This is a genomic window from Pyrinomonas methylaliphatogenes (assembly GCF_000820845.2).
In the GTDB taxonomy this organism is placed as follows: domain Bacteria; phylum Acidobacteriota; class Blastocatellia; order Pyrinomonadales; family Pyrinomonadaceae; genus Pyrinomonas; species Pyrinomonas methylaliphatogenes.
On the sequence record NZ_CBXV010000004.1, the window covers coordinates 1 to 111,985 of the forward strand.

Annotated in this window: 109 protein-coding genes, 2 tRNA genes and 1 other RNA gene (1 of these 112 cut by a window edge); 86 read left to right on the plus strand and 26 right to left on the minus strand. The window is 60.1% G+C overall.

The genetic code is table 11. The annotated features are described in order from the left end of the window. Positions 1–74 precede the first annotated feature (74 nt). The 16 genes from flgG (at position 75) to flgN (ending at position 12,572) form a co-directional block, all read left to right on the plus strand. Positions 75–863: a flagellar basal-body rod protein FlgG gene (flgG, locus tag PYK22_RS04510; protein ID WP_041974959.1), complete on the plus strand. Its 789-nt coding sequence runs from the start codon at positions 75–77 to the stop codon at positions 861–863. A 7-nt stretch (positions 864–870) separates the two neighbouring features. Beyond that, positions 871–1,845, plus strand: coding sequence for a flagellar basal body P-ring formation chaperone FlgA (gene flgA / locus PYK22_RS04515; protein WP_041974961.1), 975 nt, complete (start codon positions 871–873; stop codon positions 1,843–1,845). A 39-nt stretch (positions 1,846–1,884) separates the two neighbouring features. After that, positions 1,885–2,574 carry a flagellar basal body L-ring protein FlgH gene (locus PYK22_RS04520; protein ID WP_060635336.1) on the plus strand — a complete coding sequence of 230 codons (690 nt, stop codon included), beginning with the start codon at positions 1,885–1,887 and terminating at the stop codon, positions 2,572–2,574. Positions 2,575–2,587: 13 nt separating this feature from the next. Then, on the plus strand, positions 2,588–3,775 hold the full coding sequence (locus tag PYK22_RS04525; RefSeq protein ID WP_083437608.1) for a flagellar basal body P-ring protein FlgI: 1,188 nt from the start codon (positions 2,588–2,590) through the stop codon (positions 3,773–3,775). A 42-nt stretch (positions 3,776–3,817) separates the two neighbouring features. Beyond that, positions 3,818–4,717, plus strand: coding sequence for a peptidoglycan DD-metalloendopeptidase family protein (locus tag PYK22_RS16370; RefSeq protein WP_060635337.1), 900 nt, complete (start codon positions 3,818–3,820; stop codon positions 4,715–4,717). Between the two features lie 56 nt (positions 4,718–4,773). Beyond that, positions 4,774–5,094 carry a flagellar biosynthesis anti-sigma factor FlgM gene (gene flgM, locus PYK22_RS04535; protein ID WP_157770674.1) on the plus strand — a complete coding sequence of 107 codons (321 nt, stop codon included), beginning with the start codon at positions 4,774–4,776 and terminating at the stop codon, positions 5,092–5,094. A gap of 66 nt (positions 5,095–5,160) precedes the next feature. Continuing rightward, the gene (locus tag PYK22_RS04540) at positions 5,161–5,568 is read left to right on the plus strand and encodes a hypothetical protein (protein WP_157770675.1); all 408 of its coding nucleotides are present in this window, start codon (positions 5,161–5,163) and stop codon (positions 5,566–5,568) included. Beyond that, on the plus strand, positions 5,559–6,944 hold the full coding sequence (flgK, locus tag PYK22_RS04545) for a flagellar hook-associated protein FlgK (RefSeq protein ID WP_041974965.1): 1,386 nt from the start codon (positions 5,559–5,561) through the stop codon (positions 6,942–6,944). Before PYK22_RS04540 ends, flgK begins: the two co-directional genes overlap by 10 nt. A 30-nt stretch (positions 6,945–6,974) precedes the next feature. Beyond that, entirely contained in the window at positions 6,975–7,877 is a 903-nt protein-coding gene (gene flgL / locus PYK22_RS04550) for a flagellar hook-associated protein FlgL (RefSeq protein WP_083437609.1), read from the plus strand. 7 nt (positions 7,878–7,884) lie between these two features. Next, entirely contained in the window at positions 7,885–8,319 is a 435-nt protein-coding gene (gene fliW / locus PYK22_RS04555) for a flagellar assembly protein FliW (protein ID WP_041974969.1), read from the plus strand. A 36-nt stretch (positions 8,320–8,355) separates the two neighbouring features. Then, positions 8,356–8,610, plus strand: coding sequence for a carbon storage regulator CsrA (csrA, locus tag PYK22_RS04560; protein ID WP_041974971.1), 255 nt, complete (start codon positions 8,356–8,358; stop codon positions 8,608–8,610). Positions 8,611–8,758: 148 nt separating this feature from the next. Continuing rightward, on the plus strand, positions 8,759–9,634 hold the full coding sequence (locus PYK22_RS04565; RefSeq protein ID WP_041974972.1) for a flagellin N-terminal helical domain-containing protein: 876 nt from the start codon (positions 8,759–8,761) through the stop codon (positions 9,632–9,634). Positions 9,635–9,754: 120 nt separating this feature from the next. Next, a complete protein-coding gene (locus PYK22_RS04570) occupies positions 9,755–10,120 on the plus strand; it encodes a flagellar protein FlaG (protein WP_162199794.1) in 366 nt (121 codons plus the stop codon). Positions 10,121–10,132: 12 nt separating this feature from the next. Further along, a complete protein-coding gene (fliD, locus tag PYK22_RS04575) occupies positions 10,133–11,575 on the plus strand; it encodes a flagellar filament capping protein FliD (RefSeq protein ID WP_041974974.1) in 1,443 nt (480 codons plus the stop codon). 100 nt (positions 11,576–11,675) lie between these two features. Continuing rightward, positions 11,676–12,113 (plus strand): flagellar export chaperone FliS, encoded by a 438-nt coding sequence (fliS, locus tag PYK22_RS04580; protein ID WP_060635339.1) that lies wholly within the window; start codon positions 11,676–11,678, stop codon positions 12,111–12,113. Positions 12,114–12,128: 15 nt separating this feature from the next. Beyond that, on the plus strand, positions 12,129–12,572 hold the full coding sequence (gene flgN, locus PYK22_RS04585) for a flagellar export chaperone FlgN (RefSeq protein WP_041974976.1): 444 nt from the start codon (positions 12,129–12,131) through the stop codon (positions 12,570–12,572). Positions 12,573–12,624: 52 nt separating this feature from the next. Here flgN and PYK22_RS04590 read toward each other — a convergent pair whose 3' ends face one another. The 3 genes from PYK22_RS04590 to PYK22_RS04600 all read right to left on the minus strand — a co-directional run bounded on the left by PYK22_RS04590 (position 12,625) and on the right by PYK22_RS04600 (position 17,178). Continuing rightward, positions 12,625–14,025, minus strand: coding sequence for a sigma-54-dependent transcriptional regulator (locus tag PYK22_RS04590; RefSeq protein ID WP_041974977.1), 1,401 nt, complete (start codon positions 14,023–14,025; stop codon positions 12,625–12,627). A gap of 194 nt (positions 14,026–14,219) precedes the next feature. Further along, positions 14,220–15,584 carry a sigma-54-dependent transcriptional regulator gene (locus PYK22_RS04595; RefSeq protein ID WP_041974979.1) on the minus strand — a complete coding sequence of 455 codons (1,365 nt, stop codon included), beginning with the start codon at positions 15,582–15,584 and terminating at the stop codon, positions 14,220–14,222. After that, complete coding sequence (locus PYK22_RS04600) at positions 15,550–17,178, minus strand: sensor histidine kinase (protein WP_041974981.1); 1,629 nt, start codon at positions 17,176–17,178, stop codon at positions 15,550–15,552. Before PYK22_RS04600 ends, PYK22_RS04595 begins: the two co-directional genes overlap by 35 nt. Between PYK22_RS04600 and PYK22_RS04605 the strand changes: the two genes are divergently transcribed. The 28 genes from PYK22_RS04605 (at position 17,155) to PYK22_RS04735 (ending at position 44,912) form a co-directional block, all read left to right on the plus strand. Next, the gene (locus tag PYK22_RS04605) at positions 17,155–17,925 is read left to right on the plus strand and encodes an MBL fold metallo-hydrolase (protein ID WP_041974983.1); all 771 of its coding nucleotides are present in this window, start codon (positions 17,155–17,157) and stop codon (positions 17,923–17,925) included. The genes PYK22_RS04600 and PYK22_RS04605 overlap by 24 nt on opposite strands. Before the next feature lie 131 nt (positions 17,926–18,056). Next, on the plus strand, positions 18,057–19,613 hold the full coding sequence (gene pruA, locus PYK22_RS04610; protein WP_041974984.1) for an L-glutamate gamma-semialdehyde dehydrogenase: 1,557 nt from the start codon (positions 18,057–18,059) through the stop codon (positions 19,611–19,613). A gap of 30 nt (positions 19,614–19,643) precedes the next feature. Continuing rightward, positions 19,644–20,588, plus strand: a complete 945-nt coding sequence (gene fmt / locus PYK22_RS04615; RefSeq protein WP_041974985.1) for a methionyl-tRNA formyltransferase — start codon at positions 19,644–19,646, stop codon at positions 20,586–20,588. A gap of 70 nt (positions 20,589–20,658) precedes the next feature. Then, positions 20,659–22,008, plus strand: a complete 1,350-nt coding sequence (rsmB, locus tag PYK22_RS04620; RefSeq protein WP_060635340.1) for a 16S rRNA (cytosine(967)-C(5))-methyltransferase RsmB — start codon at positions 20,659–20,661, stop codon at positions 22,006–22,008. A gap of 140 nt (positions 22,009–22,148) precedes the next feature. Further along, entirely contained in the window at positions 22,149–22,820 is a 672-nt protein-coding gene (locus PYK22_RS04625; RefSeq protein ID WP_162199795.1) for a PASTA domain-containing protein, read from the plus strand. After that, positions 22,817–23,509 carry a ribulose-phosphate 3-epimerase gene (gene rpe, locus PYK22_RS04630; protein ID WP_211197615.1) on the plus strand — a complete coding sequence of 231 codons (693 nt, stop codon included), beginning with the start codon at positions 22,817–22,819 and terminating at the stop codon, positions 23,507–23,509. The genes PYK22_RS04625 and rpe overlap by 4 nt, the downstream gene beginning before the upstream one ends. 75 nt (positions 23,510–23,584) lie before the next feature. Next, entirely contained in the window at positions 23,585–25,207 is a 1,623-nt protein-coding gene (bamD, locus tag PYK22_RS16375; RefSeq protein WP_060635341.1) for an outer membrane protein assembly factor BamD, read from the plus strand. Positions 25,208–25,351: 144 nt separating this feature from the next. After that, entirely contained in the window at positions 25,352–25,813 is a 462-nt protein-coding gene (locus tag PYK22_RS04640; protein WP_157770678.1) for a hypothetical protein, read from the plus strand. A gap of 31 nt (positions 25,814–25,844) precedes the next feature. Next, a complete protein-coding gene (locus PYK22_RS04645; protein WP_041974993.1) occupies positions 25,845–27,827 on the plus strand; it encodes a tetratricopeptide repeat protein in 1,983 nt (660 codons plus the stop codon). A gap of 776 nt (positions 27,828–28,603) precedes the next feature. After that, a complete protein-coding gene (locus PYK22_RS04650) occupies positions 28,604–29,164 on the plus strand; it encodes a CAP domain-containing protein (RefSeq protein ID WP_060635342.1) in 561 nt (186 codons plus the stop codon). 306 nt (positions 29,165–29,470) lie between these two features. After that, the gene (gene ispE / locus PYK22_RS17165; RefSeq protein ID WP_157770679.1) at positions 29,471–30,427 is read left to right on the plus strand and encodes a 4-(cytidine 5'-diphospho)-2-C-methyl-D-erythritol kinase; all 957 of its coding nucleotides are present in this window, start codon (positions 29,471–29,473) and stop codon (positions 30,425–30,427) included. Beyond that, positions 30,407–30,481 (plus strand) — tRNA-Gln (locus PYK22_RS04655). The genes ispE and PYK22_RS04655 overlap by 21 nt, the downstream gene beginning before the upstream one ends. Positions 30,482–30,562: 81 nt before the next feature. After that, positions 30,563–31,510: a ribose-phosphate diphosphokinase gene (locus PYK22_RS04660; protein ID WP_041974995.1), complete on the plus strand. Its 948-nt coding sequence runs from the start codon at positions 30,563–30,565 to the stop codon at positions 31,508–31,510. Positions 31,511–31,541: 31 nt separating this feature from the next. Next, positions 31,542–32,198: a 50S ribosomal protein L25 gene (locus tag PYK22_RS04665; protein WP_041975475.1), complete on the plus strand. Its 657-nt coding sequence runs from the start codon at positions 31,542–31,544 to the stop codon at positions 32,196–32,198. Between the two features lie 57 nt (positions 32,199–32,255). After that, positions 32,256–32,837, plus strand: a complete 582-nt coding sequence (gene pth / locus PYK22_RS04670) for an aminoacyl-tRNA hydrolase (RefSeq protein ID WP_041974996.1) — start codon at positions 32,256–32,258, stop codon at positions 32,835–32,837. A gap of 92 nt (positions 32,838–32,929) precedes the next feature. Next, positions 32,930–33,334 (plus strand): 30S ribosomal protein S6, encoded by a 405-nt coding sequence (rpsF, locus tag PYK22_RS04675; protein WP_041974998.1) that lies wholly within the window; start codon positions 32,930–32,932, stop codon positions 33,332–33,334. Positions 33,335–33,381: 47 nt separating this feature from the next. After that, positions 33,382–33,690 (plus strand): 30S ribosomal protein S18, encoded by a 309-nt coding sequence (rpsR, locus tag PYK22_RS18005; protein ID WP_083437614.1) that lies wholly within the window; start codon positions 33,382–33,384, stop codon positions 33,688–33,690. A gap of 12 nt (positions 33,691–33,702) precedes the next feature. Next, complete coding sequence (gene rplI, locus PYK22_RS04685; RefSeq protein WP_041975000.1) at positions 33,703–34,185, plus strand: 50S ribosomal protein L9; 483 nt, start codon at positions 33,703–33,705, stop codon at positions 34,183–34,185. Positions 34,186–34,310: 125 nt separating this feature from the next. Beyond that, positions 34,311–35,672, plus strand: a complete 1,362-nt coding sequence (gene dnaB, locus PYK22_RS04690) for a replicative DNA helicase (protein WP_041975001.1) — start codon at positions 34,311–34,313, stop codon at positions 35,670–35,672. Between the two features lie 36 nt (positions 35,673–35,708). Beyond that, positions 35,709–36,869, plus strand: a complete 1,161-nt coding sequence (gene alr / locus PYK22_RS04695) for an alanine racemase (RefSeq protein ID WP_041975002.1) — start codon at positions 35,709–35,711, stop codon at positions 36,867–36,869. Between the two features lie 100 nt (positions 36,870–36,969). Continuing rightward, on the plus strand, positions 36,970–38,058 hold the full coding sequence (locus tag PYK22_RS04700) for a hypothetical protein (protein ID WP_060635343.1): 1,089 nt from the start codon (positions 36,970–36,972) through the stop codon (positions 38,056–38,058). Between the two features lie 30 nt (positions 38,059–38,088). Further along, positions 38,089–40,314 (plus strand): molybdopterin oxidoreductase family protein, encoded by a 2,226-nt coding sequence (locus PYK22_RS04705; RefSeq protein WP_041975004.1) that lies wholly within the window; start codon positions 38,089–38,091, stop codon positions 40,312–40,314. 43 nt (positions 40,315–40,357) lie between these two features. After that, entirely contained in the window at positions 40,358–40,981 is a 624-nt protein-coding gene (locus PYK22_RS04710; protein WP_041975005.1) for a 4Fe-4S dicluster domain-containing protein, read from the plus strand. A gap of 24 nt (positions 40,982–41,005) precedes the next feature. After that, positions 41,006–41,614, plus strand: a complete 609-nt coding sequence (locus PYK22_RS16380) for a QcrA and Rieske domain-containing protein (protein WP_060635344.1) — start codon at positions 41,006–41,008, stop codon at positions 41,612–41,614. 104 nt (positions 41,615–41,718) lie between these two features. Then, complete coding sequence (locus PYK22_RS04720) at positions 41,719–42,030, plus strand: DUF6755 family protein (RefSeq protein WP_157770680.1); 312 nt, start codon at positions 41,719–41,721, stop codon at positions 42,028–42,030. A gap of 87 nt (positions 42,031–42,117) precedes the next feature. Beyond that, on the plus strand, positions 42,118–43,296 hold the full coding sequence (locus tag PYK22_RS04725) for an MFS transporter (RefSeq protein WP_041975009.1): 1,179 nt from the start codon (positions 42,118–42,120) through the stop codon (positions 43,294–43,296). Positions 43,297–43,354: 58 nt separating this feature from the next. Then, positions 43,355–43,870, plus strand: a complete 516-nt coding sequence (locus PYK22_RS04730; protein ID WP_041975010.1) for a hemerythrin domain-containing protein — start codon at positions 43,355–43,357, stop codon at positions 43,868–43,870. 391 nt (positions 43,871–44,261) lie between these two features. After that, complete coding sequence (locus tag PYK22_RS04735; protein WP_041975011.1) at positions 44,262–44,912, plus strand: hypothetical protein; 651 nt, start codon at positions 44,262–44,264, stop codon at positions 44,910–44,912. A 100-nt stretch (positions 44,913–45,012) separates the two neighbouring features. Here PYK22_RS04735 and frr read toward each other — a convergent pair whose 3' ends face one another. The 6 genes from frr to rplM form a co-directional block, all read right to left on the minus strand. Then, entirely contained in the window at positions 45,013–45,573 is a 561-nt protein-coding gene (gene frr, locus PYK22_RS04740) for a ribosome recycling factor (RefSeq protein ID WP_041975013.1), read from the minus strand. 9 nt (positions 45,574–45,582) lie between these two features. After that, the gene (gene pyrH / locus PYK22_RS04745) at positions 45,583–46,380 is read right to left on the minus strand and encodes a UMP kinase (RefSeq protein WP_041975483.1); all 798 of its coding nucleotides are present in this window, start codon (positions 46,378–46,380) and stop codon (positions 45,583–45,585) included. A gap of 14 nt (positions 46,381–46,394) precedes the next feature. Then, positions 46,395–47,066, minus strand: coding sequence for a translation elongation factor Ts (gene tsf, locus PYK22_RS04750; RefSeq protein WP_041975014.1), 672 nt, complete (start codon positions 47,064–47,066; stop codon positions 46,395–46,397). 118 nt (positions 47,067–47,184) lie between these two features. Next, complete coding sequence (gene rpsB, locus PYK22_RS04755; protein ID WP_099606169.1) at positions 47,185–48,015, minus strand: 30S ribosomal protein S2; 831 nt, start codon at positions 48,013–48,015, stop codon at positions 47,185–47,187. Positions 48,016–48,146: 131 nt separating this feature from the next. Continuing rightward, complete coding sequence (gene rpsI, locus PYK22_RS04760) at positions 48,147–48,539, minus strand: 30S ribosomal protein S9 (protein ID WP_041975017.1); 393 nt, start codon at positions 48,537–48,539, stop codon at positions 48,147–48,149. Between the two features lie 30 nt (positions 48,540–48,569). Beyond that, positions 48,570–49,022, minus strand: a complete 453-nt coding sequence (rplM, locus tag PYK22_RS04765; RefSeq protein ID WP_041975018.1) for a 50S ribosomal protein L13 — start codon at positions 49,020–49,022, stop codon at positions 48,570–48,572. A gap of 210 nt (positions 49,023–49,232) precedes the next feature. Between rplM and PYK22_RS04770 the strand changes: the two genes are divergently transcribed. The 15 genes from PYK22_RS04770 (at position 49,233) to ggt (ending at position 65,084) form a co-directional block, all read left to right on the plus strand. Continuing rightward, positions 49,233–50,294 (plus strand): hypothetical protein, encoded by a 1,062-nt coding sequence (locus PYK22_RS04770; RefSeq protein ID WP_041975020.1) that lies wholly within the window; start codon positions 49,233–49,235, stop codon positions 50,292–50,294. 45 nt (positions 50,295–50,339) lie between these two features. Further along, complete coding sequence (locus tag PYK22_RS04775) at positions 50,340–51,443, plus strand: ABC transporter permease (protein ID WP_041975022.1); 1,104 nt, start codon at positions 50,340–50,342, stop codon at positions 51,441–51,443. Between the two features lie 52 nt (positions 51,444–51,495). Further along, positions 51,496–52,191, plus strand: coding sequence for an ABC transporter ATP-binding protein (locus PYK22_RS04780; RefSeq protein WP_041975024.1), 696 nt, complete (start codon positions 51,496–51,498; stop codon positions 52,189–52,191). A gap of 37 nt (positions 52,192–52,228) precedes the next feature. After that, entirely contained in the window at positions 52,229–52,561 is a 333-nt protein-coding gene (locus PYK22_RS04785) for a hypothetical protein (RefSeq protein WP_041975025.1), read from the plus strand. A gap of 61 nt (positions 52,562–52,622) precedes the next feature. After that, a complete protein-coding gene (locus tag PYK22_RS04790; protein ID WP_041975026.1) occupies positions 52,623–53,312 on the plus strand; it encodes a LolA family protein in 690 nt (229 codons plus the stop codon). Between the two features lie 147 nt (positions 53,313–53,459). Next, positions 53,460–54,467, plus strand: coding sequence for a radical SAM protein (locus PYK22_RS04795; protein WP_041975028.1), 1,008 nt, complete (start codon positions 53,460–53,462; stop codon positions 54,465–54,467). Between the two features lie 85 nt (positions 54,468–54,552). After that, positions 54,553–55,035 (plus strand): RrF2 family transcriptional regulator, encoded by a 483-nt coding sequence (locus PYK22_RS04800; RefSeq protein WP_041975029.1) that lies wholly within the window; start codon positions 54,553–54,555, stop codon positions 55,033–55,035. 76 nt (positions 55,036–55,111) lie between these two features. Next, positions 55,112–56,551, plus strand: coding sequence for a Fe-S cluster assembly protein SufB (gene sufB, locus PYK22_RS04805; RefSeq protein WP_041975031.1), 1,440 nt, complete (start codon positions 55,112–55,114; stop codon positions 56,549–56,551). 105 nt (positions 56,552–56,656) lie between these two features. Continuing rightward, positions 56,657–57,421: a Fe-S cluster assembly ATPase SufC gene (gene sufC, locus PYK22_RS04810; RefSeq protein ID WP_041975485.1), complete on the plus strand. Its 765-nt coding sequence runs from the start codon at positions 56,657–56,659 to the stop codon at positions 57,419–57,421. 2 nt (positions 57,422–57,423) lie between these two features. After that, positions 57,424–58,770, plus strand: a complete 1,347-nt coding sequence (sufD, locus tag PYK22_RS04815) for a Fe-S cluster assembly protein SufD (protein ID WP_060635345.1) — start codon at positions 57,424–57,426, stop codon at positions 58,768–58,770. A gap of 94 nt (positions 58,771–58,864) precedes the next feature. Beyond that, positions 58,865–60,127 (plus strand): cysteine desulfurase, encoded by a 1,263-nt coding sequence (locus tag PYK22_RS04820; protein ID WP_041975033.1) that lies wholly within the window; start codon positions 58,865–58,867, stop codon positions 60,125–60,127. Between the two features lie 146 nt (positions 60,128–60,273). Continuing rightward, on the plus strand, positions 60,274–60,762 hold the full coding sequence (gene sufU, locus PYK22_RS04825) for a Fe-S cluster assembly sulfur transfer protein SufU (RefSeq protein WP_041975035.1): 489 nt from the start codon (positions 60,274–60,276) through the stop codon (positions 60,760–60,762). A 199-nt stretch (positions 60,763–60,961) separates the two neighbouring features. Continuing rightward, positions 60,962–62,080, plus strand: coding sequence for an o-succinylbenzoate synthase (gene menC / locus PYK22_RS04830; RefSeq protein WP_083437677.1), 1,119 nt, complete (start codon positions 60,962–60,964; stop codon positions 62,078–62,080). Positions 62,081–62,140: 60 nt separating this feature from the next. Further along, a complete protein-coding gene (locus tag PYK22_RS04835; protein ID WP_211197616.1) occupies positions 62,141–63,304 on the plus strand; it encodes a M20 family metallopeptidase in 1,164 nt (387 codons plus the stop codon). Between the two features lie 49 nt (positions 63,305–63,353). Further along, positions 63,354–65,084, plus strand: coding sequence for a gamma-glutamyltransferase (ggt, locus tag PYK22_RS04840; RefSeq protein ID WP_041975039.1), 1,731 nt, complete (start codon positions 63,354–63,356; stop codon positions 65,082–65,084). 99 nt (positions 65,085–65,183) lie between these two features. Here the strand turns inward: ggt and PYK22_RS04845 are convergent, their stop codons facing one another. The 5 genes from PYK22_RS04845 to PYK22_RS04865 form a co-directional block, all read right to left on the minus strand. After that, entirely contained in the window at positions 65,184–65,678 is a 495-nt protein-coding gene (locus PYK22_RS04845; RefSeq protein ID WP_041975041.1) for a Uma2 family endonuclease, read from the minus strand. Between the two features lie 150 nt (positions 65,679–65,828). After that, positions 65,829–66,659, minus strand: a complete 831-nt coding sequence (gene thiD, locus PYK22_RS04850) for a bifunctional hydroxymethylpyrimidine kinase/phosphomethylpyrimidine kinase (protein ID WP_041975042.1) — start codon at positions 66,657–66,659, stop codon at positions 65,829–65,831. Positions 66,660–66,717: 58 nt separating this feature from the next. Continuing rightward, complete coding sequence (gene thiE / locus PYK22_RS04855; RefSeq protein WP_041975043.1) at positions 66,718–67,377, minus strand: thiamine phosphate synthase; 660 nt, start codon at positions 67,375–67,377, stop codon at positions 66,718–66,720. After that, a complete protein-coding gene (locus PYK22_RS04860; protein ID WP_041975044.1) occupies positions 67,319–67,669 on the minus strand; it encodes a hypothetical protein in 351 nt (116 codons plus the stop codon). Before PYK22_RS04860 ends, thiE begins: the two co-directional genes overlap by 59 nt. 122 nt (positions 67,670–67,791) lie before the next feature. Then, positions 67,792–69,915 carry a tetratricopeptide repeat protein gene (locus PYK22_RS04865; protein WP_041975045.1) on the minus strand — a complete coding sequence of 708 codons (2,124 nt, stop codon included), beginning with the start codon at positions 69,913–69,915 and terminating at the stop codon, positions 67,792–67,794. 275 nt (positions 69,916–70,190) lie between these two features. Here PYK22_RS04865 and PYK22_RS17485 point away from each other — a divergent pair, with 275 nt between their 5' ends. The 3 genes from PYK22_RS17485 (at position 70,191) to PYK22_RS04880 (ending at position 72,916) form a co-directional block, all read left to right on the plus strand. Then, positions 70,191–70,349: a hypothetical protein gene (locus PYK22_RS17485; protein ID WP_157770681.1), complete on the plus strand. Its 159-nt coding sequence runs from the start codon at positions 70,191–70,193 to the stop codon at positions 70,347–70,349. A gap of 67 nt (positions 70,350–70,416) precedes the next feature. Further along, entirely contained in the window at positions 70,417–70,911 is a 495-nt protein-coding gene (locus PYK22_RS04875; protein ID WP_060635346.1) for a cytochrome c oxidase subunit 3, read from the plus strand. A gap of 136 nt (positions 70,912–71,047) precedes the next feature. Beyond that, a complete protein-coding gene (locus tag PYK22_RS04880) occupies positions 71,048–72,916 on the plus strand; it encodes a M14 family metallopeptidase (RefSeq protein WP_211197617.1) in 1,869 nt (622 codons plus the stop codon). Positions 72,917–72,927: 11 nt separating this feature from the next. Here PYK22_RS04880 and PYK22_RS17490 read toward each other — a convergent pair whose 3' ends face one another. Beyond that, on the minus strand, positions 72,928–73,077 hold the full coding sequence (locus PYK22_RS17490; RefSeq protein ID WP_157770733.1) for a lmo0937 family membrane protein: 150 nt from the start codon (positions 73,075–73,077) through the stop codon (positions 72,928–72,930). Between the two features lie 271 nt (positions 73,078–73,348). Between PYK22_RS17490 and PYK22_RS04890 the strand changes: the two genes are divergently transcribed. Together PYK22_RS04890 and mutS are read left to right on the plus strand one after the other, a co-directional pair. Then, positions 73,349–74,080 carry a hypothetical protein gene (locus PYK22_RS04890; RefSeq protein WP_041975049.1) on the plus strand — a complete coding sequence of 244 codons (732 nt, stop codon included), beginning with the start codon at positions 73,349–73,351 and terminating at the stop codon, positions 74,078–74,080. Then, positions 74,077–76,635, plus strand: coding sequence for a DNA mismatch repair protein MutS (gene mutS, locus PYK22_RS04895; RefSeq protein WP_041975050.1), 2,559 nt, complete (start codon positions 74,077–74,079; stop codon positions 76,633–76,635). Before PYK22_RS04890 ends, mutS begins: the two co-directional genes overlap by 4 nt. A 97-nt stretch (positions 76,636–76,732) precedes the next feature. Here the strand turns inward: mutS and PYK22_RS04900 are convergent, their stop codons facing one another. The 6 genes from PYK22_RS04900 to PYK22_RS16385 form a co-directional block, all read right to left on the minus strand. Continuing rightward, positions 76,733–77,638: a cation diffusion facilitator family transporter gene (locus PYK22_RS04900; protein ID WP_041975051.1), complete on the minus strand. Its 906-nt coding sequence runs from the start codon at positions 77,636–77,638 to the stop codon at positions 76,733–76,735. Positions 77,639–77,686: 48 nt separating this feature from the next. Then, a complete protein-coding gene (locus PYK22_RS04905; protein ID WP_041975052.1) occupies positions 77,687–78,691 on the minus strand; it encodes a DMT family transporter in 1,005 nt (334 codons plus the stop codon). 110 nt (positions 78,692–78,801) lie between these two features. Next, entirely contained in the window at positions 78,802–80,070 is a 1,269-nt protein-coding gene (locus PYK22_RS04910) for a pyruvate dehydrogenase complex dihydrolipoamide acetyltransferase (protein WP_041975053.1), read from the minus strand. Between the two features lie 56 nt (positions 80,071–80,126). Then, positions 80,127–81,110, minus strand: a complete 984-nt coding sequence (locus PYK22_RS04915) for a pyruvate dehydrogenase complex E1 component subunit beta (RefSeq protein WP_041975054.1) — start codon at positions 81,108–81,110, stop codon at positions 80,127–80,129. Positions 81,111–81,165: 55 nt separating this feature from the next. After that, positions 81,166–82,302 (minus strand): pyruvate dehydrogenase (acetyl-transferring) E1 component subunit alpha, encoded by a 1,137-nt coding sequence (gene pdhA / locus PYK22_RS04920; RefSeq protein ID WP_083437616.1) that lies wholly within the window; start codon positions 82,300–82,302, stop codon positions 81,166–81,168. A 214-nt stretch (positions 82,303–82,516) separates the two neighbouring features. Further along, on the minus strand, positions 82,517–85,024 hold the full coding sequence (locus PYK22_RS16385) for a diguanylate cyclase (protein ID WP_060635348.1): 2,508 nt from the start codon (positions 85,022–85,024) through the stop codon (positions 82,517–82,519). A 211-nt stretch (positions 85,025–85,235) separates the two neighbouring features. Between PYK22_RS16385 and PYK22_RS16390 the strand changes: the two genes are divergently transcribed. After that, positions 85,236–86,399 (plus strand): NAD(P)/FAD-dependent oxidoreductase, encoded by a 1,164-nt coding sequence (locus tag PYK22_RS16390; RefSeq protein ID WP_060635349.1) that lies wholly within the window; start codon positions 85,236–85,238, stop codon positions 86,397–86,399. A gap of 425 nt (positions 86,400–86,824) precedes the next feature. Then, positions 86,825–87,136 carry a hypothetical protein gene (locus PYK22_RS04935; protein ID WP_041975055.1) on the plus strand — a complete coding sequence of 104 codons (312 nt, stop codon included), beginning with the start codon at positions 86,825–86,827 and terminating at the stop codon, positions 87,134–87,136. Positions 87,137–87,225: 89 nt separating this feature from the next. Here PYK22_RS04935 and PYK22_RS04940 read toward each other — a convergent pair whose 3' ends face one another. Beyond that, complete coding sequence (locus PYK22_RS04940; protein WP_041975056.1) at positions 87,226–89,301, minus strand: thioredoxin domain-containing protein; 2,076 nt, start codon at positions 89,299–89,301, stop codon at positions 87,226–87,228. Between the two features lie 91 nt (positions 89,302–89,392). Next, positions 89,393–90,610 carry a cation:proton antiporter gene (locus tag PYK22_RS04945; protein WP_041975500.1) on the minus strand — a complete coding sequence of 406 codons (1,218 nt, stop codon included), beginning with the start codon at positions 90,608–90,610 and terminating at the stop codon, positions 89,393–89,395. Positions 90,611–91,115: 505 nt separating this feature from the next. On the opposite strand from PYK22_RS04945, the gene PYK22_RS16395 reads away from it, so the two are divergent. From PYK22_RS16395 to PYK22_RS04980, 7 genes are all read left to right on the plus strand, one after another. Further along, positions 91,116–91,916 (plus strand): energy transducer TonB, encoded by an 801-nt coding sequence (locus PYK22_RS16395; protein WP_060635350.1) that lies wholly within the window; start codon positions 91,116–91,118, stop codon positions 91,914–91,916. A 79-nt stretch (positions 91,917–91,995) separates the two neighbouring features. Continuing rightward, positions 91,996–92,748 carry a MotA/TolQ/ExbB proton channel family protein gene (locus tag PYK22_RS04955; RefSeq protein WP_041975057.1) on the plus strand — a complete coding sequence of 251 codons (753 nt, stop codon included), beginning with the start codon at positions 91,996–91,998 and terminating at the stop codon, positions 92,746–92,748. A gap of 96 nt (positions 92,749–92,844) precedes the next feature. After that, the gene (locus PYK22_RS04960) at positions 92,845–93,309 is read left to right on the plus strand and encodes an ExbD/TolR family protein (RefSeq protein ID WP_041975058.1); all 465 of its coding nucleotides are present in this window, start codon (positions 92,845–92,847) and stop codon (positions 93,307–93,309) included. A gap of 33 nt (positions 93,310–93,342) precedes the next feature. Then, on the plus strand, positions 93,343–93,825 hold the full coding sequence (locus PYK22_RS04965) for a biopolymer transporter ExbD (RefSeq protein WP_041975059.1): 483 nt from the start codon (positions 93,343–93,345) through the stop codon (positions 93,823–93,825). 40 nt (positions 93,826–93,865) lie between these two features. Beyond that, complete coding sequence (locus PYK22_RS04970; RefSeq protein ID WP_041975060.1) at positions 93,866–94,711, plus strand: tetratricopeptide repeat protein; 846 nt, start codon at positions 93,866–93,868, stop codon at positions 94,709–94,711. Positions 94,712–94,818: 107 nt separating this feature from the next. Then, positions 94,819–97,020 (plus strand): RelA/SpoT family protein, encoded by a 2,202-nt coding sequence (locus PYK22_RS04975; protein ID WP_041975061.1) that lies wholly within the window; start codon positions 94,819–94,821, stop codon positions 97,018–97,020. A gap of 58 nt (positions 97,021–97,078) precedes the next feature. Further along, positions 97,079–97,462, plus strand: coding sequence for a RidA family protein (locus PYK22_RS04980; protein WP_041975062.1), 384 nt, complete (start codon positions 97,079–97,081; stop codon positions 97,460–97,462). Between the two features lie 66 nt (positions 97,463–97,528). On the opposite strand, the gene rpmB is transcribed toward PYK22_RS04980, so the two are convergent. Then, positions 97,529–97,723: a 50S ribosomal protein L28 gene (gene rpmB, locus PYK22_RS04985; protein ID WP_041975063.1), complete on the minus strand. Its 195-nt coding sequence runs from the start codon at positions 97,721–97,723 to the stop codon at positions 97,529–97,531. A 119-nt stretch (positions 97,724–97,842) separates the two neighbouring features. Between rpmB and PYK22_RS04990 the strand changes: the two genes are divergently transcribed. From PYK22_RS04990 to PYK22_RS05045, 13 genes are all read left to right on the plus strand, one after another. Next, on the plus strand, positions 97,843–98,946 hold the full coding sequence (locus tag PYK22_RS04990; protein WP_083437618.1) for a SurA N-terminal domain-containing protein: 1,104 nt from the start codon (positions 97,843–97,845) through the stop codon (positions 98,944–98,946). Positions 98,947–98,994: 48 nt separating this feature from the next. Continuing rightward, a complete protein-coding gene (locus PYK22_RS04995; RefSeq protein ID WP_041975065.1) occupies positions 98,995–100,890 on the plus strand; it encodes an ABC-F family ATP-binding cassette domain-containing protein in 1,896 nt (631 codons plus the stop codon). Between the two features lie 56 nt (positions 100,891–100,946). Next, positions 100,947–101,021: transfer RNA gene (locus PYK22_RS05000), tRNA-Val, on the plus strand. 190 nt (positions 101,022–101,211) lie between these two features. Beyond that, positions 101,212–103,215, plus strand: coding sequence for a threonine--tRNA ligase (gene thrS / locus PYK22_RS05005; protein ID WP_041975066.1), 2,004 nt, complete (start codon positions 101,212–101,214; stop codon positions 103,213–103,215). Between the two features lie 91 nt (positions 103,216–103,306). Then, positions 103,307–103,876: a translation initiation factor IF-3 gene (gene infC, locus PYK22_RS05010; protein WP_328286917.1), complete on the plus strand. Its 570-nt coding sequence runs from the start codon at positions 103,307–103,309 to the stop codon at positions 103,874–103,876. A 116-nt stretch (positions 103,877–103,992) separates the two neighbouring features. Next, a complete protein-coding gene (gene rpmI / locus PYK22_RS05015; RefSeq protein ID WP_041975068.1) occupies positions 103,993–104,196 on the plus strand; it encodes a 50S ribosomal protein L35 in 204 nt (67 codons plus the stop codon). Positions 104,197–104,240: 44 nt separating this feature from the next. Further along, complete coding sequence (gene rplT, locus PYK22_RS05020; protein WP_041975069.1) at positions 104,241–104,621, plus strand: 50S ribosomal protein L20; 381 nt, start codon at positions 104,241–104,243, stop codon at positions 104,619–104,621. 9 nt (positions 104,622–104,630) lie between these two features. Then, a complete protein-coding gene (locus PYK22_RS05025) occupies positions 104,631–105,716 on the plus strand; it encodes a phenylalanine--tRNA ligase subunit alpha (protein ID WP_083437620.1) in 1,086 nt (361 codons plus the stop codon). A 10-nt stretch (positions 105,717–105,726) separates the two neighbouring features. Then, complete coding sequence (pheT, locus tag PYK22_RS05030) at positions 105,727–107,817, plus strand: phenylalanine--tRNA ligase subunit beta (protein WP_041975070.1); 2,091 nt, start codon at positions 105,727–105,729, stop codon at positions 107,815–107,817. A gap of 78 nt (positions 107,818–107,895) precedes the next feature. Then, positions 107,896–108,177, plus strand: a complete 282-nt coding sequence (locus PYK22_RS05035) for a hypothetical protein (protein ID WP_157770683.1) — start codon at positions 107,896–107,898, stop codon at positions 108,175–108,177. Further along, positions 108,174–108,545 (plus strand): cell division protein ZapA, encoded by a 372-nt coding sequence (locus PYK22_RS05040; protein ID WP_041975072.1) that lies wholly within the window; start codon positions 108,174–108,176, stop codon positions 108,543–108,545. The genes PYK22_RS05035 and PYK22_RS05040 overlap by 4 nt, the downstream gene beginning before the upstream one ends. 119 nt (positions 108,546–108,664) lie before the next feature. After that, positions 108,665–108,854, plus strand: a non-coding RNA gene (gene ssrS, locus PYK22_RS16400) — 6S RNA. A 146-nt stretch (positions 108,855–109,000) separates the two neighbouring features. Further along, positions 109,001–109,783, plus strand: coding sequence for a TIGR00282 family metallophosphoesterase (locus PYK22_RS05045; protein WP_041975073.1), 783 nt, complete (start codon positions 109,001–109,003; stop codon positions 109,781–109,783). 23 nt (positions 109,784–109,806) lie between these two features. Here the strand turns inward: PYK22_RS05045 and PYK22_RS05050 are convergent, their stop codons facing one another. Both PYK22_RS05050 and PYK22_RS05060 read right to left on the minus strand, forming a co-directional pair. After that, on the minus strand, positions 109,807–111,024 hold the full coding sequence (locus PYK22_RS05050) for a VWA domain-containing protein (protein ID WP_060635352.1): 1,218 nt from the start codon (positions 111,022–111,024) through the stop codon (positions 109,807–109,809). 334 nt (positions 111,025–111,358) lie between these two features. Further along, positions 111,359–111,985, minus strand: partial view of a hypothetical protein gene (locus tag PYK22_RS05060; protein ID WP_157770684.1) — the 3' portion only. 111 nt of this gene lie beyond the right edge of the window; 627 of the gene's 738 nt are visible here — the last part of the coding sequence; its start codon lies off the right edge, out of view; its stop codon occupies positions 111,359–111,361.

Consider the following 111,985-nt stretch of genomic DNA (forward strand, 5'->3'; position numbering starts at 1 on the left):
ATCTCGAACGAACTCGGCAAACTGTAAAGCCCCGCGGGCGTGTCGAAGAACCTCAAATCGAAAGGAGAGATCTCATGAGCAGAGCTTTACATACGGCAGCGACTGGGATGATGGCCCAGCAACAGCAGATCGATAACATCGCCAACAACCTCGCAAACTCCTCTACCGTCGGTTTCAAGCGCACGCGCTTGGAGTTTCAAGACATCCTCTATCAAAACTTGCGCACGCCGGGCGCGGCGGCCAATTCGCAAACGACGCTGCCCGTCGGGTTGCAGATCGGTTTGGGCACGCGCGCCATCGCGAGCGAACGGATCTTCCTGCAGGGCGATTTTCAGCAGACGGAGAATCCGCTCGATCTCGTGATCGAGGGGAGCGGCTTCTTTCAGGTCCGCTTGGCGAGCGGAGAGATCGCCTACACGCGCGCCGGATCCTTCCACCTGAACGCTGAAGGGCAGATCGTGACGGCGACCGGCGAACCGTTGGAGCCGGCAATCACGATCCCGCGCGAGGCCACTTCGATCAACATCGGAGCCGATGGAACGGTGAGCGTCACGATGCCAGGGCAAGCCAACGCGCAGACGGTCGGACAGATTCAACTTGCGACTTTCGCCAATCCCGCCGGGCTAGAAGCGATCGGACGCAACCTCTTTCGCGAAACGGCAGCTTCGGGCCAGCCGACCGTAGGGACGCCGGATTCCAACGGATTGGGCCGGATCAATCAAGGGTTCGTCGAAGGATCGAACGTCAACGTTGTCGAAGAGCTGGTCCAGATGATCGCCGCTCAACGCGCTTACGAGACGAACTCGAAAGTCATCACCGCTGCCGATCGCATGCTCGCGACCATCAATCAAGCGGTGTCGTAATCCGACGATGATCTCGCGCATCATCACGCTGGCTACGCTCGCCATCCTCGTCGCCTCTCAGGCGCGCGGCGCGCAGAAAGAGGTGCGCGCGATTGTGCGTCTGCGCTCCGAGGCGGTGGCGCAAGCGGACGTTCTGACGCTGGAACAGATCGCCGAAGTGCGCGCTACAGATGAACAGGACGCGGCGCGGCTGCGGGCCATCTCGCTCGGTTACGCGCCGGCGATCGGAGCTGCGCGTCAATTGGGCCGCGCCGAGATAGCGCGCGCGATCATGGCCGCTGGCTTCCGTTCGGAAGAGGTCCAGTTCGACGGGCCCTCTTACGTCGTCGTGCGCCGCGCTTCGCAGCTCCTCGATGAGGAGTTGATACGCGCATCAGCCGAACGCGCCGCGCTCGCAGAACTTCAGGCTGCCGGGGTGACAGCGCGCCTCGCGAGATTGGACCTGCCACCGCAGATCGAAGTGCCGGCAGGACAAGTGGAGGTGCGGGCGACTGTCGGCGGCGTGCGCGATCTTTTCACGCCCTTCCCGCTCGCGATCGAGATCTCGGTCGACGGGCGCGTGTTTCGCCGTCTGACCGTCATGGCGCAAGTCGAAGCTTACGCGCCCGTGCTCGTCGCCGCGCGCGACATCGTCGCCAACAGGCGCGTGCGGGAAGATGACGTGACGATCGAGGTGCGACGCTTGAACCGGCCGTTCACGCACTATCTCCGCGATGAGAAGCAACTTCGCGGAATGTCCGCGAGCCGCTTGATAGCCAAAGGCGAAGCGATCACCACGGATGCGCTCTTTTCGGAGATCGTCGTGCGGCCCGGAGATCAGGTGCGTATCGAGGGCGAGAGCGATCGCGTGCGCGTCGTCGTTCTGGGCGAAGCGCGCGCTTCGGGACGGATCGGCGATCGCATTACGGTGAAGAACCTGCAATCCGGAGCTTTGTTGCAAGCGGTCGTCGTCGATGAAGGCGTCGTCAGCGTCCGCTTTTGAGCTTACGGCGTCCGAATCTGAGTATCGAGGAGTTCAGCGATGAGACGAAGAAATTTGTGGGCTTTGATCGTCATCGGCGCTCTGATCTGCGCGGGGCGGGCGCAAGAGAAGGGGACGGCTAAAAGAGGTGAATCGAATGGGCGGGCCGAGACGATGATCGAAAGTCAAACTTCAGTGGCCAACGGTTCGCTCTTCGTGCAGACCTCACCGATCACGGATCTTTACAGCGATTTCAAACCGCGCCGAGTCGGAGATCTGGTCTTCGTCGATGTCGTCGAGGATGTCTCCGCTTCCGTCACATCCGGCGCCAAGCGTTCGCGCGATTCCGGCACGCTCGGCGGACTCGTCACGGCGGCGGGAGCGTTGCCCATTCCGGGGGCTGGCATTGCGGCTGGCGTGTTGGGAGCGTTAGGGTCGCGTAAGTATGAGGGGAGCGGTTCGACTGAGCGGCAGAGCAACGTGCGAGCGCGCATCGTCGCGCGCGTCGTCGAAGTGTTGCCGAACGGCGATCTGCGCATCGAGGCGCGCAAACTGGTCCGGGTCAACAAGGAGACGGAGACGCTCTTGCTGGCTGGCATCGTGCGTCAGCGCGACGTGGCGGCGGACAACACCGTGCCGACTACGGCGATCGGCGATCTGCGCGTCGAGTTGAACGGCAAGGGAGTTGCCTCTGCCGACAATGCGCCGGGTTGGCTCTTCCGGCTCTTCGAAAAGATCGCGCCATTCTGAGGGCAGACGGATTATGAGCGGACTCTGGAAAAAAGCGCGAAAATCGCGCACGAGGGAAGGCAATCCGCGCGATCGCGTGAGCGTGAAGAAGCTCTTCGCCATCATCTTATGGGCGCTCTTGGGAACCGTTTGGGCCGCGTCGCAGAACGTCAATCGTTTGACGGTGCGCGTCAAAGATATCGCCGAGATCGAAGGCGTGCGTTCAAATCAGCTCATCGGTTACGGCGTCGTCATCGGCCTGAATCGCACGGGCGATCGCGTGCAGCAGAACCTCTATGCGCGGCAGACTTTGCAGAATCTGCTCGAGCGCATGGGATTGACGGTGACAACCGATGCGCTCCGGCCCGAAAACATGGCGACCGTGCTCGTGACGGCGACGCTCCCGCCTTTTGCGCGCCCGGGGACGAAGATCGACGTGACCGTCTCATCGATCGGCGATGCGCGTTCGCTTCAGGGCGGCACGCTCGTCCTGACGCCCTTGCGCGGCATAGACGGGCAGGTTTATGCGATGGCGCAAGGACCAGTCTCAGTCGGCGGAATCTCGGCGGGCGAGCAGGGCAACTCGGTCGAGGTTAACCATCCGACGGTCGGGCGCGTGCCGAACGGCGCGATCGTCGAGCGCGAAGTGGCGACCAGTCTGGCACCGGGCGGACGATTGACGTTGGTGTTGCGCCAAGATGATTTCACCACGGCGGCGCGTCTAGCCCGCGCCGTCAACGCCAAATTCGGCTCAGGCACCGCGCAGGCTCTGGATGGGCGAAACGTCGAGGTCTTCTTGCCGACCAATTGGCAAGGAGATCGCGTCGGATTCATCGCTGAGCTCGAATCTCTCCGCGTCGAAACGGATACGGTCGCCAAGGTCGTCATCAACGAGCGCACAGGGACGATCGTGATGGGCGGCAATGTCCGGCTCTCGTCGGTCGCCATCTCGCAAGGCGGCATCACCGTGCGCATCGGGACCGAGTACGAGGTCTCGCAACCCGGTCCGCTGTCGAGAACCGGCGAGACGGCGGTCGTTCCGCGCACGACCGTCGAAGTCAAAGAGCGGAAGCCCGAATCGGTCATCCTACCCGATGGCGCGACGGTCGATGAGGTCGTGCGCGGTTTGCGTGCCGTCGGAGTCTCGGCGCGCGACATCATCAGCATCTTGCAGGCGATCAAAGCCGCCGGAGCGCTCGCGGCGGATCTAGAGATGCAGTGAAAGATTTCGCGGAAGGCTCCATATCGTTCGCTCCGATTCAAGATGGATATCGCTCACATTACGGATTCCGTTCCCACATCGGTCGAGGCTTCACGGCGGCACGCCAAGGCGCGGCGTGCGGCGCAGGAGTTCGAAGCCCTGTTGCTCAATCAGATAACTTCTGCGCTCGTGCCTTCGGAAGATGAGGATGAAGAAAGCCTTTTCAGCAGCGGCGCGGGCGGCGTCTATCACCAGATGTTCGGCGAGGAGATCGCGCGTGCGGCGGCGCGTGGCGGAGGAGTGGGCATCGCCGATCTGATCCTGAAAAGTCTCAAGCTCGAAGAGACGACATCGAAGCCGACGCTCATCGAACGCGCGCGCGAAGGGATGCGTCTAGGACACACGGAAGGCGCGGCAACTGAAGCTGGCACGGCGACGAAAGATTCACGCGCCGCGTCGGAGGCGCGGCCCGAAAGCATCGAAAAACTTGTGCGCCCGCGGCGCGTGTTCGCCGATACGGGCGCAGATGAAAAGGCCACGGAGACGCATTTGAAGCTGCCTCTGTGGGGGCGCATCAGTTCATTCTTCGGCTTGCGCCGCGATCCGATCAACGGGCGGAGGCGCCATCACGCTGGCGTCGATCTTGCCGCTCCGCGCGGAACGCGGATAGAGGCTGCCGGCGATGGCAAGGTCGTCTTCGCCGGGAAACGGCGCGGTTACGGCAACACGATCATCATTGAACATGCGGATGGGCGAAGGACGCTCTACGCGCATGCCGAACGCCTTCTGGTCCATTCGGGCGAGCGCGTGCGCGAAGGTCAAACCATTGCGACGGTTGGTTCTACGGGGCGAGCGACGGGGCCGCACCTGCATTTCGAAGTGATCGAAGCGGGAAGGCGCGTCGATCCGTTGCGCGAGGTCGAGGGGCGAAGGGCTAATGATTTGGCCACGGCGAGCCGATAAGTGGCTTGAGAGAGCACCGGCCCGAAGATCTCTCGAACGCCGCAATGGAGGAGCAGATGAACAGAGTCGATCTGAACAGCAGTCCGGACGTGGACCAAACGCGCGTCAACCCGACGCGGGCGGTTGAACGTTCGACCGAAATCAAGCGGATGGATGAAGCGCGGCGCGGTGAAGAATCCGATCGCGTCAGTTTGTCGGAACGCGCGGCGAAGATCCAAGAACTCACGAAGCGAGCGCGCGAAACGGCAGATATCCGCGAAGATAAGGTCGAGGGGTTGAGGCGCTTGGTCCAGTCAGGGCGGTATGATCCGTCGCCGCAGGATATCGCCGAGGCGATCATCCGGCACGAGGCGGAATTGAAGAGTCGGAGATCTTGAAGCTGCAATCGTTTCACTTTCCCGTGCGCCATGCAAGACGAACTTCTTAAACGAGCCGCGACATTGATGACCGAACAGATCGCCGCTTATGGCCGGTTAAGTTCCATCTGCTCGCAGTTGATGGTTGCGCTCGCGCGCGATGTGCCCGAGGCGATCGAGTCGGTCGTGCGGGCGGGCGACGCCGAGATGCTCCGCATGCGCGCGCGGTTGGTCGAATTGGTCAACACGCTCGCCGCCTTCGCCGACGCGCGTTCCGCTCATCCGGCTCCGATCAGCGATGAAGCGCGGGCGGCTTTCGAAAAAGCCTCGGCGGAGCTTCTCGACGCGGCGCGTAGCTTCCAGCGCATTCGCCGGCGCGCGGCGACGCTAGCGAATAACGGTTCGGTCTTCACCGCTGCCTGCATGGAGATGCACGGCGTGCGGCCAGTCACCTATAGCCTTCCTCTGACGCGAGGTTCGACTAAATGGGCGTAAACTTCTCGGCATTTGAGATCGGACGACGTGCGCTGCGCGCGCAACAGCTCGGGATCGCGGTGACGGGGCAGAACATCGCCAACGTCAACACGCCCGGTTACGCGCGCCAACAGCTCCTGCTCGCGCCCGCTCCGCCTTCGGGGACCGGCTCGATTCAGATCGGAATGGGCGTTGTCGTCGAGGGCGTGCGCGCGATGCGCGATCGCTTCATCGAAGCGCGGTTGCAGCGCGAGACGGCGATCGCGGGGCGATTGAACGCTGAACGCGATACCTTCTCCATCATCGAGAACGCTTTCGGCGATCCGACGAACGGCGGCATTCAACAAGCGCTGACCAACTTCTTCGGCGCATTCCGCGATCTCGAAGCTAATCCGACATCGGTGCCCCTGCGCACCTCGGTCATCGCGCGGGCCGTCGAGTTGACGAACGCTTTCCATCAAACGCGCGCGCGGTTGCTGTCCGTCTACCAAGATGTGCAGAGCGAGATGTCTTCGCTCGTCGATGAGGTCAATAGGGTGGCGGCGCAGGTAGCGGACCTCAATCGGCAGATCGCTGCAAACAGCGGCGCCGGCACGGATACTTCGGCGCTCGAGGATCAGCGCAACGAGGCGATCAAGCGGTTGGCGGAACTGGTCGGGGTGAGCGCGACGGAGAACCCGAACGGGATGGTGACGCTCACCTTCAGTGATGGTCGAGCGCTGGTCCTTAACGATCGCGCGTTTGAGCTGGGCATGATCGGCGTGCCGAACGGCGTTCCGACCATGACCCTTGATGGACAGGCGATCACGATCGATAGCGGGCGTATCGGCGGTTTGCTGAACGCTGTCGGCGCCGTCGATGGCCATCTCACGGCGCTCGACGATCTGGCTGCCGCGTTCGCCGCGCGCGTCAATCAGCTTCACTCATCGGGCGAAGATTTGGACGGCAACGCTGGCGGCGTTCTCTTCGTCGCGGCGAACGCCATGCCGATCAATGCCGCGAACATCGCGGTGGACCAGAACCTACAGAACAACCCTCGCCGCGTCGTCGCAGCAGCCGCCGGGGCCGGAAGCGGCGATGCGTCGGTGGCGCGCGCGATCGCCAATCTCATTTCGGATTCGACGCAGACCGTAGGGACGCGGACCGGCTCGTTCACCTCGATCTATGCCTCGATCGTCACCGATGCTGGCGACATGCTGCGCACGGCGGAGGATAATCTCGCCGCTCAACAAGCGATCGTCGCGCAGGTCACCGCGCAACGCGAGAGCGTTTCGGGCGTCTCGCTCGACGAGGAGGCGATCAATCTGTTGCAGTATCAGCGAGCTTACGAAGCCGCGGCGCGCTTCCTCAAGGTCGCTGACGAGATGACGCAGACTCTGATCGCGCTGGGCCAGTGAGACTTCAAAAATCCAAGGAGTGCAGTTCCGATGCCTTTCCGTGTCACAGATTCGTTGATGAGCGCGCGATTGATTGAACAGCTTGCGACCGCGCGCCAGAGGCAAGCCAAAGCGCAGGAACAGATCGCGAGCGGCAAACGCATCAATCGCCCGTCCGACGATCCGGTCGGGGCGGAAAAGGTGATGAACATCCGCGTGTCGCAGGCTGCGCTCGAACAGTTCAAGAAGACGGTCACGCAAGCGGATGAGAAATTGCGCGTCGGCGACAATGCGCTCGAATCCTACGAGCAGCTGCTCGACCGCGCGGGCGCGCTTCTGGCGCAAGGGTTGTCGGATTTCACGACCCAGGACGCGCGCCAATCTCTCGCCGTGGAGATCGACGGATTGCGCGAGCGAGCGCTCAGCATCGCGCAGATGAAGCATGGGGATGAATATCTGTTCGGCGGCACGCGCCAAGATCAACCGCCTTTCGATTCGACGGGCGCTCCGGCTCCGACCCCGTCGAGCGAGCAACTGTTGCAGATCGAGCCTGACGCCCCGCCCGTCATTACGGGCGTGCGGGCCGAAGATGTCTTCAGCGATGGTTCCGGTTCGATCTTCGATCTTCTTTCGGCGGCGGCGACGGCTCTGCGCGGAACGGGCGATCCGGTCGCCGATCGCGCGACGCTTGAAAACGCCATGGGGCGGCTCAAGGCGCTGACCAGCCAAGTTCAAGCGTCGCGCACGCGGTTAGGCGTCGCGATGGAACGGGTTGAGTCCGTCGGTTCACGACTCGATGCGGACAATCTCTCACTCGAGACGATCGCGCAGCAGTTCGAATCGGCGGATTTCGCCGAAGCGGCGGTCAGATTCACGGAGGCTTCGAACTTGATCGAGGCGATCACACAGAGCGCGCGGCTCAATCGCAACTCGATCGTTGACATCCTCGGTTGATTGGATCATGCCAGAAGTGAAGATCCAGGGAGCGTCGCTCGCCTACGAAGAATCGGACGTGATCAACTTTGCAGAAGGGTTGATCGGGTTGCCGCGGCTTCGTCGGATGGTGCTCGTCAAACAGACGGACGTCGAACCGTTCCTGTGGCTCGTGCCGCTCGATGATGAACGGCTCGCTTTCCTCGTCGTCGATCCGCGCGCTCTCTTCCCCGGCTACGCGCCGAGCTTCCCAGCTGAACTCAGGGATCGAATCGGACTCGGCGAAGATGAGAAGCCGCTGATGTTGAGCATCGTCGTCGTTGGTCGAGATCTCCGCAGTTCGACGGTGAACCTGCGCGCGCCGCTCATCATCTCGCCGCGCTCGATGCGCGGCACGCAAGTCGTCCTGACCGAGAGCGATTATCGCGTAGATCATCCATTACCGGTCGCTCTCGCCGCTTAAGATCGCGCCTTCGATTGGAAAATAGGTGGCAGGTGCATGCTCGTACTTTCCAGACGCGCCGGAGAGAAGGTGGTCATCGGTAACGAGATCGTCATCGAAGTTTTGGCGATCAACGGAAACGTGGTGCGCCTCGGCATCACCGCGCCGCGCTCGACTTCGGTCCACCGGTTCGAAGTCTTCGCTGAGATCGAGCGGGCGAACCGTGCGGCGGCGGAAGCGCAAGGCTTGCATCGAGAGATGATCGAACGAGTCGCGGCCCAGTTGCGCAAGGATGACGCCAAGGATAGATGAAGCAAATCTTCCGAGGCGCGCTAAAGTTCGCGCCCTCTCTCTCCGATAAGATGGTTGAAACGGGACGCATGATGCGCTCCCACAAAAACGGAACGGAAGCCAACGCACGGACGCGGCGGCTTAAAAACATGTTCACGGAGGAACACTAATGTCATTCTCGCTTGTCAACAACTTAGCTTCACTCGACTCTCAATCGCGTTTGTCCGCCACATCGGCCAAACTCAACCGCACTTTGCAACGCCTCTCCTCGGGCTTGCGCATCAATAATTCCGGAGATGATGCGGCCGGTTTAGCCATCGCCAACGTGTTTCGCAACGATATCGCCAAGCTTAGCCAGGGCATTCGCAACGCGAACGATGGCGTTTCAACGCTTCAAATCATCGATGGCGGTTTGGCGACGATCTCCACACTGCTCGACCGCGCCATGACGCTGGCGACGCAATCGGCGTCAGATACATTCACGGGCGATCGCAACACGCTCAACAACGAACTTCAGAAGGTTGTGGCGGAGATCTCCCGCCAGGCGCAAAACATCGGTTTGGCGAGCAACAATGCTACTGATCCCGGTTGGGATCGCTTCGCCAAAACGCTGAACGTGTTCATCGGCGGCGGTACGACGGCCACTTCAAGCAACAACTCGGTAACAATTGACCTTTCGGGTGTCAACGTGGATGCTGCCGGATTGGGTTTTGCCACTTATTCTGGCGGTACCTATACCTCGACTATTGACATTTCCACACAAGCGAACGCCACGACGGCAATTCAAACGATCAGGACGGCGGTCGACACGCTCGGCGTGGTGCAAGGTAAAGTCGGTGCCGGTCAGAACAACCTCGCGCAGGCGATCGATCTGGCGACTTCGCAGTTGACCAACTTCCAAGCGGCGGAATCGCGCATCCGCGATGCCGATATCGCGGCGGAAGCGTCGGATCTATCGCGCTTGACGATTCTGCAACAGGCTGGCGTGGCCGCTCTGGCCCAAGCCAATCAATCGAACCAGGCGGTGCTTTCGTTGCTCCGATAGTGGCGTGGGCGACGACTTCGACAAGGGGGTAAGGATGCTAGAGCGAGCTTCGCCACGGGGCTCGCTCTAGCACATTAGTCGTTCTCGATCGTTCTTTTGCGGAAGCGAAGGCGTATGAGCATGGCCATCACAGGAACGAGTTTGGCTGTTTCGACCTCATATCATGGCAATGGGGCTAATTTGGCCGGGACCGCACAGGCGGCGCTTTCATCTCCACCCCAGTCGTCAAAGATCGCGAGCCCCATTCGAAATGAACTGCCTGCGCCAGAGGGCGATTGGCGAAAGCTCGAGAAGCTTGCCGATCTGCTTCAGCCATTTCAAATCGCGTTGAAGTTCAGCCGTGATGATGAGACCGGAGCGATCGTCATCCAGGTCTTCGATGAACGGACGGGGGAGATGTTACGCCAGATCCCGCCCGAAGCTATGCTCCGGCTCTCGGCAGAGCTCGGCAAACTCCAGGGACAAGTCTTTAATCGGCGGGCGTGAAGAGGTTTCTCTATGGCAAGCATCACTGGCGCGAGCAACAGCGTCTCGAATAGCAATCTCGGTCTGACAAGCTACAGCAGCGGCATAGATTTCGGCGTCCTCATCGACGCGATCGTCGCGCGCAGCAGCCTTCCGCTCCAGCAGTTGCAATCGCAGCGGAGCACGATTCAGGCGCGCGTCGATGCTTTGCGCGAACTCAACTCACGCTTGATCAAGCTGACCGACGCGGTGCGCGCCCTTTCAGACGAAACGCTCTCCGCCACGCGCGCGGCCACCTCATCCAATACTTCCGTCGCGACGGTTACCGCGAGCGACGGAGCGACGCCAGCGACCATCAACTTGACCGTCACTCGTCTGGCGACGGCGTTTGCGCAAGCTTCGCGCTCCTTCTCATCGCCGAACGATCCGGTGTTGGCCGCGGGCGCAACAACCGCGACATTTGAATTGCGGAAGGGCGGCGCTTCAAGTGGGCCGACGATCACGATCGATACGACGAACAATAGCTTAGCGGGATTGCGCGATGCGATCAACGCGGCAAATGCTGGCGTGACGGCAACGATCGTTGATACGAGCGGCAACGGCACGGAATATCAATTGGTGCTCACTTCGACCGAGACGGGCGCGAGCAATCGCGTCGAGTTGGTGGAGACGAGCGGCACGGGAACCGATGCTAATCTGAACTTGCGCACGCTCAATTCGCTCGGCTCGCCAGCTGACTATTCCCAGCTCGATGCGGAGGTCTCGATCAATGGGTTGGTGGTCCATCGCGCGACGAACAAGATCTCCGATCTCGTCGCCGGCGTCACTTTCGAATTGAAGGCGACAGGGACGACAACCGTCAGCGTGGCGAATGACACGCAAGCGGTCGCCAATAAGATCAAAGCCTTCGTCGACGCCTATAATTCCGTGCAGGATTTCATCCTGTCGCAACAGAACGATCCATCGGGTAAAGCGGGCGGGCCGCTCGCTGCCGACGCGACTTTGCGCGCCGTGCAACGCAATCTGCGCGATGCGTTGTCGGCCTCGGCTGTGAATGACGGCGGAGCTTTCACGAACTTGACCGAAATAGGGATCGGGCGCGATGAGCAGGGCAAGCTGACGCTCGATCAAGCGAAACTCGACGACAGATTGAGGAACGCTTTCAGCGACACGATCGCGCTGTTAGCCGGGAAAACTTCAAGTAACGTTGGGCTCGCCGATCAGATCTTGACGGTAAGCTCTTCGATGAGCGATCAAATCTCAGGCTCGGTGCAATCGGCCATCAAAGGTTACACCGATTCTGTTTCGCGCCTCGACAAGCTGATTGCGGATCAACAGGCGAGACTCGACGCCTTGCGCCAGAGCTTGACGCGACAGTTTGCCGCCGTCGATGCCGCGATCAGCCAGTTGAACGGGCAGGGGACGGCTCTGAGCAACATCATCAAATCGTTGCAACCGCAGAGCAATAACAAATAGCGAGCTTGCGACAAGGATTCAAGCTCGCGGCAGCGATTGCCGATAAATCAAATGGACGTTGAAGGGCAGATAGCCGAGACGTCGGATCGAAGGGAAGAAGATGATACCCGTTAAGACGCACGCGCTGGCAAGCTATGGGAAGATAGCCAACGCTGAAACGGATCGGTTGCAACAGATCATCATGCTCTATGATGGTGCGATCCGTTTCCTGCGCTTGGCCGTCACTGACATCGAAAACAAGGATCTTATTGCGAAGGCCGAACACACGAGCCGCGCGCTCGATATCATCGCCTATCTGCAGGCTATCTTAGATTTCGAACGCGGTGGCGAGGTGGCCCGCACGTTAGATGGCTTCTACGGTCAGATCTCTGCCCTCGTGTTGCGCGCGAGCGCTACGCTCGATGCCGCGCTGATGAGTCGCGCGGCGGATCTACTCGTTCCGGTGCGCGACGCTTGGGCGGAAGCGCGCGCCTCTCAACTCGTCGCCTCACCGGTCCTCTCGCCACATGCCGATCAGCCTGTTCTAGCGCGCCCGTAGATCAACTTTTAACCAATGGCTTTGAAGAAGATCAATGCCCACGCCGATTCGCTCATCGAACTGCTGATCGCGCAGTGTCGCGACCTCGAACGCTTGCTCGAGCTTTCACGGCGCGAAGCCGCCGCGCTCGAACGCGAGGATTTCTCCGCTCTGCTCGAAACGGTTCGCGAACGGGCGACGCTCGGGGAGCGATTGGAGGTCTATCATCGCCAGTTGGCCGAATTGCGCGCAGAGATGGGCGAGGATCTCGCGCCCGGACTGAAGAATGAATGGGCCAGTCGGACCATCGAGCTTGCGATGGAGATACAGGCCCAAGACGCGGAAACTCGCGCGGCGCTCATCCTCATGCGCCAGAAGACGGGCGAACAGTTGGCGCTCTTAAAACAGGCGCGCCATCAGGTGAGCGCTTATCTTAATGAAGGGCGGAGACTGCCGATCGCATGCGATCGCTTGGCTTAAAATCGCTGAAGAGACCGGTGAGCGTCACAGCGCACGCAGCTTCAAATGGCGCTCACGTCCCTTCCTCCGTGTTGATCTGCAACCTCTTCAGCTTTTCGACGAAGGTCGTGCGCTTCATGTTGAGCAGCTTGGCCGCTTGCATCTTGTTGCCATTGGTCTTGGCTAGCGATTGGAGCAATAGCTCGCGCTCAACTTGCGAGACGACCGCCTCGAAATTCAACCCTTCGTCCGGTATCGCCGCCTCAGCGAGCGCCGCCGAAGCTGAGATGGGCGAAATGCCCGTTGCCGCGCCGCCGCGCACCTCTTCGGGAAGGTCTTCGAGCGTGATCTTCGTCCGCTCGCCGGAAAGGACCGCCGCCCGCTCCATCGCGTTCTGCAACTGGCGGACGTTGCCGGGCCAGCGATAGGACATGATGGCTTGCCACGCTTCATCCGAGATCGCCTTCAAAGGCAACCCCGTCGTCTGGCAGAAGCTGCGTAGAAGATGTTCGGCCAGCGGGCGGATGTCCGCCGGACGGTCCTTGAGCGGAGGCAACTTCAGATGGACGACATTGAGCCGGTAGTAGAGATCGGAACGGAATTGTCCGTTGGCGATGCGTTGTTCGAGATCAGCGCTCGTCGCCGCAATGATGCGCACATCGACGCGCACCGTGCGCGAACTGCCGAGCCGCTCGAATTCGCGCTCCTGCAGCACGCGCAGCAGCTTGGCCTGCAGCGGCAAGCTCATGTCGCCGATCTCGTCGAGAAAGAGCGTGCCTCCTTGAGCTTGTTCAAAGCGACCTTCGCGCGAGGTGTGCGCGCCGGTAAAGGCTCCTTTGACGTGGCCGAAGAGTTCGTCTTCGAGAAGCTGCTCCGGCACGGCGGCGCAGTTCATCGCGACAAATGGCCGATCGCGCCGCGGACTCTGTTCGTGTATGGCGCGCGCGATGACCTCTTTGCCCGTTCCAGTCTCACCGGTGATAAGCACCGTAGTGTTGAACGGGGCGATGGCGCGCACCTGTTCGAGCACGCGCCGCATCGCCGGAGATTCCGTAATGATCTGAGTCTTGCGGGCACCATTGCCATTGACGATGGGGCGCTTGCGCGCAATGGCGCGTTCGGCGGCGACGCGAACCGCGCTCGAGAGCGTGTCGAGTTGAAAGGGTTTGGTGATGAAATCGATCGCGCCGCGTTTCATCGCCTCGACGGCGATGTCGATCGTCCCATAGGCGGTCATCACGATCGTGACGATGCCGGGCGAAACGCGCTCTAAATGGAGCAGAAGATCGAGCCCGGACATGCCCGGCAAGGCGATATCCGTGACCAGAACGTCGAAACTCTTCTGCCCGAGCCGCTCCAAAGCCTCCTCGGCCGTGGCCACTCCTTCGGCTTCGTATTGGTCGAGCGCGGCTGCTTCCAGCAGCAGGTGGCGCAGGCGGTCTTCATCTTCGACAAAGAGGATGCGAGTCTTCATAAAGCAGGCAGCCTTCGGACTTCGTGAACCTTTCTTCGAGAACCTCCGCGATTCTGTCAAGTCGGTTCGAAGTTTGAACAAAGCGGCAGTGTTTGACACTGCACAAGGCTTTTGAATAGTAATCGATTCGCAATGAAAAGGCAATCTTTTCATTCAAACCTTTGTCCAGCAAGGTTTTGTTTGGCGGAATGGCCTCACGGCGTCAATTCGAGGCCGTAGCGGGCGGCCATGCGGTAGAGGGTTTTACGGTTGATGCGCAGTATTTCGGCGGCGCGTTTGCGGTTCCCGCCCGTCATCTCGAGCACGTAGAGCAGGTAACGTTTCTCCAACTCGGCCAGCGAGGGGAGATCGGAGAAGAGCTCGGCGAGTCTATCTTCTGTCGAACATGGCGTTGGAGAGTACAGCTTGGGCGGGAGGTCATCTTCAGAGATCTGGCCGTCTTGGTCGAGAAGGATGGCACGTTCAATGACGTTCTCCAGTTCGCGCACGTTACCCGGCCACGAGTATTCGAGCAGGCGGTTCATCGCCTGTTTGGCGATGCTGGGCAATGGGCGCCCTTGAGGGGCGTGTTTGCGTAGGAAGTGTGTGACCAGAAGCGGGATATCTTCGCGCCGTTCCCGTAGCGGCGGAAGATGTATTTGGATGACGTTCAGCCGGAAGAAGAGATCGCTGCGGAACGCCCCTTCGCTGACGAGCCTTTCCAGATCGCGATTGCTTGCGGCGATGATGCGCGCGTGGACGCGAACGGGCGTGTTCCCCCCGACGGGGATGACTTCGCGTTCTTGGAGCACACGCAGCAGTTTGACTTGCAGGCTTGGGCTCATCTCGCTCACTTCGTCGAGGAAGACCGTGCCGCTTCCAGCCTGTTCGAAGATACCTCGTTTGTTGCTGATGGCGCCGGTAAAGGCTCCTTTGACGTGGCCGAAGAGTTCCGATTCGAGCAGCGTTTCGGTCAGCGCGCCGCAGTTGATGCCGATGAACGGTTGGTCGCGGCGCGGGCTATGTTGATGGATGGCGCGGGCGACGAGCTCTTTGCCGGTACCCGATTCGCCGATGATGAGAACGGCGGTCGGAGCATCGCAGACGCGCGCGATCAGTTTGTAGACCTCGAGCATCGCGGGCGTGCGTCCGACCAATCCGGTCAACGCTTCGCTTTCTGGCGCATCTTCGACTTCCGTCAAGCGGTGGCGCGTTTCGAGCGCGCGCCGCACGGTTGTGACGAGCGCGTCAATGTCGAAAGGTTTGCTGATGTAATCGAAAGCTCCTTCCTTGACCGCGCGGATGGCCGTATCGATCGAGCCGAAGGCGGTCATCAGGATGACCGGGACTTGCGGGTGCGTGCGGCGCAGATGATCGAGCAGGGTCAAGCCATCCAGCTTTGTCCTCATGCGGATGTCGCTGACGAGGACGTTAGGTTGAAAGTCGGCGATGGTGGCGAGCGCCTCTTCTCCGCTTTGAGCGAAGCGGGCGATAAAACCTTCGCGGGTGAAGACCTCGCACAGAAGATCGCAGGTCACCGGGTCATCATCGACGATCATGATGCGCGGAGAGTGCGACATCCTTTTCGCCCTCCTTCATTTCGAGTTGCTGTGACGGCGACATTGCGGGGAGCGTCAGGCGGAAGATCGCGCCTCGTTCGGCGTTCGGGATCGCTTCGATCTGGCCGCCGTGTTCGCGCATGATCTCGCGGGCGATCGCCAGACCGAATCCGCTTCCGGATGGTTTGGTGGTCCACATAGGTTCGAATAGATGTTCGAAGTCTTCCGGGGCGATGCCCGTTCCCGTATCGCGGAAGATGATCTCGATCGTGTGCTCGCCATAAAGCGCGGTTGTGATCTCGATTCGTCCGCCGTCGGGCATCGCGTCGAGGCTGTTATTCACGAGATTGAGGAAGACTTGGCGGAAGGCATCTTGATCGACGCGCGCGGGCGGAAGGGTGGGCGCAAGCCCGATGCGCGTCTCGATGCGCCGTTCATCGAGCGTCGGTTTGACGAGCGCGAGGAATTCGCGGATGAGCGCGTTCACGTCGCTCTCAACGAGCGCGGGGCGCGGGCGGTGAGTGCGCGCCAGAAGCTTTTTGACGATGCCGACGATGAAATCGAGTTGCGTTTCGATGATCTGGATGCGACGTTGCGCTTCGGTGTTTTGTGGGAAGGAACGGGCGAGCAACTTGAGGTGGCCGGAGATCGCGTTGAGCGGCGTTCCGATCTCGTGAGCGAGCGAGGCGGTCAGTTGTCCGATGACCGCGAGGCGTTCGGAGTGAGCCAAGCGTTGCTGGGCTTTGAGGAGTTGTTCGTTGGCGAGCCGCGCTTCTTGTGTCGCGCGCTCGACCTCCTGGCGCAATCGGTCGTTGAAGCTGCGAATCTGCGTGATCAATTCTTCGCGCTCGCGGTGGCGTTCGCTGATCTCATCCATGAGCGAATTGAAGCTTCTCGCTATCTCACCCAATTCGTCATCGCGCCGGACGCGGGCACGAACCTGTAGATCCCCGCAGCGCGCTTGAGCCATCGCTTGAACGAGATCGCGTGCCGGGCGTCGGAAGAAGAGGGCGAAGAGCAGATAGAAGAGGGTGACCGAGGCCAGAACGGCGCCGCTCAGGACGAGATTGTGTTGGCGTTGGAGACGATTGACGAAACCGCTCTGCGAGCTTTTCAAAACGAGCGCGCTGATGTAGCCGTTGCCATCGCCATCATCGCGGTCGTTGATCGCGACGGTGATCTCCCAATAACGCGCGCCGTTACGTTCCGTTTCAATCGAGAAGACTTCGGGCAACGGGTGGTCCAGTTCGCCGAGTTCGTTGTCCGGCGTGTGTTCATCGAGCACGGGAAGGCGCGGCGCTTCGGGCGCCGTGGTGGCGATGAGCTCCAATCCTCGCGGCGTGGAGCGGTAGGCGTCCAATTGCTTGAAATCGCGGCGCGAGCTGATGATCAGCTGCATCTCCTGCTGCAGATCATCGGGCGTGCGAAAATAGTTGTGCGTCGCGGTCCGTTTGGCGAGCGTGATGACTTGACTGATGGCGTTGTTGTAGCGGTAATCTTCGACGAGCGCGCCCGTGATCAGGCCGTGCAGGTAGGATGAGATGAGCAGGATGAGCGTCATCGTGCCCGCAGCGAGAAGGAGTATCTTCCATTGAAGGTTGATTCGAAAACGCATCGTTCTTCGCCCCTCGTTTCGGAAGCCGAATGTTGGGAAGTCGAGCCGCTCATCGCGGGCGATCCGCTAAGAGCGAGCGTCGTTCTAGCGCGCCGCGGCGCGGAGGTCGCTCTGTTCGATACCGGGCTGGCGCAGCACGAGGCTTCGTTGCGCGCCGCGCTCGCCGCCCGCGGGCTTACGCCCGATGATGTCACTTTGGTCTTCAACACGCATACGCACGTCGATCATTCACACAACAGCGCGCTCTTCGGGCGCGCGCGCATCTACTGTTCGGCGCGCGATCGTCAATGGACGCGCGCGCTGCATGCGGCGCTCGTTCGCGCCGAGCGGTTCGATTCGCCCGAACTCGACGAATTTTATCCCGAACTCGGCGCGATTGACTACGATCCGAAGATCGTGCGCAAGATGTTCGAGATCGAAAAACTGCTCTGGGACGAAGCGCGCATCGGAGCTGAAGACCGGTGCGTGTGGTTGGAAGAGGCGGAGCTGCCCGCCGGCATTCGCGCCGTTGCGACTCCCGGGCATGTGCCGTATCACACTTCGTTCGTCATCACGACGCGGACGCGCCCGGTGATCGTCGCCGGAGACGCGCTTCTAATGCGCGGCGAAGCACAGGGGAACTTGCAGTTGATGCCTCCTCACGATAGCGCCGCCTATCGCCGTTCGCAGCTTTTGGTGCTCTCCCTCTCGGGGTTGATCGTTCCCGGGCACGATGCGCCTTTCGAGAACCATTCGGACCGATGCTGAGCGGAAAGCGCATCGTGCTCCTTCGATTCATGAGAGGGGCTTCGATCGCCGTTTGCTTTTTGCGCGAGGCTGCGATTAAAGTTCACGCTTGAGGGAAGATCGATCGGCAAAAGGACCAAGGAGCTTCGATCATGCGCAGCGAATTCAGGAATGAACCACTGACCGATTTCAGCCGCCCTGAGAACGCGCAAGCGATGCGCGCGGCGATCGAGAAGGTCCGCGGCGAATTGGGGCGCGAATATCCGCTCGTCATCGGCGGCGAGCGGTTAAGGTCTGGACGCACGTTCGATAGCATCAATCCGGCCCGCAAGACCGAAACGGTCGGGCGCTTTCAAAGGGCGACGGAGGAGCAGGCGCGCCGCGCCGTCGAAGTCGCGCACGAGGCCTTTCGATCGTGGCGCTGGACCAGTCCTGAAGAACGGGCCGAGCTTCTGTTCCGCGTCGCCGCTAAGATGCGCGAGCGAAAGCACGAGTTGTCGGCGTGGATGATGTATGAAGTCGCCAAGACCTGGCCCGAGGCGGACGCAGATACGGCTGAGGCGATAGACTTCTGCGAATTTTACGGGCGCGAGATGCTGCGCTATGCCGAACCGCAGCCGCTCGTGCGCATCCCGAGCGAAGATAACCATCTCGAATACATTCCGCTCGGGGTCTGCGCCGTGATCCCGCCGTGGAACTTTCCGCTCGCGATCATGTGCGGCATGACGGTCGCCGCCATCGTCACGGGAAACACCGTCGTGCTTAAGCCTTCGTCAGATTCTCCGACGATCGCCTACAAATTCTTCGAGATTTTGGAGGAAGCCGGCGTGCCCGCCGGCGTCGTCAACTTCTTGACCGGGTCGGGCGGGGAGGTTGGCGACGCGATCGTCGATCATCCGAAGACGCGCCTGATCGCCTTTACGGGATCGAAAGAGGTCGGCATCCGCATCAACGAGCGCGCCGCTCGAGTCCATCCCGGCCAAATCTGGCTCAAGCGCGTGATCGCCGAGATGGGCGGCAAAGACGCGATCATCGTCGAAGCGGACGCCGATCTAGACGATGCGGCGCTCGGAGTGGTCCAGTCGGCCTTCGGTTTTCAAGGGCAGAAATGCTCCGCCTGTTCGCGCGCCATCATCAATGCCGACATTTACGACGAGATGATAGAACGCATCGTCGCGCGCGCCGAGAAACTGCGCGTCGGCGATCCGACCGATCCAGAGACCAACATGAGCGCCGTCATCAACGAGAAAGCGTTCCGCACCATCAACGACTATATTCAGAGAGGGCAAGCGGAAGGCGGGCGTTTGGTCTTCGGCGGCGGGTCGGATGGCGAGCAGGGGTTCTTCATCGAACCGACCGTGATCGCGGACGTTCGACCGGGCCAGACGATCGAGCAGGAAGAGATCTTCGGACCGGTCTTGGCCGTGATCCGCGCGCGCGATTACGACGAAGCGTTGCGGATCGCCAACGACACGGAATATGGTTTAACCGGTTCGGTCTACACGACAGATCGGGAGAAGATCGCGCGGGCGGCACGCGAGTTCCACGTCGGCAACCTTTACATCAACCGCAAGTGCACAGGGGCGCTCGTCGGCGTGCATCCGTTCGGCGGATTCAACATGTCGGGCACCGACTCGAAAGCGGGCGGGCGCGACTATCTGTTGCTCTTCTTGCAGGCCAAAGTCTGGTCCGAAAAGTTGCGCGTTTGATGCGCGCGAGATCGCGGGCGAAGTGCTCCTATGCGTTTGGTTTTTATGGGAACGCCTGAGTCGGCGGTGCCGACGTTGGCGCGGTGTCTCGCCGATGGCCACGAGGTCGTCGCGGTTTGGACGCAGCCGGACCGGCCCGCCGGTCGCGGCGGGAAGGTTAGACCGTCGCCGGTCAAAGAGTTCGCTTTGAAGCATGGATTGAAGGTCCATCAGCCGGATAGGATCAAGACGCCTGAGGCAGCAGCGCTCTTCGCTTCGCATGAAGCGGATGTCGCCGTCGTCGTCGCGTATGGGCGGATCCTGCCGCCTGAGTTCTTACGCGCGCCGCGTCGCGGTTGCATCAACGTACATTTCTCTTTGCTGCCGAAGTATCGTGGAGCTGCGCCGGTCAATTGGGCCATCATCCGTGGAGAGCGCGAAACCGGCGTGAGCACGATGCTGATGGATGAGGGGTTGGATACCGGACCGGTCTTTTTGCAGCGGGCAACGGCGATCGGCGCCGAGGAGACGGCGCCGGAATTGATGGATAGGCTCGCGCGGATGGGCGCGGAACTGCTGAGCGAGACGCTGCGCCGTCTCGATGAGCTCGAACCGCAGCCGCAAAATGAGGCCGAGGCCAGTTTCGCTCCGCTGTTGAAGCGCGAGGATGGGCGAATAGACTGGACCAGCGATGCCGCTTCGATCGAGCGGCGAGTGCGTGGGCTACAACCGTGGCCCAACGCTTTCACGACCTTTCGCCACAAACGGCTGATCATCTGGCGGGCGCAACCCGAGATGCGCGCGGAGGGCTTACACGCGCAACCGGGCGAGGTGATCGAGGCGCAGGGCGAGCGTTTGATCGTCGCCTGCGGCGAACAGACGGCGCTCCGTCTGCTCGAGGTGCAGCCGGAGGGGAGGCGCCGGATGAGCGCGCGGGATTTCCTAAACGGCATGCGCGTCGTCGTTGGAGAAGCGATGGAGTCAATCTCAGCGTGATCGGTTCGGCACAAGGGCGGGCCCTCTCGCTCGAACGTTCAACGGGCGGAAGTGAAGAGGCGCGTCGGGGGTGAAGAAGGCGGAGAGAGCGCGGCGAACGTCGGATGCTCGACTCGCGGCGTTTCACATCTTGCGGCGGGTCGAAGAAGAGGGGGCATATTCTTCGATCTTGCTCGCGCGGACGACGGACGAACTGAACGCGCCGGACCGAGCGCTCTGCTACGAACTGGTGCTTGGGGTGTTGCGGCGCCAGATCTGGCTCGATAGATTGATCGAGCACTACGCCGAACGGCCCGCCGACGATCTCGATCCCGCCATCCGCCGCACGCTCCGATTGGGGTTGTATCAACTCCGTTTTCTGACGCGAATCCCGGCTTCAGCGGCGGTCAACGAATCGGTCAATCTCGCACGTCGCGTGCGACAGAGAAGAGCCGCCGGTTTGGTCAACGCCGTGTTGCGCCGGGCCGCGCGCGAACTCGAGTACGATCCCGCAGCGGAAATAGAGGATCCGATCGAGCGCCTTGCCGTCCAAACATCACATCCGCGGTGGTTGATCAGTAAATGGATCGCGCAGATCGGAGAGCAGGAGACGGAGGCGTTCGCGCAAGCCAACAACGAACCGGCCCCCATCTCCTTCCGCTTGACGCTCAAGGGGCGCGAAGAAGAAGTCTGGCGGAGATTGCAGGATGATGGCCGACTCGAAGCGTCGAAGATCGTGCCGGGCGCTTGGCGTGCGATCGAGGTGCCGAGCGCGGCGCTGCGCGAATTGATCGCCGCCGGGAAGATCTACTTGCAGGATGAAGCCTCTCAATTGGTCGCGCACGTGTTGGGAGCGCAAGCCGGCGAGCGGGTGTTCGACGCTTGCGCGGCGCCGGGCGGCAAGACGACGCACATCGCGAGCCTTACGCGCGATCTTGCCTTGATCATCGCTGGCGATGTGCACGCGCATCGTTTGCGCACGGTGCGCGATCTGGCGCACAGACAGGGCATCAGTCGAGTCCATCCGGTCGTTCTGGATGCGGAGAAGAGTTTGCCGTTCGGCGATGAGAGTTTCGATCGGGTGTTGGTCGATGCGCCTTGCTCGGGAACCGGCACGTTGCGGCGCAATCCGGAGATCCGTTATCGCTTGGTGCCGGGCGATTTCGCGGAGCTGCGGGCGCGGCAGAGGCGCATCCTCGCGCACGCGAGTCGCGTCGTGCGTCGCAAGGGGCGTTTAGTCTACTCGACGTGTTCCGTCGAATTCGAGGAGAACGAAGAGGTCGTGAACGAGTTCTTACGCGCGCATCCGGAGTTTACGGTGGTTGCCGAAGCTGTCCCCGCGAGGTTCCGCACACCGCTCGGGGGAGCGCGGACATGGCCGCATAGGGAAGGTTCCGACGGTTTCTTTATGATCGTCTTCGAACGCGACGGTAATCCTTGAAGCCATTTGAGCGGACGGCTGTGGAACGAGCGCTTGAGCCTTGCGATGCGCTTCGGCTCATCGCTTGCTGCCTGTTGTGGGCAGATGATAGACTTCGCCTCGAAAGCATGGCGGAACGCAAAGCGAGTCGAGAGGCGGAGATGGGCGCGATATGGAGACGCTTGGCGATCATCATCGCGACCGCCGCGATGTTCTTCATCGGATTGGTTGGCACCGTTTACTTGTCTTTGCGCAGTTCCGAAGTGCGAGTGCCGAACGTCGTCGGGCGTAGTCGTTGGGATGGCGAGGCTGAATTGGAGCGAATCGGTCTGAAGATGCGCGTTCGCGTGACGCGCCCAAGTTTGAAAGTCAGTCCGGATACGATCTTGGACCAGTCGCCGCGCGCTGGCGAAGTGGTCAAAGTCGGGCAGACCATCGCCGTCGTCGTCAGCCGCGCGCCGATCGGCGGCGAGGTTGAGGCTCTGCAAGAGTCAGAAAAAGCGGCACAAGAAGCAGCAGCGCAACCGACGCCGATGCTCGAAAACGCCAATCGAAATGAGCGGCGGCGCGTCGAAAACAAGAACGCCAATCACAACGCTAACGTCAATGGCAATCTTAACGTGAACGCCAACGCGAACCACAATCTTAACGCCAATCTCGGCGCGAACGTCGGCGCGAATCTCAACCTGAATCAGAATCGCCGCTTGCCATCGAACGCGAATAACGCGAATGCGGGGACGCGCATGAACACGAACGCGAACCACAATGTGAATCGAGCGCGCACGACGACGAACGTCAACCGACCGCGTATGCCCGCAGAGAGGCAGCCTTGAGCGAAAGGAGCGGCATCAAAAGCGTCATGGCGGAGATCGCCCCTTCAATCTTAGCTGCCGATTTCGCGCGTCTCGGCGAGGCCGTGGAAGCCGTCGAGCGCGGCGGGGCGGCGATCATCCACGTCGATGTGATGGATGGCCATTTTGTCCCGAACATTACGATGGGATTGCCGATCGTGCGCTCGTTGGCGCGCGTGACGCGGCTCCCGCTCGATGCGCATCTGATGATCGCCGAGCCGGCGCGTTATGTGGCGCAGTTCGCTGAGGCGGGGGCGCGTATGGTCTCGGTTCACGTTGAAGCCGAGACCCATTTGCACAGAACGCTCATGGAGATCAAGCGGCATGGCGCGCTGGCTGGCGTCGCGATCAATCCCGCGACGCCCCTGGTCCTTTTAGAAGAGGCGCTGCCCTATGCCGACTACGTCGTGTTGATGGCGGTCAATCCCGGTTTCAGCGGGCAGGCGTTCATCCCGACGACGATCGATAAGCTGCGACGATTGCGTCGCATGATCGTCGAACGTCGCGTGGCAACGAGGATCGAAGTCGATGGCGGGATAGAGCTTGAGAACGCGGCTGAAGTGGCGGCTGCCGGCGCGGACATCATCGTCGCCGCGACGGCGGTGTTCGATAGCGCAGATCCGGCTGAGGCGGTTCGGAAGCTACGCGAGGCCGCCGTGCAATGGGTTTAACGAAGGTGCGAGCGGGGCTGGGGCCCTGGTGGTCCAGCGTTTTGAAACCAAGGGTAAGCTGCGGAGGATGGAGCGATGCGGTTTCGATCGATAAATGGCTTGATTTTGAGCGTCGCGTTCGCTTTCGTTCCGGTTCTGGTCCAGGCGCAGCAGGGCGGACGCGCGAGCGATCTATCGCCGGCCCAAAGGCTCGAGGTGATGCGTTCGCGGCTCGAGGCGATGCGGCGTTCGCTCAATACCGCCATCGCCGCCCTCAACGCGCAGGAAGGCGGCGCGCAAAAGAGCGAGGAGAAGAAGGAAGAGAAGAAGACGGCGGACGATCCCGGCGCGCGCCTGCGCGGTCTAGAGCGCGAAGTCAATTCGCTCTACTCGGATGTGACCGACCTGCGAAATAAGCAGGAACGCGCCGAGCGTTATGATCAGACTGCGCTCGATCGCTTGGAGGCGGCGATCGCCGATCTCGACGCGCGCGTGCAAAACACCTTGCGCGCAACCGCCAGCGAGCGGAGCGCTGCGCAGACCGTTACGGCCACCTCGACCGCCAAACAGACGGCGAAGAAGAAGGGCGGTTTCTTCAGTCGTCTGTTCGGACACGATGACGATAAGTACAAAGATTTGATCGGGACGGTAGCTCCAGGACGCGATCGCCAGCTCTTCGAAGAAGCGTCGAAGGCGGCGCGCAAGGGGCGATATGACGAGGCGCGTTTGCTCTATCAGGTGATCATTACCACCTATCCTGATTCGCCCTACTTGTCATTGGCCAAACTCGCCATCGCCGACACCTTCTATTTGGAAGGGACGACGAGCGCGCTCATCCAAGCCGCCGCCGCGTATCAGGATTGGCTCACCTTCTTCCCCACGGACCCATTGGCCGATGATGTCCTGCTGAAGATCGCCGAGACGGAGATGCGGCAGATGGGGTTATCTGACCGCGATGTTTCGCACGCGCGCAAAGCCGAGCAGCGTTTGAAGGCCCTGTTGCAGCAGTTCCCGCAAACCAATTTACGCCCTGAGGTCGAACAGCGCTTGCGCGAAGTGCAGGACAATCTTGCGATGCACAATCTGCAGGTGGCGAACTTCTACTTCGACCGCTACGCGCAAGGCAAAGCTTCCAACCCGAAGGGGGCGCAGTCTCGGTTGCGCGAGATCGTGGAAAAATATCCGAACTTCTCGCGCATGGACGAGGTCCTCTTTAAACTTGGGGTGACTTACGTTCAGGAAGAGGAGCCGGATGAGGCGGCAAAGTTCTTCCAGCAGCTCGTGCGCAATTATCCGAACAGCGAATATGCGGAGAAAGCGCGCGAACAGCTTGAGACGATCGGCGCGCCGATCCCCGAGCCGGATCCAACGCGCCTGAGCTATCAACCGCCGCCGCGCCCTTCCTTCACCACGAGACTCTTCCGTGAAGTCGTCGGCAGCGTGCCGGTTACTGTGAGCAAAGATGGTGTGCTCATCAGCCGCGATAAAGATAAGGAGGATCTGCTCGATTTGGCCTTGCGCAACGGCGGGCAACTGCCGACGACGGTCGACACTCCGACGGCCCCCGTCTTCCGTCGCCCGCCCGCACAACCGATCCAGTCAGGCGAAACGACGCCCGCGAGCAAGAATAGTGCGCGCCCGCGTATCGGTTCTGCGCCAGGGCAGACGGATAAGTCTAGGCCACAAGCTGACCCTTCGGCGGTGAATGGCAAGCCGTAAGGGGGATTGGCTTGTGGGTTTGGAGGGTGATAAAATTTGCAAAGGCGTGCTTGGCTACTAACAGTGCCGTCTCGTTAGTTCAATCGAGCGATAAAACTGGATGGGAAGCGTGCTGCCTGAAGCGAGATCTCCATGGAAGGGGCGATGATTGAGATGGAGCGCCGCCAGCGAAGAGCGGCGCAAGTTTGTCTCGGTGCGGTCGCGCTGACGCTCGCGCTCGTCTTTTCGTCATTCATCATCTCTTCTTCGAGATTCGTGGAAGAACGGCGCCCTTCGGATTCGAGCTTCGAGATCGCATTATGGGGCGTCGTGCTATTAGCTGGGATAGGCTCAATCGCATTGCGTCGCGTGCAGCTCGGCGCGGCGCGCCTGCGACGGATCGCCGCAACCGGCGGTCAACTGAGAGTGCTCGCGGCGTGTGAACGGGCGGCTTTGTGGGGCGCGGCGCTCGGCGGCGGCATCGCTGTTTTGGGGTTCGCGATCGCGCTGTTGACCGGGGAACCGTTCGATATGTTGCGTGCGGCGTTAATCGCTTCGATCGCCATGTTCTACAATTATCCACGGGCGGAATCGTGGCGGCAGATCATGGCCGAATTTGGCGGGTAGCTTTTGCAGTTGCGAAAGGATGTGTAGTCGCGTGAAGAGCATCATTCATCGCTGGGCCATCGCCATCTCGATCGTTTCGATCGCCACTTCGACACTTCAGGCGCGCGTGGCGCCTCCATTGCCGCAGGATGCGGCAGCGGCTAAACAAGAGGCGAAAGACTCGGCAGCGGGGAAACGGCCCATAACGCCAGAGCAACGCGCGCGCGCTTACGCCAAACTTCTGGAAGGGCAGCGGTACTACGTCGGCGCGCGCACGGGGCGATTGACGATCGAAACGCTGCGTCAAGCGCAAAGGGCTTTCGAGGAGGCCCTGCAGCTTGATCCGACGTTAGCTGAGGCGCATACGGCGCTCGGCGAACTGGCCTTCTTCTTCCTCGACGACGTGGAGACGGCGGAGCGCGAAGCTCAAGCGGCGCTGAAGATAGACAAGGATAGTTACGGCGCCGCGCGCTTGCTGGCCCGCGTGCTCGTCCTCAAGAGCGGTCTTCGCGAAAACAAAATAGATCGCCCCATCGCTGAACGCGCGATCGATGCCTTGCGCGAAGTCGTCCGCCTCAATCCGAGCGATGCCGAGGGGTGGGCTTTGCTCGGCGAGATCTACCTCGCGCTGGGACGGCAGACGGAGGCGATCGATGCGTTCACCCATTGGGCGGCGGCGCCGCCTTCGCTCGATACGCGCTTCTACCAGATCGTCACGGGCGGCAGGGAGCTTTCGCCAGATGCGGCGGCGGCGCGATTGGGTGAAGTTCTGCTCCGAGCCGGGCGAACTTCAGAAGCGATCGCGGCCATCCGCCGAGCCATCGCGCTTGAACCGAGCAACAGAGATTACCTCGCTTTGCTCAGTCGCGCGCTCGAAGCTGGCGGAGGCGGCGATGCCGTCCTCATCGCCGAGTTGCAGCGGATAGTCGAAAGCGATCCGACCAACATCGCGGCGCTCGATCTGCTCGCGCGCTCGCTCGCCGAAGCGATGCGTTACGATGAGGCCATAAAAGCTTATGAGAAGATCTTGCAGGCGCGCGGCGTTGGGCAAAACCCGGTCACGAATGAAGAGGATAAGCAACTTGTCAGCTGGATTCTGGAGCGAATCGCCTCGCTGCAGAGGCAAGCCGGTCAGACAAACGGCGTGATGGCGACGATCGAACGCATGCGCCGTCTGCTCGGACGTAACGATCCGACCGCGGATTTTCATTATGCCTTGCTGCTGCGAGATCAAGGCAAGCGCGCCGAGGCTCTTCAGGTCTTACGAACTGCTCGCCTGCGCAATCCCGACCAACCGGCCCTCATACGGCTCGAAGCGACGATCCTCGGAGAGATGGGACGGGCCGATGAGGGCGCAGCGTTGTTGCGCGCTCGTTTGAAAGGAAAACCGGAAGACGATTTCATCGAGCTTTTGAACATCGCCAATGTCTATCTGCAGGCTGGGCGCGCCAAAGAGGCGATCGAAGCATCGCGGAAAGCTTTGGATCTTGCTCCCGCCGCACAAGCGGCCCGCAACGCCGCGCGACAGAACGGACGTGGGGACCAGGACGATGACCGGACCGATCTGCAGACCCAAGCGCTGCTCATGCTCTCCTCGGCGCAAGAGAAAGCCGGGGATTTCAAAGGCTCGGAAGAGTCTCTGCGGCGCATTCTGGCGAAGGATCCGAATAACGCTACGGCGCTCAACAATCTCGGATACTTCCTCGTCGAACGTGGAGAGCGCCTTGAGGAAGCGTTGGAGATGATCAAACGCGCCGTGCAAGCTGAACCGACCAACGCCTCATTCTTGGACAGCCTCGGGTGGGCATACTTCAAATTGGGGAGATTGACTGAAGCGGAGAAATATTTGAGCGAAGCTGCGCGACGCAATCCCGCTTCGGCGACGATCCAAGAGCATCTGGGCGATGTTTATCACAAGTTGGGTAAGACCGATCTGGCGCGGGCAGCGTGGCGCAAGGCGCTAACGCTCTCGATAGAGGCCGCGGAAACGGCGCGCATCAGAGCGAAACTGGATGGAAGCGGAGGGAAGAACTGACTGAAATCGGTTCCGATCGATTCGAAACGGTTCGCTCCCCAGCCCTCTATCGAAAGAAGATCTGACCGAAATCTGTTTCGATCCCATCTCGGTTCAATTGGATCTGCTGATGTTCGGGCGCGCGTTTCGGTTATTGGTTCCGGTCTCATCTCGGTTCGATCGGATCGCTTGAACTCGCGCGCCGGTTGGGACGGCAGGTATAGTTTCGATTCCACCTTGGTTCGATTGGATCCTAAATCAGTCTGTTAACTGGGGAACTGGACCACGTCGATCCTATCTCGGATAGGTTGGATTCGGCACGACGCGCTCGCCTGCCGCGCGTCTCGCACATGTTCCGCTCGCCGCGGTTTCACAGCCACATCCGTCGCCTCTGAAGTAGACGTTATCGAGCGAGCCGTCGCTGCCAACCGAGTTTCATAGCCACATCCGTCGCCATCTGAATCCCTATTGAATCGGCTCGCATTTTGTTGTACATTGTTTAACGAGGTTTAGAAGGCAGGGTCGCTGGGATTCTGCGTTCGAAACCTTTGCGCCTTATACGTCTTAAACTTCTCCTAAGGCTGTAAGATGGGCGCTCAAGCCGCAAGGCTATTGTGTAGATCTGAAGCGGTCTTTGACCTGTTCGTGGAAAAATCTTGTTTATCATCGAAGGATAGATTTCGGTGAGGCTTCCACTGATCTCGCCGCAGAAGACGCAGCCCTCAGTCTGCGGCGTTTGAAGTGCGCAAGCGACTCGAAGGTGTTCTTGCCTTTAGGGCAAGGAGAGCGCGCTGAATATGTTGCGGTCGGTCCTTTTGCTTCTCGTCTTGAGCCCATTTCAAGCTATCTATGGGCAAGCGCGTCCGGTGGCTCAACTCTTCTCAACTTGGGAGGAGCCCATTGGCGGCGGACATCCCTCTGCGGCACCGCGTCTTTCGAAGAGCGCGCCAGCGCTCTATGGTGATCTGGAACGGCGCGTTTTCGAGTTGATAAATCAGGAACGCCGCGCTTTAGGGCTCGAGGAGTTGCTTTGGGACGAGACTTTGGCGCAGCTGGCGCGGTTGCATTCGATCGACATGGCAGATCGCGAGACGCTCTCGCATCTCGGGGCGGATGGCGCCGATACGGTCACGCGCGCGCGCGCGTATGGTGTGCGGGGTTGGCGGGCGCTCGGTGAGAACATAGCCTTCAATCAAGGATTCGACGATCCAGCCAATATGGCTGTCGAACGCTGGATGGTTTCGCCGAAGCATCGGGCCAACATCACGAACCCTTTCTTCACCCATACAGGGATTGGTGTGGCGCGTGCTCCGGATGGTCGCATCTTCTTCACGCAGATATTCGTCGCGTGGCGATGATCGTTTTCCGGCCCCTAATAAGCGCATCTTAGATGACAGGTTTTTAGATACGGGGCCGTGGACCTCATCTGATCATTCGCGCTTCGGCCCAAACTCGCACAGTCGCGTTGATTGCTGGGATAGTCATCTGATCGTTCGCGCTGCGGTTCGGAGGCTCCGAAGGTTCGACTTAATCTTTATCTTTCAACCTCGGCGATCAATACACCTGCGCTCCGGTCACCTTGCGCGATGCGTTGGTGCGGAGTCTGACTATCGTGGGCGCGCGCTTGACAAACGACCGTGCGACTCGAGAGCATGGAACGGTCTATGGCCTTCGAGTTGACGCTTCCTTCCTTCGCTAAAATTAACTGGACGCTGCGCATCTTAGGGCGGCGTCCGGACGGGTTGCACGAGATTCAGACCATCTTTCAGACGATCAGCTTAAACGATCGCCTCAGCTTCGCGCGGCTCGAAGATGGGCGGGTGGAGATCTACACGGATTCTCTCGCTCTCCCGACGGGTGAAGCCAATCTCGTTCACAGAGCGGCGAGCGCGTTGCAAAAGCGTTTCGGCGTTCGGCGCGGTGCGCGTATCAGGATAGAGAAGCGGATCCCAATCGGCGGGGGATTGGGGGGCGGCTCGTCCAATGCCGCGATCACTCTACTGGCGCTCGCGCGATTGTGGGAGCTCGACGTGAGCGGGTCTGACTTAATCGAGTTAGGAGCTGAGTTAGGGGCTGATGTCCCTTTCTTCTTCCTCGGCGGGACGGCCTTGGGCTATGGGACCGGAAGAATGGTCACGCCGTTGCCTGACGTGGAGGCGTCGCATCTGCTGATCATCGTCCCATCGGTGAAGATCTCAACGGCGGAAGCCTACGCTTCACTGAACGCCCCCGCCTTGACAAACGAAGAAACAGCGCATATCCTTTCTGTTTCGCGTAAGACAGAGGATCTCGTCGAACGGTTGCAAGGCGTCTTACGCAACGACTTCGAGCCAACAGTTTTCCGTTCATACCCCGAAGTGAGGCGAGCGCATGAGGCGCTTCTGGAAAGCGGCGCTAAGTTGGCCTTCTTATCGGGCAGCGGATCGAGCGTCGTCGGTCTCTTTGACAACGAGGAGGAGCGTCAACGAGCGGCGAGCATGCTCCTCGGCGCGGCGGTGGGACGCATCGAGCTTTGTTCGACGCTCGGGCGCGATCAGTACAGAGCGAGATTGGGCGAGTGCGCGGCGCTTCTCGCTTCGTCGAACGGGGAAGAGTTTCATTGGGGCGTAGCCAAGTGGTAAGGCACCGGTCTTTGGAACCGGCATTCGTAGGTTCGAATCCTTCCGCCCCAGCCAAAATTAGCTCTAAAACTCGAGGTCAAGGGTCTCGGATGGCCCTTGACCTCTGATTGCGGATGATGAGCCGAACCCCAGTCTATGAGCACGACGGGCGGTCTTAAAGTCTTCTCCGGAAACGCCAACCGCGCGCTGGCCGAAGAGATCTGTAACTATCTGAGCTGCGATCTGGGTCAGGCCATCACGGAACGTTTCTCCGACGGGGAGTTCAACTTCCAAATCTGCGAGAACGTTCGCGGTGCTGATGTCTTCATCGTACAGCCGACCTGCCCGCCGACTGATGCGCACTTGATGGAGTTGCTCGTCATGCTCGACGCTTTTAAGCGCTCATCGGCGGAGCGCGTGACGGCGGTGATCCCGTATTACGGTTACGCGCGTTCGGATAAGAAGGATCGCCCGCGCGTCCCGATCGCCGCCAAACTGGTCGCCAATCTGATCAGCAAGGCGGGCGCGGATCGCGTGCTCACGATGGATCTGCATGCGGCGCAGATTCAGGGGTTCTTCGATATCCCGGTGGACCACCTGTATGCCGCGCCGGTGATGATCGGCTATTACCAGACCAACGTGCTGCCCAAATTGACGGTGGTCGCTCCTGATACCGGTGGGGCCGAACGCGCGCGCGCCTATGCCAAGAGGCTGAATGCCGAGCTCGCTCTGTGCGACAAACGCCGCGAGCGAGCGAACGTCGCCGAGGTGCTGCACATCGTCGGCGACGTCCGTGGGCGAAATTGTCTGATCGTCGATGACATGTGTGATACGGGTGGAAGTTTGACGAAAGTCGCGCGGGCGTTAAAAGAGGCTGGCGCCGAGCGCGTCCACGCTTGTTTCACCCATCCGGTCCTTTCCGGCTGCGCCGTCGAACAACTGGCCAACTCGGACATCGAACAGATCGTGACGACCAATACGATCCCTTTGCGCCCGCAGGCGCGCGAACTGGAGAAGATCAAAGTGCTCAGCATCGCGCCGCTGCTGGCGAAAGCGATCAAATCGATTCACGAAGAGACGAGCGTCTCTTCGCTCTTCGTTTAAATCTGTCGGAGTGGAAGGCGGGTTTTTTGAGATGGGAGAGAAGGAGATCGTCGTGCGCGCTAAGAAGCGCGAACGGTTCGGTAAAAACGAAGCGCGGCGTCTGCGTCGCGCAGGCTTCATCCCGGTTATCGTGTATGGAGGCGACGCCGAGCCGGTCGCCGCGGCAGCGCCACGCAGTGAGCTGGCGGCTATCCTGCGTTCTGAGACGGGACACAATACGATCTTCAAAATCGAGATCGAAGGCGTCGGCACGAGCGAGGTCCTCTTCCAAGATTGGGATTTCGATCCCGTCTACGGTCGCTTGATTCACGCCGATCTGCGCCGCCTGTTGCAGGATCAGACGATCGATGTGACGGTGCCGGTCCATCTTGTCGGCAATCCCGTGGGCGTGCGCGAGCAGGGCGGGATCCTCGAGCAGGTCGTCCGCGAGATCGAGATCCGTTGCCGCCCGCGCGATATCCCCGAAGCGATCGAGGTCGATGTCTCTCATCTCGGCATTCATGACGTGTTGCACGTCGCTGACATCCCGAAGGATGAGAGATTTCAGATCCTCGAGCCTCCCGACACGGTGATCGCTACGGTGGGCGTCGTGCGCGAAGAGGAGCTTGCAGTTGCCCCGGTCGAAGAGGAGGCAGAGCCGGAGGTCATCAGCAAAGGCAAGAAGGAAGAGGAGAAGGGGGAAAGCTGATCGATCGTATCGCGAGGATGCTGAAGCGCGTCGATCGTCCGTCTGTTATCGAGATCGGTGCCCTCTCATTTCTTCATCGTCGGTTTGGGGAATCCGGGGCGTGAATATGAGTGGACGCGCCATAACCTGGGCTTTATGGTCGTCGATCTGCTGGCGCGTCAAGTGGGAGCGCGGATCAGAAGCGAAGAGTGTCGCTCTTTGATCGGTCGCGCCGAACTTGAAGGGCGGCGGGTGAAGTTCGTCAAGCCGCAGACCTACATGAACCTGAGCGGCGAAGCGGTGGCTTGTTTGGCGCGCAAGCGCGAAGGGTTCGATCCGCGGCGTGACCTTCTCGTCATCTGCGACGATCTGGCGCTACCCTTGGGCAAAATACGCCTGCGCGCGCGCGGCTCGTCGGGGGGGCACAATGGTTTGAAGTCGATCATCGCTGCGCTTGGGACAGAAGAGTTCATGCGGTTGAGGATCGGCATCAAGCCGGATCACCCGGTCGCCGATGCGGCGGCCTTCGTCTTGGAGCGATTCCCGCGCGATGCGCGCGCCACGGTGGAGCGAGTCGTGGAGCGCAGCGCGGAAGCCATACGGGCGGTATTACGTGATGGGATCGAACGCGCGATGGCCATCTATAACGCCGACCCCTGAAAGCGCTATGGCGCCGCAGCGGAAGATCGCAGCTTTCAATCCTTCTTGCTTCGCCTTCGTGGCGAGGCTAAGAAACCGAGAGGAGGAAGAACTTGGCCGAAAAGAGAGTCTACGAAGTGCTCTTCATCGTCGATCCCAACACCAACGATGAAGAGCTCGGGCGTTTGAGCGAGAGCTTTCAACAGACGGTAACCGAACAGGGCGGCGCTGTCGTCAAAGTCGAGAATCTGGGGCGGCGCACGCTCGCCTACAAGATCAATCACAAGAGCGAAGGCATCTACATGCTCCTTGAGATCGAAGGGACCGGGCGTGAGATCGCCGAGCTCGAGCGGCGCATGCGCGTCAACGACGCCGTGATGCGGTATATGACCGTGCGCGTCGATCGAGAGCGCAAACGGGCCGAGAAGCTGCGTCAGCGTCGTGCGCGCAAGGCCAGTCGGCGCGCGAAACCTGTGGCCTCCGCTCCTACGGAAGCGGCGGAGGCGAGCGAAGCTTGAAGAGCAACCTCAGCGTTGCGATCTCTGGTAAAGAGTGGTGAAAGATTATGGCGGACAATTACGAAGAGCAGACGGTCGAGATCGAAAAGGAGGAAGCGCCTGAAGCGGCTCGCACGACGACGACCGGCAAAACGGTCGCGCGTCGTCCGAGGCGACGCAAGCAGTGTCAGTTCTGTGTGGATAAGATAGATCTGATCGACTACAAGGATGTGAAATTATTGCAGCCCTACATCCCGGAACGCGGCAAGATCTTGCCGCGCCGCATCTCGGGCGTGTGCGCGCCGCATCAACGGATGTTGGCCACGGCCATCAAACGAGCGCGCATCATGGCCCTGCTTCCTTTCGTCGCGGATTGAGGAGGTGAGAAGATGGCGACAACGACGGTCCTTTTGCGTGAAGATGTCGAGAATCTAGGCGCGCGCGGCGATATCGTCAAAGTCAAAGCCGGATATGCGCGTAACTATCTTCTGCCGCGCAAACTCGCCGTGGCCGCAACCCCGAGCAATATGCGCCAGATCGAACAGGAGCGTGCGGCGCTTCTGCGTCGCGAGGCGCGCGAGCGCGAGGCGGCGCAAGCGCGTGCGGCGGAACTGCAAACATTGCGGTTGACTTTCACGCGGCGAGCTGGCGAACACGGCATCCTTTACGGTTCGGTGACGGCGATGGATATTGCGGAAGCGCTGCGTGAGCGCGGCATCGAAGTCGATCGGCGTCGCATCACGCTGCATGAGCCGATCAAAACGACGGGCGATTTCACCGTCACCGTTCGCTTGCATCGCGATGTCGCAGTCGAACTCCCTGTGACGGTGACGGCTCAAGACGCGGAGTCGGAGCGAAAAGAATCGCAATAGGCGATAAAAGATTGTCGCCGCGCGCGATCGTGTAGTATAGTGCGCGGCTGCAAGAAGGAGGACGTTCGAAGTCGCGCTTCTTGCAGCCGTTTTCCTTTTCGGATGACTTTGCGCCAAGATTCTCGATGCCGAACTACGTTGTCGATTCAACGCGCGATCAATTCCTCGAGCGCCCGCTGCCTCATAACGCGGAGGCCGAGCGCGCCGTCTTGGGGGCCATCCTGCTCGACAACGGTCATATCAATCAAGCGATAGAGCTGCTGCGGCCAGATGATTTCTACATTCAAGCGCATCGGCGCGTCTTTCAAGCCATGATCGCCTTGAACGAGCGGGGCTCGGAGATCAATCCCATCCTGCTCGCTGATGAACTGCGACGCGAGGGGTTCTTCGAGCAGCTCGGCGGGATGAACTTCCTCACCGAATTGACCTTCGGTCTGCCGCATTTTACGAACATCGCGCATTACGCTGAGATCATCCGCGACAAATCTCTGCTTCGGCGGTTGATCAAGGCCGCGAACAATATCATGAGCGAAGCGCTCGAAGAGGACGACGAGGCGGAAGTCATCCTCGACCATGCCGAGCAAGCGATCTTCGCGCTCGCCGATGAGCGCACGCGCCAAGGCTTCACACACGTCAAACCGGTAGCCGAAGAGCTGCTCGAAAAGGTTCAAGAGATGTCGGGCCGGCGCGTCATGCTAACGGGATTGACGACCGGCTTTACGGATCTCGATGCGATGACTTCAGGATTACAACCTTCGGATCTGATCATCATCGCAGCGCGTCCGGCGATGGGGAAGACTTCGCTCTGTTTGACGCTGGCCCAGAACGCCGCCTTACAAGCGGGCGCCGTCGTCGGCATCTTCTCATTGGAGATGTCGCGCGAGGCTCTCGTGATGCGCATGCTCTGCTCGGAGGCGCGCGTCGATTCGCACCGTTTTCGCAACGGATTCCTGACGCGCGACGAGTGGGCGCGCTTGGCCGATGCTTTGGGGAAGCTGTCCGAGGCGAAGATCTTCATCGATGATACGCCCGGCATTTCTGTGCTGGAGATGCGCGCCAAGGCGCGACGGCTCGCCGCCGAACAGAAACGGCTCGATCTGATCATCGTCGATTACCTGCAGTTGATGAGCGCGTCGGGCAGGCGCGCCGAATCGCGCCAGCAAGAGGTCGCACAGATTTCCCGCGAGTTGAAGGCTTTGGCCAAAGAGCTGAACGTCCCGTTGATCGCTCTCTCGCAGCTTTCGCGCGCGCCTGAATCGCGCACCGATCACCGTCCGCAACTGGCCGATCTGCGCGAGAGCGGATCGATCGAGCAGGACGCCGATGTCGTCGCCTTCATCTATCGCGAGGAGCAATATAATCGCACGGAGGAGAACGCCGGGATCGCCGAGTTGATCATCGCCAAGCAGCGCAATGGTCCAACGGGAACGATCAAGCTCGCTTTCCTCAAGGAGTTCACGCGCTTCGAAAACATGTGGCGCGAGTGAACCCTTCGCATAATGCTGTGGGTGGCTCTTGCTTCAATGACCCAAAATCCGATCGAAGCATCATCGCGTCCGACTTGGGCGGAGATAGATCTCGACGCTTTGGCTTTCAACCTTCGTTCGATCCGGGAGAAGATCGGGCCGCGCGTCAAAGTGCTGGCGGCGGTCAAAGCCGATGCTTACGGACACGGCGCGGTTCTGTGCGCCCGGAGATTGCAACGGGAGGGCGTCGATTGGTTCGGCGTCGCGATCGTCGAGGAAGCCTTGGAGTTGAGGCGCGCCGGCATCAGCTTGCCCATCCTCTGCTTCGATGGATTTTGGCCGGGACAAGAGGGCGCTTGTTTGCAGAAGTGTATCACGCCGGTCATCCATCGCTTGGATGCAGCCGAAGCGTTGAACATCGCGGCGCGCGCGCGCGGCGCAATCTTCCCCGTTCACGTCAAGATCGATACCGGCATGGGGCGGTTAGGAGTGCGCTATGACGAAGTGTCGGAGTTTGCTGCCTCCTTTCGACGTTTCGAGTCGCTGCGCATCGAGGGCCTGATGACTCATTTTGCTGCCGCCGACGAACCGGACCGGGACGAGTTCACCCGCCAACAGATCGCGCGCTTTCGCCAAGCTGCTGAGATCTTTCGTGCGCATGGTCATCAAATCGCTCTGGAACATCTGGCCAATTCGGCGGCGACCTTCGCCTACCCGGAAGCTCATGCCGATATGGTGCGTCCGGGCGGCGCGCTTTATGGCTTGTGGCGCGACGCTCTACATCCGAAGACGAAACCTGCCGACTTGCGCCCCGTCATGTCATTCCGCACGCGCGTCATGCTGCTCAAAAGAATCCGTCGCGGTGAGACGCTCGGCTACGGTTGCACGTTCGAAGCGCCGGGCGAGATGTTGATCGCCGTGCTGCCCGTCGGCTATCACGATGGCTATTTGCGTGCCCTTTCGAATCGCGGAAGGGTCGTCGTCCGCGGAAAGTTCGCGCCCGTGGTTGGGAGGATCTCGATGGATTTGACTCTGATAGATGTCTCCGCGGTTGATGGGGTGCAAGTGGGTGACATGGTGACGCTTTGGGGGAGTGATGGCGAGATGGCGATACCCGTCGAGGATGTGGCCCAAATTGCGGGAACATTGTCTTACGAGGTGACGTGCGGAGTGAGCGGGCGCGTCCCGCGGATAGAACGCTCTGCCGAGACGCCTTGAAGTTGGGGGGCTGCCATCTCGCATGTGATTTAAGTCATCGCCCTCGTTTCTGATCCGTTGTCTGATCTCTCGCCCAGAGCCTTGGGACCTTGCGTGAGTGATGGGCGCATCGGGAGTCGAACTTCGCACCGACAAGCGGCCTGGCCGGGGAGCGACGGCCAACGAGAAGGTTCGTGCGCTTCTCTGGTCGGCGCTGGGGTCGCTCGCGCTCACGGTTCTGATCGTCATCGGATCGCGCAACCTCGAGCACTATGATGCTGCGCTCTTTGGTTACACCGTCGCCAGCGTGGTCGCGTTCGGCGCGATCATTTTCCGCTACGCGATCTGGCTCCGCCGTCCGGCGACGCGGCGCTATTGGCTGCGTGGTTGGCAACTCTTCCTCGACCCGAAGAACCTTGCGGCTAATCTACGAAGTATCATCGCCACCGGATTCGGCAATCTCGTCGCGCAACGGTTCATCATGCGCCGCAGCCGCGCGCGTTGGTTGATGCACGCGCTCATCATGTGGGGGTGCATCATCTCGGCGCTCGTCACCTTCCCTCTGGTCTTCGGTTGGATCCATTTTGAACTCGAAGGCGCGCGCGCTTATCGCGCGTACCTCTTTGGTTTTCCGACCGTCGCCGTGGATGGCCGGTCGATCGTCGGTTGGGTGACCTTTCATGTGCTCGACTTTACGGCCATCATGGTCATCGCCGGTTGCGCCATCGCCATCCATCGTCGGTTGCGCGATCGCGGAGCGATCGCAATGCAACAGTTCGCGCTCGATTTCGCGCCGCATCTGCTGCTGATCGCCATTTCGGTCTCGGGCTTGATGTTGACGGTGTCGAGCCTGTGGTTGGGCGGATACATGTACTCGTTCATCTCGCTCGCCCATCAAGCGCTCGTCATCATGACGCTCTTCTATCTGCCGTTCGGCAAATTCTTCCACATCGTGCAGCGACCGGCCTCGATCGGCGTTGAACTCTACCAAAATCGCGGGCGGGAGATGGTGCAAGCGCGCTGCGCGCGTTGCGGCGCAGAGTTCGTCGCGCAAGCGTGGCTCGACGATCTCAAGGGCGTCGTGCGCGAACTCGGGTTCGATTACCGGCTGAAGAACGGGCGCACGTTGCAGGACTACTGCCCGCGCTGCAAGCGCGTCATGCGCGGACTCGCATATGCGGCGCTCGCGCAAAGGCTCGAGCGTGATTGAAAAACTTTTCCGCAAGAGCGTTGAAACGTCATGAGCAAGATCGGCGATCTTCAAGAGGTGGTCAGAGAGTTCGGCCCGCACTTGCACGATGCGCCGTACGACGGCTGGCGCGCCGATCGCGAGATCGAGCGCATGGTGCCGACGCACTGCCCATATTGCGGCATGCAGTGCGGCCTCTACCTGCTCGTGGAACGAGGGCGCGTCGTCGGTTTGGAACCGCGCTACGATTTCCCGGTCAACGAAGGGCGTCTCTGCCCCAAAGGCGTCACGGCCTACTTGCAGGTCCACCATCCGGATCGCCTGCTCCATCCGCTGATCAAGCGCGATGGGAAGTTCGTGCGCGCCTCGTGGGACGAAGCTTTGGATCTCGTCGTCGCGCGATTTCGCGAGATTCAGGCCAAGCACGGCAAAGACGCGCTCGCCGTCTATTCCGGTTCATCGCTGACGACCGAGAAGACCTACTTGATGGGCAAGTTCGCGCGCGTCGCGCTCGGCACGCGCTACGTCGATTACAACGGGCGATTGTGCATGGTCTCGGCGGCGGCGGCCAATCTCAAAGCCTTCGGGGTGGATCGAGGCTCGGCCAATCCGTGGAGCGACATCCCGCTCGCCGAAGTGCTGCTGATCGCCGGCGCAAACTGCGCCGAGACCTTTCCCATTCTCAACAAGTTCCTCTGGCAGCAGCGCGACAACGGCGGGCGCTGGATCATCGTCGATCCGCGCCAGACGCCGACCGCGCGCCAAGGCGACGTTCATCTGCAGCTTAGGCCCGGCACCGACGTTGCGCTCGCCAACGCCCTGTTGCACGTCATCGTCGAAGAAGGGCTGATCGATCATGATTTCATCGCCAACCACACCGTCGGATGGGACGAGGTGCGCTCGACGGTCGCGCGCTACACGCCACAAGTGGCGGCTGAGATCACGGGCGTGCCCGCGGAAAGAATAGTTGCGGCGGCGAGACTCTACGGGCGAGCGCGCACGGCGATGGTCTTTCACGCGCGCGGCATCGAACACCATTCGCACGGCGTCAACAACGCGCTCGCCTACATCAACCTCGTGCTGGCGACGGGCAAGATCGGCGCGCCCGGGCGCGGTTACGGGACGATCACCGGACAGGGCAACGGCCAAGGCGGGCGCGAACACGGGCAAAAGGCCGATCAATTGCCGGGCCAGCGCTCGATCTCCAATCCCGAACATCGCCGCGCGATCTGCGCCGTGTGGGGCATCAGCGAAGAAGAGCTGCCGCCGGCGGGCGTGTCGGTCGTCGAGATGTTCGAACGGATGCGGCGCGGCGAGATTCGCGGCCTGCTTTCGATCTGCAACAACGTCATGGTCAGTTTGCCCGACACGAACACGGTGCGCCGCACGCTCGAAGAACTCGACTTCTACGTCTGCATCGACTTCTTCATGTCCGAGAGCGCGCGGTACGCCGATGTCGTCCTGCCGGGAACCGCTTGGAGCGAAGACGAAGGCGTGACGACCAACGGCGAAGGGCGCGTTATCAAGATCAATCGCGCCAACGACCCGCCCGGCGAAGCGCGCCACGATTGGTGGATCGTCTGCGAGATCGCGCGCCGTCTGGGGCGCGGAAAGTATTTCCCATTTCAAAGCTCACGCGACATCTTCGAAGAGATACGTCTCGCTTCGCGCGGCGGCAACGCCGACTACTACGGCATGACGTGGGAGAAGATCGAGCAGAACGACGGCATCTTCTGGCCCTGCCCGACGCCGGACCATCCGGGGACGCCGCGCTTATTCGAGGATCATATCTTTTATCATCCGGACGGCAGAGCGCGCTTTCATGCGGTCGAGTATGAGCCGCCTGCCGAAACGCCGGATGAGGAGTTCCCGTTGATCTTGACGACGGGGCGCGTCGTCTACCAGTACCTGTCGGGCAATCAGACGCGGCGCATCAAGTTCTTGGTGGACCAGTGCCCGGAGCCTTACGTCGAGATCCACCCGGAGACGGCGCGCCGGTTGGGCATACAGGACGGCGAGCGCGTGCGCGTCCGTTCGCGCCGCGGAGAGGGCATCTTCCCGGCGCTCATCACCGAAACGATCCGGCCCGATACGATCTTCATCCCGTATCACTGGCCGGAGCCGCAGGCGGCCAATCTGTTGACCAATCCGGTGCTCGATCCCGTGTCGAAGATTCCGGAATTCAAAGCTTGCGCGGCGCGCATCGAGAGGCTCAAGGGCGGCGCATTGCCGCTCTACGGCGCGAGGCGCAAGGGCGCCTCGCAGAGCGAGGCTTGAAACCGCGATCGCCCGAAGTGACATAGCGTTTTGGAGGCGGAAGATGGAAGAGACGATGTTCATCGACCCGCGGCGGTGCATCGGATGTCGCGCGTGCGTCTCCGCTTGTCGCGAGTGCGGGACGCACAAAGGCCATTCGATGATCTTCGTCGATTATCTCGATCGGGGACACACGACGGCCACCATGCCGACCATCTGTATGCATTGCGTCGAGCCGACCTGCGCGCTCGTCTGTCCAGCCGATGCGATCAAGGTCTCCGAGGATGGTGTGGTGATGACGGCGATGGAGCCGCGCTGCCTCGATTGCCGCAACTGCGTCAACGCCTGTCCGTTCGGCGTGCCGAAGTACAACACGGCGATGCACCTGCAGATGAAATGCGATCTCTGCTTCGACCGGACGGCGGAAGGTTTGAAGCCGATGTGCGCGAGCGTCTGTCCGACGGGCGCGCTCACCTACGGTCGGTACGAGGAGATCGTGCCTCAGCGGCGCGATGTGCGCCCCGTCAACGTGCACATCTTCGGCCACCAGCGCGTCGAGACGAAGGTCTACTTGATGTTGCCCATCGAGGCGGATGAGATCCGAGTCGATGAGGACGGCGAGCCTTCTTTCCGCGAATCTTGGTTGGACGCCCAAGTCGAGACGGCGGATAAGAGGAATGAATTCTAGCGAGCTTGGAGGCGAAGCGCTATCATGACGAAGGATGAATCGCTCACGCCGCTTTCGGATGAAAGGGAGGTAAGGCGCGCGAGCGCGCCGTATCAACGCGAGTTTCCATACGAGCGCGACGAGGAAGCGCAGGTGGCGCGACGCGAGTTCTGCCGTTTCCTCGGTTTCACATCGGCAGCTTTCTTTCTGAGCGCTGTGGGGTTCGCCGCCAAAAGCTATTGGGAGGCGCAACGTGTCCCGCCGTTCAAGCCCTTGCGCATCGAAGGCGCGGAAGATTTACAGCCCGGCGAAGCCCTCAACTTCCGCTATCCGACCGAAAGGGATTCAGCCATTCTGGTGCGCGCCGAAGATGGAAACTACTACGCTTATGGACAGAAATGCACTCATTTGTCATGTCCAGTCTACTACGAACGCAGACACGGGCGACTCGAATGTCCGTGCCACGAGGGCGCTTTCGACCTGAAGACAGGAAACGTCCTATACGGTCCGCCGCCGCGCCCGCTCGATCGCATCGTCCTCGAGGTCAGAGGCGATGGCATCTGGGCCGTAGGGCGTGAGGCCGGTGGAGGTGGGCGTTTCGGGCGTCTCTTCGTTTCGGATCTTTCCAGCGAGCGCGATGGTAAATGCAGTTGATCGCGCTTTGATGTGTGAGTTCTCTCGCGCGCTTGATCATGAGCATGGCGACCAAATGGTAAATGGAGTTGATTGCGCTTTGATGTGCGGGAGATGGCGGTTTCATGGCATCCCGTTTGGCGAAAGTCGGAGTAAGTAGTCGCGGCAGTTTGCGGCTTCGTTCGAGGAGACTGGCGGGGCGCGCCGCCGTGGAGCAAGCGCGCCTCATCCTGCTCGTGATGATCAATATCGCGCAGCTCTGGATCCTTTCAGCTACGGTCGAAGCCTCGCTAGCCGCGCGTTTTGATCTGCTGCTTCCATTGGTCATCTCTTCCGCAATCTGTTTCTTTATTGCGTTGTCGGTTCTTCTTTGGTGGCGCCCAACTCTGATGGGAAGCGAAAAGGATGGACCATTAAACGAGGGGGCGCTCATCTGAAGCGATCTGAAGCTTCACGGCGGAAACTGGGCGCATAGCGAGAAGTTTGGAGTCAACTTCGATCATGATTTTGGAGCGGGGAAGAGCATGAGTGAAAGCGCGCAAGCCAATCGTGCGCTGGCGTTGGCGACAATCGCCTTTGCGGTCTCATTCGCCGTATGGGGGCTCGTCTCCGCGCTTGCTCCGACCTTCGCGCGCCTTTATGACCTTTCAGCGACGCAGACCAGCTTGTTGGTCGCCTCGCCGGTCCTTCTCGGTTCGCTCGGAAGATTGCCTGCCGGGTTGTTCGCTGATCGTTATGGCGGTAGGCGCACGTTCTCTCTGCTGTTGCTGTTGGCCGCTTTGCCTGCCATATTGATTGGGTTGGCGACAAGCTACACACAACTCGTCGTCGGCACAGTGTTGCTAGGGATTGCTGGGACTACCTTCCCTGTCGGCGTTGGTTTCACATCGAAATGGTTCCCTCCAGAGAGACAAGGCTTCGCTCTCGGCGTTTACGGCATGGGCAACATCGGACAATCGCTTGCCGTCTTCGGCGTTCCGACGTTGATCTCATTGTTGGGCGATTGGCGTCCGGTCTGTTTCGCTTTCGCATCGCTTTCCTTGATTATGAGCGTGCTCTTCTACCTCATGGCTCGAGATGCAGTGGCGGAACCTAAGTCCGGAAGTTTGTTCGATGGCTTGCTCTTCCTCAAACGTTCCCCGCTCGCGTGGGTGCTTTCGCTCTTCTATTTTCTGACTTTCGGTGGCTTTGTCGCGCTCGCCATCTATCTGCCGACCCTTTTGCGCACCGAGTTTGCCCTCTCGGCGATGGATGCCGGAGCTCGCACGGCTGGTTTCATCATCCTTGCCACCTTGATGCGTCCGCTCGGCGGTTGGCTCGCTGACCGCTTCGGCGGCGCGCGCATATTGGCGATCGTTTTCTGCGCTCTCATCCTCTGCGGATTGTTGATGAGCCACGGACAGATGCTGACTTTCACCGCAGGAGCGCTCGGCGGAGCCGCCGCCTTGGGAGCAGGCAACGGAGCCGTTTTCAAGCTTGTACCTCTTTGCTTTCCAAAAGAGACGGCAACGGTGACCGGATTGGTCGGGGCTTTCGGTGGACTCGGCGGATTCTTCCCGCCGCTCGTTCTCGGCGCAGTCAAAGATGCGACCGGCAGCTATACGCTTGGGTTCATACTGCTATCGCTCTTTGCGCTCGCTTGCTTGCTCATCAATCGTTCAGCTTTCGGGGCGCGCTTTGAAGAATCGATGCGTCAAGCTTGAAGTTTTGCGAGCCTTTTGCCTCAACATAATTTGAAAAACGCTTTCTGCAACTTAAGCGATGTTGAATAGCTTACTGGCCAGTGATCATGATGCCATTGACGATCTCTTCGCGCAATCGGAGACGGCATTGAAAGCGAAGGATCACGAACGAGCTTTAGCTCTGCTCGATCTTGCTTGGGCGCGCTTAGCTGTGCACATTCGCGCCGAGAACGTGCGGCTCTTCCCGCGCATTCTGCGGTCGGGCGACCGTCTCGAAGCGGGGCAGAGGGAACGCATCGCTTCGCTTATCGCGCGCTTGCGTGAAGATCATAACTTCTTCATGGCGACGTTAGCTGAGGCCATAAAATTGGCGCGCGCGTTGAGCGAGGATGAGGGGCGGTTTGCCCAAGTGTTGGAGAAGATCGAGGCCGTTAAAAGACGGCTCAGCGCGCACAACGAACTGGAGGAAAGTATGGTCTATTCGCTTCCGGCCCATCTGCTCGATGAAGCGGAACTTGAAGATTTGAAACAGGCTGTCCAACGCGAACTGGAAAACCTGCCGCCAAGATACGCTCGCGGAGGCGAGATCGATTGAAGATGGGATCGAGCGCGCGCGGTTCGATGGCGCGATCGCTGGATCGGTCTGAAGGATGCTCGAAACAGCGAATCGGTTCCCCTATGAGCGCTCCGAATCCCGATCGAAAGGGGCGCGAGCTGCCGCCTTGAAGAAGGGGCTTGTCGAAGCGGTTCGGGAGCCGGTATATCATCCGCTCGGAGTTGTTGCTCGATCGCCTTGAAGAAGGGGCTTGTCGAAGCGGTCCGGGAGCGGTTAAACTACCCGACACTTCGACTTTATGCCGAACGTCGATCCTTACGCTGCAAGTCGTTCGGCGTTTCAGCAAAGCACTACCGTAGGGCTCATTCGGCCACCTCACGGCTCAGATGCTTTCGCTGGTCCAGTCAAAAGAGAAGGAGGCGATCGAAAGATGAAACGAACCTCATTATCCTTCTGCTTCTTCCTCGTCTCGGCGATCTGCGCGCATGCGGATGAGATCGCCGTGTGGAACTTCAACGACGGCACTTTGAACGTCAGTCGCGCTACGCGCACGGCGACGTTAACGACTAGCTTCAATTCGGGCGATGTGAGCTTCTCTTCCGGTTCGACCGTCAATGCCCGCGGCGGCGACCCGGCGGGACAAGCGCTCGAGTTGGAGGATAAGGCGAACAACGGGAGAGATTTGACGTGGTTCGTCAGCACGCAAGGGTACAGTTCGATCCGCGTCTCGTTCGCCGTGCGAGGGACGAGCACAGGCTTTAACAGTAACGCTTTCCTTTACACGGTGGATGGCGGAGTAAGTTGGTTGACTTTCAGCTCGTTTACGCCATCGAGCGCTTTTGCCACGCAGGCCTTCGATCTGAGCGGCATCGCCGCCTTGAACGATAATCCGCTGGCCGGATTTAGAGTGGTCTTCAATGGGGCGACGAGCGCTACTGGCAATAACCGGATAGACAATCTCGTCGTCGAAGGTCAGCTCGATCCATCGCCGGTCGCCGTGCCGGAGTTGGCGACGCTCCTGCTCTTCGGCACGGGGATGATGGGAGCGATTTCGGTCAAACGCTTCCGCAAAATCATCTAAAGACGGGGCCGCTCGCTGAGGCGATGTGGCGATCCGCGACTGGAAGTTCAGCGAAAGGGGCGCGCCCCTTTCGCTGGGCTCTAATCGCGTTCGGAGCGGGTCAAACGCGCAGGATCTCTTCCTCTTTGTGTTTGGCTAGTTCGTCTATCTTCGCGATGTAAGTGTTGGTCAGTTTCTGGACCTCTTCGAGCCCGTCATGCTCATCATCTTCGGAGATGAGCTTGTCCTTGAACATCTTCTTCAATCGTTCGTTGGCGTCGCGGCGTATGTTGCGCACTGCCGTGCGATGATCCTCCGCGATCTCGTGGACCTGTTTGGCGAGTTGTTTGCGCCTTTCTTCGGTGAGAGGTGGCACTGGCACTCGGATGATCTTCCCATCGTTGGTCGGATTCAACCCAAGGTCGGCGTTGCGGATGGCCTTTTCGACGGCGCCCAGTTGCGATTGATCCCACGGTTGGACGGTGATCAATTGCGGCTCCGCCACGTGGATCGAGGCCATTTGATTTAGCGGCGTGGGCACACCGTAATAATCGACGACCACTGAATCGAGCAGGCTGACGGTCGCTCGTCCCGTGCGAATGGTGGCGAGCTTGCGCCGCAGATCTTCGATCACCGCCTCCATACGTGGTTTCGTCTCTTTGATCACGGTCTTCACGTCCATAGGCCCTCTTCACGCTCCATGCTGGATGGATGGTTCGATCGTCGTGCGCGCGGTCGCACGCTCGGCAGAGACTTGTGTGCCGACGCCGGGCTCCCCCATGATGACGCGGACGATGTTGCCCGGCGTCTTCATATTGAAGACGATGATGGGAAGGTTGTTATCCATGCAAAGCGAAATGGCCGAAGCGTCCATGATCTTCAACTGTTGTTCGAGCACCTCTTGGTAGGAGATGCGATCATAGAGTTCAGCCGTTTCGTCTTTGGCTGGATCGGCGGAATAGATCCCTTCGACTTTCGTCGCCTTGAGGATGACATCCGCTTTGATCTCCAACGCGCGCAGCGCCGCTGCCGAATCGGTGGTAAAGTACGGGTTGCCCGTGCCAGCGGCGAAGATCACGACGCGCCCTTTCTCCAGATGTCGAATGGCGCGGCGACGGATGAACGGCTCGGCGACTTGCGGGATATCGATGGCGGACATCACGCGGGTGTAGACCCCGAGCTTTTCGAGCGCGTCTTGTAAGACGACGGCGTTCATCACCGTGGCCAGCATCCCGATGTAATCGGCAGAGGCGCGGTCCATATCCTGCGCGCTCGCCGACACTCCGCGAAAGATATTCCCGCCGCCGACGACGATCGCCACCTCCACGCCCGCATCGTGGACGGCTTTGATCTCTTCGGCGACGCTTCGCGCCACCTTAACATCGACGCCATAGCCCTGTTCGCCCATCAGCGCCTCGCCGGAGAGTTTAAGCAGGATGCGCCGGTAGTTCGGGCGTCGCGCTATGGTTGAGCTTTGGGAAGAGGTCATCTTCTCATCCCCTCTCATTGATCGTTGCCGAGCAACGCGGCCACTTCAGCGCCGAAATCCGCCGCGCGTTTCTCCAAACCCTCGCCCATCTTGTAACGGGTGAAACGGCGCACCGCGATCCGCTCGCCCGTCTTCGCGATCTTCTCTTCGATCAACTCCTTGACGGTCTTCGCCGGATCTTTGACGAACGGTTGATCGAGAAGGACCGTCTCCTCATAGAATTTGGCCAAACGCCCCTCGACGATCTTTTCGATGACATGCTCGGGCTTATTCGCATTCTTCGGATCGCTCTTCGCTTGCTCGCGAGCGATTTCGCGCTCTTTCTCGAGCACTTCAGCTGGGATCTCCTCGCGCGAGACGTAACGCGGTTCCGCCGCGGCGATATGCATCGCGATGTCTTTGACGAGTTGTTGAAACTCCTCCGTGCGCGCGACGAAGTCGGTCTCGCAATTGACTTCGACGAGCACGCCGACTTTGCCGCCCATGTGAATATACGAACCGACGGCCCCTTCGGCGGCGATCCGACCCTCCTTCTTCTTGGCTGAAGCGAGGCCGCGTTTACGCAGGATCTCGATCGCCAATTCCTCATTGCCGCCAGCTTCGATCAGCGCACTCTTGCACTCCATCATGCCGGCGCCCGTCTTTTCGCGCAACGCTTTGACGGCGCTCGCCGTAATCTCTGCCATGATTGCACGCTCTCCTAAGTCAAGATGTATCGTGTTAATGCGCGAGAAGCAAGCGCAGCCGAAACGGGAAAGACCCTTTGGAAGGCTGCGCCGCGACGCTTGTTGATCGCTGGAACTTTTATCGAGCGATAACGGATTCGGCCCCTGCGCCCTCCGTGGAGGCTGTGTCGACTGCGGCGGAGTCGCTATCCTGGGACGAGGATTCGGCTGCCGGCGCTTTCTCCGCCTCCTCTGCGGCAGCCTCTTCGCTCTCCTTGGCCAGCATCTGGCGCCCTTCGATGATCGCATCGGCGATGCGCGAGGCGAAAAGGCGCACGGCGCGCAGCGCGTCGTCGTTGCCCGGGATGACGTAGTCTATCCCCTCGGGCGAGCAGTTGGTATCGACGACGGCGATGACGGGGATCCCCAGTCGGTTCGCTTCGCGCACGGCGATCTCTTCTTTCCGGACGTCGATGATGAAGAGCGCATCAGGCAGTTTCGTCATCCCCTTGATGCCGGCTAATGTCTGCTCCAGCTTTTCCCGTTCGCGATCCAGGCGGATGCGCTCTTTCTTGGTCAGCTTCTCGTATCGCCCATCCGTCTGCATCGCTTCGAGATCTTTCAATCTCTTGATCGATTTCTGGATGGTCTGAAAGTTGGTGAGCAGACCGCCGAGCCAGCGTTGATTGACGTAGAACTGCCCGGCGCGCGTCGCCTCCTCGCGGATGGCATCTTGCGCCTGCCTTTTGGTTCCGACGAAAAGGATCGTACGGTTGGGATCTTCCGCCATCAGATTGGTGACGAACTGGATGGCTTCGCGAAAGAGGCGCTGCGTTTTCTGTAGATCGATGATCGAAATGCCGTTACGCTCGCCGAAGATGTACTCTTTCATCTTCGGGTTCCAGCGTTTGACTTGGTGGCCGAAATGGACTCCGGCCTCCAAGAGCTCTTTCATCGTGACGGTGACCAACGAAACCCTCCTTTTGGCGATTGGTTTAGTGTACTCGCTGCGCTCGCTTTCGGATTACCGCAACCAATCCGAACGCAGCAATGGTGTCGAGGCCGCGCGGTTGACCGCCCATGAGTTCCGCGCGGGCCGGATCATCTCTTCGAGAATTGGAAGCGTTTGCGTGCGCCCTTCTGCCCATACTTTTTGCGCTCTTTGATCCGCGGGTCGCGCCGCACGAGACCCGCTTGTTTCAGCGTCGGGCGCAACTCGGCGTTGAACTCAAGAAGCGCGCGCGTGATGCCGTGCCGCACGGCCCCGGCTTGGCCTGAGAGGCCGCCGCCAGCGACGTTGGCGTAGACATCAAATTTACCGAGGGTTTCAGTCAACAGCAAGGGTTGACGCACCATCGTGCGCAGCGTCTCGCTCGGGAAATAGTCCTCTAGGCTGCGACGGTTGATGATGATCTTGCCTGTGCCGGGGCGCAGGTAAACGCGCGCCGTTGAAGTCTTACGCCGTCCTGTTCCGTAATATTGAATCTCGGTCACAGTCTCTTCGCCCTGATATGTGATGATCTCCTATTTCTTCTCGCTTCCGAATAGATCGAGCATCTCGGGACGTTGCGCGGCGTGCGGATGTTCAGCATCGGCATAAACTTTCAACTTGCGCGCCATCGCCCGCCCGAGTTTCGTCTTGGGCAGCATCCCTTGCACCGCCCATTCGATCACTCGCTCTGGGTGTTTGGCGAACATCTCGCGGACCGGGATCTCGCGCAGTCCGCCCGGCCAGAGCGTGTGATAGCGATAAATCTTCTTCGTGGCTTTGCCGCCTTTAAAGATCGCGTGACGGGCGTTGATCACGATGACATGATCGCCCATGTCGAGAAAGGGCGTCCAGTCGGGTTTATGTTTGCCCATCAAGATACGCGCGATCCGCGACGCGAGCCGCCCGACGGGCTGCCCCGCGGCATCGACGACGTACCATCGGCGTTTCTCTGCGAGCCCAACTCCGCTGGGAAAATATGTTGACATAAGGCCTTCTCTTTGGTAAAGAGACGTCGAAAGCGCGAACGCACAGAATACTTAAGGCGCGTGAAGGATGTCAAGTTCCTGCGCGCCCTGATCTTCCCCTCGCCGAGATTGACAGACCGCACGCCGCGTTGCTAGCTTGCTCGCTTTATGGTGAAGATGATCCCGTCAGTTTGCTCACTTCGCCCGTCTTAAAATAAAATCGCATAGCTTATGCACATCGGATTGGGTCTTTCACATCGGCGCGCGCTGCTCTTATGTGTCTTCGCCTTCGGATGGCTGGCCCTGAGCGGGTGCGATCGGCTTGGGATCAAGAGCAGAGTTCAAGTTGCGCCGCTTCTTGCGCCGCTCGTCGAAGCCGATACGGACCGGCTCATCGCTGAGGTCAATCGGCTCGCCGCCGTGCGCTCGCTGCGAGGCAAGGTCGATATTCAATTTCTCGACACCTCTTTCGCCGAGTGCGGAGTTGTGGAGAAGTACAGTCGGGCTGATGGGACTCTGATCTTGGAACGCCCCGGCAAGATCTATCTGGCGATTCAGGCTCCGTTCATCGGGACGAGTGTGGCCGAGATGACCAGCGACGGTGAGCGTTTCCGCGTCGCCATCCTTCAAGGCGGAGAGCGCTATCGTCGTTTCGTCAAGGGCACGAACTTGGCCGATTATAGCCGGTTGAAACTCAACGGAGAGTCTCATCCGTGTCAAGGCAACGGTGATGGCGAAAAGGAGGTGAAGCGCACGGTCAGCGCGCTTTCGGGATTGCGTCCACAACATTTCACCGATGCGCTGCTGATTAATCCGATCAGGCCGAGCGCATCTTTTGTATATGTCTCCAGTGAGGCTTTCGCCGAAGAGCCTGATACCCGTCCGGGAGCCAAAAGAGGAGCGCGCGTGATCCGCGGCTACTATCTCCTCGATGAGCTGGTGATGGATGGGAGCAACCACGCGCATGTGGCGCGCCGTTTCTGGTTCGATCGTTATGGCGCGTTGCGGTTGGCGCGGATGCAGACGTTCGATGAGCGCGGGCGATTGGTGACCGACGTCAGTTACAAGGAGCAGCGGAGTTTCGGGGCCGATGGCCGTTACGTTCTACCCTCGCGGATCGAGTTGACGCGCCCGCAGGATCGCTACTCGATCTTGGTCGCCTATCAGGCGCCCGAGGCGGTCGTTTTGGATCGCGATTACGATCCGAGCATCTTCGTCCTTCAGAATAAATGGCAACTGCCGGAAGTTGATCTGGATGCGATCGAGAAGGGGGAACCTTCTGCTAAGCGTTAGGTCGCATCCGATTCAGCGTCCGATCCGGGCGGCGAATTAGTTGAGATGTCGGACAAAAGCTTGGTCATCGCCAATATCAGGCAGCGCCCCGTGCGCACGCTGATCTCAATTGTCGGCGTGGCGCTCGGCGTCAGCCTCATCCTCCTCTTTACGGGATTATCGCGCGGGATGTCGAACGATCTGCAGCGGCGCTCGCTGAACATCCGCGCCGAGCTGATCTTCACGCGGCCTGGATCTTTGCAGTTGACCAGTTCGACGGCCAATCTGAGCACACGCTACGTCCAACTTCTAGAGGCGATACCCGGCGTGGAGCGAGCGCTCCCCGTGATTCGTTACATCTATCAAGATGGGCGCGGGTTCGGGTTCGAGCAGATCGAAGGGGTCGATTGGGCGTCATATGCGATGATGAACGGCATCAATCTCATCGAGGGACGCGCGCCAGCGGCAAACGATGAGGTCGTCATCGATGCGGTCAAAGCGCGCGAACGCAATCTGCGAGCGGGCGGGACGATCCAGCTCTTCGGGAATAGGCCGTATCGCGTCGTCGGCATCTACAGTCCGGAATCGGGCGCGCGCGTGAAGATGTCTTTGGCGGCGATGCAGGAGGTTTTAGAAGCCCCCGGAAAATGCACTTATATTCTGGTCAAATGTCGCGAAGGCGAGGATGTGCTCCAAGTCGCGCGGCGGATCGATCAAACGCTGCCCGGGAACAAGATCCAACTGACGCGCGACGTGGTGATGAACGTCGAACGGAGCATCCCTCTGTTGCCGGTCTTCTTGCGCGTGCTCGTCGGACTCGGCGCCGTCATCAGCGCGCTCGTCGTCATGTTGGCGATGTATACGACGATCACGGAGCGAACCTATGAGATCGGCATCCTGAAGTCTTTGGGAGCTTCGCACGCTTTCATCATCAGCGAGATCGAGAAGGAGGCTCTGCTGATCAGCGCGATCGGTTCGGCGCTCGGGTTCGCGGTCGCGCTCATCGCCGGTCGTTTGATCCACGATCTCTACGGCCTCATCTTCGAATTCAGCTGGGGGTGGACCATAACGGCGATCATGATCGGAGTGTTGGGAGGCGCTTTGGGAGCTTTATATCCGGCGGTGCGCGCCGCACGTCTCGATCCGATCGAGGCGCTCGCCTATGAGTGAACGCCTCGCTCTCCTGTGGTAGGATCTTATCAAAAACGGCCAGGCTCGGTTCATGAAGACGATTCTGAGGGCGGAAAATTTGGAGAAGGTCTATCGCGTCGGCAAGGTCGATGTCCACGCCTTGCGCGGCGTTACGTTCGAGGTCGAAGAGGGCGATTTCGTCGCGATTATGGGGCCATCGGGGTGCGGCAAATCGACCCTCCTTCACCTGTTGGGCGGATTGCTGACGCCGACGCGCGGGCGCATCATCATCGATGGCGAAGACTTGACGGCCGCTTCGGACGCGAAACGGACCGATATCAGAAGACGCAAGATCGGATTCGTCTTTCAGCGATTCAATCTCTTCCCGACGCTCACGGCGGAAGGCAACCTCCGCCTAGCTGAAAGGATCCATGCGCGTAACGGCGCGGATGATCCCGAACGCCGGCGCGAGATATTGCGTTTGCTCCGGCTCGAAGACAAAATGCATCATAAACCTTCGGAACTTTCTGGCGGCGAACAGCAGCGCGTGGCGTTAGCGCGCGCGGTGATCACGCGCCCGGCAATCGTGTTGGCGGATGAGCCGACCGGCAACCTCGATTCGGAAAATTCCGCCATCGTGCTCAATATGTTTCAAGAGTTGAATTACCGCTTCAATCAGACGATCATCATGATCACGCACAACCCCGAGGCGGCGGCGATGTGCCGGCGTATCATTCACATGCGTGATGGCCGGATCGTCGAGCCGCGCGAGAGCCTGAAGGTCTAAGCTGGCGAGAGTCGTGCCGCATAGATGAGCTACTGGGATGAGCTACTGGGGCGCCGTTTTGAAAAGGATCTTCTTCTGGGCCTATGGTCGCACGACGTGGCAATATGACGTGCTCTGTCTCCTTATCCTCGCTTTCATCTTCCTTACGCCGAAAAGTTGGTTCCAGAGCGGTGAACCGAACGGGCCGACCGGACATCGAACTATAACCCGCGTGGTGGTTATGGCGGATGAAGTGGGCGATGCGCCTGATGTGCGAAAGTTGGAAGGGAGGTTGCGAACGGTCGTAAACCGTAACGTGGAGATCCTGGCTGTCCATCCGGCACGCGATTCGCGCGGAAAGATCATCGCTTACGAGATTGACATCCGCTAGTGCGAGACTATAATCGCCGACTTCCTTCAGAAGTTCACGGGAGGCAATCAGAGAAGGATTCATGAAAAGGTCGTCCTTGGCTTTGATCGCATCGTTTTTGATCTTCACCATCGCCCCACCGCTTGCGCAAGCGCAGAAGAGCGGGCTCGTCAATTCGATCCTCAATCGAATGGAACAGAACCGCCGCAGCTTGCGTTCGCTGCGCGCGTCGATCAGCATGGAGCGCTACAACGCGCAGATTCGCGACGTCGATCGCTACGCCGGTACGGTGATCTACTTGCCTGGTTCGGGGCGCAACGCGCGCGTGCGCGTCGAATGGAACAGCCCGCAACACGAGATCCTCGTCGTTTCCGACGGAAAGTATACGCTCTTCCGTCCGCGCCTGAACACGGCCTACGTCGGCAACGCCAACTCGACGCGAAGCAAGGTGGCCAACGTTCTCGGCTTCGGCTTGAACGTCTCGCGCCGCGAACTCGAGAGTCGGTTCCATGAGCCGGAATACATGGGCGAAGAGACGTTGTGGGGCGGCGTTCATACCGTGCATCTCAAGCTCGTCCCCAAAGGTCAAGCGAACTTCAAACACGCGGAGATCTGGGTCGATGATTCCGGGATGCCGATCCAAGTCAAGGTCGTCGAAAAGAATGATGACTCGACTACGGTGCGTTTGACCAATTTGCAGCGCAACGTTCGTCTTTCGCCTGACGAGTTTCGCCTGCGCCTCGGGCCAGAGGTGAAGAAGATCCAGAGTTGATGGCGCGTCTGGGCGCGGATCTTCAACTATCAGGCTGGCTCTCTTCCCCTCACAGCCACAACCTTGTGAACGCCGCTTGCCTTTAGCACGTGCGGTCGCGTATGTTTAGTCGCCGAGGCTCGATCGCAAGAGAAGCTTGAAGTGGCGATGAAGAGGACCACGTTTCTCAAGTTGAAACTGCGCGAAGGGTTGTTTCTCGCCCGCGCGCTGCTGTCTACGCGCCATCCGGTCTTGGCCCACATCATCCCGATGCGCCGTTGCAATCTCGCCTGCGCTTACTGCAACGAGTTCGACCACGTCTCGCAGCCCGTGCCGCTGGAGGTGATGCGGCGGCGGCTCGATAAGCTGGCTGAGCTTGGCACCTCGATCGTCACCATCTCGGGCGGCGAGCCGATGATGCACCCGCAAATTTACGAGATCATCGCCCACATACGTCGCCGTCACATGATCGCCGGGCTGATCTCGAACGGCTTCTACATGACGCCCGAACGGATCAAGAAGCTCAACCAAGCCGGGTTGCAGTACCTGCAGATCAGCATCGACAATGTCGAACCCGATGACGTGTCGAAAAAGAGTTTGCGGCTGCTCGACAAACGCCTGCAGAACCTCGCGCAGCTTGCCGACTTTCACGTCAACATCAACTCGGTCGTCGGCGGCGGCATACGCCACCCGGAAGACGCGCTGGTGATCGCCCGCCGCGCCATCGAACTCGGCTTTACGAGCACCATCGGCATCATCCACGACGGATCAGGTTGCTTGAAACCGCTCAACGAGCGCGAGCGGCGCGTCTACGACGAGGTCAAAAAGCTGAACAAGGCCGAGTACGCCCGGCTCGGTTGGTTTCAGGAGAATCTGGCCGCCGGCAAGCCGAATCAGTGGCGCTGTCGCGCGGGCGCGCGCTATCTCTACATCTGCGAAGATGGGCTGGTCCATTACTGCTCGCAACAGCGCGGCGTGCCGGGCATCCCGCTCGAACAGTACACCCGGGAGGATCTGGAGCGCGAGTATCACACGGAGAAGTGGTGCGCCCCTTACTGCACGGTCTCGTGCGTTCACAAGGTGGCGCTGCTCGACAACTGGCGCGACCCGCAGCGGGGCTGGAAATCCGACCGACAACGCACCGCCGAGGGACGGCAGGCCGTAGAGGCTGGATGAGCGAGGGGCGGAAATCTTGACTTTTTTGTCAAGATTTCCTTAGAATGCTCGGTGTCCGCATCAGAGGTTTAAGCTCGTCGCAAGGATGAAGGTCTCAGCGCAAGAGGAGTACGGGTTGCGGTGTTTGCTGCAACTTGCCCGGCTCGGTTCGGGCGAGTATCTAACGCTCGCGCAGATCGCCGAGCGCGAGGGGATCACGGTCGCCTATGCGGGCAAGCTCCTCTGGATCTTGAACAAAGCCGGTCTAGTCCGCTCAATTCGCGGGACCAAGGGCGGTTATATGCTGGCGCGACCGGCTTCGGAGATACGTTTGAGCGAGATCATCAAGGTGCTCGACAAGGGCGGGTTGCAGGATTACTGCCGCAGTTACCCTGGGACGTTGCAGGCGTGCATACACACGAGCGATTGCGGCATCCGTCCTGTGATCATCAGCCTTCACGAGATCGTCGAGCGAGCATTGTCTGAGATCACGCTCGCGCAGCTTGTCGGGCCCGAAAAGAGCGTCGGCGCGGCGCTCCATCAGATTCAGGGATTAGCGCGCCACGCTGCGCCGAAGAAGAGCGCCTGAAACGTAAGATCTGCAAGGCGCGAGGCGGGCGATTGAAAGTGAGATTTGGAACAAATTCGGAGTCGAAGAGGGAGTCATGAGCACGAACATCGAACTGCTTGCCAATCGCGAGTACAAGTACGGCTTCGTCACCGAGATCGAGTACGAAGATTTCCCGCGCGGATTGAACGAGGAGATCATCCGTCTGCTCTCGGAGCGCAAAGGCGAGCCGGATTGGATGCTTGAGTTTCGTCTGAAGGCGTATCGCCACTGGGTGACGATGCGCGAGCCGCGCCACTGGCCGAACATCACTTATCCCGAAATAGACTTTCAGAGCATCGTCTATTACAGCGCGCCGAAGCAGCGCCCGAAGAAGAAGAGCTTGGACGAGGTTGATCCGGAGCTTTTGCGCACGTTCGAGAAGCTCGGCATCCCGCTACACGAGCAGAAGCTGTTGGCGGGCGTGGCCGTCGATGCCGTCTTCGATTCCGTGTCGGTGGCGACGACCTACAAGGAGAAGCTGAAGAAGATGGGGATCATCTTCTGCTCGATGTCCGAGGCGATTCGCGAGTATCCGGATCTCGTGCGCAAGTATCTGGGATCGGTCGTGCCGCCGAACGACAACTTCTACGCGGCTTTGAACAGCGCGGTCTTCTCCGACGGCTCTTTCTGCTACATCCCGAAGGGCGTGCGCTGCCCGATGGAGCTTTCGACCTACTTCCGCATCAACAACGCCGAGTCGGGCCAGTTCGAGCGTACGCTCATCGTCGCCGAAGAGGGCGCCTATGTTTCGTATTTGGAAGGGTGCACTGCGCCCATGTACGATCGCAACCAGTTGCACGCGGCGGTCGTCGAGCTAGTCGCGCTGGACGATGCCGAGATCAAGTACTCGACCGTACAGAACTGGTATGCGGGCGACGAAGAGGGGCGCGGCGGCATCTACAACTTCGTGACCAAGCGCGGCAAGTGTCTGGGGCGCAACTCGAAGATCTCGTGGACGCAGGTCGAGACCGGCTCCGCCATCACGTGGAAGTATCCGTCCGTGATCCTGATGGGCGATAACTCCATCGGCGAGTTCTACTCGGTCGCTTTGACGAACCATCGCCAGCAGGCCGATACGGGCACCAAGATGATCCACATCGGGCGGAACACGCGCTCGACCATCGTCTCGAAGGGCATCGCTGCTGGCAAGTCTTCGAACAGCTATCGCGGATTGGTCAAGATTTTGCCGAAGGCTGAGAACGCGCGCAACTTCACGCAGTGCGACTCGATGCTCATCGGCTCCGAGTGCAGCGCGAACACCTTCCCGTACATCGAGGTGATGAACAACAGTTCGCGCGCCGAGCACGAAGCGACCACTTCGCGCATCTCTGAAGAGCAGCTCTTCTACTTGCAACAGCGCGGGCTGTCGCAAGAGGATGCTGTCAGTCTGATCATCAACGGCTTCTGCAAAGAGGTCTTCCGCGAGCTTCCGATGGAGTTCGCCGTCGAAGCTCAACGGCTGCTCGGCATCAAGCTCGAAGGCAGCGTCGGATGAGGAGGCGAGGGGAGAGGCGACTTCGGTCGCTTTCTCCCCTCTTTCGACCGAAGCTTTGGGTGAATGAGCGAGTTTTCATCTGCAAACGATAGACGGAGTGGATTCATGCTGGAGATTCGTAATTTGCATGCGACGATTGACGATCAAGAGATCTTGCGCGGCATCGACTTGAAAGTCAGCGCCGGCGAGGTGCACGCCATCATGGGGCCGAACGGGTCCGGAAAATCGACCCTCGCCAAGGTGCTGGCGGGCCATCCGGCCTACGAAGTGACCGAGGGCGAGATCATCTATGAAGGCAAGAACCTTTTGGAGATGGACCCGGATGAGCGTGCGCGCGAAGGCGTCTTCATGGCCTTCCAGTATCCGGTCGAAGTGCCCGGCGTGTCGAACGCGCAACTGCTTCGCCTCGCCTACAACGAGAAACGCAAGCATCAGGGGCTGGAGGAACTCGATCCGCTCGAATTCAAAGAGTTGCTCGCCGAGCGGGCCAAGCTCGTCGATATGGACTTGAGCTTCATGTCCCGTTCGGTCAACGAGGGCTTTTCCGGTGGCGAGAAGAAGCGCAACGAGATACTGCAGATGGCCGTGCTCGAACCGAAGCTAGCCATCCTCGACGAGACCGATTCCGGTCTCGACATCGACGCATTGCGCATCGTCGCCGATGGCGTCAACAAGCTGCGCCGTCCGGACAACGCCATCATCCTTGTGACGCACTACCAGCGCATCCTCAACTACATCATCCCCGATTACGTTCATGTGCTCTATCGCGGGCGCATCGTTCGTTCCGGGGGCAAGGAGCTGGCGTTGGAGTTGGAGGAGAAGGGGTACGACTGGATCAAATCCGAAGCAGGAGTGACAGCGAGCGCGTAAAGATGATGACACAGGCAACCGAGGCGAAAGAGACGGGTCTTTATCTCGAAGCTTACGAGCAGTTGCGACAGCGGACGGCGAGCGAAGTGCCTAGTTGGCTCGACCGACTGCGCGCCGAAGCGTTGGAGAAGTTTTCCGAACTGGGTTTTCCTGCGCCGACGCTCGAAGAGTGGCGCTACACGAACGTCGCGCCGATCGCCAAAGCGCGTTTCGTCCCATCGTGGACAGTCGATGGCGCTGAAGAGGCGGGGCGGCGCTGGGCGGATCGCGTCTACGAGGAAGCGCGATCGAGCGTGCTCGTCTTCGTCAACGGTCGGTTCCGGTCGGATCTCTCTTCGCTTGCGGCTCTTCCGCGTGAAGCTGTGGTGTTGGGCCTGGCCGATGCTTTGCGAAGCGAGCATCAAAAGATGATCGGCGAACGATTGGCGCGCGGCGCTGCTTTCGATCGACAGCATTTTGCCGCCCTCAACACGGCTTTCATCGCCGATGGCGCGTTCGTTTATCTACCGCGCGGCGTGCGCGTCGAAGCGCCGATCCAATTGCTCTTCATCTCCGACTCCGGTCCGGTGATGAGCTTTCCGCGCGTGCTCGTCGTCGCCGAGCGCGAAAGCGAAGCGACCTTGATCGAACGCTACGTCGGCGCGGCTGATCAGCCGTATTTCACCGATGCGGTCGTCGAGATTTACATCGATGAGAACGCGCATCTCGAGCACTACAAGGTACAAGAGGAGGGCGTGCAAGGATTCCACGTGGCGACGACGTGGGTCGAATTGAAGCGCGCGGCGCGGTACCATTCGACGACCGTCACGTTGGGCGCGCAGCTTGCGCGGCACAACATCGCCGCGATTCTGACCGAAGAGGGCGGCGAGTGTCGTGTCGATGGGCTTTACATGGTCGATACGGGGCAGCACGCCGATACACACTCGTTGATCGAACATCGCGCGCCGCGCTGCACGAGCTTTCAGCTCTACAAAGGTATCCTCGACGGGCGTTCGCGCGGCGTTTTCAACGGGCGGATCTACGTCCACCGCGAAGCGCAGCAGACGGACGCTTATCAAACGAACCGGAACTTGATGCTGTCGAACGAAGCGCGCGTCGACACCAAACCGCAGCTTGAAATCTTCGCCGATGATGTCAAGTGCTCGCACGGGGCGACGGTCGGACAGCTCGAAGAGGAAGAGCTTTTCTACTTGCGGACGCGCGGCCTATCGTTCGAAAAGGCGCGCAACCTTCTGACCTACGGGTTCGCTGAAGAAGTGGTCGAGAAGATCGCCGTCGATTCGATCCGCGAGCAGTTGAACGAGGTGATCTTGAACCGTCTGCATGCGACGGCGCTCGATGTGAGGTGAGGAAGTCACCCATCCTATAGCTTGCCGCCGGGGAACGATTGGTGAAAGAGCGAATGTCAAAAAGAGGGCCGAAGCGAGCAGGGAGAGGAGAGAGATGATCGCCGCTGAGAAAGATTTAAATGCTGTCAGCGAGCTGGGGCATTGGGATGTCGAGCGCATCCGGCGCGATTTCCCCGTTTTACATCAGACGGTCAACGGCAAACCGCTCGCTTATCTCGACAACGCCGCGTCGTCGCAAGTGCCGCAACTTGTGATCGAACGCGGCACGCGCTACTTGCGCGAGGAGCACTCGAACATCCATCGCGGCGTCCACTACTTGAGCCAACGCGCCACGTCGGCTTACGAGGGCGCGCGCGAGAAGGTGCGGCGCTTCATCAACGCGCGTGAAGCTCGTGAGTGCATCTTCGTCCGCGGCGCGACCGAAGGGATCAATCTGGTGATGCACGGCTACGGGCGCAAGTTCGTCGGGCCGGGCGATGAGATCGTCATCTCGGAGATGGAGCATCATGCGAACATCGTCCCGTGGCAGATGCTCTGCGAAGAGAAAGGGGCGCGTCTGCGCGTCATCCCGATGAACGATGCGGGCGAATTGCTGCTCGACGAGTACGAAGCGTTGTTGAACGAGCGGACCAAGATCGTCGCCGTCACGCACGTGTCGAACGCGCTCGGCACAGTCAATCCCATCAAAGAGATCGTCCGCATCGCGCACGCGCGCGGCATCCCCGTCCTTGTTGACGGCGCGCAAGCGGCCCCTCATCTGCCGATCGATGTGCAGGATTTGGATTGCGATTTCTACGCGATCTCCGGCCACAAGATGTTCGGCCCGACGGGGAGCGGCGTACTTTACGGCAAGGCGGAACTTCTCGAGCGGATGAACCCGTTCATGGGCGGCGGCGACATGATCCGTTCCGTGACGTTCGAGAGGACGATCTACGCCGGGTTGCCGAACAAGTTCGAAGCGGGCACTCCAGCCATCGCCTCGCAAATCGGATTGGGCGCCGCCATCGATTACCTGAACTCGATCGATCGGGCGGCGGCCTACGCCTACGAGCAGGAGTTGTTGCGTTACGCGACGGAACGGCTGTCGAGCATCGAAGGCGTGCGCGTCATCGGCACGGCGCGCGAGAAAGCGAGCGTCATCTCGTTCACGGTCGAGAACGTCCATCCGCATGACATCGGAACGATCCTCGATCAAGAGGGGATAGCCATTCGGGCCGGCCACCATTGCGCGCAGCCCGTTATGCAGCATTTCAAGATACCGGCGACGGCGCGCGCTTCGTTCGCCTTCTATAACACGAAGGAAGAAGTGGACCGGTTAGCTGCGGCCATCGAGAAGGTGATCGAAGTCTTCAATTGAAAGTGCTCGGCAGATGTGCCGGTCGCGAATCAAGCGCCTACAAGCAAGATCGGAGTCTTCAACTTGGCCCATTGAATGTGATCGCACTTGGCCGTATTCTCTAGGGAGTGAAATTTTAGATGAAGGCCGAGGCGTGAGGTTGTCGGATGTCTGAGCTTGGCGAACTTTACCAGCAAGTGATCCTCGATCACAATCGCAAGCCGCGCAATTTCTACGAGATGGAGCAGGCGACGGCGCGCGCCGAGGGCTTCAACCCGTTGTGCGGCGATCAGGTGACGGTCTATTTGAAGCTCGACGGCGAGTTGATCAAGGAGATCAGCTTCGTCGGCTCCGGATGCGCCATCTCGAAGGCGGCGGCGAGCATGATGACGCAGGCGCTCAAGGAGAAGACGAAAGAGGAGGCCGAGAAGCTCTTCGAGCAGTTCCATCGGATGGTGACGGGCGAGCTCGACGAGAACAGCGAGCCGAACGAACTCGGTCGGTTGAAGATCTTCGCCGGAGTGCGCGACTATCCCGTGCGAGTCAAGTGCGCGACGCTTCCCTGGCACACGATGCGCGCGGCGCTTGAAGGGCGCGAGACCGCCAGCACCGAAGACATCGGCCCGGACATCTCTTCCGCCCACATTTCGGCCTAAACGCTGAAGGCAACGGCGAGGAGATCTGGCTTCCCTCCCACAGCGAGTTCGGCGAAGGTGCCCACCGTCGTCGATCAAACGTTCAAGAGCCCGGGCGTTCGTGTTTGCAAATTCTCTCCTTGGCCTAGTAAACTCGATCCCTCTTGATCGTGGTTTCCGCTCGTGCGCGACTTTTCTCGACGCGATATAGGTGCCGAAAGTGAAGATAGATTCGATCGAGTTACGCGAAATAAGCCTTCCGCTCGTCCATTTCTTCGAAACCAGTTTCGGTCGCACCACACAGCGGCGTATCATGCTCGTGCGCGTCCGTGACGCCGACGGGGCCGAAGGATGGGGTGAGTGCACGGCGGGCGAAGGGCCGTTCTACTCGGAAGAGTGGATCGACGGGGCGTGGGGCGTCATCGAACAGTTCCTCGCGCCGATGGTCTTGGGGCGCGAAATCGAATCCGCCGCGCACGTCTCGTCGCTCATGAAGCGCGTGCGCGGGCATCGCATGGCGAAGGCGGCGATCGAGACGGCTTGCTGGGATCTCGAAGCCAAGAAGCTGGGCGTGCCCCTTTGGCGACATCTCGGCGGCGTGCGGCGCGAGATTCCGTGCGGCGTGTCGATCGGCATTCAGGACAGCATCGAAGACCTCTTCGCTAAAGTGGAGAAGGAGCTCGCCGCTGGTTACCAGCGGATCAAGATCAAGATCAAACCCGGTTGGGACGTTGAAGCGGTCGCACGTCTGCGCGAACGCTTTCCAGACATACGGTTGATGGTCGATGCCAATTCCGCTTACTCGCTCGAAGATGCGCCGCTGTTTCGCGCGCTGGACCAGCATCGTCTGATGATGATCGAGCAGCCGCTCGCTTACGATGACATGTACGATCATGCCAAGTTGCAAGCGCAGATCGAAACGCCCATCTGTCTCGACGAATCGATCCGTTCGAGCGACGATGCGCGCAAGGCGATCGCGATCGGCGCTTGTCGCATCATCAACCTCAAGCTCGGCAGAGTCGGCGGGCACTTTGAAGCGAGGCGCGTCGAACGTGTTTGTCGCGAACGCAACGTGCCCGTCTGGTGCGGCGGGATGCTCGAATCAGGGATCGGGCGCGCGCACAACATCGCGATGGCGACGCTTGAGGGTTTCACCCTTCCGGGCGATGTCTCGGCGAGCGCACGTTACTGGGAAGAGGACATCATCGATCCGCCGGTTGAAGTGACGAGCCGCGGGACGATCATCGCGCGCGAGGATCCGGGCATCGGGTACGAAGTGAAACGGGCGCGCGTCGAGATGTTGACCGTGCGAAGCGCCGCTTTGCGCGCCGATGGATGAAAGGCGTCTTCGATTCGTCGTCGATGAAGATAGGAGGGAAGGGCGAAAAAGAGCAGCATCATGGAGATCGATAGAGCGACAGCGCGAAGACTTAACGCTTACATGGAAGAGCATCTCGATGAGACGCTCGCGCTCGCGCGCCAGTTGGTCGAGACCGAATCGCCGTCGAAGGATGCGGAAGGGAGCTGTGCCGTGGTCGAGCTTCTGGTCCAAACGGCGCAAAGGATAGCGGGCGTGTCGGCGATCGAGAGGCGACCTGCCGGAGCTTGCGGCGAACATTTGCGCATCGTCTTCGGCGATGTGAATTCGGGGGCGCGCCCGGTCGTCCTACTGGGCCATACGGATACGGTCTATCCGCGTGGGACGATCCGCCTTCAGCCTTGGCGTGAAGAGGACGGTCGGATCTATGGGCCTGGAATTTTCGACATGAAGATCAATTGCGCGCTCGCGCTCATGGCGATGCGCGCCTGCGCAGAACTCGATCTGCCGCTCGCGCGCCCGGTCGTCGCGCTGTTGACTTGCGATGAGGAGTCAGGCAGCGACCATGGTCGCGCCATCGTCGAAGCGGAGGCGCGTCGCGCCGCGCACGTGCTCGTTCTGGAACCGTCGGCTCCGGGCGGATGCGCGAAGACGGCGCGCAAAGGGACCGGGATCTTCTGCCTCGAAGTCGAAGGTCGCGCGGCGCACGCTGGACTCGAACCGGAAAAGGGCGCGAGCGCCGTGCTTGAGCTTGCGCGCCAGATCGAGCGCATCTACGCGCTGGCCGCGCCGGAGAAAGGAACCACGGTCAACGTCGGCGTCGTGTGCGGCGGCACGCAAGTGAACGTCGTCGCCGCGCACGCGCGCGCCGAAATCGACATCCGCTTCAGCACACAAGCCGAAGCGGAAAGAGTCGAGCGCGCTTTGCGCGAGTTGAAGCCGTTCGATGCACGCACGCGCCTTCGTCTCTCCGGCGGCATCAATCGTCCGCCGCTCGAGCGCACGCCCGCAGTGGTCGCGCTCTACGAGCGCGCGCGCCGAATCGCTTCGCTCCTCGATTGGGAACTTTGCGAGACGAGCGTCGGCGGAGCGTCCGACGGGAATTTCGCTGCCGCCGTCGGCGCGACCGTGCTCGATGGTTTGGGCGTCGCCGGCGATGGTGCCCATTCTGATCACGAGCACATTCTGGTCGCGGACGTCGCGCGTCGCGGCGCGTTGCTCGCCGCGCTGATGGTCGCGCTCTAAGATCGGTATGCGGAGACGGATCTCTACCACTCAAATTAACTGGACCGGTATGATAAGAAACTGGCGGAAGACGTTGGCGATCCTTTTGATGCTGCTGCTGGCGAGCGGCGGCGTGACCGCCGTCGGTGCCGCATCGCGCCCGCCCGTGCGCGCGCGAAACGGCATGGTCGCCTCGACGAGCCGCATCGCGTCGGAAGTGGGCGTTGACATCCTAAAGCGCGGCGGCAACGCCGTCGATGCGGCCATCGCCGTCGGCTTCGCGCTCGCCGTGACGTGGCCCGCGGCGGGCAACTTAGGCGGCGGCGGCTTCATGTTGATCCGTTTGAAGGACGGGCGCACGACCGCTATTGACTATCGCGAGATGGCGCCGCTCGCCGCTTCGCGCGACATGTATCTGGACCGGAACGGTAACTTGATCCAAGGCGAAGGATCGTCGCTCGTCGGCTATCGCGCCTCAGGAGTTCCGGGAACGGTCGCCGGCATGGCGCTCGCTTTGCAAAAATACGGTTCAGGCCGCTTCACGTGGGCGCAGCTCCTAGAACCGGCGCGCCGTTTGGCTGCTGAAGGCTTCACGGTCGATTACAGGCTGGCGCGCAGCTTACGCGCGAGCGCCGATCTGCTGGGCCGGTACGAAGACAGCCGACGAATCTTCTTGCGCGACGGCAAGTTCTACGAAGAGGGCGAGATCATACGTCAACCGGATCTGGCGGCGACGCTGGCGCGATTGCAAAAAGGGGGGCCGCGCGAATTCTATGAAGGCGAAACGGCGCGCTTGATCGCCGAAGACATGAAGCGCCACAACGGGACGATCACGCTCGAGGATCTGCGCGGTTACGTGGCGAAAGAGCGCGCGCCCGTCAGCTCGACCTATCGCGGCTACAAAATCATCTCGATGCCGCCGCCGTCTTCGGGCGGCGTGGTGCTCATCGAAATGCTCAACATCCTCGAAGGATTCGATCTCGGTCGCATGGGCTGGGCGTCGGCGGAGAAATATCATGTAATGGCGGAAGCGATGCGCCGCGCTTTCGCCGACCGCGCCGAGTACATGGGCGATGCCGATTTCGTCAACGTGCCGGTCGCCGGTTTGATCGATAAATCTTACGCGGCGAAGCTGCGCGCGACGATCAACCTCGAACGGGCTTCGACGAGCGCGGAAGTGAAAGCCGGCAAACCCGCTGGCGCGGAAGCTGAAGAGACGACCCATTTCACCGTGGTCGATCGTGAGGGCAACGTCGTCGCCAACACATACACGTTGAACGGCAGCTACGGATCGGGAGTGGTGGCGAAAGGGACAGGCGTGTTGCTCAACAATGAGATGGATGATTTCGCGGCTAAGCCCGGCGTGCCCAACATGTTCGGTTTGATCCAAGGCGAAAGGAACGCGATCGCGCCGAAAAAGAGACCGCTTTCGGCGATGACGCCGACGATCGTGCTTCATCCGGACGGCTCGTTTTACTTCACCGTCGGTTCGCCCGGTGGACCGACGATCATCAACACGGTGTTGCAGGTGATCGTCAACATCATCGATCACGGGATGAACATCCAGCAGGCGATCGACGCGCCGCGCATTCATCATCAGTGGCTGCCGGATGAACTCGTCTACGAGCCTTACGGTCTAGCGGAAGATACGAAACGCGCGCTCGAAGCGCGCGGGCACAAACTGACCGCGCGTCCGCGCTACATGGGCGATGCCGAAGGCATCATGCGTGAAGAGAAGACGGGCGTGCTTCTCGGCGCGACCGACCCGCGCTTGAGCGATGGACCGGCTGTCGGTTACTAGAGCCGTCTGCAGGTGGCAAAGAGCGAGTCCTCGCGGCGAGAGGCGAATGTGGTCCGATCCATCAAGAAGTCGATCCCGCATGCCGAACTGCGGGCAATTTCACACCTCGCAGCGGCACCCGCACAACAACTGGATTTCGACCGGCGACTTGTGTTGCGAAGCGCCATCTCGACGTAGATGCAGGACGAGAAGCGTGTATGGATCGAAGACGATCACGTCTTTGACGCCTTGCGAAAGGTAGAATTGTGGTCCGATCTCCAGATCCTTGGCTTCGTAGCCTCTGCTGATGACTTCGATCACCGCTTCGGGCACGAGCGTGATCGCCTCTTCTTCCTCGTCTGGCTCGCGGCAGAAGATCGAAATGTCGGGCCGTTTGAGAGAGCCGTCGGGAAAGTTGATATAAACATCGGAGACGTGAACGCAGGAACACGAGCTCCCACTGCTCTGTGCTGAGTCGATCGGAGCGATGGTCGCGCGAATACGGTCGATGGCCTTCTGATGTTTGTAGATGGGGTAAGGCTCCCAGATCGGCAGCCCACGCACGATCTCCAGCTTGATCCCAAGTTCTTCCGCCTTGAAAAACTTCGGATCCATGTTCGCCTCGCATGCGAAGTTTAATACAGTTCGAATGCCATCGCTAGTGCGTCTCGATGACGATGAGTTCATCGGCGCTGGCGCATCGGGCGCGACGTGACTCGATGCCTCGGGACAACAAGCTGTTACTCGGAGCCAGATCCGGAAGCGTTACGCTTCGCCGGTCTTGTCGAGCACCGACCGCACCGAATGAGCTGAGTTCACCGGATGGAAACCCCGACCGATGGGAGGCGCTTTCATGATCGCTTCCGTGACGAAATCTTTCGCTCTGGCGACCGCTTCGTGCAAGCTCAATCCGTGGGCGAGACACGCGGCGATCGCTGCCGAAAGTGTACAACCCGTGCCATGCGTCGCTTTGGTTTGAATGCGCGGCGCGCTGTAGAGGCGGACCTGTTCACCATCATCCAGCAGGTCGAGCGCCTCATCCGCAAGATGCCCGCCTTTGATGAGCACGGCGCGCGCGCCCATCTCGCGCATGATGCGCGCGGCTTGACGCATGCCCTCTTCATCCTTGATGCGCAGCCCGGTGATGCGTTCGGCTTCAGGGATGTTGGGCGTCGCGATCCGCGCCAGCGGCAGCAGCTCTCTTTTGAGCGCTTCGAGCGCTTCGTCATCGATCAGATCGTAGCCCGAAGTTGAGCGGACCACCGGATCGACCACCGGCGCGGGCAGCGGCGTTTCGCGAAACAGGCGCGCGACTTCGGCGATGATCGCGCGCGTCGGGAGCATGCCGGTCTTCGCGCCAGCGACGGAGAGATCTTCGACGACTGGGAGGATCTGATCGCGCACCGTTTCTGCCGTCTGGTGGACGGCACCGAAAACTCCGGTCGTGTTCTGAAAAGTAAGCGAAGTGACGGCCGCAACGGCGAAGCAACCGAAGGCGGTGAAAGTTTTGATGTCGGCGACGATGCCCGCGCCGCCGGAAGGGTCGAGCCCGGCGATGGTCAAGGCGATGATCGGTTCGTCTTTGTGGTCTATCATGTCAACGCTCCGCTCGAAGTTCGATCTACCAGATGAAAGCGCCGCGCTTACGGGCCGCCTAAGGACGGGCCGGTTTATGGTGCGTTATGCTTTCAATTACAGCGGGCAAATCTTTCGCTGCGGTAAACAGCCTTATGGCGGCGATGCCGGAGGCGCCGGCCTCTAGCGCTTGGGCGAAGTTATCGAGGGTGATGCCGCCGAGCGCGATGACGGGGAAGGGGCGAAGGGCTTGAACGACTTCCCGCAAACATTCCACCCCTAGTGGCGATCCGTAGATCGATTTGGATGGCGTTTCGAAGATCGGGCCGAAGACGACGAAGTCCGCTCCCGCATCGCGCGCTTCGCCAGCTTCTACGAGCGAGTGTGTGGAGACGCCGATAAGGAGATCCGGACCGAAAGCCTGACGAATGACATCGGCTTTCAAAGAATGTGAAGTAAGATGCACGCCATCAGCTCCGGCGGCGCGCGCGATATCGGCGCGATCGTTGATCAGCAAACGGGTCGCGCTACGGTTCGTTATCTCAGCCGCGCGACATGATAGCTCGTAAAGCCTGCGCGCCGGCAAATTCTTCTCTCGAATCTGAATGAGGCTGACGCCGGATTCGACGGCGCGACGGATGAGATCGATCGTGCGGGCGAAATCATCTTGGGCGGATAACTCACCGCTCGTGATGAGATAGGTGATAGGAGTTGGGATCTCGCTCGATAGGTCGTGCATGGTGCTCTTCTTGCGCCTGCAACAGACGGACGGTGCGCTTGAAGTTGAAGATCTCCCAAAAAGCCATAAGTAGATTGAGAATCCCGAGGCCGGTTACCGCCCCGCGCACCCAGCCCGAAGCGATCACTTGGCGCAGACTCTGCAGCCCGATCTTTTGCGCCGCGTACAGAAGCAGGTAATTGTCGCCCCAATCGCCGAGGCCGAAGGGTTGCACCCACGGCAGAAAGACGAGCGCAAGCCCCACCTCAAGGCTCAGTATGATGTAGAAGACGACCGTTAATCTCGCTGCCATCGCCCCGCTATGATAATGGCACAGAAGGGAAGCGCTAGTCCACCCCAGATGGCGCGTCAACTCGCTTCTTCTGGTGGAGCGAATTCGATCTGGGTGCGTGATAGCTCACCCCAGATGGCGCGTCACTTGGTGAGGTTTCGTTGCGATTGGAGCTCTCGCAGGCGTTCGCCCACTCCGCGATAGGAGACGTTTATGCCGTAAACTTCCGAGAACACTTCGATCGCACGCTCGATATCGCCCATCTGCTCGTAGGCGTTGCCCAGTTCGTAACGTAGAGCTTGATACTCGTCTTCGGAGTGACCTGGCGCGTCGAGGCCGCGTTTGAACCACATGGCGGCAACGCGCGGCATCCCTTTCTGCATGAAACAGTGGCCCAGCAGGTTGCAGCACTGCAAATAGCGCGGCGTGCCATCCTGTGGCGCGGTGAGCGCGATCGCTTTTTGGAACTCTTCGATGGCTTCGTCAAGGAGATCCATCTCCTTGTAAGCGACGCCGAGATTGTAGTGGGTTTCGTAATCCGAAGGTGATGCGGCTGGCTCGTCTTCGCCCAGTTCGGCGCGGAACTCGTCAAGCAACGCGGCGAAACCCGGGTCGATCGTTGGCCCATGCCCGTTCGCCCTCTTCTCGGCGGCGAGTTGCGGCGGATCCGGCGCGGCTTCAGCCACGATGGCCTCGATGAGGCCTACCTCTTCCGCTGGAATAGCGCCGTATTCGACCTCAGAATCTGCGGGCGTCGCCGTTGCTTGAGCTAAGCGCGCGCGCCTTTCCGCAATGCTCGCGTGCGGGCCGAATTGTTGCTCCAGAAGATCGAGCGTATCGCGCGCGATGTCCACATAACCTTGCGTCAGATAGTAGTCAACGCTCTCGAGCTCCTGCTGAAGCAGTTTCTCCCGACGGGCAACTTCGCTCGAGGACGCGAGCGCATCCTCGAAGGATTGAAGGTTCGGAGTCGCGATCTCGGCAACGCCATCGATGTTCGAATCGAAGCCGACCGCCTCCCATCCAAAGGCGAGATCTGGCGTGACCGCAGACTCGAATCCCGAAGCTGAGTCTTCAAGGCGAAAAGCCGTGTACTCGACCTCATCGGCGCTCTTGGGCGCGTGGTTGTTCGACACGGCTTCTTCGGTCGAAAGGCGGGCGAGATGAGCGAGCGCGCTCTGCTCCTCTTCCGCCAATCCTTGCTCGCGCGCCGCCTCGACCAATCTTTCGAGCGTCGCGCGCAATCGCTCGTCGTCGCGCTGCCAAGTGTAGATGCGCACGAGCAGGCGTAAAGCCTCGATCTGTTCAGGATCGCATTCGAGGCTGTGATGGAGAAGTCCCTCGAGCGTCTCTTCATCGCGCGCCGCTAAAGCCGGCTCGATCACCTGCGCGAGCAGACAAACGGCGCGCGCCGCATCGCCGCGACGCAGATAAAAACGCGCCACTTCGATCAGCGCTGTGTAGCTGTGCGATTCGCGCGCGAAAAGATCCTTCGCCACGCGCTCGGCGGCTTCGATCTCCTCGGCCTCGAGATAAGCGCGCACCAGCATGGCGCGGAGTTCCGCGTTCTCTGGATCATCCGCGATCGCCCGTTCCAGAATCTCCGCCGCATCATGGGCCAGGCCCAATCCGCAATAGGCTGAGACGAGCCCGCTGAGCGCCTCTTGATTGAGCGGATCGAGTCCGTAAGCTTGATTGTAAGCGTCAAGGGCACGCTCATATGCCTTCTGGGCCAGCAGATTGGCACCGGCTTGAACATAGGCCTCAGCCGCATCGAAACGCAGCCCCTCATGCGCATAGCTCTGGGCCAGCTTCAACCGAATCTCAGCGTTCTGCGGATCGAGATCGGCGATGCGGCGAAGGACCTCGAGCGCCTTGCGGCGTTGCCCCGCTTGCGTGTAGGCGTCAGCCATCAACATGTACTGCTGACGCGCTTCGACGATGAGCCCTTGTTGCTCGTAGAGCGTGCCGAGCTTGTCGGCGACGTCAAGCGCCGTCGGATCCAGACGCTGGATCTTCTTGTACATCGCGATGGCCTTCAACGTGAAACCTTGAGTGCGGTAGTGCTCGGCCACGCGCGTAAAACACGCGATGGCGTCGGCGGGCTTCTCCGCACGCACATATAGATCGCCGAGCGTGTTGAGCGCAGCGAAGTCTTTCGGATCGTGCTCGGCGATGCGACGGTACTCTTGGATGGCCGCCGCGATCTTGCCCTGGGAAAGATGTTTTTCTGCCGCGCGAACGGCTTTTGCTTTGTCGAAGCGCATCGTGTGATTCGATCTCGGTCGCTAACTGCGAGCAGGTCTCGTCGTGGTAATAGCAAGAGAGCGAAGCGGTTTTCGACCCTCCCGTCTGGGCAGCCGGAACTTACGCTAACACGGTCTCGCGCTCAGTGTCAACCATGTTTATGTATTTTAAACAAAGTCTTCGGAAATCGGCCCGTCTCTTCGCGGTTAGATCCCGGGCGACGAGAAATCCGCTTCGCGCATTTATCCTTGTTCCGCCTTGCGGGTTAAAATGGGGTTCGCGAGGAAGGCTGCTGATGAAACGAGCGATCGTCACTAAGGAACCGACCGTGACAGCCGAGCCGACCGGGACTTTCGTCGCGCGCAAGCCCGGCTGGGGAGTGAACGGTAACGGACATCGAAACGGCGGGGTTTCGCGGGAATGGCGGTGGCGGCGGCGGGAGGGACCGCGATGATGCGGCCCATGATGGCCAGCCGATCCGTTACAAACTGGGGCTGTTGTTCGGTCTGGTTGCCATTACCATGACGTTTGGTGCGTTGACCGGGGCCTTCGTCTTACGCTTGATGAGCAACCATGATTGGCATTCGATCAGGATGCCGCGTCTGCTTTGGCTGAGCACGGCTTTGATCGTGGCGAGCAGCGTGACGATGGAGGCTGCGCGGCGGGCGCTGCGCCATCGAGCCATACGTCCTTACTATCACCGGTTATTGTTGACTTTGGGGCTCGGTTTAGGTTTCCTCATCGCGCAGTTGATGGCTTGGCGTTCGTTGGTCGCGCGCGGCATCTATCTGGCCAGCAACCCGCTCAGTTCTTTCTTCTACATCATCACCGGAGCGCACGGGTTGCATTTGATGGGTGGGATCGTCGCGCTCGGATATCTCGTCGCATGTGCGCGCAGCCTCGAGATCGAAGCTATGATGGAGCGACGGACGATCTCGGAAGGGGTTGCCATCTATTGGCACTTCATGGACCTGTTGTGGCTCGGCCTTTTCGCCTTGCTCTCATCTTTGGGTTAGTCGAGTTCCACCAACCTATTTGGAACGGCTTCAAGTGATCTATATGACGGAAGGCAAGATAACTCCCTTCGGAGCGGAAGGCGAGGTGGGGTGCGGACTTTGCATACAGTGCGAGCGAGGAGTCAAACAATGGTTCATGTCGAGATCTCACTTCAGATCGGCTTGGTTGAGCGTTGGGCTATGGGGAAAATGTGTTACGATCGGTCTCGCCTTTTTGTGGTTCTTCATGTTCGGCGGAATCATCTACGGCCAGCACGAGTCGCCGGCAGTGCCGTCCGACTGGATGACGCCTGCGGAGCGGACCGATTATCGTGAGACTCCGCGTTATGCCGAGACGATCGCTTTCAGCGAGCGCTTAGCCGCCGCTTCGCCGTGGGTCCGTTTGGTCCATTTCGGCGAAAGCGGCGAGGGGCGGGCGCTTCCGCTGCTGATCGTCGCAAAGGATGGGACTTTCACTCCGGAAGCGGCGCGCAAAGCGAGCAAGGTCGTCGTGCTCATTCAAGCGTGCATTCATGCGGGCGAATCGGAGGGGAAGGATGCCGGTTTGGCTTTGATCCGGGATATCGCCATCACGAAGACGCGCGCGGAGCTGATCGATCGCGCCGTGTTGCTTTTCATCCCCATCTACAACGTCGATGGGCACGAACGTTTCGGCCCCTATAATCGCATCAACCAGAACGGTCCAGCCGAGATGGGGTGGCGCGCGACGAGCGCTGGGCTGAATCTGAACCGTGATTACATCAAAGCCGATGCGCCGGAGACGCGCGCTTGGCTCCGTTTGTGGAACGAATGGCAACCGGATCTGTTCATCGATTGCCACACGACCGATGGGGCCGATTTCCGCTACAACATCACCTATCAATTCGAGCGACACGAGAATGCGCCCATGTCTATACGCCAATGGATGCGCGAAATCTTCGAAGGGCGCGTCGTCCCTGCCGTGGAGGCGGAAGGCAATTTGGTTTCGCCCTACATCGTGTTGCATGATGAGACGGATCCGGCGCGGGGCATAGATGAGTTCATTTCGACGCCGCGCTTCGCCACCGGCTATGTCCCGCTGACGCGCAATCGACCGGCGTTGCTGATCGAAACGCACATGTTGAAACCTTATCGTTCGCGCGTGCGCGGAACGTACGATGTGCTCCGTTTCATGCTCGCGGAAGTCAATCGCGATCCCGCGTCGTTGATCAAAGCCGTGCGCGCTGCCGATGAGGAGGCCGGTTCATGGGGGCGGAGCTATGATCCGCAGCGTCGGGTCGCGCTCGAAGTCGAGCCGACAGAAGGATCGGTTCCGTTCCTGTTCAAGGGTGTGCGGTATCGGCGCGAGTTGAGCGAGATCTCCGGCGCGGTCCGGATCATATATGAATCGGAGCCGCTCGACCTGGAGGTTCCGCTCCGCAATCAAGCGCGAGTCAGCGTATCGGTCGCGCCTCCCCTGTACTACATCGTGCCGCCGCAGTGGAAAAGCGTGATCGAACTGCTGGCGGCGCATGGCGTGATGATGCGCAGGATCGAGGAGCCGCTAACGGTTGAGGTGGAAAGCTATCGCTTTCGTGACGTGAAATGGGCTCCATCCTCTTTCGAAGGGCGAGTGCTCTTATCTTTCGTCGCTGATCCGATTCATGAGCGCCGCACTTATCCGCGCGGATCGGTCCTCGTTCCGGTCGCTCAACCTGCGGCGCGTTTGATCCTGCACATGCTCGAACCGCAGGCTCCGGATTCGCTCGTTCGCTGGGGATTCTTCAACGCCATCTTCGAGCAGAAAGAGTATGGTGAAGACTATGTGCTCGAGAACTTGGCGAGGCGGATGATAGCTGAGGACCCGAAACTGAAAGAGGAGTTCGAAGAGCGCGTGGCGCGCGATCCGAAGTTCGCGGCGGATGCGCGCGCACGTCTGCGCTTCTTCTACCAGCGATCGCCGTATTGGGATGCGCAACTGAATCTCTATCCGGTCGGGCGCATTCTGAATCCGATCGCCGTGCGCTCGATTGAGTTAAAGCCTTGAGAGCCTGCGGCTCAAACGGCGCGGCGTCCGGTGATCAAATTGATGATCAAGATCACCAGCGCGATCACCAAGAGAAGGTGAAGCAGGCCGCCCACCGTGAATTTGGTGATCACTCCAAGAAGCCACAGGACCAGCAGGATGACGATGATCGTCCAAAGCATCTTTCTCCTCTCCTTATCCCCAGCCGTCCGCTGAATTTCACGGGCGCGCTGGCGTTTGAACTCGAAACGTCTCTTGAGCAACGCTCGTGCCAGAGACTCGGAAAGGGCGGAAGTGGGCGATAAGCGCGACGCGGCGTCTCCCAAGACGGCCCTCGCTGTATGGAAATGCGCGAGATCGGCGAGTTGGCTGTCTTGAATCGAGCCGTTGCTGGCTTGATTGTCCCATCCGTTCTCCTGTAATTTTCTTTTCACGACTCGCACGAGCGGATCAATGCCATATCCAAGCGCATCGCGCCTCGAACTACCCATCCTGCAGGAGCTCGCTGCGACGGGCGGGACCGAAGAGTTGCAACTTCTCTATCGGCGCCTCATCGGCTATTTCCCGCAGTTGACCGGGGCGGAGATCGCGGCCATTGGCGATGGAGAGCACGATCGTTGGCGGCGTCTCGTTCAGCGCGCGGGCGCGTCATTGGTCGAGAAGCGTCAGATCGAACGGCATCATGGACGCTGGACGATCACTTCGGCAGGAAGGCGGCGCGTCGATGAGGAGGCGTTGCAGTTCGCTTTGACCGAAGGCGTAGGCCCGGGCGCGTCCGAAAAGCGCGCTTTCTCGCACGAGGAAGCTCAGCGGATGTTGCTTGAGATCGGGGGCGCGCTCGGTTATCACGCGGAGGCGGAGTTCGACGGTTACGATGTCGTGTGGCGTGTGGATCGCGCGAGCCCGCGCCTGAGCCACGTTTTCGAAGTGCAACGGCGGGGGAGTCTCGATAGCGCGCTCGCGCGCCTCAAACGCGCATATGATGCGCAGCGCTCGCGCCCCTTCCTGATCGTCGCCAGCGAGCGCGATACGGTGCGCGCCGAGCGGAGCTTGAACGTCGCGCGACATGGAGCTTTTCACGAGATCGGGAGGGTGACTGCGATCCTGAGCTTCGAACAGTTGCGTCGGCTCCATCGCGCTCTCTGGCCCGTCAGAGAGCTTCTCGCGCTCTTTTTCGAACGATGATGGTCACACCGCCACTGCGCAAGCAGTATCTCGAGATCAAGGGGCGTTACCGGGACGCGCTTCTTCTTTTTCGCATCGGCGATTTCTATGAGGCTTTCGATGACGATGCGCGCGTGCTGGCGCGCGAGCTCGACATCGTGCTCACCACGAAGCCGATGGGCAAGCATTTGCGCGTGCCGCTCGCTGGCATCCCGCATCAGAGTCTCGATCGCTATCTGGCCATCTTGATCGCGCGCGGCTATCGCGTCGCCATCTGCGAGCAGTTGGAAGAAGCTCCGGCCAAGGGAAAACGGCTGATCGCGCGCGACGTGGTGCGCGTGGTCACGCCGGGCACGGTGATCGAGCCCGGGCTTCTGCAGAGCAAGACGAACAACTATCTGGCCGCTTACGTGACCGATGGGAAGCGAGTTGGACTAGCGCACGCCGACGTTTCGACGGGAGATTTCGCCGCCACCGAAGTTGATGTCGCGGAGGCTTTGGGTGAGCTTCAACGGATCGCGCCCGCCGAGACCCTCGTCGCACGCGATCAACCCATCGATCAAAGTCAAGTGCCCGGCTTCATCACGCGCATCGGCGAAGAGCTCTTCGAAGAGGAGCACGCGCGTCAAGCCCTGCTTGAACATTTCGGCGCGCGCACGCTCGCTCCCTTCGGGCTAGAGGCGCAGCCGCTGGCCGTGCGCGCGGCAGGCGCGATCATCGCCTACTTGCGTGAGATGCGTTCGATCGCTATCGGCCATCTGACGCGCTTGCGCAGCTACGAGACGGAAAGTTTCATGACGCTGGACCAGCAAACGGTGCGCGCGCTGGAGATCTTCGAAAGCGACGCTCCGGCGGGGACGCTGCTCGCGGCGCTCGATCGAACGCGCACGCCGATGGGAGGGCGCTTGCTGCGGCGTTGGCTACGCCAACCGCTGCTCGATCTAGCGGAGATCGTCCGCCGGCAAGAGCACGTCAGATGGTTCTACGAGCGGCGCGAAGCGCGCGAGGAGATCGTTTCTGCGCTCGGCGGCGTGCATGATTTGGAGCGTCTGTCGGCGCGCGCGCGATCCGCTTCCGTGACGCCCATCGAGCTCCTTTCGCTGGCCCAGAGTCTGGAGGCGATTCCGCGCGTGCGCGCCGTTTTGCAGCGGGATCGCCGGCATCTGGGCGCATTGCTCGCCGCCCTGCCTGATTGTCAGCGGGTGATCGATGCGATCCGCGCCACAATATCGGATGAGATACTGCAAGCTGGGCGCGGACCGATCATCCGCGATGGGGTGTCGGAAGAGCTCGATCGGTTGCGCACCCTTCTGCGCGATGGGAGACGATATCTGAGCGAGCTCGAAGAGCGCGAGCGCGCGCGCACGGGGATCAAAAGTTTGCGCGTCGGTTACAACAAGGTCTTCGGTTACTACATCGAAGTGACGCGACCGAATCTCCATCTCGTCCCCGAGGATTACGCGCGTAAGCAAACTCTCGTCAATGCGGAGCGCTTCATCACGCTCGAACTCAAAGAGCACGAGACGCTCGTCGTGCGCGCCGAAGAACGGATCAGGGAGCTTGAAGAGAGTCTGTTCCGGCGGCTGTGCGGTGAGATCGCGCAGCGGCGCGACGAGATCTTGGCCGCGGCGCGCACGCTCGCTTATCTCGATGTGATCGTCTCGTTGGCCGAGGTGGCTGTGGAGTGGGGATATACCTGTCCGCGAGTGAACGAAAGCGCGTCCTTGCGCATCCGCGGCGGGCGTCATCCAGTGCTCGAAAGGAGATTGGGGCGCGAGCGATTCGTCGCCAACGATCTACACCTCGGCGGCGATGGCCCACGGATCGTGCTGCTTACCGGACCGAACATGTCCGGCAAGACGACCTACATGCGGCAGGCGGCGTTGATCGTTTTGCTCGCGCAGATCGGTTCGTTCGTGCCAGCAGCAGAGGCGGAGATCGGCCTTTGCGATCGCATCTTCACGCGCGCCGGACTCTACGATCGAATCGGGAGCGGCGAATCGACCTTCATGACGGAGATGATCGAAACGGCCCACATCTTGCACCACGCCAGTTCGCGTTCGCTCGTGCTCTTCGATGAACTCGGACGCGGGACCTCGACTTATGACGGATTGTCAGTCGCGCGCGCCGTTCTGGAGTACATTCACAATCACCCGCAGTTGGGATGTCGGACGCTGTTCGCCACGCATTATCATGAGCTGACGGAACTGGAATCCGTGTTGCCGCGACTCGAAAACTTCCACGTCGAGATCGCCGAACGGGAGGGAGAATTGATCTTCTTGTATCGAGTCATCCCTGGACGGGCGGAGCGAAGCTACGGCGTATATGCGGCAAAGCTCGCCGGATTGCCGCCGCCGATCGTCCGTCGCGCGCGCGAACTCTTGGGCGAATATGAGGATGGGGCGCGCAAGGGGCCGGCAGCGCATATGCGCGGAACGATTAGACCCGACTTGATCGACAAATTGCTTGCGCTGGATCTAGATTCGCTCTCTCCGGTCGAAGCCCTGATGAAGCTCTACGAGTTGCAGCGCGAAGCTGTGTTGGAAGCTGGGAAGGGAAGAAGAGCGGCAAAGTGAGAGTTCGTCGCCTTCTTTTTGCGGTCTCGTGGCCGATCGTTTCGAGCGGGTGGCGAAGAACCCCGCGCATCGTGGTCCTATGTAACGCTCGGTCGTTTCAGACCGGATCGGTGTGGATCTGCACGTGGGAGCGCGGGATCTCCTCTTCGATCGCGCGTAGGACTTTGACCGTGATCTCATGCGCTTCGTCGAGCCTTTTGTGCCGGTCTATTTCGAGGTGCAGATCGATGAATTTGACCGATCCCGAACGCCGCGTGCGCAGGTCGTGAAAGCCGCGCACGCCTTCATCGCGATAGCGTTCGACGATGGCGGCGATTTTGTCATCGATCTCCAAAGGGAGACGACGATCCATCAGCACATCGACCGAATCTCGCCCGACGCGAACGGCTGACCAGATGATATAGAGCGAAATCGCCAGCGAAATGAGCGGGTCGGCGATGAGCCATCCTGTTCGGACGACGATGATGAGCGCAAGGAGCGCGCCGAGGTTGGTCCAGATATCGGTTAGATAATGGAGCGCGTCGGCTTGTAGCGCCGGCGACTCGGTCGCGCGCGCGACGCGCCTCAAGCGCGTAACCAGCAGAGCGCTCACCAAAGTGGCGATCAGCATCGCCACGATCCCGAAGGATGTTGCGGCGATCGAATGTGGGATGATCAGTCGCCGTATCGCTTCGATGATGAGGAAGAGTCCCGAGAGAGTGATGATGCTGGCTTGGAAGAGCCCGGCGAGCGATTCGGCTTTGCCATGCCCGTAAGCGTGATCCTCGTCCGCCGGGCGCGCCGCCGTGCGGACCGCGACGTAATTGATCGCCGAAGCGAAGATGTCCATCGTCGAATCGAGCAATGAGGCCCATACGCTGATCGATCCAGTGAGCCATCCGGTCGCCGTCTTCAGCGCGATCAGAAAAGCGGCGGTGAGAATGGACAGGCGCGCCGCACGGCTTTTGGCCCGCGACTCTTCGGCCAGGGAGAGCGAAGCGTGCTTAGACAGGTTCGCGGCCATGGCTATTCGCCCACATGATAGCAAAAACCGCCGCTTCACTCTTACGTTTCAATGCCCAAAGGCGTCGGGGCACTCGGAGATCTCATCGACGACACGGCTACGGGCCGCGCGGGTCACGATGGCGACGCCAGCGAAGATCAGAAGCATCGCCACCCACGCTCGACGGTTGGGCCATTCTCCGAGCATGAACGGCGAGATGGCGAAAGCGACCAGCGGTTGCAAGTAGATGTAAACGGCAACGCTGCTCGGCGCGACTCGCGCGAGCGCCCAGGAGTTCAAGTAATATGCGCCGACGGTCGGCACAAGCACGATGTAGAGGACGACCAGCCAGATGCTGAGATCGAGCTCGGCGATGCGCATCCCTGCGAGATGATAGATCCCGAACGGCGCCGTGACGAGGTTCGCCAGGAGGAAGATGAGCGCTGTGACGGTCAACGCCCCATAGCGCCGAATGAGATCTTGCGCCAAGACGATATAGGAGCCGTAAAAGATAGTGTTCGCGATGAGGAGCGCGTCGCCCGAGATGGTGTGAGCGGAAAAATCGCTGCGCGTCGGATCGACGAGATAGATGACGCCGACGGCGGCAAGCGCGATGCCGAAAGCTTTGCTCAGCGTGAGCTTCTCCGCGCCGAGGGCGACGCTCGTCAGCAGCGTGAAGATCGGAATGGCCGTGCCGAGCAAAGTGGCGTTGATCGCCGTCGAGCGAGCCAACCCCTCGATGAAAAGTAGCTGGTTGAGAACGATGCCGAAGAGGCTGCAGAGCGCGAGGCGGCCATAATCTTCGCGTCGAATCTGCCTGAGGCGCGATCTGCCGCGTTGGAGCAGCGCGAACATGAGCGCTGCTCCGGCGATGCGCAGGGCGACGAGCGCGACGCCCGGAAATGCTTTCAACGCGAGCTTGCCGAAGACCGGCCACGTGCCGAACATCAGTTGCACGGCGATGAGCGCCAGATGCGGGGCGCTGCGCTGCCATAGCGCGCCCGACGTCCGCTCGCCGACGCGAGGAGTTGATATCCTCGAGTCGGTTGCCTCACTCAAATCCGATCGTGGCATGTATCTATCTCAACGTAGAAGGTGAGGGGCTCGGATCCTCGTTTTGCGATTCGACGGCGCAAAATGAGCGACCGGTCGAGGAGGTGGGGCCGAAGCCCACCTCCGAAGCGTCAGATCAACAAGCGGAGCGGGTTCTCCAGCAGCCTCTTGAAAGTCTGTAAGAATTGGGCGCCGGTGGCCCCGTCGATGATGCGATGATCGCAAGACATCGTGACGCGCATCATCTGACGGATGACGATCTCGCCGTCACGCACGACCGGTTTCGGTTGAGCGGCGCCGACGGCCAAGATGCCGGCTTCGGGCGGATTGATGATCGCCGTGAACTCGTCGATGCCGAACATGCCGAGATTGCTCACCGAAAAGGTCGCGCCCGTGTACTCTTCGGGTTTGAGCTTACGCGCTCGGGCGCGCTCGGCGAGCTCGCGGATCTCGCGGCTGATCGTCCCCAAGCTCTTCAAATTGGCCGCGCGCACAACCGGCGTGATCAGCCCATCTTCGAGCGCAACCGCGACGCCGATGTCGGCTTGCTTGTAGTAGCGAATCGCCCTTTCTTGGAACGAGGCGTTGACCTGCGGGTGCTGCATCAGGGCGGCGGCGGCGACTTTGACGATGATGTCGTTAAGACTGATGTTGAGTTCCGGATCGAGTTCATTGAGCGATCGCCGCAGCTCTATGGCGCGATCCATCTCGATCTCGGTCGTCAGGAAGAAATGCGGGACTGGACCGATCGATGAGGCGAGACGACGCGCGATCGTCCGCCGCATCTCGGTGAGCGGAACCTCTTCATAAGGCGCGGCCTCTGAAGGGATCGGTTGGGCCGGAGCCGCTTCGGCCAAGCGCGGCGCAGCTTGACGACTGGCTTCGATCGCCGCCTCGATATCCCGTTTGATGATGCGCCCGCCTGGGCCGCTGCCCTTCAGGGTGCGCAAATTGATCCCAGCTTCTGCGGCCATGCGGGCAGCGATGGGCGAGACGAAGATCCGTTCAGCGCCGCGCTCGCCATTGCTAGGCGCTTCGGGAGAAGGCGCTTCGCGACGCTCCTCTCGGGCGGCGCGCTCTTCCGCTGCGGGCGCGCTCTGCTTGACCTTCTCTCCGCCGGGACTCTTTTCGACTTCGGTGAGCAGCGCAGAGATATCTTCATCTGCCTCGCCGACGATCGCGATGGGGTGCCCGAGCGGGACCGATTCGCCTTCGTGGACCAAGATCTTGCGTAAAACGCCCGCCGTATTGGCCGTCACTTCCATCGTGGCCTTGTCCGTATCGACTTCGGCGATGGTCTCGCCCGGCGCGATCTGTTCGCCCTCCTTCTTGAGCCAGCGGGCGAGTTGCCCCTCCTCCATCGTCGGGGAGAGTTTCGGCATAACGATCTTCGTGGCCATTCGTTTACCTCAGAGATTAGATTTGTCTTTACGACTCTAAGCGGCGCGAACGCTCATCAAGCCGTATAAGTCACCTCGCGCACGGCGGCGACGATGCGTTGCACATCCGGGATCGCTAAGGCTTCGAGGTTCTTCGCGTATGGCATCGGCGCATCGGCGCCTGAAACGCGCCGCGGCGGAGCGTCCAGATAATCGAACGCGCGCTCGATGATCTCGGCGCTGATCTCCGCGCCGACGCCGCAGAACGGATGAGACTCTTCGGCGATGACGACGCGATTGGTCTTCTTCACCGAGTTGACGATCGTCTCGATGTCAAGCGGGCGAATAGTGCGCGGGTCGATCACTTCACATGAGATGCCCTCTTTTTCCAGTTCTTCGGCGGCCCGCAGCGCGACCGGCACCATCAGCGAACGCGCGACGATCGTCACATCGGTCCCTTCGCGTTTGATGTCGGCGACGCCGAGCGGAATGATGAAATCCTCATCTTCGGGCACTTCACCCTTCATCCCATACATCCGCTCCTGTTCCATGAAGATGACCGGATCGTCATCGCGGATGGCGCTTTTGAGCAGGCCCTTGGCATCGGCGGGCGTCGAAGGCATGACGACCTTCAACCCAGGGAAATGGGCGTACCACGATTCGAGCGCCTGCGAGTGCTGCGATGAGACTTGGTAGGCGGAACCGTTCGGGCCGCGAAAGACGATGGGGATCTTAAACTGGCCGCCCGACATGTAGAGCATCTTAGCGGCGGAATTGATGATCTGATCGGTCGCTAGTATGGAGAAATTAAAGGTCATGAACTCGATGACCGGACGCAAGCCGACCATCGCCGCGCCGACGCCGAGACCGGCAAAGCCCAGTTCGCTGATAGGCGTATCGATCACACGTTTAGGGCCGAATTCGGCGAGCAGTCCGCGCGAGACCTTGTAGGCTCCTTCATAAGCGCCGACCTCTTCGCCCATCAGAAAGACGCTTTCATCACGACGCATCTCTTCGCGCAAAGCTTGATTCAAAGCTTCGCGCATGGTGATCAAAGGCATTCTCTGAAAAACCTCCTTCGGGAAGGCGCGCGGTTCCGACCGCTGAACCGGGCCTCTATGATTTGATCGGGTTAGCGTAAACGTCCGTATACAGTTCTTCGGGCGCGGGAAGAGGGCTCTCTTCGGCAAAGCGCACGGCGCGTTCGATCTCTTCATGCACGCGCTGCTCGATCTGCTTCATCGTCTCATCGTCGAGCAGCCCCTTTTCGCGCATGCTGGCGCTCAGGAGTTTGATCGGATCGCGCTGTTGGTATCGCTCTATCTCGGCGCGCGTGCGATAATTGCCGGGATCGGACATCGAGTGGCCCATGTAGCGATAGGTGCGCACTTCAAGCAGGGTGGGCAGCGATTCCGTGCGCGCGCGTTCGACGGCGCGCAGCGTCGCCTCGCGCACGGCCAGCACATCCATCCCATCGACGAATTCCGAGGCCATCCCGTAAGCGCAAGCCTTCCGCGCGATATCCTGTAAAGACATCGCGCGGGCGAGCGATGTCCCCATGCCGTACTGGTTGTTCTCGCAGATGTAAACGCACGGGAGCTTCCACAGTTGCGCCATGTTCAACGACTCATTGAATGAGCCTTGATTGACCGCCGCTTCGCCGAAGAAGCAGAGCGTCACCTTGTCTTCGTTGCGATATTTGGTCGCAAACGCGATGCCCGTAGCCAGGGGGATCTGACCGCCGACGATGGCGTGGCCGCCGAGGAAGTTGACGCTCGCATCGAATAGATGCATCGAGCCGCCTTTGCCCGCCGAGCAACCTCCGGCTTTGCCGTAAAGCTCGGCCATGATCTCTTCTGCCGACATGCCCTTAGCGAGCGCGTGCCCGTGGTCGCGGTAGCTGGTGATGACGTAATCGTCCGGACGAATGGCGGAGATGGCTCCGACGGCGACAGCTTCTTGACCGATGTAGAGATGGCAAAAACCGCCGATCTTCCCGAGACTATATGCCTCGGCGGCTTTCTCCTCGAACCGCCGGATCAGGACCATTTGATAGAGAAGATGGAGTAGAAGCTCTCTATCCGTCGCTTCGATACGCCCTTTTTGATCCTCTTTGCGCTGCTCGTGCTCCGCGTGCAATTCTTCCGCAGTCAGTAGATCGGACGCCTCTTGTTCGGTAACCGCCGTCGTCGCTACGCTCGAGGTCACCTCATCCGCTTGTTGACGTGAGTTGGATGGTTTCCTGCTGCTCATCTCGATTTTCCGTCTCTGCTTAGCTAGGCGGAAGCCCTGGGGCTTCAAACGTTCGTTAAGACTGTGCCAAGGTGGCCGAACGAAGATTATACGCAAGCTTGCGGTTTAGCGCAAAAAGGGGGTATGTGGCCGCTCGTCAAACGCCGCTGCGGTCGCGAAAAAAAGCGGCGCACGCGCGCGCGTGCGCCGTCGAGGGTTGACGGAGGTCGAATCCTCAGCGAAGGGCGTCGAGCGAGGCCAAAGAGCCGGTGCTGATGGTGTCGGGCGATAGCTTGCGCGCGTGTTTGTCCCGCTGCATGTGGCGATGGGCCGCTTCTAAGAGTTCTTCGGTCGTCTCGCCATCATCGGGGAAGCAGGCGATGCCGATGCTCAAACCTATTTGCAACGTGCGCCCGGTGCGGACCGAAAAGCGATGTGTTTCGACCGCCGAACGAACCCGTTCCGCGACCGCCGCCGCCACATCGCGCGAAGCCATCGGCATCAAAGCGACGAATTCATCGCCCGCAAAGCGCGCCAGCACGTCCATCTGGCGAAGCTGCTTTTTGACGATCTCGGCGACGTTGGCAAGCAATCGGTCGCCTAGACCATGCCCGTGCGCTTCGTTCACCCGCCTGAAGTCATCTAGATCCATGCTGATGACGGTCAACGGTTCGCGCCCCAAGCGCTTCGATTCGGCGATCCGCTGCTCGAGCAACAGACGGAACGCGCGCGCGTTCGGTAGATCGGTCAGCGGATCGGTCAGCGCGCTCTCGCGCGTCTTCTCGAAAGTCAGTGCGTTGTTCAGCGCGACGGAAGCGTGCTGCGCGACCGATTCGAGCAGGCGCACGTGCTCTGCCGTGTATGACGAGCGCGCCATCGAATAGAGCGTGATCGCGCCGAAACTCCCGTTCTCGCGCACTAACGGGGTCGCGAGCACGCAGCGAATCGAACGCACGATCTCTTCGGGCAAGCCGACGAGATCGAGTTCGGGCGGCGTGTTGCATAGCGACCGCGCGTTGGCGATCACCCATCCCGTGATCCCTTCACCGATGCGCACGCGGCGCTGCGAAAAGGCGTCGGCGTGATCACCCGCCGCGTAGATGGCTGAAGCTCTGTTGGTCCGCTCATCGACGATGTAGATGACGCACGTATCGAAGGGGAGGATGGCGCGCAACTTGCTCGTGATGATGGTCGCCGTATCGTGCAGGCTGAGCGAAGAGCCGATGGTTTGCGCGATCTCATGAAGCGCGAGGACCTCGCGTTGCGCTTCGGCGATCGAACGGAAGGCCGCATCCGTCTCGCGCGAGCCGAGTTCTCCTGTCGCTAGGCCAGCATCCGGAAGCGCGTTCGTCATCGGCACGGGCGATGGTTCGGAAACCTGCTCCTGAATGTCCTGTGCCGCGATCAGCCGATCGAACTCCTCAACGTGCGAGATGAACGCCTCGACGATGCGCGGATCGAAAGATGTGCCCGAGAGACGGCGCAACAGGGCCAACGACTCATCGCGCGTCATGCCGCGACGGTATGGACGATCGCAGCGCGTCGCATCGTAGAAATCGACCACCGCGATGATGCGCGCGACGAGCGGAATCTCCTCTCCTTTCAACCCCTTCGGATAACCCGTGCCGTCCCACTTCTCGTGGTGGTAGCGGACCACATCTTCGACCGGATAGGGGAAACCGACGCGCCGCACGATGTCGGCCCCGACGACCGTGTGGATCTTCATCTTCTCGAACTCCGCCGCCGTCAGTTTCCCAGGCTTGTTCAATATGTACTCCGGAACCGCGAGCTTGCCGATGTCGTGAAGAAGCGCTCCCGCTTCGAGCGCGCGCAGCTCGGCTTCGGACACGCCGAGTATGCGCCCGAGCTCCATCGCGTAGATCTGCGTGCGCCGAACATGGCCGTGCGTCGTCTGATCCTTGGCGTCGATCGCGATGGCGAGCGATTCAACAGCATTCATGTGCAGTTGAGCGATCTCTTGCAGATGCCGACGCTTCTCCGCTTCCGCCCGTTGTATTTGCGCGATGCGCTGCGCGTTCAAACGGTTGAGCAAATAGACGAGCGCGATGATCAGCAACCCGATCAGCAAGAACGCGAGATCGCCGCTGCGCCACGTCACGTGAAAGAGAATCGCCGCCGCCGCTCCGGCCATCTGCGTGAGAAACCCCCAAAGCAAAGCCTCGCGCGAGAGCGCCGCAACGGACGATGCTTCAAGATAATCGAAAACTAGAATCGTCGCCGTAAAGAGCCCGTATTGCACGAAGGCCATGACGGAGAGCAGCAACAACATCAGGTTGAGAGAGGGCGTCGTCGCTTCGAAGAGGGGACTCGACGTGAAACCTATCAGAAGCTCGAAGAGCGAAGCGGCAACGTAGGTCGAAATGGTGCTCGCCGCAGTCAGCAGGATGAGACGCTCGCGATGCCGCGGTCGAGTCGAAAGGAGACCGTCGAGAGAGGAGAGAAGAGAGGCCGCCCCCGCCCCTTCGAGTATGGCGGCGAAGAAGATAAATGCGCTGGCGATCGATCGCTCGCTTTGCTCTTCGCCCTCCTGAGCCTCCTCGCGCGTGGAGGTGATCCTAAATTGAGTCGCAATCGCCGTCAGGATGAGCAGCGCGCTGAGCCACTTGAACCGTTCAGGCGACAGCGAACGCGAGATGTCACGCGCCGAGGCGGCCAGACAGAGAACGGCGAGGAGGGTGATGGAGACGACGAGGATGATCTTCGACCAGTTGCGTTTGAGCATCTTAAAGCGCGAAGGGCCGCCGAGGGAGACGCGAACCGAATTTTAAAGAGCTCGACCTTCGATGAGTTTGAAATATGCCAAACATTGTTTGGCAAGGGCAAGATAACCCCTTTTCGTTCATCCGTCAAGGGGCTTCTCCGCAGCTTGCGCTCGGGATCGCGGGACCAGTGCCGTTTTCTCTCCGGGCAGGCTTTGGTATCCTTCTGTGGCGATGACCGTCGCTTTATGGCAGCGCGCCGATGGGGGCGCTCTCTTCTACGACGTCTGCATTATCGGCGCTGGCATCACCGGCGTGAGCCTCGCTTGGTGGCTGCGGCGCCGCAGCCCGACTTTGCGCATCGCGCTGATAGAGGCGCGGACGCTCGGGGCGGGGGCTTCGGGGCGAAACGCCGGAATGGTTCTGGCCGGGCTGGCCGATCACTACGATCGGATGATTGAGCTTTACGGGCGCGAGCGAGCGCAATCTATCTGGTTTGCGACGCTGATGCATCAACGCTGGTTATGTGAATTCGTCGCGGAGACGGGCACCGATGTCGAATTGGAAAAATGTGGGAGTTGGCGCGTGGCGTTCGCGCCGGATGAGCGCGAGCATCTGGAGAGATCCTTCGTCTTACTTCGCGAGGATGGCTTTGAAGCTGAGTTCTCATCGCGCGATCCGCTCTCCATTGGATTCCATGGCGCGCTCGGGATAAGGGGCGACATGGGGATCCATCCGCTCAAGCTCGTGCGCGCTCTGTGGCAGGCTTCCGGCGCGGAACTTTTTGAAAACTGCGAGGCGGAGCGGATCGATCCCGAGGCGAATTCGGTCCGCATACGTTCGCGTTGCGCGGAGTTCATCGCTTCACGTGTCTTCATCGCGCTCAACGCCTATGCTCCTTTCTTCCATCCCCATTTTCGCCCCCTCGTCGCTCCGCAGCGTGGGCAGATCCTTGTGACGGAGCCCCTTCGGCGATTTCTGGATCGTCTCGTCTACGCGCATTATGGCTACATCTATTTCCGGCAATTACGCGATGGGCGTCTGCTGCTCGGCGGCTTTCGTCATCTCTTTGCAGGGCAAGAGCAAACGTCTGTCGATGAGGTGACGCCCGAGGTGCAAGGGGCGTTGGAGAGTTTCCTGCGCGAGAAGTTGGCGGTCGAGGCGCGCATCGAAGCCCGTTGGGCAGGCGCGATGGGGTTCTCGCCGGATGGTTTGCCGATCATCGGCGTCGGTCCAGAGTCCGACCGCGTCATCTATGCGCTCGGTTTTACTGGTCACGGTTTCGGGCTGGCTTTGGAGGTGGCTCGCCGTGCCGTCCTTTTGAGCGAGACGGGGGAGGCGGATCATCTCTTCGGGAGCGAGCGGTTCGGCGCGCGCGTGGACCAGGGCCGCGCTTAGGGGGAAAGAAAATCGTTCGGAAAGCGCGTTCGGGGCTTGACGAACAGCGAAAAATCGTGTATTCCCCGCATCTTGTGTTACACTTCGCCTGCGGGAGATCTCCTTGCAGGTCGTAGCACAAGCTTCGCTCGCTCCGCCGGGACGTGAAGTTCCAAGCCTCGCTCTGGCTTTCAAACAGGAGCGTGCGAGCGCGGAGTGTGCGACCTGTCAAAAAGGCAGGTTCAACAGTGGTTCGTCGTGCGGCGGACCACTCGCTTCAGTCTGGGCTTCGCTCTGGCGCTGGGCGCGATATGGGCGCGAGCGAACGCTCTGGTCGGAAAACCCTTCGGGTTGTTGACGGGCTCGCTGTTACGCGCCGCAGGAGTCCGTGCACGACTCGAATAACTACTTCAAACCCTGAATCAAGGGCGACAGGAGGAAACTAGATGCGACGAACTTTGGCTCTTCTGGCTTTGTTGACGGCTACGGTCGTCTGGGCTGGGTGCCCCGGACCGGAGAACGCGAACAACGCGAACGCTAATGTTGGGCTGACGAACGCGAACGCTGGCTACACCTATAACGCCAACGTGAGCACTTACAACGCCAACGTGAGCCTCAACGAGAACCTGGGGATGGGTAACATGAATGTTAACGCGGGCGTCTCTAACCGGAATGCGGGCGCTAATGCCAACGTTGTGAACCGTAACGCTGGCACCACCAATCGTAACATGGGAACGAATGCGAACCGCACTCCGTAGTGCCCGCGCGGAAAGCCGATAAACGAGCGAGGCGCGCTTGTGTTATGGCGCGCCTTTCGTTTTTCGGTGGGGGCAGCGAAGCTTGATCTTCAGGCCAACTGCTGGGCCAGCTCATCCGCAGAGGTGACCGGCTCGCGGCAGACGCGGTTCTGGCAGACGTAAGCGGTCGGACGCCCTTCGCGCATCGCGCGCCCATCGAGTAACGGAAGGAGTTTGCGCGCCCTCTCATCTTCGCCGAAGGACTGGACCAGCACTCTGTTCGGTAAGAAGGGCCGCCACGCCTTGCGCCTTAGCTCGCGCCCGGCCTCTTTCGTCGGAGCGATGATGACGATCTCCACTGGGTCGGAAAGGTAAAGGTCGAGCGCGCTGAGCGCGCCGCCGAAGGCCGAAGGATAGCTCAGCATCGCATCGCGCAAAAGGCGCAAGATGGAGACGGCGTAACGGTTGAACTCTTCTCGTCCGGTCAATCGCGCGAGTCGCAGAAAGAGTTCGGCGGCGACGGAATTGCCCGATGGCGTGGCATTATCGAAGAAATCTTTGGGGCGGACGATCAGATCGTCGCGATTGCGACCTGCATAGAAGAAGCCGCCCTGTTCCTCGTCCCAGAACTCCTCGATCATTCGCTCGCTAAGCGCGAGCGCTTCTTCGAGCCATTCGAGCGTGCCCGTCGCCTCGTGGAGCGCAAGTAGACCGCGCGCCAAAAAGGCGTAATCATCCAAGTAGCCATCGAAGAGCGCGCGTCCGTCTTTGTAAACGTGATAGAGATGGCCATCATGGCGCGCGTGTTCGAGCAGGAAGCGCGCGTTGCGCTCGGCTATTTCGCGGTAATCGTCGCGATCCAAGATGGCCGCGGCTTCGGCGAAGCTCTGGAGCATCAGACCGTTCCACGATGTCAGTATCTTCTCGTCGCGCCCGGGTCTCGGGCGGCGTTCGCGCGCGACGAATAGTCTCCGCCTCGCATTTTCGATGATCCTTTGCGCCTCTTCGAGCGAGAGGTGAAAGTCGTCGGCGAGCGCTTCGATCGGACGCGCGATGTGCAGGACGTTGCGCCCCTCGAAGTTCCCGGTTTCGGTGATGCCGAAGTGAGCGCAGACGATCTCCGCTTCGCCGGGCTCGAAAAGTTCGAAGATCTCCTTTCTGGTCCAGACGAAGAACTTGCCCTCTTCGCCTTCTGAATCGGCGTCTTGGGTTGAGTAAAATCCGCCGCTTTCGTCGCGCATCTCACGCACGACCCAATCGAGCGTCTCTTCACAGATGCGACGGAAGAGGATTTCACCCGTCACTTGGTAGACGTGAAGGTAGAGAAGCGAGAGGAGGGCGTTGTCGTAAAGCATCTTCTCGAAATGCGGCACCAGCCAGCGCTCATCCGTCGAATAGCGGTGAAAGCCTCCGCCGAGTTGGTCGTAGATGCCGCCTTCGGCCATTCGGCGGCAGGTGAAAGTGACCATCTCGAGCGCCGCGCTTCGTCTGGTCCGGTGGTAGAAGCGGAGGAGGAATTCCATATTCATCGCGGCGGGGAATTTCGGCGCGCGTCCCCAACCGCCGTAGACTTGATCGAAAGACCGGGACAAGCTCGCGTAGGCGCGTTCGAGGATCTCTGTCGAAAGAAGCTCCGACGATGCTTGCGTGACGTTCATGCGACGGAGCGCCGAAAGGACGCTCCAGGCGGACCGCTTTATGCCCTCGGGATCGTTGCGGTAGGCTTCGGCGACGGCGAGCAGCACGCGCCGAAAGCTAGGCATGCCGTAGCGGTCTTCCGGCGGAAAGTAGGTGCCGCCGTAAAATGGCACAAGGTCTGGCGTGAGGAAGACCGTCAGCGGCCAACCGCCGTGCCCGGTCATCATCTGCACCGCGTTCATGTAGATCTGGTCAAGATCGGGGCGCTCTTCGCGGTCCACCTTGATATTGATGAAATTCTCGTTCATCAAGCGCGCGATCTCTTCCGAGGCGAAAGATTCGCGCTCCATCACGTGGCACCAATGGCAAGCCGAGTACCCGATGCTCAGCAGGATGGGTTTGTTCTCTCGGCGCGCCCGTTCGATGGCTTCTTCGCCCCACGGGTACCAATCGACGGGGTTGTGCGCGTGCTGGCGCAAGTAAGGGCTCGTCTCGTTGATGAGCCGGTTCGTGTATCGTGGCTCATTCGCTCTCGCTTCTTGATTCATGGGTGTCATTTCAAAGTCATTCTAACAGCTTCGCGCGGAAGTTGCAGCGCCGCGAATTCACGTTGCCCTTGCTGACCCTCGATTCGGGACGTCATCTGCTGAGCGCCTCTTCCTGTGCCGGATTCGCCCGGGCCGCAGTTTCAGTGGCGAACAGAACCTTCAGCAGCGGCGGAGCGACGAGCGTCGTCACCACCGACATGAAGAGCACGACGCCGTAAACCTCTTGGCCGATAACGCCGAGTTGCAGTCCGATCAATGCGACGACGATGCCAACCTCTCCGCGCGGAGCCATGCCGACGCCGATCTGCGCGATGCGTCGCCACCCCATGCCCCAAGCGCCCGCGCCGCACCCGACGAGCTTGGTCAGCAGGGCGAGAAGCGTGACGAGGAGCGCAAAAGCGATGACGCGCGCGTTGTTGAAGACGCTCAAGTCAAGCTGTAGCCCGATGTTGACGAGGAAGAAGGGGACGAAGAATTCCGTGACGCCGCGCGTTTGTTCATGTACGTCATGGGCGCCTTCGATCGCTTCGGCAAGCGCCATCCCGGCTAGAAAAGCGCCGATGATCGCGGCGATGCCGATCTTCGCGGCGGCGGCTGAAAGGCCCAAGCAGATGATCAGCGAGGCGATGAAGAGCGAGTGTTCGATGCGCAGGCGGGCAAGCCGCGGGGTCAGGCGGTTCAAGGCGGGCGCGCCGACGAAGGCGACAAAAGCGGTGAAGGCGATCGCCGCAAACGCCGTGAGCCCGAGTTCCAATATCTTGATCTCTCCGGCTGCGACGCTCGAGACGACGGCGAGAACGAGAAGACCAAGGATGTCATCGATCACCGCAGCGCCGAGGATGATCCGGCTGACCGGTGTGTCGAGGAGGTTCATCAGCGAGAGCACGCGCGCCGTGATCCCGACCGAGGTGGCGACCATCGCGGTGCCGAGAAAGAGCGCGCTCGTATCCCCTCCGCCCCAGGCGCGCATGAGCGCCCAGCCTCCGATGAACGGGACGATGACGCCGAGCGTTGCGACGAGCGCCGCGCGTTTGCCGACGCCGAAGATGGCGCTCGGCTTGGTCTCGAGTCCAACGCTGAAGAGCAAGAAGATGACCCCGAGTTCGGCGAGCGCGTCGATCAAGGGAGATGGCGCAACCAACCGCAGCATGCTTGGGCCGATGATGATGCCCGCCAAGATCTCTCCGACGACCGCCGGTTGGCGGAGCCTTTCGAAGATCTCTGCCGTCAATTTGGCGGCGACGAGCGTGACAAGAAGCGTCACAAGCGCTCCCGTCTCCGCGCTCGCCGCGAGAGGAACGGAGAACATAAATCTTCCCTCCGATCGGGCGAGAAGCGCATCGCGCAAGCCATGAGCTTAGCAGGCGAGGCGTGAGATGCGAAAGCGTAGAGGGAGAAAAGCAGGAGATGGGGCGTTCTATCCGCATGAAGGTTGAGCGAATGGGTAATGTTCTCAATTTAAACAAAGGACTTGACTTGAAACCTGATCTCATCGTACACTGCAGATGTTGCTGGCCAACCGAATAGCTTTTCGATGCGCCTCAAGCGTTCCCGTTCGGCGAAACGCTCGGCGCAGTTGTGTATGAGGCTCACAAGGGCTTGAGGATCGTTGAGTTTCTCCGAGCTTGACGGCTTCTTCGAGCGCCCGACTGTCGCCTTCTTCCTAAGCTCTTAATTTTAATAATTTTAAAATTTTGCGCGTTCGGTTTTAGAGGCTTTGCCATCATGGTTTCCCGGTTTTCGAGATCTTCGGTTTTACCGTGCGGAAATTGCGCCTCTGATTCGCTGGCACCGGTAGAGATGGAGGAGTGAAGATGTTCGACGTTCTAGTCGAATCCGGTTCGCATAAGGAAGATCTCCAACGCAAAGGATCGTTCCTGTTGGGGACGGCGATCATTTATGGTCTATTGATCTTGGGCTTCTTCGTGCTGAGCATCTACCTGTATGAAGCGCGGTTAGACGCCCAGAACCTAGAGCTTGTGGCGCTGGTCGCCCCTGTCCCCGTGCAGCAGCAACCGGAGCAGCAACAGCAACAAGAGCAGCCCAAGCAGACCACCACTCAGCAGCAGGTGGCGACGCGCACCGAGTTGATCGCGAGCACTCTTGACCCGACGAAGGTTCCCGAGAAGCCTTCGACGGTGGCAAGCAAGGTGCCGCCCGTGCCGCCGAACATGCCCGTCGCTTTAGGCAAGACGAATACCGATCCGGTAGGGCCGAGCGGTCCGGTCGGCCCGCCCGGAGTGGTCGGCGTGGTCGGCGGGACTGGGACCGGGTCGCGCGTGGTTAACGTCGAGGAACCGCCGCCGCCGCCAGCTCCAACGCCGACGCCGAAGAAGATCATCCAATCGGGCGGCGTGCTGAACGGCAAGGCCATCAGTTTGCCGCAGCCCGTTTATCCGCCGATGGCCAAAGCGGCGCGCGTCTCCGGCACGGTCAACGTGCAGGTGCTCGTTGATGAAACGGGGAAGGTCATCTCGGCGACTGCGGTGAGCGGGCATCCGTTGCTCCGTCAGGCTGCAGTGCAAGCCGCATATCGCGCGCGATTTACACCGACGCTCCTTTCCGGGCAGCCGGTGAAAGTGCAGGGGATCATCACCTATAACTTCGTGCTCTAAAGTTTCGGGGCGGACCGTGTCCGCCCCGCAGCAATCTTGCAGGATCATATAAAACCTCTGGAGGGTCTTTACCGTGACGATGTTCGTGAACCTATTAGGAACCAAGGCTTTCGGTCTCCTCCTCCTGTTGCAGGAAGGGCAGGAGCTGAGCTCGCAATTTACCATCACCGAGATGTTGAAACACCTCGGCTGGGTGGCGCTGACCGTCGTCTGCATCCTGTTGCTGATGTCAGTCTACTCGATCGCCATCATGGTCGAGCGTTACCTGACCTACTCGGCGGCGAAGAAGCAATCGCGTGAATTCGCCCCGCGGGTCGCGCAAGCGCTCAAGAATGACCGCATTGATGAGGCCATCAAGATCAGCGACAAACACAAGAAATCGCATCTGGCGATGGTCGTCAGCGCCGGGCTGCAGGAGTTCCGCGCGCATGAGAACTCGTCCGAGTTGTCCGGCGATGAGATCGAGGCTTCGAAGCGTGCGCTGCAACGCGCCATCGCCATCAAGACCAACGAGTTCAAGCGTGGCCTGTCAGGCTTGGCGACCATCGGTTCGACGGCGCCCTTCGTCGGCCTGTTCGGCACGGTCTTCGGCATCATCAACGCCTTCCAAGGCATGAAGCAGGCCGAATCGGCTGGTATCGCGGCGGTGGCTGGCGGCATCGCCGAGGCCCTGTTCACGACAGCGCTCGGGTTGGCCGTGGCTGTGCCGGCTGTCTGGATGTTCAACTATTTTACGGGCAAGGTCGATGGCTTCATCGTCGAGATGGACAACTCGGCTTCGGAGTTGATCGACTACTTCATCAAGAATCGCACGAAACAACTGAAGGCTTAACCTCGTCGGAGATTCGGCGCCCTGGTGCGATCGCGCTCATTCTGGCGCGACCGGTTCCGAGTGTGATCGCATTGGGCGCCTCATGGAGAGCGGCTTATGGGAATGCAAGCAGGTAGCAGCGGCGGTCTACAATCCGAGATCAACGTCACGCCGATGGTCGATATCATGCTCGTGATCCTGATCATCTTCATGGTGATCACGCCCTTCTTGCAGCAGGGGATCACCGTCGCCATCCCGCGTGACATGAACAACCCGGAAGTGGATCCGGCGATCATCAAAGAATCTTCGGTCGTCATCTCGATCCCCGAAGATAATCAGTTCTACATCGGCAAAGAGCGGATCGATAAGGATTCGCTGAAGAGCGAGATCGAGAATCGGATGCGGGATAAGCAAGGCGACGAACGCATCGTCTACATCAAGAGCGGAGTTGGCGTCAGTTATGGGAATGTCGTCGAGGTGATCAACCTGATACGCCAAGCCGGGGTGGACCAGATCGGTCTCGTCGCCGATAGGAAGAAGAAGGGCCAAGGCGGCGGCGCGACTGAGGCCGCCAAGCAATGAAGTCTCGCGTGAAAGGAGATTGAGCCTATGGCAATGGGCAGTGGCACGAAGGCCGAACCATACATCAACGTCACTCCATTCATCGATATCCTTCTGGTGCTTCTGATCATCTTCATGGTGATCACGCCGATGAAGCCGAGCCGGTTCAAGGCGCTCGTCCCGCAGGAGCCGAACCCCAACCAGAAGGACATCAAACCGAACCCGCTCACGCTCGTCGTCTCGATCGACAAAGATATGAAGCTTAAGCTGAACACGGAGGATATGGGGACGATCTACGATACGAGCAAGTTGAGCACCACGCTCGCCCAGCTCTTCGAGAAGCGGCGTCAGGAGCGTGCCTACCGATACGGGATGGAGAACCGCACCGATCTACCTGAAGAGGAGCGCATCGAGAAGACGGTCTTCATCAAGGCTCCGCGTTCGATCAAATACGGCGAAGTCGTCAAGGTGATAGATGCGGTCAAGGGAGCGGGAGCCAACCCGATCGGGTTACAGATCGATGATCTAGCGCAGTGAGGCTAACCTGAAATTTGAGTCACGAGGATCAGAGAGAACCATGAGAGCTTTCTTCGTCAGGCTGGGGGTGGCGTTGATCGCCGCCTGTTGCGTCTCGGGCTGCAGCGTCATCAATCGCATTCGCGCCAAGAACGAGATCAATGAAGGCGCGCGCGCCTATCACGAACGAAAGTACGCCGAGGCGCAGCAGCATTTCGAACGCGCGCTCGAACTCGATCCCGAGCAGAAGAACGCGCAGTTCTTCATCGCGCGGGCGATCCACGCGCAGTACAAGCCCGGCGTGGATACGCCGGAGAACATCGCCAAGGCGGAAGCGGCGATCGAGGCTTACAAGAAAGTGCTCGAGCATGATCCGAATAACGACGAAGCTTATAACGCCGTCGCTTATCTATATGGCGCCATCAAACAGGATGATAAACAGCGCGATTGGATCATGCAGCGGGCCAATCTTCAGACCATTCCGCCCGAAAAGCGCGCCGAAGCCTACACCGTCTTGGCGAGCAAAGAGTGGCAATGCTCTTATACCATCACCGAACAGCAAGAGAACAAGCAGACCGTGATGAAGGATGGCAAGGCCATCATTCAGTATAAGAAGCCGAAGAATCAAGCCGATTTCGATCAAGCCTTGAGGTGTGCCACGCACGGGCTCGAACTTATCAACAAGGCGATCGAGCTTAATCCGAACAGCGAATCGGCCTGGTCCTACAAGACCAATCTGTTGCTCGAGATGGTTAAACTGGCTGAGATGGAGGGCAACGCCGAAAAGCGCGCGCAGTATGACAAGCAGTACAAGGAAGCGCAGGAGATGACGCTCAAACTGAGCGAAGAGGCGCGGCGGCGGCGGGAGGCGGAAGCGAAAAAATCGCCCGCCCAGAAAGCGAGTTGAAGCCCAATTGGCGTCGTCAAAGCCGATAGGTGGGGCTCGACTTTCAGGTTGAGCCTCACCTATCATTGTTTTGGGAAGAGGTCGAGACCCTTCGACCTTTGTCCGCTATGATCCGCATCGGGGATGTCATCGAGAAGGTTCGGCAGAACCATCCGCAGGCCGACTTGGATCTCCTACGTCGCGCGTATTTCTTCTCTGCGCGCCATCATCAGGGACAAGTGCGCGCTTCGGGCGAGCCGTATCTCACTCACCCGCTCGAAGTCGCCAACATCCTCGCCGAGATGCGCCTCGATGAGGTCTCGGTGGCGACGGGGCTTCTGCACGATGTCGTCGAAGATACGTTGGTCGATCTCGAGACGATCCGGCAGTATTTCGGCGATGAGATCGCGCATCTGGTCGATGGCGTGACGAAGATCGCGCAGATCAGTCACGCCTCGCGCGAAGAGCGCCAGGCCGAAAACGTGCGCAAGATGTTGCTCGCGATGGTCGATGACGTGCGCGTCGTGCTCGTCAAACTCGCCGACCGCTTGCACAACATGCGCACGCTGCACCATCTTCCGGTCGAGAAGCAGAGGCGGATCGCGCAAGAGACGCTCGACATCTACGCCCCGATCGCGCACCGGCTCGGGATGGGCCGCTTGCGTGGCGAACTCGAGGATTTGGCCTTCAAGCATCTTTATCCCGAAGAGTATCGGGCCTTGGCCGAACAGTTGGAGAAGCGCCGACCGGAACATGAAGCCTTCCTGAATCAGGTCAGAGCGCGCATCGAGGAGAAGCTGCGTGAGGCGGAGATCCCGTTCGTGCGCGTCGAGGGGCGCGTCAAACGTCTCTATTCGATCTGGAAGAAATTGAAGCGGCAGCACATCGAACTCGATCAAGTCTACGATCTCGTCGCTGCGCGCATCATCACGCCGGGCAACGAGATCCGCCACTGCTACGCGGCGCTCGGCGTGATCCACCACACCTGGCATCCAATCCCGGGGCGGATCAAGGACTGGATCGCCACGCCGCGCGACAACCTCTACCAATCGCTCCATACTTCGGTCATCGGCAATGAGGGGCAGCCGTTTGAGGTCCAGATCAGGACCGAGGAGATGCACCGGATCGCCGAAGAGGGCGTCGCCGCGCACTGGAAATACAAGGAAGGGAAGCGCGGCACGCATGAAGATGATGCCGCTTTTCAGTGGCTGCGCTCGCTCATCGAGTGGACGCAGGAGGTGAAGGATTCGCGCGATTTCCTCGAATCGCTCAAACTCGATCTCTACCCGAAAGATGTCTATGCTTTTACGCCTAAGGGGAAGGTGATCCAACTCCCGCGCGGCGCGACACCGGTCGACTTCGCCTATGCCATCCACTCCGAGGTGGGCCACACTTGTACCGGAGCGCGCATCAACGGGCGCATGGTCCCATTGCGGACGCAGATCCAAAACGGCGACGTGGTCGAGATCATCACTTCGCCTAATGCCCATCCGAGTCGCGATTGGTTGAATTTTGTGGTCACTTCGCGCGCGCGCAGCCGCATCCGTCACTGGGTGGCCGAGCAGCAACGCGCCGAATCGATCGAGCTCGGGAGAAAACTTCTGGAGAAAGAGGCGGCGCGCTTCCAACTTTCAGCCAAGAAGATGTTGAACGATGCGAGCGGCGAGTTGAAGCGCGTCGCCAGCGAGTACGGCTACGGTCGTATCGAAGACCTTTTGGCGGCGATCGGTTACGGCAAGCTCATACCGCGCAACGTCATCGCTAAGTACCTCGGCCCGGAGAGGTTCGCCGAGCTGGAGCAGAAGAAGGAGTCGAAGTTGCGGACGAGCGTGCGCGAAGGCGTCCAGGCGGTCAAACGGCTGATGCGCGTCGGCGATGACGCCATCGTCGTGCGTGGCGTGGATGATCTGCTGATCACCCGAGCGCGTTGTTGCAACCCGATCTACGGCGAAGAGATCATCGGTTACGTGACGCGCGGCAAAGGCGTCACAGTGCACGCGCGCCATTGCCGCAACGTGCAGCAGCTGATGGCCAATCCCGAGCGGATCGTCGAAGTCGAGTGGGCCGGTCAGGTCAACGCCGCCGTCTATCCGGTCAAATTGTTGGCCATCACCGAGAATCGGACGGGGATGTTGGCCGGGATCACGAGTGCGATCTCCGACATCAAGACGAGCATCCGCGATGCGCGCGCGACCGTTTCGGCGGACAACCGCGGTTATATCGAGGTGACCGTCGAGGTCTTCGATTTGAAGCATCTGGACCGGGTGATCCGCTCGATCCGCAGCGTCCCGGGCGTCATCGATGTCGAGCGCGTAAACGGAGCGGGTTGATTTGGCGCGCGGTGGAGCTTCTGCTAAAATCCGCAGCTTAAAATTTCGGGCATCGAAGATGGGAAGAGAGAGAATCGACACGGAGCGTGCGCCGCAGGCCATCGGGCCGTATTCGCAAGCCATCGTCAGCGGCGAGTGGATCTTCACTTCGGGGCAGATCCCGCTCGATCCGCAAACGGGCGAGATGGTCGAGGGCGACGTGCGAGCGCAAACCGAACGGGTGCTGCTCAATCTGGAAGCGATCCTCGAAGCCGCTGGCGCGAGCTTGCGAGATGTCGTCAAGACGACCGTCTATCTGGCCGATCTGAATGATTTCAGCGCGATGAACGAAGTTTACGCGCGCTTCTTCACTGATCCGCCAGCGCGCTCGACCGTGCAGGTGGCGCGCTTGCCGCGCGATGCGCGCGTTGAGATCGAAGCGGTGGCCAAACGATCGCTCTAGAAGTCGCCTCAAAGATGGCAGAAGCTGAAGGGGATCGAGCCGAAAAAGGTACCTATGAGATCGCTTCTAGGCAGCTTTGGCGACCTTGCCCGCTTTGATGCAGCGCGTGCAGACGCGCATCCGTCGCGTGCCGCCCTGCGGCAAAGCGACGCGCACCGCTTGCAGATTGGGTTCGAACCGACGTTTCGTGCGATTGCCGGCCTTGGAGACGTTGTGCCCGAATTGCGGCCCTTTGCCGCAGACTGCGCATCTTTTCGCCATAAGGATTGCCTCCGTATAGGATGAAATGAAATTCAAACTTATAGCAGACAGATTCAATCTCGGTCAAGGTAAGGTTTCCGAGCGGTTCGAGACTTCTAACTGAGAGGAAGAGGATCAAAGTGCGTAGCTTGAGGATCGGGATCTCGATTTTCGTCGCTTTCTTATCATTCGGGTTGATCTCTTGCAACCGTCAAAGCGCTCATGTCGCTGATGGTGTCGCCGCGACGGTCAACGGGCGGAGCATCATGCTGAGCGAAGTCGATCGCATCATCAGCCAACAGACGGGCGGACAGCAAGCGCAGCTATCGCCGCTCGAATTGGCTGCGGCTCGATTGCAGGTGCTCGATGGGCTGATCCAACAAGAAGTGCTCTTCCAACGCGCTGAGAAGGAAGGGTTGCTGCCGACTGAGGATGAGATCACGCAAGCGATCAATTCGGAGAAGATCCAGCGCAACATGACGGAGGAAGAGTTCCAGCGCATGTTGCGCGAATCAGGTCAGACTGAACAGGCTTTGCGTGAGACGGTGCGCAAACAGTTGGCCATCCAGAAACTTCAAGATAAAGTGATCGGCAAGATCGCGATCAGCGACAAGGAGGTTGAGGATTTTTACAACAACAACAAGCAGCAGTTCGTCAACGCGCGCGGTGTCGGGCTGGCGAACATCGTCGTCGATCCGCAGGATAACGGCTATCAGGATGACGCCAAAAACGAGGCGGAGGCCAAGCTGAAAATCGACGAGATATATCAGCGCCTTAAGACGGGAAATGCCGATTTCGCGACGGTCGCCCGCGCGCGCAGCGAGGATCCGAGCAACGTGCGCGGCGGCGATATCGGATTTGCGACGGAAGAGCAGTTGAGGCAGGCCGGATTCCCGCAAGATCTGATCAACAAGTTCTTCAATTCGATGCAGGTTGGCGACATCACTCCGCCGATCAAATTCCCCAATGGGCGTTGGTACATCTTCAAGCTCACGGACAAGCGCTTGCAGACGGAGAACTTGACGCTCGACAGTCCGGGCGTGCGCGACCAGATCAAGAACGCGTTGATCAATCAACGCAGATCCCTGCTTAACGCCGCCTTGCTCGAAGTGGCGATGAACGAGGCGAAGATCGTCAACTACTTGGCGCGCAACATGCTCAACAGTCCGAACAACCTGAGCGGCGTGCGTCCTGCGCCAGCCGCGACGGCGCAGCCGACCGGTTCGGCGAGCCCGCAGAAGTAGCGCTCGATGGTCCGGTGGTGATCGATCGCTTGGAGTTCTGACGCTTCGATGCTCTTTCGACTCACAGACGTACGCAAAGCCTACGGCGGTCAAGAGGTTTTGCGCGGCCTCTCATTGCAAGTCAATGCTGGCGAGCGCGTCGGGCTCGTCGGGCGTAACGGGGCCGGTAAAACGACCATCTTTCGCTTGATCGCCGGAGATGAGGTCCCGGATAGCGGCGAGGTGACGCGCGCACGCAACATCCGTCTCGGCATGCTCGCGCAACACGTGGAGTTCGAGCCAGACGCGACCGTCCATGAAGTCGCCCTCTCGGCTTTCGGCGAACTTCAGCGGATCGAGCGCGAGATGCGTGCGCTCGAACATCGCATGGCCGAAGGCGCGGACGACTTAGAGCGCGTGCTCGACCGCTACAGCGAACTTCAGCATCGCTTCGAGCGCGAGGGGGGATTCGAGTATGCGGCGCGGGCTGAGGCCGTGTTGGAGGGGCTGGGATTTGGGCGAGAGACTTGGTCGTTAGAGACCGCGAAGCTTTCCGGCGGGCAGAAGAATCGCCTGGGCTTGGCGCGCCTCCTCCTTTCCTCCCCTGACGTCCTGTTGCTCGATGAGCCGACGAACCATTTGGATACGGCGGCGGTCGAGTGGCTCGAGGAGTTCCTCGAAAACTATCCGTCGGCCTATGTGATCATCAGCCACGATCGTTACCTTCTCGATCGAGTTTGTGAGCGGATCATTGAGGTCGAGGGGGGCAGAGCGACGAGCTATACGGGCAACTATACGCGTTACATCATTGAGCGCGAAGCGCGGCGCGAAGCGCAGCGTCGCGCCTACGAGCAGCAGCAGGAGTTCATCGCGCGTACCGAAGAGTTCATTCGCCGCAATATCGCGGGGCAGAAGACGAAACAGGCGAAATCGCGGCGGAAGATGTTGGAGCGATTGGAGCGCATCGAAGCCGTGCGTGAGGAACGTGCGAGCGGCGACTTCAGTCTGCGTGAGATAGTGCGCGCCGGAACGCAAGTCCTCACGCTTGAGGATTTGAGCATCGGATACGATGAACGCGCTCTCGCCTGCGGCATAAACCTTCTTCTGCGGCGCGGCGAGTCCCTCGGCATCATCGGGCCGAACGGTTCGGGCAAGACGACTTTCGTCAAAACGCTCCTCGGAAAGCTCGCTCCGCTCGCCGGCGAAGTGCGTTGGGGGACCAACGTGCGGATCGGATACTATGCGCAGCAGCTCGACGATCTCGACCCGCGCAACGAGGTCATCATGGAGTTGCGGCGCGTCGCGCCATCGACGGCGACGGCGGGCGAGCTTCGGTCTTTCCTCGCGCGCTTCCTCTTCACGGGGGATGACGTTTACAAAAGAGTCGGCGACCTATCGGGGGGCGAACGCGGTCGGCTCGCGCTCGCCAAACTCATCTATTCGCGGGACAACGTCCTTGTTCTGGATGAGCCGACGAATCATCTCGATATCCCTTCGCGCGAAGCGCTGGAGGCGGCGCTCGACGAATACCCCGGGACGATCATCGTCATCAGCCACGATCGTTACTTTCTGGACCGCATCGTGACGCAGATCCTCGCCTTCGACGGGCAAGGTCAGGTCGAACATTTTCTCGGCAATTACACCGAGTATCACGCTTGGAAAAAGGCGCAGAAAGCGATGCCTGTCGAAGAGCGGAAGCGGAGCGATAAGCGCGAGCACCCGCGGCGCAAAGGTGGCGAGCGAAGAGCGGAGCCGGCTCGCGATGTGAGCGCCATCGAAGCGGAGATCGAGGAACAGGAAGCGTGCCTTAAGGCGGTGGCGGAAGAGATGGCGAAAGCCGAAACGGCTTGCGATCCGCTGCGCCTGCGCAGTCTGCGCGAGGAGTATCAACGGATCGAAGAGCGCTTGTGTAAGCTCTATGAGGAGTGGGAGGCGATCGTCGCCAAAGTCGAAGGCGTTGCTTGACAGCGGGAAAACCTCTCTGTTACTTTAATCTGCCGCTGAAAGTTCGCAAAACGTGTAGGCGCGTAGCTCAGGGGTAGAGCGCTACTTTGACACGGTAGAGGTCAGCGGTTCAAATCCGCTCGCGCCTACCATTCAGACAAGATCTCCGGCTCGAAGCTCCCGAAGTCCTTCGACCGCTGGAGCGGTCGAAGGCGCTTCCGCTGGACTAACCTTGAAGCGAAAAACGCTATTTGCGACGGCTAGATCAGCGTGGTGCCAGCAGCGAGGGCGAGCAGCATTCTTCGTGCTTCTCCATAGCCCTCCGTCATCGAGCGATAACGGATGAGTGAGATCAGAGTTCGACTGAACGGTGAAGCGGTGTCGCTTCCGGCACCGATCACGATCGTTGAAGCGTTGCGGCGATTGGACCGCGAGCTGGCCAATCGAGCGTTGGCAGCTAAAGTCAACGGGCGCGAGGTCGATCTCAGTTACGAGCTGAAGCCGAACGGAGCTGAGGTGGTCCAGATCGAACCGATCCTGCCGCAAACGGACGAAGGGCTGGCTCTATTGCGCCATTCGACCGCGCATCTGCTTGCTGCCGCTGTGCTCGACCTGTTTCCAGGGACGAAGCTCGGCATCGGTCCCGCCTTGCTCGACGACCCGCGCGGCGGCTTCTTCTACGACATCATCGCGCCGCGACCCTTAACCGAAGAGGACCTGCCGGCGATCGAGCGGCGCATGCGCGAGATCGCCAAGCGGAACTTCGCCTATCGGCGCGAAGAGATACCGAAAGCCGAAGCCTTACGCATCTTTGCCGAACGCGACGAGCCTTTGAAGTGCGAGTTGATCGAAGAGAAGGGCGGCGATGTGGTGAGCGTCTACTATATCGATGGGACGCCGTTCATAGACTTTTGCACCGGTCCACATGTGCCCGATACGAGCAAACTGCGCGCCTTCAAACTCCTCTCCATCGCCGGGGCCTACTGGAAGGGCGATCCATCGCGCCCGCAGATGCAGCGCATCTACGGGATCGCCTTCTTCACGCAGGAAGAACTCGACGAGTGGTTGCGCCGGCGCGAGGAGGCCGAACGGCGCGACCATCGCCGATTGGGGCGCGAGCTCGATCTCTTCTCGATTCAGGAAGAATACGGTCAAGGCTTGATCTTTTGGCATCCGAAGGGTGCCATCGTCCGCAAAGAGATGGAGGATTATCTGCGCGCGGAGTTGCTCCGGCGCGGTTATGGATTGGTCTTCACTCCGCACATCGCCAAGCGCGAGTTATGGCAGCGGAGCGGACACGAAGAGAATTACGCCGGCTCGATGTTCTCGCCCTTCGAGTTCGAAGAGGTCGAGTATCGCCTGAAGCCGATGAACTGCCCGTTCCACATCGGCATCTACAAATCGCAGCAACGTTCTTATCGCGATCTGCCGTTGCGTTACGCCGAGTTCGGCACAGTCTATCGGGCGGAGCTTTCGGGCGTATTGCATGGCTTGCTCCGCGTGCGTGGCTTTACGCAAGATGATGCGCATATCTTCTGCACGCCCGAGACGGTGCGCGAAGAGGTCATCGGTTGCGTCGATTTCGCCTTCGAGGTCTTCCGCACCTTCGGCTTCGACAAGTTCAGAGTCGAGCTCTCGGTGCGCAGCGACGATCAGGACAAACACTACTTGGGCTCGCCCGAAGACTGGGCGCATGCCGAAGCGGCATTGATCGAAGCTTTAGAGGAAAAAGGCATCCAGTATGAGCGCATAGAGGGCGAAGCGGCTTTCTATGGGCCGAAGATCGATATCAAGGTCGAAGATGCCATCGGGCGTTTGTGGCAGCTTTCGACGATTCAACTCGATTTCAATCTGCCGGAGCGCTTCGCGCTCGAGTACATCGGCGAGGACAATCGTCCACACCGTCCGATCATGATCCATCGCGCGCTGTTCGGCTCGATCGAGCGGTTCTTCGGCGTGTTGATCGAGCATTACGCCGGAGCCTTTCCGCTCTGGCTCGCGCCCGTGCAAGCCATCGTTTTGCCGATCACGGATCGCGTCAACGATTATGCGGCGCGCGTGGCGCACGCTTTGCGCGAGGCCGGTTTGCGCGTCGAGGCCAACTTGCGCAGCGAGAAGATCGGAGCGAAGATCCGCGACGCGCAGTTGCAGAAGATCCCCTTCATGCTCATCGTCGGCGATCGCGAAGCGGCCAGCGAACAAGTGGCCGTGCGCGAAAGGGCGCGTGGCGATATCGGCGCAATGAGCATCGCAGATTTCAAAGAGCGCGCGCGACATCTGGTCCAGACGCGCGCCTTGTGTAATTCATTGGAAGGGGCGGGGGGAGCCTCCCCGCGAGGTCAGTGACAGGGGCACGCGATGCCCAAAACAAGGAGGTGGAGCTATAGCTAACGGCTATCGAGGTCGCGGAAGGGATAATCGCCTGCCGACGGTACGCATCAACGAGCGCATACGGGCGCCCGAAGTGCGCGTCGTCGATGAAGACGGGAAACAGCTCGGCATCATGCGCACGCGCGAAGCGCTGATGCTGGCGCAGGAGCGCGGGTTGGACCTGGTCGAGATCGCGCCGACGGCCAATCCGCCCGTCTGTCGTATCATCGACTATGGCAAGTTTCAGTATGAGGCGAAGAAGAAGGCCGCCGAAGCCAAAAAGAAACAGGTCGTCATCAACGTCAAAGAGGTCAAGTTCCGACCCGGCACCGACGAGCACGATTACAGCTTCAAGATGAAGCACGCTCGCGAGTGGCTCGAGGATGGCGACAAGGTGAAGGCTTCAATCTGGTTCCGTGGGCGCGAGATAACGCATCGGGAACTGGGCGAAAAATTGCTCCAGCGTCTCGAGCAGGATTTGGCCGATGTCGGCGAAGTCGAGGCTCGCCCGCGCATGGAGGGTAACCAGATGTTTCTGGTCTTCGCGCCGAAACGGCATAAGACGAGCAAAGCCGACAAGAGCGCGCAGCAGAAACAGGGGGCTGCGGAAGGCGAGGGCGCCACTTCGATTTCGTAAAGCTGTCGGGAGGGCGGCCTCATTCTCCTGTCCGGCGATGAATCGGCTGGAGGGATTACTTTTGTGAACGGGGATTCTCGCACGAGATCATAAGAACGATAAAGAGGGGATCGAAGATGTCCAAACTGAAGACGCATAAAGGAGCCGCCAAACGGTTCCGACTGACGGCAACGGGAAAGATCAAGCGCGGCCACAGCCACGCGCGCCATATCTTGACCAAAAAGAACAGCAAGCGTAAGCGCCATCTGGATATCGACACCTTCGTCGATAAGACGGACGCCAAGCGTATCAAACTGATGTTGCCTTATGGGCGCGAGTGAAGGGTTGACCGCTTCATTCATCCGCAAGCTTTCGAGGAGGATCTATGCCTAGAGCGAAACGTGGTAACAAGCGCCTCGAACGGCGCAAGAAGATTCTGCGATTGGCGAAGGGATATCGCGGGACGAAATCGAAACTTTACCGCGCGGCCAAAGAGTCGGTCGAGCGCGCGCTCCAGTTCGCATACACTGGACGCAAATTGAAGAAACGCGATTTTCGAAGCCTTTGGATCGTGCGCATCGGGGCCGCGGCGCGTCTGCACGGATTGAACTACTCGCAGTTCATGCACGGGTTGAAGGTGGCGGGCATCGAACTCGACCGTAAATCGCTCGCCGAATTGGCCGTCAGCCATCCGGATGCGTTCGCGGAGCTCGTCGGGCAGGCGCGCGCCGCTTTAGAGCAGAAACCGCAGCGCGCCGCCGCATGACAGGATGCGATGACGGAAGTGGATCACATCGCGGAGTTGGAGGCGGTACGTAGCGCGTTCGCGCGCGCCTTCGAGCGCTTCGCGCGCTTCGAAGGTGGTGCCGGCGCCCTTCCGCTGGACGAAGCGGAAAGCGCGTTGCGCGAGCTCAGCGAGCTGCGCGCGCGACACACGGGGCGTAAGAGCGCGCTGGCCGCGCTCAAAAAGCAGATCGGTCGCGTGCCCGTCGAAGAGCGGGCGGCTTTCGGGCAGAGCGTGCAGCGCCTCGAAGCGGAGATCGAAACGCGGCTTGAACGAGTCGAACGCGCGCTCAAGGAAGCGGTCGAACGCCAACGGATCGAACGCGAACGGCTCGATGTCACGTTGCCTGGGCGACGACCGAGGCGCGGCCATCTGCATCCGATCACCTTGTTGCGGCAGCGCATGGAGGATATCTTCGTCGCGATGGGATACGCGGTGGAGGATGGGCCGGAGATAGAGACCGACTTCTACAATTTCGATGCGCTCAACATCCCGCCTTCGCATCCGGCGCGCAGTTCGCAGGATACGTTCTACACGAGCGACGGTTTGGCGTTGCGCACGCAGACTTCGCCCGTGCAGATCCACGCCATGCAACGACGGCGTCCGCCGTTGCGCGTCGTCGCGCCCGGCAAAGTCTTCCGCCGTGACACGCCGGATGCGACGCACAACCCGATGTTCTTCCAGATCGAAGGCTTGCTCGTCGATCGCGGGATCACGATGGCCCACTTGAAGGGGACCATCGCGGAGTTCGTCCGGCGCATGTTCGGGCCGCAGACGCGCACGCGCTTTCGTCCATCCTACTTTCCATTTACCGAACCGAGCGCTGAGGTCGACTACAGTTGCTTCATCTGCAACGGAACAGGTTGCCGCGTCTGCAAAGGTGTTGGCTGGATCGAACTCGGCGGTTCCGGCATGGTCCACCCGAACGTCCTGCGCGCCGTCGGGATCGATCCGGAAGAGTTCTCAGGGTTCGCTTTCGGTCTCGGGATAGATCGCATGTGTGCGTTGATGTATGGGCTCGACGATATTCGCCTCCTCTATGAAAACGACGTGCGGTTCTTGACGCAGTTCGATTGATGTCCGCTCTATGTTGATCAGCTACAACTGGCTTCGGGAACTGGTCCGGTTCGAGCTTTCGCCGCGCGAGTTGGCCAAGCGGCTGACGATGATCGGTTTGGCCGTGGACACGGTGCGCGAGGCGGGCGATGACTATATCCTCGAATTCGACCTTACTTCGAACCGACCGGATTGCCTTTCGCATCTCGGCGTCGCGCGTGAAGTGGCCGCATTGGTCGGCGCGCGCGTGCATCTGCCCGAGGCGAAAATCCCTTCGCTTCGCGGGCGCGCGGGTGAGTTGATCTCGGTCGAGATCGAGGAACCGGATCTATGTCCGCGTTACACGGCGCGCATCGTGCGTAACGTGCGGATCGCCCCATCGCCCGAGTGGTTGGCGGATCGTTTGCAGAAGATCGGGCAGCGCCCGATCAACAACGTCACGGATATCACCAACTACGTCCTTCACGAACAGGGGCAACCGCTCCACGCTTTCGATCTCGACCGTTTGAGGGGAAGAAAGATCATCGTGCGATGCGCGCGCCGCGGCGAACGGATTTTGACGCTCGATGGCGTCGAGCGCGAGTTGGCCGCACAGATGTTGGTGATCGCCGACGCGGAGCGGCCAGTTGCCATCGCCGGTGTGATGGGCGGAGAAGAGGCGTCTATCCATGAGACGACGCGCAACGTTCTGATCGAGAGCGCGTACTTCGATCCGTTGACGGTGCGAAGGACGGCCCGCGCGCTCGATCTTCATACGGAATCATCACATCGTTTCGAACGCGGCGCTGATCCGGAAGCAGCGTTGCGTGCCCAAGAGCGCGCCATCGCGCTCATTTGCGAGATCGCGGGCGGCGAAGCGACCGAGGACGCGCTCGATCTTTATCCGCGTCCGATCGTCAGACCGGTCGTCGCGCTTCGTCCATCGCGCGTCGAAGCCCTTACCGGAGTCGCCGTTCCCGAAGAGGATATCATCCGCATTCTGACTGCGCTCGGATTCCATCTGAAAGATGGTGAGCGGATCGAGGTCGCTGCTGCGGAGCAGCCTTTGCGTTTTATCACTCCGTCGTGGCGCGTCGATATCGAGCGCGAAGAGGATCTGGTCGAAGAGGTCGCGCGCCATCGCGGGTACGAGAAGATACCGGAAGAGTTGCCCGCTTCGAAGAACGTCGGCGAATACCTCTACGGCGAAGAACGTCGCCGCACCGCGCGACGCGCGCTCGCCGCTTTGGGGTTCGATGAAGCGATCAGCTTCAGTTTCATCAATTCAGCTTACGAGCATGGATTTGCGCCGTTGCCGACGCTCGGCGGTGACGAAGTGGAATTCGTGAAGGTGAGCAATCCGATCATCGAAGGGGTGACTTTGATGCGGGCCAGTCTCGTGCCCGGATTGCTCGAAGCTGTGCGCCATAACTTCAATCACGGCACACGCGATGTTCGGCTGTTCGAATTGGGGCGCGTCTTCGCGCGAGATCCGCATGGGGAGCGCCCGCGCGAACGCGAGAGCTTGGGATTAGTAGCGACCGGTGGAGCATTGGAGGAGGGACGCGCCCTGGCGCAACGTGCGCTGGACTTTTACGATGTGAAGGGCGCGCTCGAGGCGGCGAGCGAAGCGATGGCGGCGCCGCGTTTGGAGTTCGAAGAGGCGCGCGTCGCGCATCTACGCGAAGGTCAAGCGGCGCTCGTCCGGTTGAACGGGCGCGCGATCGGTTACATAGGACGCTTAGCCGAAAGCGTCGCCGCGCAATTCAAGTTCAAACAGCCAGTTTACGTCGCCGAAATTGATCTCACTTCGTTACTCGAAGCCGAAGCGCGCAAGGTGCGCTATGCGCCGCTTCCGCGCTATCCGGCGATCGTGCGCGATCTTTCCATCATCATCGAACGAAGGATATCATGGGCGGCGATCCGTCGCGCCGTGCTCGCGCTCGGTTTGGCCTACTTGCGGAGCGTCGAATTCGCCGACGTTTACGAAGGTCAAGGCGTGCCGGAAGGGCACCGGTCGCTCACGCTCCGTTTGGAGTATCGCGCCGACGATCGCACGTTGCGCGATGATGAAGTGGACCGCATGCATGAGGTGATAGTGCGCAAGTTGAAGGATGAATTCGGCGCACAATTGCGGCAGTGAGGTTCGCTCTTGCGCTTGGCGCGCACTTGGTCGCATAATCAAACGCCGAAGCCGAATAACTTCTCCACAGGAGAGGCGATGGTGGGACTGACGGGGCTGGAGAAATTCTCACATCTTGAAGATAAGATCTACCGCACCATCGAGCTGACTAAAGCTTTGCGTCAGGAGAAGGAGAATCTGGAGCGCGAGTTGGCCTCCTTGCGGCGCGAGATGGGAAATCTTTTGAGCGAAAAGGAGAGGCTCGAAGCGCAGGTCGAACGGTTGCTCGCCGAACGCGACACGATTCGCATGAAAGTCGAAGCGATGCTCGATGCGATCTCCGTCTTGGATCCTGAAATCGTGGAGCAGGTGCGCAGATGAGCGACGGGAACAAGTTCACCAATCGAGGGACGATTGAGCAGACGCCGACCATCAAGGTGGAGATCTATAATCAAGTTTATAACATCCGATCGGACGGCGATGCTGAATATGTCGCGCAATTGGCTGAGTTCGTCGATCGTCGGATGCGCGAGATCTCATCGAGCACGCTGACGGTCGATTCGCTCAAAGTGGCGATCCTCGCCGCGTTGCACATCGCCGATGAGCTCCATCGTTTGAAACGACTGCACGAACAAACGGACGCGCAGCTTGCGGCTCGGAGCGCCGAGTGCGCCGAAATGCTCGACCGCGTGCTTCGGTGGAAACCGAGCTTGGACGCTTCATCCTCTTCCGGCGAATTGGGCGCTTGACGCCAAGCGCTGTCCTGGTCGCTTCACCCTCTCTGCGTTCGATTCCAATCTTTTCCTAAGCTGAGGACCGTTTTGCAGTCGCTCGCGCTTGTGCTAGTATCTTCGACGGCGAAGAGGGCGCACTTCTGCGGGGTGCGTTACCGAATCCAATGATTGAGCCAACGCCGTTGAAAAGGGAGACCGATGCCGCACGCCAGTGCGCTCCTTCAGTGTTAAGGAAGCGCCAGAGGCTGCGGCTGCGCTAAAGGTCACCCACCTGTCTGTTGCAGGTTCAAATCACGGCTTCGGGACGGCCATTGCGGAAGCCCTCTTCGGCCAAACATGGCGCGTCAGGTTGCAGGATGCCATCCTTCGGGCGCGTTCCGTCGAAAACATGGTTCGTCGGAGCGCGTTTCGGTTTTTAAGATGGTCTTTTCGGATCGCGCCTCAATCAGCAGCGGCGGAGTTGTTTTTGAATGAAGGTACTCGTCATCGGAGATATCGTCGCGCGCCCCGGACGGACGGCAGTGCTTGAACGGATCGAGGACTTGCGCGAGCGCTACAAAGCTGATCTCATCATCGCCAATGTGGAGAACTTAGCGGGCGGATATTCGATCACTCCACCGCTTGTCGAAGAGCTGTTGGCGGTGGGCGTGGATGTGATGACCTCAGGCAATCATATCTTTGATAAGCGCGAAGCGATCGCCTACATCAACCAGCAACCAAAACTGTTACGTCCGGCGAACTATCCGCCAGGCACGCCGGGTAACGGCATGTGGGTAGGGCAGGTCAACGGCGTCGGCGTCGCGGTCATCAACTTGATCGGGCGCGTCTTTATGGGACCGGCGGACGATCCCTTCCGCGCTGCGGATGCCCTGCTGCGCGAGCTGGACCCTTCGGTGAGGGTCCGCCTCGTAGACTTCCATGCCGAGGCGACATCGGAAAAATGCGCTCTCGGCTGGTACTTGGATGGACGGGTGTCGGCCATCTTCGGCACGCATACGCACGTGCAGACGGCTGACGAACGCATCTTGCCGCAAGGTACGGCATACATCACCGATATCGGGATGACGGGAAGCCATGCGGGAGTCATCGGCATGGATCGCGATGACGTGATCGCGCGATTCTTGACGGTTACGCATCGGCGCCTTGAGAGCGCCAAGGGCGATGTGCGCATCTGCGGGATCGCGCTCGACATAGATGAGCAGACGGGACGCGCGCGCGGAATATCACGCTTCGCCATCAAGCATGAATCTTGAAAGCTGTGTTAATTGCCCGAAGATTACCCTTTCGGGGCGATATAGTATGGGCGATGTTGCACGACATAATCTTTGTCGTCGAATTTGCCATCGCCATCCACATCAACTTTGACGACGATCTTATGCGGTTTCCCATCATGCTGAGCGCTTGGTTTGAAGCCGAGGCTGTACTGATTGCGAAGCATGGCATCGATCGATTGCAGCACGCTCGGCAGTTCGCCCTCGAACGTGACGGGGAAGTAGGCGCCGCCCGACTCCTTGGCGAAAGTGTTGAGCGCGTTCTGCGCTTGCAAGAAGGTCAGGCGTCCGGGAAAGCCCGTGATGTAATCGGTCGGCTCCAGTTGATCGCCGTACTTCTTGAAGAAGAGATTGGCGGTCCCGATGATGTAGATCGGCACGCCAGCGCTCTGAACGATGCGGCGCGCTTCGTCATAGTTGATCTTGCTGAAGGTGTCTATCCCGGAACTGACCAGAATCACGGCTGTACGCCGCCCTTGCAACGCTGCTAGACCGGCATACTCCATCGTCTCCTGTTTGCTGTTCTCCAGCACGACGGCGTCGCCTTTCCCGCCGATGAGGGTGAATTTTAGGGCATCGAAGAGATTGGCTTCGCGCGAAGCGGGAAAATTGCGCAGAAGTAGATCGATCACCTGCCGAATGCGGCCCGGATCGTTGGTGAAATCGGTCAGCGGAGTCGGGCGCATGTCATAAGCGATCACCGAGACGTAATCTTCCGGGCGAACGAACTGTGAGAGGAACATCGCCATCGGGCGCAGGACTTCATACCGGCCCGGCTCGAACCAGTTCCCGCCGAGCGCATCGGTCAGTTTGCTATATTCGAGGACCATCGCCACCGTGATCGGCGCTTCAGGGGTGGCGAAGTTGGTGATCTCCCTTTGCACGCCGTCTTCGAAGATGGCGAAATTCTCCTTCTTCAGCCCCGTGATGAGCTTGCGCGTCTTCTTGTGGTAGACAACCGCATCGACGTTGACGACCGAGGTTTCGACTTTAACGGTCTCGGCCTCCTGCGGGGAACCTATGACGTCCGGCGGTGGGGCTTCCTGCGGTTCTCCGGTCTGCGGTTGCACGCCGCTCGATCGTTTGTTCTTCTTTTGAGTGGTCGAGGGTTGAACGCGCCCCGCTTGGGCGCGCGCTTCAGTCGGAAGGCGCAGCGTCAAACCGAAGATCAGTCCGAGGCCGAGAAGTTGGGCGATGATTTGGCGGAAGATAGACTTTCTCATAACGGGCGGCTCCAGCTCTGCGATTTTGTCCCCATGGTAAGTCGCAGGGCACGACGGGGTCAATCTCCTTCGGACTGAACTTATGATGCGCGAAACGACATCGAAGGTGGTCTTCGACGCTCTGGGTTCGCAATCATTAACCTCTTTTCATACTTGCTGGCTGCGCGTCAACGCGCGCCGCTTGACCAGGACGCTCTGGGTTCGCAATCATTAACCTCTTTTCATGATCGCCCGATCTTGAAGCCGCGACTCGCATGATTTGACCGGTCTCAATCCAGCACCGCGCACACACCACGCCAAAAGATCCATCTCGGCTCGCATGATCTGACCGATTTCAACGCGGCTGAGCCGAAGGCACTTCGGCTTCGACGACGGCGTTGAAGAACCCCGAGTTGTCGTTCAGGTTGCCCTCATTGATGCCGAGGAAGAGCACGCCGTCGCGTTGTGCGCGAAATTCGCGTTGCCTCCCGATGAAGATGAAATCATCGTTATCGTCGCCGATGACGGCGATCAATGCGCCCGTCGGCTCATCGCGGATCAATTTGTTCGGGTCGGGAAGCGTCGGAAGACCTGCTGGAGTCGAGTAGACGCCGTTGCCGAGCGAGACTTGACCGGTGGCCGAAATGCGCAGCAGTTGACCGCGACGGACCACCAGACCCGTGTTCGTCCAACCGTTGGCCGTGTTATCGGCGAGCACGCGAACGTTGATGCGCACCCAATTGTTGGAAGCTTGCGTCGTCGAAGATGGCGCCGGGTTGGAGGCCGTTTGACGCGGCGCGTTCGCCGGTGGAGTGGATGGCTGTGTGGCTGGTGGAGGGGCATCGCCCGCCGTGTTAGGCGGGTTCACGGAATCGAACTCGATCGATTCGACATCCTCCACGTAGAGCATCATGCGACTGGCGCGCCCGCGCGCGCCCGCCCCGACGAGAACGGTGAACTGTTGATCGCGGAAGCCGATGAC

What these genes read in the sequence shown, in the direction of transcription:
- flgG (WP_041974959.1), top strand. Translation starts at nt 75, where the DNA reads ATGAGCAGAGCTTTACATACGGCAGCGACTGGGATGATGGCCCAGCAA.
- flgA (WP_041974961.1), top strand. Translation starts at nt 871, where the DNA reads ATGATCTCGCGCATCATCACGCTGGCTACGCTCGCCATCCTCGTCGCC.
- PYK22_RS04520 (WP_060635336.1), top strand. Translation starts at nt 1,885, where the DNA reads ATGAGACGAAGAAATTTGTGGGCTTTGATCGTCATCGGCGCTCTGATC.
- PYK22_RS04525 (WP_083437608.1), top strand. Translation starts at nt 2,588, where the DNA reads ATGAGCGGACTCTGGAAAAAAGCGCGAAAATCGCGCACGAGGGAAGGC.
- PYK22_RS16370 (WP_060635337.1), top strand. Translation starts at nt 3,818, where the DNA reads ATGGATATCGCTCACATTACGGATTCCGTTCCCACATCGGTCGAGGCT.
- flgM (WP_157770674.1), top strand. Translation starts at nt 4,774, where the DNA reads ATGAACAGAGTCGATCTGAACAGCAGTCCGGACGTGGACCAAACGCGC.
- PYK22_RS04540 (WP_157770675.1), top strand. Translation starts at nt 5,161, where the DNA reads ATGACCGAACAGATCGCCGCTTATGGCCGGTTAAGTTCCATCTGCTCG.
- flgK (WP_041974965.1), top strand. Translation starts at nt 5,559, where the DNA reads ATGGGCGTAAACTTCTCGGCATTTGAGATCGGACGACGTGCGCTGCGC.
- flgL (WP_083437609.1), top strand. Translation starts at nt 6,975, where the DNA reads ATGCCTTTCCGTGTCACAGATTCGTTGATGAGCGCGCGATTGATTGAA.
- fliW (WP_041974969.1), top strand. Translation starts at nt 7,885, where the DNA reads ATGCCAGAAGTGAAGATCCAGGGAGCGTCGCTCGCCTACGAAGAATCG.
- csrA (WP_041974971.1), top strand. Translation starts at nt 8,356, where the DNA reads ATGCTCGTACTTTCCAGACGCGCCGGAGAGAAGGTGGTCATCGGTAAC.
- PYK22_RS04565 (WP_041974972.1), top strand. Translation starts at nt 8,759, where the DNA reads ATGTCATTCTCGCTTGTCAACAACTTAGCTTCACTCGACTCTCAATCG.
- PYK22_RS04570 (WP_162199794.1), top strand. Translation starts at nt 9,755, where the DNA reads ATGGCCATCACAGGAACGAGTTTGGCTGTTTCGACCTCATATCATGGC.
- fliD (WP_041974974.1), top strand. Translation starts at nt 10,133, where the DNA reads ATGGCAAGCATCACTGGCGCGAGCAACAGCGTCTCGAATAGCAATCTC.
- fliS (WP_060635339.1), top strand. Translation starts at nt 11,676, where the DNA reads ATGATACCCGTTAAGACGCACGCGCTGGCAAGCTATGGGAAGATAGCC.
- flgN (WP_041974976.1), top strand. Translation starts at nt 12,129, where the DNA reads ATGGCTTTGAAGAAGATCAATGCCCACGCCGATTCGCTCATCGAACTG.
- PYK22_RS04590 (WP_041974977.1), bottom strand. Translation starts at nt 14,025, where the DNA reads ATGAAGACTCGCATCCTCTTTGTCGAAGATGAAGACCGCCTGCGCCAC.
- PYK22_RS04595 (WP_041974979.1), bottom strand. Translation starts at nt 15,584, where the DNA reads ATGTCGCACTCTCCGCGCATCATGATCGTCGATGATGACCCGGTGACC.
- PYK22_RS04600 (WP_041974981.1), bottom strand. Translation starts at nt 17,178, where the DNA reads ATGCGTTTTCGAATCAACCTTCAATGGAAGATACTCCTTCTCGCTGCG.
- pruA (WP_041974984.1), top strand. Translation starts at nt 18,057, where the DNA reads ATGCGCAGCGAATTCAGGAATGAACCACTGACCGATTTCAGCCGCCCT.
- fmt (WP_041974985.1), top strand. Translation starts at nt 19,644, where the DNA reads ATGCGTTTGGTTTTTATGGGAACGCCTGAGTCGGCGGTGCCGACGTTG.
- PYK22_RS04625 (WP_162199795.1), top strand. Translation starts at nt 22,149, where the DNA reads ATGGGCGCGATATGGAGACGCTTGGCGATCATCATCGCGACCGCCGCG.
- bamD (WP_060635341.1), top strand. Translation starts at nt 23,585, where the DNA reads ATGCGGTTTCGATCGATAAATGGCTTGATTTTGAGCGTCGCGTTCGCT.
- PYK22_RS04640 (WP_157770678.1), top strand. Translation starts at nt 25,352, where the DNA reads ATGATTGAGATGGAGCGCCGCCAGCGAAGAGCGGCGCAAGTTTGTCTC.
- PYK22_RS04650 (WP_060635342.1), top strand. Translation starts at nt 28,604, where the DNA reads ATGTTGCGGTCGGTCCTTTTGCTTCTCGTCTTGAGCCCATTTCAAGCT.
- ispE (WP_157770679.1), top strand. Translation starts at nt 29,471, where the DNA reads ATGGCCTTCGAGTTGACGCTTCCTTCCTTCGCTAAAATTAACTGGACG.
- PYK22_RS04660 (WP_041974995.1), top strand. Translation starts at nt 30,563, where the DNA reads ATGAGCACGACGGGCGGTCTTAAAGTCTTCTCCGGAAACGCCAACCGC.
- PYK22_RS04665 (WP_041975475.1), top strand. Translation starts at nt 31,542, where the DNA reads ATGGGAGAGAAGGAGATCGTCGTGCGCGCTAAGAAGCGCGAACGGTTC.
- rpsR (WP_083437614.1), top strand. Translation starts at nt 33,382, where the DNA reads ATGGCGGACAATTACGAAGAGCAGACGGTCGAGATCGAAAAGGAGGAA.
- rplI (WP_041975000.1), top strand. Translation starts at nt 33,703, where the DNA reads ATGGCGACAACGACGGTCCTTTTGCGTGAAGATGTCGAGAATCTAGGC.
- dnaB (WP_041975001.1), top strand. Translation starts at nt 34,311, where the DNA reads ATGCCGAACTACGTTGTCGATTCAACGCGCGATCAATTCCTCGAGCGC.
- alr (WP_041975002.1), top strand. Translation starts at nt 35,709, where the DNA reads ATGACCCAAAATCCGATCGAAGCATCATCGCGTCCGACTTGGGCGGAG.
- PYK22_RS04700 (WP_060635343.1), top strand. Translation starts at nt 36,970, where the DNA reads ATGGGCGCATCGGGAGTCGAACTTCGCACCGACAAGCGGCCTGGCCGG.
- PYK22_RS04705 (WP_041975004.1), top strand. Translation starts at nt 38,089, where the DNA reads ATGAGCAAGATCGGCGATCTTCAAGAGGTGGTCAGAGAGTTCGGCCCG.
- PYK22_RS04710 (WP_041975005.1), top strand. Translation starts at nt 40,358, where the DNA reads ATGGAAGAGACGATGTTCATCGACCCGCGGCGGTGCATCGGATGTCGC.
- PYK22_RS16380 (WP_060635344.1), top strand. Translation starts at nt 41,006, where the DNA reads ATGACGAAGGATGAATCGCTCACGCCGCTTTCGGATGAAAGGGAGGTA.
- PYK22_RS04720 (WP_157770680.1), top strand. Translation starts at nt 41,719, where the DNA reads ATGGCATCCCGTTTGGCGAAAGTCGGAGTAAGTAGTCGCGGCAGTTTG.
- PYK22_RS04725 (WP_041975009.1), top strand. Translation starts at nt 42,118, where the DNA reads ATGAGTGAAAGCGCGCAAGCCAATCGTGCGCTGGCGTTGGCGACAATC.
- PYK22_RS04730 (WP_041975010.1), top strand. Translation starts at nt 43,355, where the DNA reads ATGTTGAATAGCTTACTGGCCAGTGATCATGATGCCATTGACGATCTC.
- PYK22_RS04735 (WP_041975011.1), top strand. Translation starts at nt 44,262, where the DNA reads ATGAAACGAACCTCATTATCCTTCTGCTTCTTCCTCGTCTCGGCGATC.
- frr (WP_041975013.1), bottom strand. Translation starts at nt 45,573, where the DNA reads ATGGACGTGAAGACCGTGATCAAAGAGACGAAACCACGTATGGAGGCG.
- pyrH (WP_041975483.1), bottom strand. Translation starts at nt 46,380, where the DNA reads ATGACCTCTTCCCAAAGCTCAACCATAGCGCGACGCCCGAACTACCGG.
- tsf (WP_041975014.1), bottom strand. Translation starts at nt 47,066, where the DNA reads ATGGCAGAGATTACGGCGAGCGCCGTCAAAGCGTTGCGCGAAAAGACG.
- rplM (WP_041975018.1), bottom strand. Translation starts at nt 49,022, where the DNA reads ATGTCAACATATTTTCCCAGCGGAGTTGGGCTCGCAGAGAAACGCCGA.
- PYK22_RS04770 (WP_041975020.1), top strand. Translation starts at nt 49,233, where the DNA reads ATGCACATCGGATTGGGTCTTTCACATCGGCGCGCGCTGCTCTTATGT.
- PYK22_RS04775 (WP_041975022.1), top strand. Translation starts at nt 50,340, where the DNA reads ATGTCGGACAAAAGCTTGGTCATCGCCAATATCAGGCAGCGCCCCGTG.
- PYK22_RS04780 (WP_041975024.1), top strand. Translation starts at nt 51,496, where the DNA reads ATGAAGACGATTCTGAGGGCGGAAAATTTGGAGAAGGTCTATCGCGTC.
- PYK22_RS04785 (WP_041975025.1), top strand. Translation starts at nt 52,229, where the DNA reads ATGAGCTACTGGGGCGCCGTTTTGAAAAGGATCTTCTTCTGGGCCTAT.
- PYK22_RS04790 (WP_041975026.1), top strand. Translation starts at nt 52,623, where the DNA reads ATGAAAAGGTCGTCCTTGGCTTTGATCGCATCGTTTTTGATCTTCACC.
- PYK22_RS04795 (WP_041975028.1), top strand. Translation starts at nt 53,460, where the DNA reads ATGAAGAGGACCACGTTTCTCAAGTTGAAACTGCGCGAAGGGTTGTTT.
- PYK22_RS04800 (WP_041975029.1), top strand. Translation starts at nt 54,553, where the DNA reads ATGAAGGTCTCAGCGCAAGAGGAGTACGGGTTGCGGTGTTTGCTGCAA.
- sufB (WP_041975031.1), top strand. Translation starts at nt 55,112, where the DNA reads ATGAGCACGAACATCGAACTGCTTGCCAATCGCGAGTACAAGTACGGC.
- sufC (WP_041975485.1), top strand. Translation starts at nt 56,657, where the DNA reads ATGCTGGAGATTCGTAATTTGCATGCGACGATTGACGATCAAGAGATC.
- sufD (WP_060635345.1), top strand. Translation starts at nt 57,424, where the DNA reads ATGATGACACAGGCAACCGAGGCGAAAGAGACGGGTCTTTATCTCGAA.
- PYK22_RS04820 (WP_041975033.1), top strand. Translation starts at nt 58,865, where the DNA reads ATGATCGCCGCTGAGAAAGATTTAAATGCTGTCAGCGAGCTGGGGCAT.
- sufU (WP_041975035.1), top strand. Translation starts at nt 60,274, where the DNA reads ATGTCTGAGCTTGGCGAACTTTACCAGCAAGTGATCCTCGATCACAAT.
- PYK22_RS04835 (WP_211197616.1), top strand. Translation starts at nt 62,141, where the DNA reads ATGGAGATCGATAGAGCGACAGCGCGAAGACTTAACGCTTACATGGAA.
- ggt (WP_041975039.1), top strand. Translation starts at nt 63,354, where the DNA reads ATGATAAGAAACTGGCGGAAGACGTTGGCGATCCTTTTGATGCTGCTG.
- PYK22_RS04845 (WP_041975041.1), bottom strand. Translation starts at nt 65,678, where the DNA reads ATGGATCCGAAGTTTTTCAAGGCGGAAGAACTTGGGATCAAGCTGGAG.
- thiD (WP_041975042.1), bottom strand. Translation starts at nt 66,659, where the DNA reads ATGATAGACCACAAAGACGAACCGATCATCGCCTTGACCATCGCCGGG.
- thiE (WP_041975043.1), bottom strand. Translation starts at nt 67,377, where the DNA reads ATGCACGACCTATCGAGCGAGATCCCAACTCCTATCACCTATCTCATC.
- PYK22_RS04860 (WP_041975044.1), bottom strand. Translation starts at nt 67,669, where the DNA reads ATGGCAGCGAGATTAACGGTCGTCTTCTACATCATACTGAGCCTTGAG.
- PYK22_RS04865 (WP_041975045.1), bottom strand. Translation starts at nt 69,915, where the DNA reads ATGCGCTTCGACAAAGCAAAAGCCGTTCGCGCGGCAGAAAAACATCTT.
- PYK22_RS17485 (WP_157770681.1), top strand. Translation starts at nt 70,191, where the DNA reads ATGAAACGAGCGATCGTCACTAAGGAACCGACCGTGACAGCCGAGCCG.
- PYK22_RS04875 (WP_060635346.1), top strand. Translation starts at nt 70,417, where the DNA reads ATGACGTTTGGTGCGTTGACCGGGGCCTTCGTCTTACGCTTGATGAGC.
- PYK22_RS04880 (WP_211197617.1), top strand. Translation starts at nt 71,048, where the DNA reads ATGTCGAGATCTCACTTCAGATCGGCTTGGTTGAGCGTTGGGCTATGG.
- PYK22_RS17490 (WP_157770733.1), bottom strand. Translation starts at nt 73,077, where the DNA reads ATGCTTTGGACGATCATCGTCATCCTGCTGGTCCTGTGGCTTCTTGGA.
- PYK22_RS04890 (WP_041975049.1), top strand. Translation starts at nt 73,349, where the DNA reads ATGCCATATCCAAGCGCATCGCGCCTCGAACTACCCATCCTGCAGGAG.
- mutS (WP_041975050.1), top strand. Translation starts at nt 74,077, where the DNA reads ATGATGGTCACACCGCCACTGCGCAAGCAGTATCTCGAGATCAAGGGG.
- PYK22_RS04900 (WP_041975051.1), bottom strand. Translation starts at nt 77,638, where the DNA reads ATGGCCGCGAACCTGTCTAAGCACGCTTCGCTCTCCCTGGCCGAAGAG.
- PYK22_RS04905 (WP_041975052.1), bottom strand. Translation starts at nt 78,691, where the DNA reads ATGCCACGATCGGATTTGAGTGAGGCAACCGACTCGAGGATATCAACT.
- PYK22_RS04910 (WP_041975053.1), bottom strand. Translation starts at nt 80,070, where the DNA reads ATGGCCACGAAGATCGTTATGCCGAAACTCTCCCCGACGATGGAGGAG.
- PYK22_RS04915 (WP_041975054.1), bottom strand. Translation starts at nt 81,110, where the DNA reads ATGCCTTTGATCACCATGCGCGAAGCTTTGAATCAAGCTTTGCGCGAA.
- pdhA (WP_083437616.1), bottom strand. Translation starts at nt 82,302, where the DNA reads ATGAGCAGCAGGAAACCATCCAACTCACGTCAACAAGCGGATGAGGTG.
- PYK22_RS16385 (WP_060635348.1), bottom strand. Translation starts at nt 85,024, where the DNA reads ATGCTCAAACGCAACTGGTCGAAGATCATCCTCGTCGTCTCCATCACC.
- PYK22_RS16390 (WP_060635349.1), top strand. Translation starts at nt 85,236, where the DNA reads ATGACCGTCGCTTTATGGCAGCGCGCCGATGGGGGCGCTCTCTTCTAC.
- PYK22_RS04935 (WP_041975055.1), top strand. Translation starts at nt 86,825, where the DNA reads ATGCGACGAACTTTGGCTCTTCTGGCTTTGTTGACGGCTACGGTCGTC.
- PYK22_RS04940 (WP_041975056.1), bottom strand. Translation starts at nt 89,301, where the DNA reads ATGAATCAAGAAGCGAGAGCGAATGAGCCACGATACACGAACCGGCTC.
- PYK22_RS04945 (WP_041975500.1), bottom strand. Translation starts at nt 90,610, where the DNA reads ATGTTCTCCGTTCCTCTCGCGGCGAGCGCGGAGACGGGAGCGCTTGTG.
- PYK22_RS16395 (WP_060635350.1), top strand. Translation starts at nt 91,116, where the DNA reads ATGTTCGACGTTCTAGTCGAATCCGGTTCGCATAAGGAAGATCTCCAA.
- PYK22_RS04955 (WP_041975057.1), top strand. Translation starts at nt 91,996, where the DNA reads ATGTTCGTGAACCTATTAGGAACCAAGGCTTTCGGTCTCCTCCTCCTG.
- PYK22_RS04960 (WP_041975058.1), top strand. Translation starts at nt 92,845, where the DNA reads ATGGGAATGCAAGCAGGTAGCAGCGGCGGTCTACAATCCGAGATCAAC.
- PYK22_RS04965 (WP_041975059.1), top strand. Translation starts at nt 93,343, where the DNA reads ATGGGCAGTGGCACGAAGGCCGAACCATACATCAACGTCACTCCATTC.
- PYK22_RS04970 (WP_041975060.1), top strand. Translation starts at nt 93,866, where the DNA reads ATGAGAGCTTTCTTCGTCAGGCTGGGGGTGGCGTTGATCGCCGCCTGT.
- PYK22_RS04975 (WP_041975061.1), top strand. Translation starts at nt 94,819, where the DNA reads ATGATCCGCATCGGGGATGTCATCGAGAAGGTTCGGCAGAACCATCCG.
- PYK22_RS04980 (WP_041975062.1), top strand. Translation starts at nt 97,079, where the DNA reads ATGGGAAGAGAGAGAATCGACACGGAGCGTGCGCCGCAGGCCATCGGG.
- rpmB (WP_041975063.1), bottom strand. Translation starts at nt 97,723, where the DNA reads ATGGCGAAAAGATGCGCAGTCTGCGGCAAAGGGCCGCAATTCGGGCAC.
- PYK22_RS04995 (WP_041975065.1), top strand. Translation starts at nt 98,995, where the DNA reads ATGCTCTTTCGACTCACAGACGTACGCAAAGCCTACGGCGGTCAAGAG.
- thrS (WP_041975066.1), top strand. Translation starts at nt 101,212, where the DNA reads ATGAGTGAGATCAGAGTTCGACTGAACGGTGAAGCGGTGTCGCTTCCG.
- rpmI (WP_041975068.1), top strand. Translation starts at nt 103,993, where the DNA reads ATGTCCAAACTGAAGACGCATAAAGGAGCCGCCAAACGGTTCCGACTG.
- rplT (WP_041975069.1), top strand. Translation starts at nt 104,241, where the DNA reads ATGCCTAGAGCGAAACGTGGTAACAAGCGCCTCGAACGGCGCAAGAAG.
- PYK22_RS05025 (WP_083437620.1), top strand. Translation starts at nt 104,631, where the DNA reads ATGACGGAAGTGGATCACATCGCGGAGTTGGAGGCGGTACGTAGCGCG.
- pheT (WP_041975070.1), top strand. Translation starts at nt 105,727, where the DNA reads ATGTTGATCAGCTACAACTGGCTTCGGGAACTGGTCCGGTTCGAGCTT.
- PYK22_RS05035 (WP_157770683.1), top strand. Translation starts at nt 107,896, where the DNA reads ATGGTGGGACTGACGGGGCTGGAGAAATTCTCACATCTTGAAGATAAG.
- PYK22_RS05040 (WP_041975072.1), top strand. Translation starts at nt 108,174, where the DNA reads ATGAGCGACGGGAACAAGTTCACCAATCGAGGGACGATTGAGCAGACG.
- PYK22_RS05045 (WP_041975073.1), top strand. Translation starts at nt 109,001, where the DNA reads ATGAAGGTACTCGTCATCGGAGATATCGTCGCGCGCCCCGGACGGACG.
- PYK22_RS05050 (WP_060635352.1), bottom strand. Translation starts at nt 111,024, where the DNA reads ATGAGAAAGTCTATCTTCCGCCAAATCATCGCCCAACTTCTCGGCCTC.